The following is a 112129-nucleotide window of genomic DNA, read 5'->3' as shown; positions in this document are numbered from 1 at the left end:
GAAGGCGGCCTATCGTGCCGCGGACCTCGCGCTGCCTTTCCTCGCGCCTGGCAAGAGCCTTCGCTTCGCGCTGCTGCCGGAGGGGCAGGACCCCGACGATCTCGCCCGCTCCGGTGGTCGCGCCGCGATTGAGGAAGTGATTGGAGCGGCCCGTCCGCTCGCCGACATGATCTGGTCGCGCGAGCTCGAAGGCGGCAACTTTGCTACGCCCGAGCGCCGCGCCGCGCTGGAGGCGCGCATCAAGGAGCTCACCAACGGCATCCGCGACGAGGTGGTGCGGCGCTATTATCGCGACGAGTTCGTCGAGCGGCTGCAGCGCACCTTTGCTCCCGAAGGCGGGCGCGGCGGCTTCGGCGGCCGGGGCAATTTCCGCCAAGGCCAAGGCGGTGGCGGCCGTCCCTTCCAGCAGAGGGGCGGGGGGGCGAATCGATTCGGCGGCCAAGGATATGGTGGAGGCTTCGGTGGCGGGCGCCGCGGGCCGCCTGGCCCCACTCCGCTACCGTCAGGCCCCTACCAGGCAGCCAGCCCCCAGCTGGCGGCCAGTCCGATCATGAAGGGTCAGCGCAGCGCCATCTCCCGCCGGGAGGCCCTGATCCTGCAATGCCTGATCAACCACCCCTGGCTGCTGCACGACCACCTCGAGGAGGTCGCCGCCCTGGAGCTGGCCCATCCCGAGGCCCACAAGCTCAGGGCGGGCGTCATCGCCGCCTTCGCCAACGACCATCACCACTCGCCTGACCCCGAGGAGCAGGCCGAGAAGATGCGAGGCGATCTCGCGAAGGGGGGATTTTCGCAAGTTCTTCAAAGGGTTGAAAACGGAATCACCACCGCCGCGGTATGGGGCGCGCGCGAGGGCGCGGCGCGGGACGATGTTCTTGCGACCTGGCATCAGCTGGTTGCCTTGCATCGGCAATGGCATTCACTACTTAGAGAGCTGAAGGACGCCGAGCTGGCCTTGGGGGAGGACCCCAGCGAGGCCAATCTGGCATGGCTGCGTGACGTCAAGGCTCGGATAGGCGAAGTCGACGGCACCGAAGCCCTGATCGAGGGTTTTGGCGAGCTGTCTGGTCGGTTCCAGAAGAGCATGTGATGAAAGAATCATGCGGACGGCCGGGGCCGGAACCGCTAAAAGACTCGCCAAATCCTGGGTTTGGCGGCAAAAACAGGGTTAATCGAGGCTTAACGGTCTTGTAGCACTTTGGCCACCAGGCGGCCGCAGGCAGAACAGACGCGTCAGGACAGAATCCGCGCAATCGCTGTTGGCACTACACCTGCATCCGCTGCGACAAAGAGGCTGACGAAGCGTTAGGCAATTCCGGCGAGAGAAAGTTGGGGGTGGCGAGAGACATGTGCGCCGCCCTTTCCGTGTCGAGAGCTGCCGAAGCGAGAGCGTCGAGCAACAGGTTCATGTGAATTCAGGCAGGCGCTGCGAAGCGCCTCGCATGAAGCGCGTTTAGGAGCAATGGATGGCCACCAAGGCAAAGACGCTGCAGGCGAAGGACAAGGAAAAAGACGACAAGGCAGCGGACGCGCCGGAGAAGGATTCCCAGGACGCGCCCTCGCCGTTGCTCGATCTGTCCGACGCGGCCGTGAAGAAGATGATCAAGCAGGCCAAGAAGCGCGGCTTCGTGACCTTCGATCAGCTCAACGAAGTCTTGCCGTCGGACCAGACCTCGCCCGAACAGATCGAGGACATCATGTCGATGCTCTCGGACATGGGCATCAACGTCACCGAAGCCGACGACAGCGAAGGCGAGGAAGAGAAGGACGAGGGCGAGGACGAGACCGATAACGAGCTCGTCGAAGTTACCCAGAAGGCCGTCACCGAGGTCAAGAAGAGCGAGCCGGGCGAGCGCACCGACGATCCCGTGCGCATGTATCTGCGCGAGATGGGCACGGTCGAGCTCTTGTCCCGCGAAGGCGAAATCGCGATCGCCAAGCGCATCGAGGCCGGCCGCGAGGCGATGATCGCAGGGCTGTGCGAAAGCCCGCTGACCTTCCAGGCCATCATCATCTGGCGCGACGAGCTCAACGAAGGCAAGATCTTCCTCCGCGACATCATCGATCTCGAAGCCACCTATGCCGGCCCCGACGCCAAGGGCGGCATGAACAATGCGATGATCGCCGGCCCCACCGGCGAGGCCGGCGAAGCCCCGGCCGAGGGTGGTGACGCCGCCTCCGCCGCTGCGCCCGCGCATGTCGCCCCGCCGGCCGCGCCGCCGTCGCCGACCCCGTTCCGTGCCGCAGCTGCGCCAGGCGCAGCCGAAGGCGAGGAGAAGGATCCGGGCGAGGCCGCCGCCGAGTCCGACATGGACGACGACGAGTTCGAGAACCAGATGTCGCTCGCCGCGATCGAGGCCGAGCTCAAGCCTAAGGTGGTCGAGATCTTCGACAAGATCGCCGACAGCTACAAGAAGCTGCGCAAGCTTCAGGAGCAGGACATCCAGAACCAGCTCCAGAACGAGTCGCTCTCGCCGCACCAGGAGCGCAAGTACAAGAAGCTGAAGGACGAGATCATCGTCGAGGTGAAGTCGCTCCGCCTCAACCAGGCGCGTATCGATTCACTCGTCGAGCAGCTCTACGACATCAACAAGCGCCTCGTCTCGCATGAGGGCCGCCTGATGCGCCTTGCCGACAGCCACGGCGTCGCGCGCGAGGACTTTTTGCGCAACTACACCGGCTCGGAGCTCGATCCGCGCTGGCTCAACCGCGTCTCGAAACTGTCGGCCAAGGGCTGGAAGAACTTCGTCCACCACGAGAAAGACCGCATCAAGGACCTCCGTCACGAGGTGCATCAGCTCGCAGCCCTAACCGGCCTCGAGATCGTCGAGTTCCGCAAGATCGTGCACTCCGTGCAGAAGGGCGAGCGCGAAGCGCGCCAGGCCAAGAAGGAGATGGTGGAAGCCAACCTCCGTCTGGTGATCTCGATCGCCAAGAAGTACACCAACCGCGGCCTGCAGTTCCTCGACCTGATCCAGGAAGGCAACATCGGCTTGATGAAGGCAGTCGACAAGTTCGAGTATCGCCGCGGCTACAAGTTCTCGACCTACGCCACGTGGTGGATCCGGCAGGCGATCACCCGCTCGATCGCCGACCAGGCCCGCACCATCCGCATCCCCGTGCACATGATCGAGACGATCAACAAGATCGTGCGCACCTCGCGCCAGATGCTCAACGAGATCGGCCGCGAGCCGACCCCGGAAGAGCTCGCCGAGAAGCTCGGCATGCCCTTGGAGAAGGTCCGCAAGGTCCTCAAGATCGCCAAGGAGCCGCTGTCGCTCGAGACGCCGGTCGGTGACGAAGAGGATTCACACCTCGGCGATTTCATCGAGGACAAGAACGCGATCCTGCCCATCGACGCCGCGATCCAGTCCAACCTGCGCGAGACCACCACGCGCGTGCTCGCCTCGCTCACCCCGCGCGAAGAACGCGTCCTGCGCATGCGCTTCGGCATCGGCATGAACACCGACCACACGCTGGAAGAAGTCGGTCAGCAGTTCTCGGTGACCCGCGAGCGTATTCGCCAGATCGAAGCGAAGGCGCTAAGGAAGTTGAAGCATCCGTCAAGGAGCAGGAAGCTGCGGAGCTTCTTGGACAACTGAGCGCGGACATCGATTCCAAGCAAAACGGCGGGCCAAGGCCCGCCGTTTTTGCTTTAACCCTCATTCTCGCTCCGTCATTGCGAGCGAAGCGAAGCAATCCAGAATCTTTCAACGGACTCAGTCTGGATTTGCTTCGCTACGCTCTCAATGACGTGGATAGGGCTGCCGCCCTACTTCTTCTTCACCCCGACCCGCTCGATCCGCTTGATCTCCAGCGCCGGGCGGCCGCTCTTTTCGGCGATCTCGCGGTCCTGCTCCATGATGAAGGCGCGGGCGGGTTCGTCGCCGTCGAGGCCGCCGAGGAGTTCAGCGGGCACGCGGCGGTTGGAGCGCTGGGAATCGTCTTCATAGACGACGTTGAAGAAGGCGAATTCGCCTTTGGGATTGGTTCCGGGTTTCTTGGCCATGGCGGCTTGTCGTCGATAGATGCGCCATAGTCAAATGACTTTGCGTGGCCCCGGGGGCCGGGGCGGAGCCGTGGCCGCGGACCGCTGCATCAGAGACCCTTGTCTCAACAACCGCTCGCTTCAATAAACGGCGGGCCGAAGCCCGCCGTTTATTTTTGGTCTTTAGCGTCGCCCGGGGCTGGTGGGGCGACAACCTAAAATAGAAGACTATAGAAGGCGCCCTGCGATGGCAAGGCAAATCGTGGCGGCGTTGATGTCGCAGCGAGCGCATCAGATATGCGTCGGCTGCGATGTGTGATGTGGAAGCACATCGAAGCAATTGTTTGGATTGTCAAACCACTTGGTTCATCTTCGCGCCCTCGCGCCGCGCGCGTGTGGGGCGCGCTGTCGTCGGAACGTGCGCTGGCCTGCGACGTGCTCCCGCTTGCATGCAGATGATGTGATCCAACGCGCGAAAGCGAGTTCCATTGCGGTGCGTATCTCATTGCGAGCGCGTGCGCCGCGCCATCTCCTGCACGGCGAGCCGCGATCCGTGGCCGCCGCCTCTGCCGCTATCCTCCTTGCGCCCCTGCGCCATGATCGCGCTGCCCATCGCGACCGAGCCGAAGGTGACGAGGAAGGAGGCCAGCAGCAGCGCGAGCGCGATGCCGGGCGAGGTATCGGCGAAGATCAGCTCGCGCAGATGTCCGGGATTGAGCCAGAGCAGGCCGCCGACGAGAATCGTCGCGGCGCAGGCGCCGATCGCAAGGTTGATAGCGAGCAGGCGGAACAGGGGGATGCGGAGGAGGGAGCGGGTTGGTTGACGGTTGGACATGGCTGATTGCTTCATGCGGGCTCAACACAGTGGCCGATCGCGCGGCGGCGCGGCGCAAGCAACGATATCATAGCCGCAATTCTCTCATCCGTCATTCCGGGGCGCGACGAAGTCGCGAGCTAGGATGCGCAATTGCGCATCATAGTTCGCGCTTCCGCCTTCGCTCTGCGAGCTACGGCGGACGAGCCGCGCGCCCCGGAATGACGAGAGGAAAGTGCGGCGATACCATTCGCCCTCACGCCGCCGGCGCCGTCCGGCCGGCAGCCTCGCGCTCCTGCGCCGCCTGCTGGCGCTCCATCATGGTCTGCCAGAGCGTTGCGATGCTCACTTGCGTCTGCGGCGCGATCAGGCAGTGGCCTTCATTGTCGAAGCCGCAGAACCGCACCGATGGGTCCTTTTTCACCTCCGTCAGCGCCTGGTTGATCATCTCGAGACACGTGATGACCCCATTGATGTCGGGCAGGCGGGTGTGATGCAGGATGTCCATCAGGCGGAATGTCATCACCGCGGGCTGGCCGAAGCTGATTCCGGGACGGCCGAGCTCGAGCAGCACGTTGACCGCCGGAAGCACGCCCCTGATGTGCTCGAGCACGCCGGCGACGTCCTCCACGCTGCAGGCGACGAGATGGGACGCCTGGGGCGGGATCGTCACGGGCGCGCGCGGCGCAAGACCGAGCGAACTGATCACCTCCTGCTCGATCCATTGCCGCACCGCTGCGGGCGCATTGCGGATCTGCTCGGCGGTCAAGGTAATTCCGGTCATGGGACACTTCTCCTGGCGGTGGCTCTCCTGTCCGGTGCAATCTAGGAAGGGTAGCGTGAGACAGTTTGATGCGGATCAAGCCTCGCCCTTCAAGCCTTGTCCTTCAAGCCGTGCCTCCAAGCTTTGCGCTTCAAGCTTTGCGCTTTGACCCTCGCTGCTTTCCCGGGCATGATCCGCGCGCGGCTTCGCGCCGGTTTTTTCAGGGGATTGCTCCATATGCTGAGACTGCTTCTCGCCGCCGCGTCCGTCCTTTGTCTGGCCGGCGGCTCGGCGCAGGCCGCGCGCTGCGGCGGCGACTTCAACAGCTTCGTCGCCACCATGGCCCAGGAAGCGCAAAGCGCCGGCGTCTCGGCGAGCGTGACCAACGCTGCGCTCAGCGGTGTCACCCCCGACGGTGCGGTGCTCGCCTTCGACCGCCGCCAGCGCCACACCTTCAACAAGACTTTCGAGCAGTACGTCTCGACCCGTGTCGGGTCCGGCCGCATCAATGGCGGCCGCGCGCTTCTGCAGCGCCACGCCGCGCTGCTTTCGCGCATCGAGCAGCAGTTCGGCGTGCCCCGGTATATCCTGGTTGCGATCTGGGGCCTGGAGAGCGATTTCGGCAAAGGTGACATGGGCAAGATGCCGGTGATCCGTACGCTGGCGACGCTGGCGCATGATTGCCGCCGCACCGATCTGTTCCAGGGCGAGCTGCTCGCCGCCCTCAAGATCGTGCAGCGTGGCGACCTGCCGCTGCGCGACCTCATCGGCGCCTTCGCCGGCGAGATCGGCCAGACCCAGTTCCTGCCGTCGTCCTACATCAAATACGGCGTAGATTTCGACGGCGACGGCCATGTCGACCTCCGCCACAGCGTCCCCGACGTGCTCGCCTCGACCGCGAACCTGCTCCACACCAGCGGCTTCAAGATGGGCCAGCCCTACGGCGAAGGCACCGCCAATTTCGAGGCAATGCGCGAGTGGAACAGGGCGGTGATCTACCGCAAGACGATCGGCTATTTCGCCGATCGGCTGGCGGGGCAGTGAGGCGGGCGCTGAACTCGTAGGGTGGGCAAAGGCGCACTTGCGCCGTGCCCACCGTTCCGGAAGTGGTGGGCACGCTTTCGCTTTGCCCACCCTACGACAGCACCGAACGCGGCGACGCCGTCGCGTCCCTCACTCACGTTCCCTTCGCCATCTTCTCCAGCCGCCGCTGCAACGGCGCCCAATACGTCCCCGGGCGGAAGCGCTGCAAGAGGTCCATGAAGCGGGCGTCGTTGCCGATCAGGATGCGCGGCTCGTTGTTTTCGATGCCCTTGATGATGCGCAGCGCGGCGTCTTTCGGCGTGGTCTTCGCTGCGTTCTCGAACCGCTCGATCGACTGCGCGCGGCGCGCATTGTCGGTGACGCCGACGCCGGTACGGGAGTTGCGCGCGATCGCGGTGGCGACACCGCCGGGATGCACCACCGACAGCCTGACCGGGCTTCCCGCGACGCTGAGCTCATGCCGCACGCTCTCGGAAAAGCCCCGCACCGCGAACTTCGCCGCCGCATAGGCCGACTGTCCCGGCGGCGCGATGATGCCGAAGAGCGAGGAGAGGTTGACGATGTGCGCCTCAGGCCTCGTCTTCAGATGCGGCAGGAAGGCGCGCGTGCCGTGCACCACGCCCCAGAAATTGATGTCGAACAGCCAGTCCATCTGCGCCTGGTCGATCTCCTCGAACGAGCCCATCAGCGCCACGCCGGCATTGTTCACGACGATGCCGAGCTCCGGATGCGCGGAAGTCGCCTCGGCCGCGAACCGCGCGATGTCGGCGGGCTCGGCGACATCGACGCGATGGACGCTGACCTTGCGGTCTGGTCCGATCTCCGCAGCCAGCGTCTTCAGCCCGGCCTCGTCGCGATCGGCGAGCGCCAGATCGCAGCCCCGCCGCGCAAGCTCGATGGCGAGCGCCCGGCCGATGCCGCTGGCGGCTCCCGTGATGGCGGCGGCCCCGCGAATCGCTGTCATGATGTGCCCCGTCAAGTTTCCACAGATGGAACTATGCTTTACATTTTTTCAGAATGGAACCGAACCACACGCGAATTTCCTCCTTAACTTACGTTAGGCAAGCGAGCATTGGAGACGCCGATGGGACAAGCGCAACCATTCCGTGCCACCGCGCTGATCGTGGAAGACGACGTCATGCAGCGCGAGATGCTATGTCTCCTGCTCGAAGAGAGCGGCTACCAGGTGATCCAGTGCGAGAGCGCCGAGGCCGCCGAGCGCGTGCTCGAGAAGAGCGCCGGCGCACTCTGCCTGATGCTGACCGACGTGCAACTCGCCGGCCGCATGAACGGGGTCGAGCTCGCCCATGTCGCCAAGGACCGCAATCCCAGGCTCGACGTCGTCGTCACCTCCGGCCGCCCGCTGATGCAGCCGCTGCCCCAGGGCGCCAAGTTCTGGGCAAAGCCCTGGGCGCCGCTCGACGTGCTGCGCGAAGCCGAACTCGCGCAACTGTCCTGACTATTCTCAATCCGTCATCCTGAGGTGCGCGCGCTGCGGCGCGATAGCGTCGTAGCGCAAGCCTCGAAGGATGCACGGCCGAGCGGCAGCTACACCCGGGCCGTCGCCCTTCGAGACTCGCCGAAGAGGCGAGCACCTCAGAGTGACGGTCTGAGACTGAAGGCTTGAGGCCTGGCTTTCTCAGCGCGGGGCGGGCTGCTAAGGTCCGCCCATGTCCTGGTCCTTCCTGCTCACCTCGCTCATCGTCGTCGCCTCGCCCGGCACCGGCGTGCTCTACACGCTGGCTGCGGCGCTGACGCGCGGCTCGCGCGCCAGCCTGGCCGCCGCCTTGGGCTGCACGCTCGGGATCGTGCCGCATATGTGTGCTGCGATGCTGGGGCTCGCCGCCGTGCTGCACACCAGCGCGCTCGCCTTCTCCGCGCTGAAATGGGGCGGTGTCGCTTATCTGCTCTGCATGTCCTGGCAGGCGCTGCGCGAGAGCGGGGCGCTGGCGGTCGAGGGCGGCATCAGCGAGCGTTCCAGCGGCCGCGTCATCGTCACAGGCTTTCTGATCAACATCCTCAATCCAAAGCTGTCGATCTTCTTCCTCGCCTTCCTGCCGCAATTCATCGCCGCGGACGAGGCCCATGTGCTGGCGCGCATGCTGGAATTGAGCGGTGCCTTCATGGCGATCACGTTCGCGGTGTTCGTCGTCTACGGTCTCTGTGCGGCCTCGGTACGCGAGCACGTCATCTCCCGCCCCCGCGTCATGGCCTGGCTGCGCCGCAGTTTTGCGGCAGGTTTTGCCGCGCTCGGCGCCAAGCTGGCGTTTGCGGAGCGGTAGTCTCCGGCCAATAAAAAAGCGGGCCTCATGCCCGCCACAACCCTCTTCCCGACGCCCGGGCGGAGCGAGGCTCCACCCGGGCAAAGAACAAGCCTCGTTACTTCTTCTTCGCCTTCTTGGCCTTTTTCGCCTTCTTCTTCGTCGCCTTCTTCGCTTTCTTAGCCATAGGATCCTCTTAAGGGTTAATGGTGAAACGCGACACGAGGGATGCTCGGCGGAGGGCCAGCCTCGCAACATCCTCGACGACAAACTCAGCAGATTCGCAGCTTCCTGCCCCGCACTGTCACATCGGCGTCATCGCGTTATCCACAGCTCAGATGCATTTTTGGGTGATTTTGACGCGCGAATCCGCTTTCGCCGCGGATCCGCTGGCAGAAGTGTTTGCTTAACGATGCCGGAATCCGTTCGCGGGATTCATCAATCCAAAACCAACGCCCGAGTTTGCGCGATTGCGGTGAGACTCCATTAAGCGCGTCGCGCGCATGGTCCTCCGCAAGACACGGGGGCGGGTATGTACGGACGTTTGCCAAACGAAGAGGGCGGGACCAGGCGCGTCCCGCAGTCGCCATGCTGAGCGTGCCGACACTCTGGACCGTCATCGTCATCAATTTCCTGGCGCTCGGCCTGGTCTGGGCCTATGTGGCGCGCGCCTATCCCAAATTCGAGGCGGCGCGGTACTGGACGGCGGCCGCGGTGCTGGCCGCATCGGGCGCGGCGATCTCGATGCTGCGCGACGTGATGGACCCGTGCTTTCCGCTGATCGGCGGCGGCGGCGTGATGATCTTTTCGTCGTGGCTCGCCTGCATGGGTGTGGCGCGGTTCTATCACCGGCCGGTATCCTGGGCGGCGGCGATCACCAATTCGCTGTTCTGCACCGCCGGTCTTGCGTTCTTTCTGGTCGTCGCCGACAACATGCCGATGCGGGTCGTGATCTACTCGCTGGCTCAATCGACGCCGATCGTGCTGACGCTGCCGCTGCTGCTCGGCCAGCAGAACGGGCGGGAAAATCCCGGCGCCCGGCTCGCCGCGATCGTGGGATTTCTGCTTCTGTCCATTCACGCCGTCCGCTCCGGCGCGGCACTGTTCGGCTATGGCGGCGCCATCACGGCGATCAACTTCAACGGCTTGCAGTCGCTGATGATCCTGCTCCTGGTGTTTCTGGCCATGGGCTGGAATTTCGCCTGCCTGCTGATGGCGATCGAGCGGCTGCGCAACGAGGTCGCCGATCTCGCGCTGCTCGACGATCTCACCGGCGTCGCCAATCGGCGGCATCTGTTGCAGCGCCTGACCGAGGAATGCGCCCGCTCCGAGCGCAGCGGCGCGCCGTTCTCGCTGCTGGTGATCGATCTCGACGGCTTCAAGGCCATCAACGACACCCACGGCCATGCCGCCGGCGATGCCTGCCTGAAGCACTTCACCCTGATGGCGCAGACCCGCCTGCGGCCCGGCGACATGCTCGCCCGCACCGGCGGCGACGAGTTCTGCGTCGTGCTGCCGTCCTCGTCCTTGCGCGAGGCCGCCGCGATCGCCCGCCGCGTGCTCGAGGTCTGCCGCCAGGATGCCGAGGCCTGCACCGGCAGCGAGATCCCGATCGCGATCTCGATCGGCGTCGCGCAGTGGGATCGCGGCATCGGCGCATTCCCGGACCGCCTGATGGCCAATGCCGACCACGCCCTCTATGCCGCCAAGAAGAACGGCAAGAACGACTTTGCCGTCTACGATCCGGTGCCGCCGCTGTCGCCTGAGCCGATCGGCCGGGACCAGAGCCAGCGCACGTTCGCGTAAGGCCGTGCTACATCAGCGGCGGTGATGGGATATCGCATGATGATTGCTCGCCTGCCCGCGGTCGCCCTGGCCGCCCTCCTTTTGATCGCCCCTGCCACTGCCGAGGACGCCGAGCTCGCAAAGCTGGCGCGTGCCTCCGGCTCGCCCGAGATAGCCGGCCTGAAGATGGTCTGGCTGGCGCCATGGGGTGACGTCCGCAATGCAAGACCCTGGCGCAACATCATCGTGCACCAGACCGAAGGACCGGCGGGCTCGGCGCGCGGCGGCGCGGCGGAGCAGGCTAAGAACCCGGCCCGCCGCGGCGTCACGGTGTGGGTCGAGACCGATGGCACGGTCTATTGGGCGGTCGCGGAAAACCTGGTGCCGACCCATGGCGACGGCGCCAACCGCAACGACAACAAGTACATCGACAACGGCGCGACCTATCGGCAGGTGGTGCGCGACAATTCGATCGGCGTCGAGTTCGCCGGCAATTATCCCGACGTCGCCGCAGGTCCAACCGAGGCGCAGGTCGCAGCCTGGAAGATCCTCGTGAAGGTGCTGCGCACGCGCTACGACATCCCCCTCGACCGCGTCTACGCCCACAACTGGATCGATTACAAGGACGCGCGCTATTGCGAAGGCTGCTGGCTCGCGACCCTGGCGCGGATGTGGGGGGAGTAGACGGCATTCGGGCAACCGGTGGCCGAAGCCGCCGGCGCCGAATGACCGACGTGAACGAGACACCCTCCGTTCAGGATCGTAAGTTCACACCGGCTGCGACATCCAGCCGAACAGTCGCCGCATCAGGCCCGGCCGCCCCGGCAATTCCGGCGGCTCGTCCGCGGCCAGCACGCGTTTGAAGAAGTAGTCCAGGAACACCATGTCGTTCGGCTCGGTGACGGTGAAGGACTCCTCGCCGAAGAACACGCTGTAGCTATAGAAGAACGGCCCCATCAGCGGGATCGTCGCTGTACCTGCATAGTCCTTGGAGATCACGAACTCCGACGGCTCGAGTCCGTGCTCGCGCATCGCTTGCTCGACCAGCGGCAGCTTGCGCATGAACTGGGCTGAGAAGCCGCCGACGGTGGATTGCAGGATGATCGACACGGTGTCCGTCCTATCGATGCTGTCGGTCCCATCATTTACGTCGGTCGACCGGCAGCGTGGGTTCATGGTGGGCTGGTCCTACGTCGGACGAGGGACGGGGATTGTGATGTCGCGCATGACAGCCACGACCAAAGCTGTCATCGCCCGGTTCAACCGGGCGATCCAGTATTCCAGAGGCGGGCAGGCGGGCGTTGAAGATCTCGCTCTTGCCATGAGCGCCGCGGCGTACTGGATGCCCCGCCCCCGTGCGCAATGCGCACCAGGCGGGGCATGACACCGAGAGGGGGCCGCGCCGTGCCTTATTCGAACTGAACATCGCCTAGCCAACAAAAAAGCCGGCGTTGCCGCCGGCTTTCTGTCTTTCGATCCGCCAATCTCTCTTCGCGGCGAAGCCCGCTTAGTGCGCGGCTTCTAGCGCGGCCTGTTCGGCCCTTGCGATCGTGCCCTTGACCGCGGACTGCACCTTCTCGAAGGCGCGGACCTCGATCTGGCGGACGCGCTCGCGCGACACGCCGAACTCGGCGGCGAGGTCTTCCAGCGTCATCGGCTCATCGGCGAGGCGGCGGGCCTCGAAGATGCGGCGTTCGCGCGGGTTGAGCACGCCCATCGCGCCATTCAGCGCGTCACGGCGTTCGTCATATTCCTCGTGCTCTGCCAGCATGGCTTCCTGGTTCGGCGTGTTGTCGACCAGCCAGTCCTGCCATTCGCCGGCTTCGCCGTCGTCGCGGATCGGTGCGTTGAGCGACGCGTCGCCACCGAGGCGGCGGTTCATGTCGATCACGTCCTGATCGGTGACGCCGAGGCGTTTGGCAATGATCTTGACCTGGTCGGGGCGCAGATCGCCTTCGTCCAGCGCGTTGATCTTGCTCTTCGCCTTGCGCAGGTTGAAGAACAGCTTCTTCTGGTTCGCGGTGGTGCCCATCTTCACGAGCGACCAGGAACGCAGGATGTACTCTTGAATCGACGCCTTGATCCACCACATGGCGTAGGTGGCGAGACGAAAGCCCTTCTCGGGTTCGAAACGCTTCACCGCCTGCATCAGGCCGACATTGCCTTCCGAGACGACCTCGGAGATCGGCAGGCCGTAGCCGCGATAGCCCATGGCGATCTTGGCCACGAGGCGGAGATGGCTGGTGACGAGTTGGTGCGCCGCGTCGCGATCGTCATGCTCGCGCCAACGCTTGGCGAGCATGTATTCCTGCTGGGGTTCCAGCATCGGGAACTTGCGGATCTCGGCGAGGTAGCGAGATAGGCCGGATTCTCCATTGAGGACCGGCAAAGCAGCGGTACGGGCCATAGTGCGCCCTCCAAAGGTTCAGGCCCCCGATAGCGGCGGGCCAGGCAGACGACCGCTGTGTCAAAGCCGGTCGGGCTGCGATGTTCCGCGTTGGTCATTTCCAACGCAGGCGCAATATACCCTATCGGGGGGCAAAAAGGGAAGGATTGCTGACGTCACGTCCCCGTGTGGCAGCTATAATCTTTTGTAATGTAACGCTTTTCTTAAAGGGCCTGCGTCATAGCGCCGCCTTCAGGGCGCTTTGAAGGAGAAGCAAATCCTCCGGCAGAGGCGCCTCCAAGTGCAGTAATTCTCCTGTCCGCGGGTGCTGCAATACCAGCAGGTAAGCATGTAAGGCCTGCCGTCCAAGTGCGGCGAGGGCGGCTTGCGACTTGGGGCCGAGCTGGTTGGCCTTGGTCTTGAAATGCGGGCCATAGACGGCATCGCCCATCAGGGGATGGCCGATATGGGCGAGGTGGACCCGGATCTGGTGGGTGCGCCCGGTCTCGAGCTCGCAGGCGAGCAGCGTCGCGATCGGCTTGCCGTCGCGGCCGTTAAAACTTTCCAGAATCTCCCAATGCGTCACGGCCTCGCGGCCGCCCTGACGTACCGCCATCTTCTCGCGCGCATACGGATGGCGGTCGATCGGCGCATCGACGGTGCCGCGATGCCGGCCCGGCACACCCCAGGCAAAGGCCATGTAGCCGCGCCGCATCTCGCCGGTGCGGCCATGATCGGCGAATTGCGCGGATAGCGAGGCGTGGGCCATGTCGTTCTTGGCGACCACCATCAGCCCTGTCGTGTCCTTGTCGAGCCGGTGCACGATGCCGGGCCGGCGTACCCCGCCGATGCCCGACAGCGAAGAACCGCAATGGGCGATCAACGCATTCACCAGCGTGCCGGTCTCGTGGCCGGCGGCAGGATGCACCACCAGCCCCTTCGGCTTGTTGAGAACGACGATGTCGTCGTCCTCGAACACGATGTCGAGGGCGATCTCCTCCCCCTTCGGCTCCGGCGCAGCCGCCTCCGGCACGTCGATTATGATCGTATCGCCGGGACTTACATGATAAGCGGGATCGCGGACCGCGGAGGCCTTCAGGTGTACTGCGCCCGCCAGGATCAGGGCTTTCAGCCTCGATCGCGACAGGTCGGTGAGGCGCGCCGCCAGCACGCGGTCGAGCCGGGCCGAGCCCTCGTCACCGGCGACGACAACCTCCAACCTTTGCGCAGAGCCAAGACTTTCCATGACGACGTCTGATACCGCTGTTCCCGAACCGACCCCCGAGCAGGCCGCGCTGTTCGCGCGGGTGCGGCGGATGATGCTGATCGCGGGGTTGACCACGGCGCTGGCGATCTGCGCCGTTTTGATCGCGGTGGGCTACCGCCTTTTCAAGTCGGAGGGAAGGGCGGCTGAACCCGGCGGCGACGTCACCGCCATCTTGCCCAAGGGCGCCAGGATCGTCTCGACCGGGGTCGCCGGCGACCGCCTCGTGGTCACGCTGGATCTCGGCGGGGTCATCGAGATCCGGACCTTCGACGCCCATACCCTGAAGCCGGCCGGACGGCTGAAATTCGCCAATGAGCCGTAAAAGGCCCGTCGGGGTCCTTGCGGCGGACAAATTTCGAGGCTATTGGCTAGCCCTCACGCTCCCTTCGTCTAGCGGTTAGGACGCGGCCCTCTCAAGGCTGAAACAGGGGTTCGATTCCCCTAGGGAGCGCCAGATCCGCGATATTCCACGACTTTTTTCTGCGACCCCATCCGACGGCCTCCCCGTCGGGCCGCGCGATCTCGCTCGGTCATAGGTTGCGCCGCCGCAGCGTCGACGCCGATGCTGCGATCGAGTGAACCCACCCTATCGTTCACTCCGGCGCAAAGTAAGCCACATCGCGCCGTCGCCGCCGCGCGATGGTTGCATGACAAGCGCGTGGCTCGGGCTCCCCCACGCCTGTTTGAGCGGCGATCCCGAGAGGAGTCCTGGCCGCAAGTTCAGTGATGCGCCGAAACGCTCCTGACCGTCTCGGTGAGCATATCACCGGACGCGGAACGGCTGACGTCACCCAGGCTGATGATGCCGACCATCCGCTTGCTCTTGTTGATTACCGGCAGCCTGCGGACCTGCAGCTTCTCCATGTGATGCATCGCCTTGGCGAGGTCATCGTCCTCGCGGCAGCAATGGATGCCCTCGGTCATCACGTCGCGCGCCGTCGTGCGGCCGGCATCGAAGCTGTGGCTCGCGAGCCCTTTGCAGACGATATCGCGGTCGGTCACCATTCCGACCAGCTTGTCATCCTCGCCGATCGGAATGCAGCCGATGTCATGCGCCCGCATCAGTTTGGCAAGCTCGGTGATTGGGGTGTTGGGGCTGACCCAGTCGACACCCTTGTGCATCACGTCTTTGACTTTCATGGCGAGCCTCCGTTCTTGGGTTTCAAGTGCGTTGATGCAATGCAGCTGCACCCCCAATCGAACTCCGACTAGACAAGCGCAAACACTCTCGCCGCCACCCTGTGGAACAAGTATGACGGAGACCTCGCGGTCAGAGTTCCCGCCCAAGGTCGCAACGGCAATGGGCGGCCTACAGATCCTCAGTCATGCGCGCTGAAGCGTCCGTGCGGTGCGTTGGCCGTCAGGCGCGCAAACTGCGCGTGACCCATATGGAGCAGCGTTTCATGATCGCCGGCTTCCATATAGATGTCTGGCTGTGCCTCGATGCTGTCGTCGACGATCATTTCCAATCCGTAGCATTTGCCGACGGCGGGAACCGCACCGTGTGCACAGTCGCTGAACAGCCGATTGACCTCGGTCTCATTGGCCATGTGGACATTGTCGCCGAGGCTCGTCCTCAGGTCCGACAGGCGGAGGTGATGCGATGCGGGCAAGATGGCCAGCATATATCCGCCGTCGCGCCGCAACACGATGCCCTTGGCGAGGCGGTCGCCCGAGATATGGCAGGCCTCGGCCGTTCGAGCGGATGTCATGCTGAGTTCGTGCGGGATCACCTCGTACTGGATGTTCTCAGCGGCGAAGTATTTCTGGAGCGTGGGAGCAATGGCCATGGCATCACCTCCGATGCGGAATGCGAACCATCCACCGTGAGGTCGACCACTCTCGCCATACGATGGGCGGCTGCCTGATTGTAGGCCCAACATAAGTCTTCCATCAGCAAGCTGCAATTCGTCGTCGTTGACCAACTCCATGGCGAGATAGTCGGTATGCGCGTGCTGTCGGTGGTAGAGAGTACGCGAGCGCCGCAATGCGCTTCTTCTTCCGAATGGGTTCTGGCTGCTCTTCGTCCGAGCATATGCGAGATCACATGAGGTGGAGAGGTGCCGTTGAAGTTATATAGCGATTTCAATTACATAAAAGCTCTCAATCTATTCTGAGTGGCCCGCCAAGTCTGACGATGTCGTTCGATCGCTGATTTAGCGCCGGCTGCATCAGCCGAGCTTGCCGCCTTGAGCTGTTTCGAATTGCCCCTTTGCGCCGTCCTGCGATCTTTTTGACCGAGTTTCGAGCGTCCGCGTCCCCCACTTTGAGGCGGAGTCGCGACCGCGAATCAAGCGGCGGGCGTCCCTCATTTCCACTATAATCAAGCCATGACGATCGGGATTACCGGACCCGAACGGAAGGTACCAAGGCAAAGTGCCGTGGTCGGGCTCATTGTTGCGGCCGTCCTCATCGGGATTTGCCTGTTCCTGCTCGGGCTCGCGAGCGACTTCCTGGTCGACTGGCTGTGGTTTTCCTCGATCGGTTATCTGCAGGTTTTTTGGACGACGATCGGCGCCAAAGCTGTCGTCTTTCTTGCGGTCTGGACCGGAACCACCGTCGTACTTTGGTTGAACGGATGGTTTGCCCTGCGCTTTGCCCGACGGCAGTCGACACAGCTTGTCGCCGCGTCGGTGTGGGACTTCGCGGGCAGCGCGCCGCCAGATCTGCGTGCGCTTGTACGCGATCGACTGCCGTGGCCCCGGTCGATCGCAGGCGGGGCAGCTTTGCTCGCTCTGCTTGTCGCCGCCGCAAAAGTCGGCAATTGGGGCGTCTTCTTGCGGTTTGTCTATCAGGTGCCCTATGGCGCAGACGATCCGCTCTACAACAAGGACATCGGCTTCTATCTCTTCTCGCTGCCCGCCTACATCCTCATCAAGAACTGGATGATGCTCGCGCTCGTTCTAAGCGCGCTTTTCGCCGCGGCGATCTACTGGGTGCACGGCGATATCGAATACGGCAGTCATCGCCGATCAATGTCTTCGACGGTGATTGCCCACGGCTCGGCGCTGCTCGGTCTTCTCTTTGCGGTAAAGGCCTGGTCCTACGGTCTTGATCGCTATCTACTGCTCTACGGCGATAACGGCGTGGTCGTCGGCGCAAGCTACACCGATGTCCACGTGGGGCTGCCGGCCTTGTGGTTGATGATCGGACTTTCGGTCATCGCGGCGTTCGCCGCGGGGGCAAACCTGCGGGTGCGCACCTACCGGCTTCCTGCCGTTGCGTTCCTGCTTGTCGTGATCGGGTCTTTCGCGCTGTCAGGTGTAATCCCCTTGCTGTTCGAGCAGTTCTTCGTCAAGCCAAGCGAATTGGAGCTGGAAAGGCCCTATATCCAACGCAACATCGCGCTTACCCGGCAGGCATACAATCTCGATCAGATCGCAGCCAAGCCGTTTGCCGCCGAACAGAAGCTTAGCTTCAAGACGCTCGACGCCAACAAGGCGACGATCGACAATATCAGGTTGTGGGACTGGCTGCCCTTGTCGGACACCTACGCGCAGTTGCAGGAGATCCGCACTTACTACAAATTCCACGATCTTGACGTCGATCGCTACTGGCTCGATGGCTCCTACCAAAGCGTAATGCTCTCGGCTCGCGAACTGCGGCCCTCCTTGCTGCCGCCGAATGCCCAGACGTGGGTCAATCGACACGTGCTGTTTACGCACGGCACCGGCGCGGTGATGAGTCCGGTCACGCGCAAGAACTCCGAAGGGCTGCCCTTCTTCTATTTGCGCGACATACCTCCTGTGGCGGACGGAGGCCCCCAGATCAATGAACCGCGCATCTACTACGGCGAGGAGCCCGACAGCTACGTCATCGTCAAGGGGAGCGCACCTGAGTTCGATTATCCGAAGGGGAAAGACAATTCCTACGCGGCTTATGAGGGTACCGGTGGCGTTCCGATAGGAGCGATGGTGTGGAGAGGCCTATTTGCTTACTACTTCAACGATCCTAACCTGCTGCTCTCAAGCTACATCACCACCGACAGCCGGATCATGATCCGCCGCAATATCCAGGAAAGGGTACGAACGATCGCTCCGTTCCTGAGGCTCGATCACGATCCTTATCTGGTCATCAGCAATGGGCGGATGTTCTGGATGCAGGACGCCTACACGGTGAGTTCCTACTTCCCCTCCGCGCAGCCGGCGCAAGCCCAAGATATCAACTACATTCGCAATTCAGTGAAGGTCATCATCGATGCCTATAACGGGACCGTCGACTTCTATCTGATGGACACTGGCGATCCGGTTGCCGCGACCTACCGGCGTATCTTTCCGAATTTGTTAAAGCCATTCTCGGCCATGCCGACGGATCTGCGGAGGCACATTCGCTATCCGGAGGACCTGTTCCTGATTCAGGCGCAGCTCTATCAGAGCTATCACATGGAGGCGGCCGACGTTTTCTATAACCGGGAAGATCTCTGGCAGTTCCCGCGCCAGCCGGGCGGCGGCGGCGTTGCGACGATGGCCCCATATTACATCATCATGCGGCTGCCCGGCGAGCCGCAGGCCGAGTTCTTCCTCATGCTTCCCATGGTGCCTAGCCGCCGCGACAATATGATCGCGTGGCTCGCCGCGCGTTGCGACGCGCCCGACTATGGCAAGCTGATCGTCTACGAGTTTCCCAAGGAGAAGCTCGTCTATGGACCGTTCCAGATCGAAGCGCGGATCAATCAGAGCACCGAGATATCCCAACAAATCACGCTGTGGAACCAGATGGGTTCGCGGGTGATACGCGGTGCGAACTTGCTTGTGATCCCGATCGAGAACTCGATCCTTTATGTAACGCCGCTCTATCTGCGAGCGGAGCAAGGGCACCTGCCGGAGCTGAAACGTGTTATCGCAGCCTACGGTGAACATGTGGTGATGAAGGAGACGCTCGGCGAGGCCTTGTCGGCACTCTTCATCGAGCCTAGCGCGGTGGGGCCGGTCTCGAGCCCGAAGGAGGAAATGCCTGTCACTCGCCCGTCGGCAAGTCAGGCCCGGGAGACGCTCGACCGCTATAATCAGGCCGTTGAACGATTGAGGTCCGGCGACTGGAAAGGCTTTGGCACGCAGTTCGACGCAATGCGCGAGCTCCTGGAGGAAATGAACCGACACTCCGTCGACCGCTAGGGCCTCAACGGCTTGAGTTTAGCCCGGTCTCCAACCCGGAAATTGCGTACGCGGCACGGCGCGTGAGCTCCGCTCAAAATCAGATCGCGACTTCAACAACATAAGAGTTCGCAGTTCTATTCTGAGTGGTGCGCCATTTGCGTACAAAACCACGAACCCTCTTTTCCGGCTGACAGCTGGCGATAACGGCTTGCTCAAGCGCCGTTTTTGAGCCGTGAATGCGGATGACGCGGTCATCAACCTCGACGGCATCAATTCGCGAGGGTCATATGACAGAACTCGTGCCATTGTTTCCGAGGCAGGCCGTTCCACCTCTTCACGTTGACCTCGCCGGCGACGGCGTCTTTGAGGGTTATCTCGTCCCAGGCGACGTCATGCTTGCTCAAAAAATTGCCATGGAGACGGATGAGCTTGGCGCACTGGCGGTCGCGCATCGAGTGGCACCGGTGGTGAGGCGCGTTGGTCCGGCGCAGTCGTGGACCTGATCGCGGTAAGGGCAGGAATGGCCATGTGCCGAACGTTACCAGCCATTTTGTCAGCGGTACTCGCCGGCATTGCCATCGCGAATGGGTCGATCGCTTCAGGCGCCGAAGCCCCGCCGCTGCAGCTTGAAGACAAGATCCCGCTTGGCGATGTGCGCGGCCGGATCGATCACATGGCAGTCGATCTAGCCCGACATCGCCTGTTCATCGCAGCGCTCGGCAACGACAGCTTGGCCGTGGTTGATCTGGCCTCCAAACGGCTGGATCGCCTCATCGGCGGACTTCCGGAGCCCCAAGGCGTCGCTTACGACAGGGCAACTGACACGCTCTACGTTGCAAATGCGGGCGACGGATCGGTAAGGTTCTTCAACAATGGTGATCTCTCAGCTGTCGGACAGATCGAGCTTGGCAGCGATGCAGACAATATACGTATCGACTCGAGGGCAGGGCAGGTATTCGTCGGCCACGGCGACGGGGCACTGGCTGTCATCGATGCTCCCACGCGCAGCAGGACCGCAGATGTGCCATTGAAGGCTCATCCGGAGAGCTTCCAGCTGGACGCCGCGCGAATCTTCGTCAATGTGCCCAGGGCTGGCACCATCGACGTCATTGACCGCATCTCGCGTCAGAAGATCGCATCTTGGCCCACCGAAGGACGGAGTGCCAATTTTGCAATGATGCTCGATGAAGCCCGTCAGCATCTTCTTGTTGCGTTTCGGCGGCCTGCAGAGCTTGGAGTGTTCTCTTTGAACGATGGAGCTCTTGTCGGGACAGTGTCCACCTGCGGCGACGTTGATGATCTATTCCTCGATTCCAAGCGCAATCGGATCTACATCAGTTGCGGTGATGGCTTTGTCGACGTGCTCGCCGTGGATGGCGACACCTATCGGCAAATTGATCGCATGTCGACCGCAGCTGGTGCAAGAACGTCACTTTTTGTGCCTGAACTTGATCGTCTGCTGGTGGCCGCTCCGGCCAAAGCGGATAGCGGAGCTGCAATCTTTGTCTTTCGCCCGTCGCCATGAGGAGGGCACTGACCATGCTTGCCGGAGATTCGGCGTTGGTGCGATACGTCGCGGTATCCTTAATCGCTCTTGCCGGCAGTGTGTACTCTGGACCAGCTCTCGCATATCGGCCTTTTGACGGCACCGATGCGGCTGTCGCCGCACCGGGCGAGCTTGAGGTCGAATTGCAGCCAGCGGGCGTTCAACGTGAGCAAGGTACGCACACGCTCATTGCGCCATGGACCGTCCTGAACATCGGATTGAGCGAAGGATGGGAGGCGGTCTTCGAAGGACGAGGTGAAACGCCTCTCTCACCGTCCGGTCCGACCGAACTCATCGATGCCGGCGCGTTCCTCAAGCATGTCGTGATACCCGGGAGCCTTCAGGAAAAGACCGGGCCGAGCGTGGCGACGGAATTCGGCGTGCTTCTGCCGGACAGCACGGGCAATAGCGGGGCTGGCCTGAGTTGGGCGGGGATCGTCTCGCAGCGCTGGGATTGGGGCACGGTTCACTTCAACGTGGAAACCTTGCTGACGCGGGAGCACCGCGCCGATGTGTTCGTTGGGACCATCATCGAAGGGCCGACGAAATGGAAGGTGCGACCGGTCGCAGAAGTCTTTTACGAGAAGGAGTTCGGCTTGGAGGAGACCGTCTCGGGATTGGTCGGCTTAATCTGGCAGGTTAGCGACAAGCTATCCTTCGATGTGGCGTACCGCCACGCAGTCATCAACGCTCATCCGCTCAACGAAATTCGTGCCGGGCTGACCTTCGCTGTTCCTCTTCGGTTCGAAGGAGCCCACAACCGGTGATCGATCGAGGCCACGCACTCGAGTGGCTACGAATCCACGGCGTCCTGCTTCAGGACGACGTGATGCCTTGTGCATGCTGGTGCTGATCGGTGCGGCGCCGGAAGGCAGGAGCTACACCGCGGCTGACGATTGCAACCAGACTGCAGGCCGTCGAAGTTGCCGCGGCTCTCGATGCAACAAATGAGCGGAGGCGCGTCATTCGGCGCGGTTCGGGGCAATGGCGATGAAACGCCCCCGCTATGCAAACATCGCCTTGGCCAGCACAACGATGCCAATGATGCATGCGAAGACGATGAGGTGAATAGCCTTGAAGATAGCCGGCTTCATCTTATTCAGAAAATGCAGCGTCATCGCGGTGATGAAGCAAACGAGAACAATGGCGGCGAGCACAATCTTGACCAGCAACAGGCGCCCGAAGCTGCTTTGGCATCGTCGAAAGGTTCGGGAAATGGGCCCGCAACATGAGGACGCCAGTCGCATAGAGCAAGACGATCACGACCGGCATGAATGTCCGGGCGCGCTCAATGATGCCGGCTTCAATTTCCATCATCACCTTGCTTGACAGGCGCTTGTGCAGGGATTCGAGGATCAGCACCTCGAAGATCACGACCCCGCCAAAGGTCACGGCACTCAGAAGGTGGATGGTCTGGATGACGAGATAATACTCGTTCGAGAAGGCGCTCATCCTTGTCCCTACTCTGGGTTTCAAGCTGCCGTCGCATCTCGAACCGGGCAGCCCCAAGGCGTCCCTATCGGGAGTCACGCGCGCTTGTGGTCCCGCGTGACCCAGACGGCGGCACTCGATCAGGCCGCTCCGTGGCGCTCGAACCTCGGGAACAGCACGTTGTTCTCAAGATGGATATGCTCCATGACATCATCAACCAACTTGGCCGTCCCGCCATAGAGCGCCGTCCACGAGCGACATGCGCCCTTGGGCAGCGCGAAGCCCTTCGCAAGGCTCTCCAGGCGGCGCAGGAGTTCGCCATGCCGATCGTGATCATCCCGCATTTGCGAGATCGGGAGCTGATTGCCGGCAGCATCCTGTTGCTGCATCAACGGGAAGAGTTCTGCCTCTTCCTTCTGCATGTGCTCCTCCAGCTCGGCCTGGATGGCCTCCAGCGTGTCGGCAAGTCCCTGCGGCACCTCGGGATGACCGGCGTGGACAGCCTCGACTTTCCGGGCCAGGCGCGCAAGCTCCGGCAGTTCGCGCCGATGCGTCTCGTGATAGCGGGTCAGGATGTGATCGATCAGCGCGCTGGTTGCTTCGGGCGCCGAACCGGATTTCCGTGGATCGAGCGCGTCGAGCGCCTCCTCTACGGCTGCAATGTCCAGAGCGCGCTTGCGGACGGCTTCGGCCAAGAGCACGTCGCCGCCGCAACAGAAGTCGAGCTTGAACCGCCGGAACACCGCGGTCGCACCGGGCAATGTCGCGGCGATTTCTCCGACGGTACGATTTCGAAGCGAGGCTTCAGTCGTCATTGTTCAGGTCCTTTCCGATCCCGATACGGCGCTTCCGGACGGAGGCGTTCTCGCTTCCCGAACGCGAAGTCCCGCTTGCTGCGGTTGTATTGACGAGATCCGTCATACAGCTCGTCCGTCACGTCCGCCGATAAGATGTATTTTATATCGATGTTAATCGAGGGCAACAGAAACATAATGCCTCGGTCCGGACGTCATGAGTTGTGTCGGCGTGCAAAGACTTGCGAGGCGCAAGTAGTTGTGCACGCCATTTCACGAGACTTTCGGCTACGGGGACCTGACCGCGGCAAGGCCGCGCTCCAGATCGGCGATCAGATCGGCCTCCGCTTCAAGACCGACCGAGAGGCGGATCAGGCTGTCGCTGATGCCGGCAGCCCGCCGCGCCTCCGGGCCCATACCGGCATGCGTCATCGTTGCCGGGTGCGCAACCAGGCTCTCGACGCCGCCGAGCGACTCGGCCAGCGTGAAGACATCAACTGCCTCGACGAAGCGGCGCACGGCGTACGTGCCGCCCGCCAGTTCAAAGCTCAACATGGCGCCGAAACCGCTTTGCTGGACCGACGCGATGGCGTGCGCTGGATCGGAGTCGAGGCCCGGATAGTGGACCGCTGCAACAAGCGGATGTCGGGCCAAGAACTGTGCCACGGCCATGGCGTTGGCTTGCTGGCGCTCGATCCGTGGAAAGAGCGTCCGCAGGCCGCGTAGCGTCAGGTGCGCATCGAATGGCGATCCCGTCGTGCCAGCGATGTTGGCCCAGGCGGACAGCGCCTCCACATCGGACGAGGCAGCGGCAATGACCGCGCCTCCGACCACGTCGGAATGTCCATTGAGATATTTTGTCGTCGAATGAATGACGAAATCCGCACCAAGCGCGATGGGTTGCTGCAGGGCGGGAGACAGGAATGTGTTGTCGACCGCGATCTTAGCGCCTGTTTCCCTGGCGCGTGCGGCGATCGCGCGAATATCGACCACCCGCATTAGCGGATTGCTCGGGGTCTCGATCAGCACGAGCTTCGGCTTCCGGCGGAGCGCGGTTGTAAGCGCCGGCTCGTTACCCTGGTCGACAAATGCGAGATCGAACTGCTTGCGGTCGCGCCGCGCGGAAAGCAGCCGATAGGTTCCACCGTAGCAGTCGTGCGGCGCGACCACAAGATCACCCGGCCGCAGTAGCGACAGCACGAGATCGACCGCTGCCATCCCGGAGGATGTCACGACCGCGCCGGCGCCGCCCTCGAGCTTGGCAATCGTTTCAGCCAACAGATCGCGGGTCGGATTGGCGGTTCGCGTGTACTCGTAGCCAAGGTTCCGCTCGAATCCCTCAAACGCAAAGGTGCTCGTCAGATAGAGCGGGGGCGCGACGGCCCTGAACGCGCGATCTGCGGCGACGCCGTTCGCCGCCGCCACGGTGCGCGGATCCTTTGTCTTTCCCACCGTCGACATCTCCAGAAGCCTCGTTGGCTATCACTACTGCAGTTGGCCGCGCGAAGGTAGGGCACCATCACTTGTTCCGCGCCGCTCGCGGCCTGTCACCTTCTCGCCGAGGCATCGCTCACAAGCGTTCGCCCCTTGCTCGAGCCGTCCATGCGTGTCTGTGCGGATCCGTCAGGCCGCCAGGCCCTGGGCGTCGAACACTCCCTCGAATAGAACCGTCGACAGATAGCGTTCGCCGGAATCGGGCAGCACCACGACGATGGTCTTACCGGCATTCTCCGCACGCTGCGCCAGACGCGCTGCGACGGCGGTTGCGGCGCCGCTGGAAATCCCCGACAGAAGACCCTCTTCACGCGCCAGGCGCCGTGCGAACTCGATGGCCTCCTCGTTCGAGACCTGCTCGATCGCATCCACGAGCGACAGGTCGAGTACGTCGGGAACGAAGCCGGCGCCGAGCCCTTGGATCTTGTGAGGCCCAGGCTTGAGCGGCTGGTTGGCCAGCGTCTGGCTCAGCACCGGGCTGCCGGACGGCTCCACGGCCACCGACAGGATGCTCTTGCCACGGGTGCGCTTGATGTAGCGCGACACTCCGGTGATGGTGCCGCCGGTCCCGACACCGGAAACAAAAATGTCGATCGATCCTTCGGTGTCGTTCCAGATTTCAGGACCCGTCGTCTCCTCGTGGATTGAAGGATTGGCAGGATTATTGAACTGCTGCAGCAGCACATAGCGATCGGGATCCAACGCCACTAGCTCTTCGGCCCTAGCGATGGCGCCCGGCATGCCGCGCCCTCCGTCGGTGAGTATGAGTTTCGCACCGAAGGTCCTCAGCAATTTGCGACGTTCGATGCTCATGGTCTCGGGCATGGTCAATGTCAGCGGAATTCCGTGCGACGCGGCAACGAAGGCCAGCGCGATCCCGGTGTTGCCGCTGGTCGGCTCGATCAGCTCTTTGCCGGGACCGAGCAGGTTACGCCTTTCGGCATCCAGAACCATCGCCGCACCGATCCGGCACTTCACGGAATAGGCCGGGTTGCGCCCCTCGATTTTGGCGAGGACCGTGGCCTTGGCGTTGCCCACGACGTGATTGAGTCGAACCAGCGGGGTCCGGCCGATCGACCGCGCGTTATCCTCGAACCATCCAGCCATATGTCACTCCTTGTCTCACGGCGCCGATCCGTCCTCGTCAGCGGCCTTGCGCGGAATTACCCATGAATGGAGAAGCGGTGACATGACCGCGGCATCAGGCTCATTGCTCTCGAACAACCAGTGAGGTCACTTGGAATGGAGGCACTGTCGAAAGCCGTTGCGGGAGAATTCTGCATCCGCAGCGGGTGCTCTCGCTAGAATGGAATTCGATGACGAAGCGGCCGGAGCATCAAAGCCTGCGCGATCGCGATTCATGTCTTTGCGCTGAGACAACGATTTGAAGCCCTGACTTCATCTAGAGCATTGGCGCGCTCGCTTGTGGTCTGGCGGAGAAATCATGATGAAGAGTAAGGCTGAGCTGCCCCTTGTTTATTCATGCTCAGGCTGTTCGAGCGTTGCCCAAATGGCAAATGACGTCGCGGTACGTCTGGACCGAGCGGAAGAGGCGGAGATGTCCTGCATTGCCGGTGTTGGCGGCGACGTCGGCCCACTCGTAAGGATCGCAAAATCAGGCAGGCCGATTCTGGCGCTTGACGGCTGTTCTCTCCGTTGCGCCGCGCAATGCCTTGAGCGGCAAGGGGTGAGCCCGACCGCCCATCTCGTGCTGACGGACATCGGCATCAAAAAACGCTTTCACGCAGGATTTGATGAGGCCGAAGCGAGCGCGATCTATCACAGGGCAGTCGCCGAGCTGAGATCAATCGGGACGAGTTCGCTTTCAGATGCGGAAGCATCAGCGAAAAGGGGCGGCCCGGGACAGGATATCCCAGTCCGTGACGGTCCCCCGACATCGAAAGGCGTTCGGCACGTCATGGCGAAATAATCGCCTGCGCACCCGCAATAGTCGAAGGCGGCCTTCCGCCAGCCACCAGTGCGACTAGACTAGCCCCCGCGTATTTGGCGATCTCCTCGTATCCTGCCTCGGGTCGTCATGCCGTCAGCCGCCCGGACGGCGCAGCGCACTGGGGATCGGGCGATCACCGAAATCGATAGCGGACCTGCGAAGGACGCGCCCCGTCACATCCGTGCTCAGCCGCGCGCGGCGGCTGCGGTGGAAAAATGTGAGCCTAAATTCGCCGTCATGATCATCGATCCCGCGTTCGCAGACGCTCGTAATCGCGCCTTCGTGCATCAGGACCGGTACGGCGGCGGCCGAAACATTCAGGAGTTCGCCGATCAACTCAGCATCGACGTAGAACGTGGTATCGCTCCGCTGGACCATGCTGCGGGAGGGCGCAGGCGGATTCGCTTGATGGGGCCTATCCATCATCAGTATCTCCTTGCCGAGGTGCCCAATAAGATATATTACCAATATATCTTATTGTAGCGAGGTCAACCCATGACCATTCTGGCCCAACTGGAAAGCGGAGCGGAAGTGTGGCCCGTGCCGGCCGGACTTCCCAGCGCAAGGCTTCCCCCGAAGACCATGGCCAAACGCGCGGCCAAGACGCGGATAGCGCTCTCCACCGCCGAGCTCTCGTTCCGGATCTTCGCTATTTTTCGCGCGCATCCGCATATCAATAACGTACTGACGCACATTTCACGTGCGGATTGGGCGCAAGTCGAGCGAGCGCTCAATTCCATTCTCGATCCGGCGGCCGCAACCGGGCAGCTTTCACCGCTGGCGCAGAACATCATCGATCTGATGTGCGCCGAGCGCGGCATCACCGGGAAGATTCTCAAGCCCTGTTTCCACGCCGCCCTGGGCAAACTGCTCGAGCCGAAACGTGCAGAGCGGCTGATCGAACATATCGAGGCGCTGTATCGCGATCTCGAACGGAGAGCAGAACAGCCAGCGCCCGCGTCGCACGAGCTACCTAAGGAGCCGTCCATGACCGAACCAAACGCCGACGAACGCGTGATCAACGTTGCCGACATCGATCCAAAGTACCGTCACGCGATCCTCTTTCGCTTGTTCGAGCATCTTGCTTCGGATCAATCGCTTCAGATCGTCGTGGATCATGATCCCAGACGGCTCCGCCTGCAGCTTGAGGCGCAGCATGGCTCACGTTGCAACTGGTCGTATCTGGAGCGGGGACCGGACTTCTGGCGCGTGCGCCTGCGGCTGCTCCCACCCGAGGGAAAGGAGGCTTCGCGTTGAGCGATTCACATCACTATGTGCAGCCCGCCAATGAGGCGGAGCAGGTCTATCTTGAGTCGCTGATCCGCGAGGATTTCGCGCGGTGTCATCCGGGCGAGAACGCTGGAAGACGTCAAGCGCCGCGCTGTCTTTTCGAAGGAGGACAAGGGGCTGCTTCGGGATTGGATGGCGGTCGCTGCCGGCCGTGCCGCAGCCGATCGAGCCCACCCGCCGTTTCTGCAAGCTGCCGAATAGCGGATCGACCCATCAGGCCGCGGGCCGCACCCCAAAATCCCTCGGCCTGAGCATCAAGTCGGCGAGCGTGTACTTGTCGAGCACGGCATTGAACGCGTCCAGGCCCTCATGCAGAACGCCGCGCAAGCGGCAGCAGCGGGTGATAACACACGCGTTGTCGGCGCCGAAGCATTCGACCAGAGCAAAATCGGGCTCGGTGGCGCGAATCACCTCGCCCAGCTTGATCTTGTGCGGTGGTTTCGCCAGCGCCAGGCCGCCCGAGCGGCCTCGCACCGCGTTCAGATACCCGGCCCTGGTGAGCGTATTGGCGACCTTCATCAGATGAGCGCGGGAGATATTGTAAACGCCGGATACCTCTTCGATCGTGATCAAACGATCCTGCCTCGCCGCAGCGTACATCAGCAGCCGGAGGCAATAATCGGAAAAATTGGTCAAGCGCATGATTTGCTCCGGAGCATTGGCACAGGCGCACGTACAGAGATCGCAGCACGACAGTCACGCACAAAGATATATTGAATGTCCATGTTTCTCAAGTCGAGCCAACCGGCCATGCGATCACCCGAGGCTGCGCGTCAGGCGATGGAGCAACGCATTGAACCGTCGCTCGCCGCCTGGTGCGCTTCGTCGCAAGACGACGCAGGCTTTGCCTGCTATGCGGCAGGCCGCGTCGACTTCGCCCGCATCGGCAAGCTTTTGCAGAGCGTCGAGCAGCAGCAGGGCGACCTCCTGCTGCTCCTTGACGCTCTTGGCCTGGGCCGGGGTGGCGCCGGAAACGGGCAATTCTCGCATCATTGGAAGCCCAGATATTCCTTGGCGGTCGAACTCATCATGTCCGGCGTCCAGGGCGGATCATAGGTCAAGCTCACGTCAGCCCAATGGACGCCATCGACCGCCTCCTCGATAGGGGAGCTCGGAAACCCAAAGCCCGCGGTCATAAGCACCTCTGCCGCGATCAGTGCCGTTAGCGCAGTGGCGAAATAGCTCAGGGTCCATCGGGACAGGGATGCGCCGATCATGGCTGTGTGCCCACGCCTCCCGGATCGGAGGGAGCGACTGGCCGCTCCCTCCGAGGGGATCTTCAGGAAGGGATATTCAGGCTGCCTTGGCGAGCTTTCCGATCTCGACGCGCCATACCGTCGGACCGCTCTCAAGATATTTCCAGGAGAACTGCTTCGGATATTCGGCCTCCAACTGGTAGTACAGCGGCTTGGGGTCGTGATCGTTCACCAGAATGAACGCGCGGCCGACTACCAGCTCATTGACGAGCTGGAAAATCTTCTGGTGCCGTTGAGCCGGCGGTAGTGTGCGTACATCGACGATCGATGCGTCTCCGTTCGAGCTGGACATCCGTAAATTTCTCCTTCTGTCGCTCGCGAGCTTGATCGATCCATCGCCCGCGACCCGGCGGAAGATCGAAGGGCGGACGAACCACCCGTAAGAGAGCAAGTCGCCTTAGCCGTCACCAGGCTTAGAACTGAAGTGCTTGGCAAACTTGTTGGGCGCGCCATTCCACGCGTCAGCGTCGCCGGGTGGCTCACCCTTCTTGGTGATGTTCGGCCAGAGACCCGCGAATTTGCGATTGAGCTCGAACCAGTGGGATTCGGATGGAATGTCAGAGTCCGGGAAGATCGCCACGGCGGGACATTCGGGCACGCATACGCCGCAGTCGATGCACTCGTCGGGGTGGATGACCAGCATGTTCTCGCCGACGTAGAAGCAGTCAACGGGACAGAGCTCAACACAGTCCTTGTACTTGCATTTGATGCAATTGTCGGTGACGACGTGAGTCATCGCCCAGTCCTTCGCTCGTACCCGAACCTCGTGCTCGGCTGATTAGATGTATGATGGATATATCTTTAAGGGCGTGCCGCTGCAAAAGCAATATATAAAATATATCTTTTATGGTTCGGAGCACCGTGGTCCCGCAGATCCAAGGACCAAACGCCGCCAGCGGACCAAAGTGCGTCAAATCGGGCTGCGCGCTTTCTCAAGCGATCTTCAAGGCCGTCGTTTCCTTGATCTGCTTCACCGGTATGATCGTGCGAGTGTTGGCAACTCCGACGATGCGAGTCAGGATCTGGGTGAGAAAGCGATGAAATTCATCGAGGTCGGCGACCGCCACCTTGAGCAGATAGTCGAAATCGCCGGTGACGAAACAGCAGTCGATCACCTCGGGACGTCCCAGCATCGCCGTCTCGAAACGCCTTGAATAGGCTTCGGCCTGCTTTTCCAGCCGCACCTCGATGAAGGCGACGAAACCCGCGCCCACTGTCTTGCCATCGACCAGCGCCACGTAACGACGAATGATCCCGGCGGCCTCCAGCGCCTTCACCCGACGTAGACAGGGCGAGGGCGAGAGTCCCACGCGGGCCGCCAAGTCCTGGTTCGGGAGGGTGGCGTCCTCCTGAAGAAGCCGCAGAATCTTGCGATCGATATCGTCCATACGCAATCTCATACCATGCTTTTGTATTTTGAAGATATCAGATGCCAAAATGGGACGCGAGGCGTCGCCAAATCGCCTCCCGCTGCCGTCATCGCGCCGCTAGGCTCGTTGCGAGACCAAGGGGGCGAGGAGATTGTGATGACGCGACGGGCCAGCGACGTTCTGCTCGAGATCCTGCGCGACGAAGGGATTTCTCATGTCTTCGGCAACCCCGGATCGACCGAGATGCCGTTGATGGACGCGCTCGTCGATGCGTCCGATATCACCTATGTGCTCGGACTTCAGGAAGCGACGGCCGTCGGCATGGCGGATGGTTGGGCGCTGACGTCCGGCAGGACCGGATTCGTCAACCTTCATGCCATGGGCGGGCTCGGCAACGCCATGGGAGTGCTGGTCGCCTCCAAGGCGAGCGAGACCCCGCTCGTCGTCACGGCCGGCCAGCAGGATACCCGTCATCTGATGACCGAGCCGTGGCTCTCCGGCGATCTTGTCGCGCTCGCCGAACCTGTCACCAAATGGGCCAAGGAAGTCCGACGTGGCGAGGACCTCGGTGCCGCATTGCGTCGCGCCTTCGAAATCGCCCGCACGCCGCCGTGCGGCCCGGTCTTCCTTTCACTGCCGATGGACGTGCTCGACCAGCCGATCAGCGGATCAACGCCGGCGGCCTCGGCGGCGCCGCGTCTCGGCGCATCCCCCGATTCCGATGCCCTCGCCGATACGCTGGCCGGGTTCGATCCCGAAAAGGTCATCATTCTGCTTGGCGACGATCTGCCGGCCTCCGCAGCTCCCGGCATTGTCGCGATTGCAGAGGCCGGTGGCTACGCGGTCTGGGGCACGCAACTTACCTCGCGCTCCGCCTTTCCCTCGGCTCATCCATGCTGGGCCGGAGTCTTCAAGCCCGACTTCGCGGTGATGCGCGAACATCTGGAAACGGCGCAGGCTCTGGTGCTAGTGGGCGGTCGCGCCTTCGTCGCCTATCCCTATCGCGATGTGAGGCCGATACCTGAGGGGGTCAAGGTCCTTCATGTGGCGGATAATGCCGAGGCGTTGGGCCGCGAGCACCCTGCCGACGCAGCGCTGCTGGGCAACATCGGCGCAACGCTCCAGGCCGCCGCGATCCGTCTCAGCGGCCTCGTCAAGGGCCGGAGGTCGCCGCGCGATTGGCACGCAGAGCCGCGACCAAGCGCGATTACGAGGCGGCGATACGTGCGCAAATCATGAGCGACATGACGGAATTGCCGCTGAGCCCCGATGCGGCCGTGCTGACCGTGTCGGACGCATTGCCAGCCAACACCTTGCTCGCGAATGACTCAGCCGCCACGTTCGGCAAGGTCCAGGACATCTTGACGACTCGGCCCGGTCGCTACTTCTTCGCTCGTGGTGGCGTCCTCGGGTGCAACATGCCCGCGGCCGTCGGCGCAGCGCTGCTCCATGACGGTCCGGTTGCGTCCTTCGTTGGAGACGGCGGCGCGATGTATTCACCGCAAGCGCTGTGGAGCGCCGCGCGCTATCGGGCCAACGTCCTGTTCTTCATCTTCAACAATCGACGCTACGGGGTGCTGCAAAATATCGCGCGCCAGCTGGGCTGCACGAATGCCGTCGCCGGGCGATTCGTCGGCATGGACGTCAACGATCCCCCGATCGATTTCCAGGCTTTGGCCGCATCGATGCGCGTCCCGGCGGTACGGGCCGACGCTCCCGATGCCATTCGAGCCGCGATCGTTGACGCGCTTGGGCGCAGTGGCCCTACACTGATCGAAATCGCGGTGAAGTAACCCGGATGCTGCCAGCGCACCGCTCGAATCTGTCCGCAGCAGGGGTGGCTCAGCGAATCTCCGTGATGGCTTGACCATTTGGCATAGCTGGATATCGCGGCGGTCCAACCACAGTCACCGCTCCAAGAGGTGCGACTGAGAACTATTGCGGCTTCTTAGGGCGCCAGTTCATCGATCAGCCGATCATGTTGTACTCGAGCGCGAAACAAGATACGCGTCGACAGACGGCCCCATGACGCTTGCGAACTCACACCTCTCCAACTCGTCGCGGACTTACGACGTCGTGGTCGTGGGGGGCGGAAACGCGGGACTTTGCGCGGCGATTTCTGCGCGTCAGGCAGGAGCGTCGGTGCTTCTGCTCGAGCAGGCGCCAAGAGCTCTAAGGGGCGGAAGCACCCGCCATGCTCGCAATTTGCGAGTCAAGTGCGACCCACCAAGTGTCCTTCCAGATCAAGCTTATTGCGGGGACGAATACTGGGCCGACTTGGCGCAAGCGACTGCTGGGCATACCGATGAAAACCTCGCGCGCCTCATGATCGAGGGGTCAGCCCACATAGTCCGCTGGATGGAGCAATGTGGCATCCAATTCGAGAAGTCGCGCATCGGAAATCGCCCATCGCGGAAAACAGCCTTTCTTCTCGGAGGAGGCAAGGCCTTGCTGAACGCATATTACCGGAAGGCAGAGCGGATCGGCGTTGATATCGCCTACGACACTGAAGTCCTTTCCGTGCCACTCGATAACGGCGTGGCTTGCGAGATACATGCCATTAGCAATTGTGCCCTGACGAGAGTCCGAACCAGAGCGGTTGTTGTTTCGTGCGGCGGATCACAGGCGAACACGGATTGGCTCCAGCATTACTGGGGAGACGCGGCAAATCGCTTTGTCATTCGGGGCGCGCGCCAGGCGAAGGGGCGCGTTCTCGCGAGTTTGCTCGATCAGAACGTGGTGCCGATCGGTGAGCCCGGGCAGTGCCACATGGTTGCGGTCGATGCGCGGGCGCCGAAGTTCGACGGTGGCATCGTCACGCGGTTGGACTGCGTGCCTTACAGTGTTGTCGTCGATCGTAACGGTCAAAGGTTCCATGATGAAGGTGAGGAGGTCGGACCAAGAAGATTTGCAGTCTGGGGCAAGCTCGTTGCGCGATGTCCGGACCAGATTGCATACGCGATTCTCGACTCAAAGGCCGAAGGTCTCTTCCGACCATCCTTCTATCCGCCGATCCGGACGCAAACGATCTCCGAATTGGCAGTGGAGCTTAAGCTGAATCCAGCGGATCTGGCGACAACGATCCACGCTTTCAATGCCGCGATCACAGACGCATCCGATCGAAAAGCAGGTCGTTTGGCGCGAGCCGAGGACATTGTACCGCCGAAGTCAAAGTGGGCGATGTCGATCGACACGCCTCCGTTCAGTGGCTATCCGCTTCGACCCGGCGTGACCTTCAGTTATCTCGGCGTGAAGGTGGACGATCATGCGCGCGTGATCATGGCAAGCGGTCGACCAGCGGCGAACGTGTTTGCCGCGGGCCAGATCATGTTGGCGAATATCTTGGCGAGCGGATATCTTGCCGGGGTCGGAATGACCCTTGGGACGGTCTTTGGGCAAATCGCGGGACGCTGTGCCGTGCGTGCTGCACGCTCCTGGTCCCCCAGATGAGCGTGGAGCGTTGATCGCACGGGGCAGGGTGCTGCGGGTCGCGATCAGTGCGCGCCATTGATCGGCCTGCGGAATGCCTAGAGGCACCATGCCGTTGTACTCTCAACGCAAACGAGCGGGCCGCCGCAGACCTATGGCGCAGGAATTCGCTTGAGATATTTGCCGTCTGCCAATCTCGGACTTCCATGTGGTGCTATTGCCGACATAGAGAAATTGCGCCAAGTGGGCCACTCCACATGAGCGCACGGCAGCATTGAACAAGGCTGGCGCCGGCATCCAAGCGATTGCGCATGTCGCGACGGCGATGAATCCCCCCAACCGCCACAACCGGCATCAGGAAATGAAGATGCGCGATAAGGGTGGCATCGGCGCCCTCGACAACGATTCCGTCGTAACCTTCTGTCCTGGCAGCTTCGGCCAGATCACCGAGATGCGGTTCGGTCGGGACCTTGAGCAGCAATGGCACTGAACGGACACCTTGAGCGGTCCGGCGCATGAGAGCCAGGCTTTCGCGCAGCGGCCAGCGCAATGAACCGCCCTTACCGCACAAGCTAAGACTGACGTAATCCGCCAGCGGAGCCAAGGCTTCAAGGCACTCGGCCACATCGGTCATTGCCTGGACGGAAGGGCTTCCGTCGTCCGGGCCGATCACGATGCCAAGCCTGGCCGGGCCGGGACGGCCGGCCGCGACCAAGGCCTGGGACAACGATGGACGCCCAACCGCGCCTCTCAAGCAGACGGTTCCGATCTCGGCGAACCCGAAGCCGAGACGACCAAATCGGCGACCGATGTGTCCGAAGGAATCGAATCCCGCCGCGACCCCGATGGGCGAGGCGAACCGCAGGCCGAAGGCGCTGGTCGCCATGAAGCCGCGCTGCGCAAGTGGCAGGCGACAGGCCAGATCGCTGGCGACGAGCGCAAGGCGATGGACGCGCGCCTTCAATCGAGCAGCAAGCCGTGCGCTCCCGCTACCATCAGGAACAGGAGCGGAATCGATAGCAGGGTGTTGACCCTCGCCGACAGGAACGTCACCCGCGAGCATTGCACCCTCTCTTTGTAGGAAGCAGGGACAAAGCCCAGAACCTTCTTCTGGTGCGGCCAAAGGACGAGCCAAAGGTTGAGCACCATCATGGTGCCAATCCAAAATCCCATGCCGATGGGAGCAGCAGTCCCCGACAGCGTCACGGCATCCATCAGCATTCCATTTCGGTGCAGCATGGCGAGGCCTGTCGACCAGACCACCACCGAGGCCCAGCGGAAGGCGCCATGTTCGCGTCGAAGCCGAGACTGAAAGTCATTCCCGGTCGCGGCCGCCGGTTCAGTATCGTCTGCAAACGGGATGAAGTCAGGCCGGGAAATGAAATTGGCGTAGTTGTGGCCGATCCAGATCAGCGCACCGCCGACGTGCAGCCAGCGCAAGACGAGATCGATCAAGCCGGCATGCATCACGGATGTCCAAGGACAAGAAGGCGGATTGCGAGTGCAAGAGCAATAGTCAGCGCCAAACCGCAACCGACAGTGCCCCAGAACGAGTCGAGGACCGTCTTGCGAAAGGGAGGCGGCGGCGCCATGAGCATCCAAATAAATAGGCGGAAAAGGGACCCGAAGGTCCCTCTCCCGCCCCGACTTAGCGGACGAAGACGTAAGCGGTGACTTCGAAGCCCATACGCAGGTCGCAATAGGCAGGCTTTTCCCACTTCATGGCGCACTTCTCCCTTTGAGTGAACGTACACGCTTGAAACGTTAGGGGCCACCGACTGCCGAAAGTATCGGCAATAAGTAGTATCTACTGTGTCGAGGAAGCTGCGCCGACCTCGCGCATCACCAGCGGGCGCGAATTGCGCTGCGGCCGATGTGCTTCGACGATTGCCTCCTCGACCAGATGATGGAATGGCGACTTCGAGCAGGCCGGATCGGGGTTGGCGCCATCACCGGTCAGCAAATAGGCCTGGCAGCGGCAGCCTCCGAAATCCTTCTCCCGTTCACTGCAACTCCGGCATGGCTCCTTCATCCAGGCGTCGCCGCGATAGGTGCGGAATGCCGGCGACTCTTTCCATATCCATTCCACCGAATGCTCCCGCACCGAGGGGAAGTTGAGACCCTTGAGCAGGCGCGCCTCCTGGCAGGGTAGGGCGACGCCGTCGGGGGCGATGGTCATGATGATGCTGCCCCACCCGTTCATGCACGCCTTGGGGCGTCCGTTGAAATAGTCTGGAATGACGAAGTAGATGACCATCTTCTTGCCGATCCTCTGACGAAAGGAGTTGATGGCCTCTTCGGATGCCTTCAGCTCCTCGAGCGACGGCATCAGTTCGTCACGGTTGACCAGCGCCCAGTTGTAATATTGGACGTTGGCGAATTCGACATAATCAACACCGAGGTCCAGCGCCATCTCGAGATAGGCGCCGGTGTGGGCAATATTTTGCCGGACGACAGGGATGTTCAGAACGACCGGGAAGCCCTGCGCCTTGATCTCGCGGATCATAGCGATCTTGTGGTCGTGGACCGGCGCGCCCACCAAAGCGTTGGTGGTCGCAGCATCGTGGGATTGCAGACTGACCTGGATCTGCTTCAGGCCGGCGGCTTTGAGACGGGACAGCCGCTTGGCACTCATGCCGACCGTCGAGGTGATCAGGTTAGTGTAGTAGCCGAGGCGATCTGCCTCGGCCACCAAATCCTCGAGGTCGCGGCGCATCAATGGCTCACCGCCAGTGAAACCCAATTGCAGGCTGCCAAGCGTCCGGCTCTCGCGCATGACCCGCTTCCACTCCTCGGTGGACAGCTCATTTTGATAGGCGTCAAGATCGAGCGGGTTGCTGCACCACGGGCATTTAAGCGGGCAACCATAGGTCAGCTCGCACACCAGCCACAATGGCCGGCCCTGCCCATCAAGTCTTAACGCGGGTCCAGCCTTTGTCATTGGCAATCTCCAGAAATGCGAGGATGTCGGCAGAAATATCCTGCCCGTCACACAGGGCCGTCAATTCTGCGACCACATCATCGATGCGGCGACCGCCGACGACCCGCTTCAGAATCTCTGCGGCGGACGAGTTGAGCTTCACGATTCCCTCGGGATAGAGAAGGACGTGAGCTTGCTCGGCCTCCTCCCACCGCAACAGATACATCGGATGGAGTTCGACGATGTCATTTGGGTCAAGCCGGGCGGCTTCAGTCATGCATCCTCCCAATTGCCGATTTGTCTTTGTTGCTTTTTCTGTTGTTGATGCCCGAGGCGGTCATCCGTTGGACTGCCGCGCGGTTATTGTGTTGGCCGCGATCGCGAAGCAGCAATAGTCCTTAGGTACTAGTCTGGAAGCCGAAAATGATCGGATTGCTGTCCACCACGATCGCGGGATTGGCGCTCGGTGTGGCGGCGATCGAGATCTGGATTGCTCGCCGTGGATTGGCTTGGCTCGGACGACGGACAGAAGGCGCGGTGCTTGTCCGTGAATCCGAGCGAATCCGGCGGCTGGCGTTGCGAGGAGGCGCGCGATCGCTCCTTGCGCTGACTGCGGCATTGGGAGGGGTGAGTGCTCTGTCTCAGCTTAGCGGTCCGCTGCTGTTGTTGCCGATCGCGGTAGCGGTGCCGACATTGCTTGATGTTTCAGTGGCGGCGTGGATCCAGCGCAGGGGGCGAACTCGGGAGTGGCGCGCTTTTTTTCGGGAGCGCTTACGGCTCTTCTACGCGGAGGGGCGGCAAAGCGTTCCAGTCGCTGCCGTGGTGGGATGGGCGATGCCGGAGACCGGGTGGTGGCTGGTGGCTTGGGTGGGATTCGCGATCACACTTGTCTTGCGGGAGGCAGTTCCGCCGTCCGGCCGCGTCCTGTCCGCGATCGAGTCAGGGTCGTTGGCGACAGAGATCGAGGCGGTGATGCGACGGTCCGGACTGGAAGGAACGACGGTCCGAATTGCAAACGACCTACAACGGCCGAGCCAGATGAACGCGCGCGCCCAAGGGATCGTCGCGCGACGGTGTATTCTTCTTGATGCCACGCTGGTTGCCGGAATGCCAACCGAGCAGGTACTTGCTGTGGTGGCCCATGAGGCTGGTCACCTCGCGGGCTATCATCGCGAGTGGTTCACCGTCTGGCGCCTGACGATCGGATTGGCAACGGTGCTTGGGATCGCACAGCTGGGTGGCGGATGTGCACCACGGGAGAGCGTGGCGATCTTGCTATTGGCGTTGCCTGCGCTGGGATTGCTGGTGCGGCCGGTGGAGACTTGTTTGATCCGCAGGTGGGAGGCTGCCGCAGACCGCCACGCGGCTAATCTCGCCGGAGCGACGCTCTTTGCAGAAGCGCTGGCACGGCTATTCGGCGCCAACTTGGCGGCCCCGGAACCGGAGCCGGTGTGGGCGAGCTTCCATCATCCGCACCCGCCGCCGGTAAGGCGTCTCGATCGCCTCGCAGGGCCGCCAGGCGGTCCTTGAACCATGCCCCGGTGAATAGGCGATGTGCCGCTCGGTCTCCTCCAGGCTGTGTCGGCGAGCGATGCCAGCCGCCCTCTCACGCCGCCGTGCCGTCGATCGAGCGGCGGATCACCTGCTGCACTTCCGCATTCGACAGGAACAGGTCGTGGTTGATGATGCCCCAGCCTTCCTGGGACGCATCGACCACGCGCACTCCGAGCCGCGCGATCGCGGCTTTCTCGGCGGCGCCGACCCTGATCATGCCGCCTGCGAGCTGTCCCGACAGCGCCAGTGCACGGTCGTTGGTCGAGGCGATCACGGTGATCTTGCCGGCCAGCGGACCGATGCGCTGGATCGCCGACGAGAACACGTCCATGTCGATGTCGGGCGCGGCAAACACCACCGCGCCGATCTTGCCGGTGACCGTGTCGCCGTATCGCGCATAGAGCTGGCGCAGGCTTTCGAGCGTCAGCATGGTTCCCATGCTGTGCGCAACGATGTGGACGCGGCCAGCGCTTGGCGCGGACACGAGCGCAGAGAGCACGCGCTCGAAATCGTCGCGCGACCACATCGCACTGTCGCGGTCATAGGCATAGTCGAACAGTCCTGCCTTGGAGGGCCAGGCGAACACCATGGTCCGGCCGCGGAACTTGATCGCATCGGAGAGATAGGCGCCATCCAGCACCGCCGTCTCGAACGTCTGCTTGAAGCCGTGCACATAGATCAGCACGTCTCCGCCGCCGGCCTGCGTCGCGAGATCGGCGGCGTCGGCGGTGGCGTCGATCCGATCAAGACGCCAACTGCCAAGTCCAACCGAGGCGAGAGACAGGCGGCTCTCGTCGGGCGCCACCAGCTTGGCCCGCGCGACCGTCATGCTCGTTGCGCGCTCCGGCCCGAACCAGGGTTTGGCGCGAGCACCATTCACGGGCTTGCGCGTGGTGGCGACAAGCAATGTGGAATCGACAGAGAGGGACGAGGCATCGTAGCGCGCGCCGGTCGCACCCAGGCCGGCGCATCCGCCGAGCGCAAGCGCACTCCCTGCCGACACGAGTCCGCCGAGCAGGGCGCGACGCGAAACGGAATGATGAGAGGCTTGTTGCAGATGACGTTGGACGATCAAACGGAACCCTCGGGAACTTTGCCCCCGGTAACGCCGCCCCACCTAGCTCCCTGAATGACAATGGGGGCGAGAAGACGGCGGAGCTGCTTTGCAGCCGGTTCAAGTCGCGGCGTTCGCACGAGCGCCGGATCAGTCCGTGATTTCGATCGAATGGAGCGTGGCCACGCCGGTCAGGCCGACTGACGCCAAGCGTCCGCCGTCAATAGTTCCAGCTGGGCGAAATAAGCCTTATTCGGGTTCTGATCGGGCTTCGCATCGACATTCTCGTCGCCCGATTTGGTCTCGCGCATCAGGTCGTTCATGTGTTCGGCTAGCACCGAGCCGATCGCATGGATGGCTTCGTGACGATCGAGTCCTTCGGACATCAGCCGCCCCGCGACGCGTCGCACCGGCAGCGTGGGATCGGCAATTTGGCTCTCCACGATCACATGAAAAACAGCGTGCACTTTCTCCCGCGGAAGGCGGATTCTGGCGCGCCTATGGTACGCCATCACGAGATCGATCCGTTCCTCCTCGTCCAGCGCGGCCCACACATCCGGCTCTGGCTCTATGAATGGATCATACGCCAGGGGCGCTACTTCGCCTTGCCGCGCCGACCGAACAACCTTCGGCGTCTGCGTGATCTGGAGCGAACAATATACCAAAGCAGCCTGATCTAACGAAGCGACGCCGCAAGGTCGGCGATCGATCTGTGGAGAACGAGCGCATCGTCCTTCGAGGCAATGAACCCGCGTCGTTTCCAGAACGCAGCAGCATCGGCGTCGACTGCATTGACGACCAGCGCGCGTCCTCCGATCAGGCCTGCGGCCGTGACGCAGCGCCGGAGTGCATGCTTGAGCAGGCCGGTGCCGATCCCCTTGCCGATCCAATTCTCGTCGGTCGCGAGCTGTCCCAGCAAGAGGCAGGGAACGGGGTCAGGCGGCTGACCGGTTCGTATCGACCGCGGCAGGGACGAGGGAACGATGGCCGTCGGTGCAAGGCCATAATGACCGACCACCCGGTTCATCTCGTGCACCACCATGACGGCGGTAAGACCCTTTTCCTGGTTGGACAGCGCTCGCGTTTTCAGCCAGCGGTCGAGCGATGGCTTGCCGCAGGAGAACTCGTCGAGTTGGTGCGCTGGCGTCAACGGTGAGCGAAACACCCCAATCCGCTGTCAACCCGGCTCACCAAAAATATTCCACTTTACCGAAATTCGGATTTGTCGTATGTGTCGGCCATCCCAGCCCACCAAAGGGGCGGTCGTACGTCGTTTCGAGCGCGGGCTGGGAGTTGCGGTGGACGCGGGCGGCGTTAAAGGCGGAGCTTGCGCGTGCAGGGCGAGATCATCTCGTGAGCACGCGTGACCCGCGAAGACGAACGGCGCCCTCGCGTACGGCGAAACCGCGTGGTCCTGGCCGTCGTTGCTACGGTCAAGCCTTTCGCGGAGATGCGAGCGAGCCCAACCGGGCAGACTGCATCATCCAATTCGCGGGGCGAGGGAGGCCAGAAGGAAAGTTCGGCTCCCAGGAGATCGCGGCATAGGCCGTCAAACCATCGCGCAGGGAAGGCCTGGTTTCGGCTGCCCTGTGTCTCCCCTGTGCATTGCGTGTGCATCTGTTCAGCACGGGGGTCTTTACGGGTGCCAGCCGGCGCCCGGCCTTCCCTGCGCCCTTTCCTTCGAGAGGGTGTGAAGAGAAGCACAGCTCGGGCAAGTCATGCCGCGAAGATGCAAACGCATGTCTGCGATTTGCCTGCCAAATGACCTTCCTTGTGAGCATGCTGCGTCGGCTTCAGTGGAGGTGGTCGTCGCTCGCGGAATCTGCCTTGATGCGATATCGAGGTGGAGGAGTGACGATATGAGCGGCTTGGTGATCTCTGGCGGCCGGGTGGTGGATCCCGCGAGTGGGATGGATGCCGTCGGCGATGTGGCGGTGGTGGATGGCAAGATCGCTGCCGTCGGCACGGGTCTCGGCGGCGCTGAACGGGTGATCGACGCGACCGGGCTCGTAGTCGCCCCCGGCTTCATCGACTTGCACGCGCACGGCCAGTCGATCCCGGCCGACCGCATGCAGGCGTTCGACGGCGTCACGACCACGCTCGATCTCGAGGCTGGCGTGCTGCCGGTCGGGTCCTGGTATGAGCGCCAGGCCAGGAAGGGGCGCGTGCTGAACTACGGCGCCGCCACCAACTGGGCCTTTGCGCGGATCGGCGCGATGACAGGCTCCAACGCCGAGAGCTCGCTGGAGGCGTTCGGCAACGCTATGCGCGACCGCCGCTGGATGGACAACGTCGCGACCGACGCCGAGGTCGCGGGCATTCTCGAACGTCTTTCGCGCGGCCTCAACGAAGGCGGCATCGGCATCGGCATCCTCAATGCCTACGCGCCGGGCGCCGGCGTGCAGGAGCTGACCGCGGTCTGCCAGCTGGCTGCGGCCAAGAACGTGCCGACCTTCACCCATGTCGCCTTCATGTCGCGGATCGACCCCGAAAGCGCGGTGGAAGCCTATATCCGCCTGATCGGCTATGCCGGCGCCACCGGCGCGCACATGCACATTTGCCATTTCAACTCGTCGAGCAAGACCGACGTCGAGCGTTGCCGCGTGCTGATCGCAAAAGCACAGGCCCAGGGCCTGCCGATCACGGTGGAAGCCTATCCCTACGGCACCGGCTCGACCGTGCTGGCCGCCGCCTTCTTCAGCGACCCCGAATTCGTCGAGCGCAACGGCACCGGCTACGATTCCGTGCAGCGCGTCACCGACGGCTATCGCTTCCACGACCGCGAGGAGCTGTTGAAGGCGCAGGCGGAAGAGCCGTCCTCGCTGGTGCTCTGGCACATCCTCGACACCGAGCACAATGCGCATCACCGCGACCTGCTCGACATGTCGGTGCTGTATCCCGGCGGCGCGATCGCCTCCGACGCGATGCCGTGGACGACGTCGGACGGCAAGACCTACACCGGTGATGCCTGGCCGCTGCCCGACGATGCCACCTCGCATCCGCGCTCGGCCGGCTGCTTCACGAAGTTCATCCGCGAATGGGTGCGCGAGCGCAAGACGGTGTCGCTGCTGGAAGGCGTGCGCAAATGCGCACTGATTCCGGCGGAAATTCTGTCGCAGAGCACGCCCGCGATGCGCGCCAAGGGCAGGCTCGCGAAAGACGCCGATGCCGACATCGTCGTGTTCGATTACGAAAGACTCTCGGACCGCGCCACCTTCACGGCGATGAACCGTCCGTCCGAGGGCGTGCGGCACCTCGTCGTCAGCGGCCAGGTGCTGATCGGCGACGGCATTCTCGATGTCACGGCGCGGCCGGGCAAACCCGTGCGCCGTCCGGTCGTCGAGGGCTGACCCATGCCGGTCCCCATTCTCCTGGTCACGGGCTTTCTGGGGGCGGGCAAGACCACGGTCGTGAACCATCTGCTGGCGCACGCGGAGGGACGGCGCATTGCCGCAATCGTCAACGATTTCGGCGCCATCAACATCGATGCGGAGCTGATCGCGGGCGCCAGCGACGGCGTGGTGAGCCTTGCCAATGGCTGCATCTGCTGCTCGCTCGAAGGCGACCTGCTCCGCACGCTCTCGACGCTGCTGCGGCGCGATCCGAGGCCCGACTACATCGTCATCGAGACCAGCGGCGTCGCCGATCCCGCCGACATCGTCCGCAATCTGATGGATCCCGTGATCCTGCGCGAGGCGCCGCTGGAGACGGTGCTCTGCGTGATGGACGCTGGCACGTCGCCGGCCGCCCTCGACGATGCGCTCCAGCGCTCGCAATTGCGCGTCGCCGACATCGTGGCGCTCAGCAAGTTCGATCTGGCGGGCGAGGGCGCGGGGATGCGGATGCGCGCGGCCATTCGCGCCCAGCGCGTTCCCGCAATGGTCGTCGATGCGCCGCACGGCGAGATTCCATCCGCGCTGCTATTTCCAGCGCATGTCGATCGCGCGCCAGCGCCGCGCGAGCCAGGCCCGAAGCGGCCGGCAGAGGACCGCTTCGAAACGCTGAGCTGGACCTCGGAGCGCCCGCTCTCGCTGCCGCGCCTGCAACAGGCGATCGGCCGGCTTGCTCCGAAACTTGCGCGCGCAAAAGGCTTGTTCGAGACGGTCGAGCAGCCCGGCCGCCAGATGGTGTTTCAATTCGCCGCCGGCCGCGCCACGCTGGCCCCGGGCGATGCGCCCGCGCCGGGCCTGCCGCGCGCGCGGATCGTCTTCATCGCCGAGCTCGGGGTGCTCTCGCAGGCGGAGCTCAACGGCATCATGGAAGCCTGCGTTGCTCGTGCATGAGGCAAGCGCGATGCTTCAATCCTCGACCGGCAACCCATCCCCGTGCACATACCAGTCCGCGCGCGATGCCCAATGCACGTGGCGGTCGGGCGCCGCATCCAGTTTCTCGTCGAACGCGCCGGCATGGATGATCGCCTCGCGCCCGCTGCGTGTGAGGTGCGGCATCGGGCTACCGCAAAGCTTGCAGAACGCGGTCGCAAAGCTGCGCGCGTTGGGCAGGTCGAAGCGCGCGACGGATGCCTCACCGCGCAGCCAGCGCAGCGCCTCGGCCCTCACGATCACCTCGCAGGAATGCGCCGTCCCGGTCGCCTTGCGACAGCGCGAGCAATGGCAATTGAGGAAGCGGTCGAGCGGACCCTCGACCTCGAACGCGATCTCGCCGCACAGGCAGCTCCCCCGGAATGCGGCCATCTCACTCGCCCTCCGGCTCGATCGGCTTCTCAGTCGTCTCTTCGCCGTGAACGGGCGGAGCGCCGTGCGCGCCGCGGAGCCGGATCATGGTGTCGATCACGTCGACGTCGATCTTCAGCATATCGAGGTCGCGCGTCATCTCGCGCACCTCCTGGCCCTTGCGCGCCAGCTCCTCGGAGACGTCGACCGCCATCTTGCGTTCGGTCACGTTGCCTTGCGTGTTGACGAACAGCTTTGCGCGCATCCATTCGAGCCTCGCCCGCTGGGTGTCGCGCTCGAACTTCTTCTCCGCGTAGCGGCGTCGCGCCTCCGCATAGGCGCCGACCAGCGCGGTTTCCGGCAGGCTCCACAATTGCTCGGCCGACATGGTCATGCCGTTCAGGTTCCGAGTTCAGCTCGGCGGAGGCTTGCTCCGCAGCCTATCAGACCCTTCCGGCCGGAAATTCTCAAGAGGGGGAAATGCGCCCAGTACCCGTCAAAGCCTCAGCACAGTGCAAGCGCGTTGACCGCCCGTGTCGTCGCGTCCTCCTTGCCGGAGCCGACCAGCTGGCCGACGATGGATTCGAGCTCGCCCGGCTGCTTGCGGCGCGCGACCGCCAGCAATTGCATCAATCCGGCCTCGTCCTTCGACAGGCGCCGGCAGGATGGCGGCATGAAGCACAGCTCGCATGGGCGGCCGCTGCGCAGGATTCTGACCAGCGCGGCAGCGCGTGCCACCAGCAGCGGGCTGTCGGAGATGCCCGGCGCCTCGTCGGCAAAGCGATAGGCCGCTTCCCAGCAATCGGACGCGCCGGTCGTATAGGCCGCCCCGATGAACCGGAACAAGGACAGCGCGACGCGGCAGAAATCATCGTAGCTTTCGACGCAGGGACGCGCCGCAAGCGCGGCCTGGAGCGGACAGAGCCGCGGCTGGCCGGCGTCAGGGATCGTCACAGAACCGCAAATATCGGGGGGCATGAACGATCTCGTCAGTGCAAGGTCGGGCTTCCGACCAGCCAGCTCTTCATCGCCATGGTCCGGCCATGGTCGAAGGACCGCACCTGCCGGTCGGGCAGGATGAGACCTGCCATGCGGAAGATCGTCGCCAGGCCCCGCACGGGCGCGAGCGCCCAATCGACGCCGACCGGCGGCAGCCAGCTCTCGAACCGTTCGCGTACGATGTCGATGCGATCCTGCTGTGCCGCGGCGATGGCGTGCAGAATTTCCTGCTCGCTGTCAGACACGCGCGGACAAGTCGGGCAGTGCACCTCGATGGCCTTATGGGCCGTGCAGGCGAAGATCTCGATGATGAATTCCAGCGAGGCCACGGCATCGCCCACGCGAAAATGGTCGTACACCTCCTGGATATCGGCTGCGGTCGGAACAGCACCTCCGCTGCGTGCCTTGGCCCGGAATCCCCAGATGAAGAGCCGTTCCGCCGCGCTGAGCGCCGGAAGGTCGAGAGACCCTCGTGATGTCGATGGATGCATGGAGCCTCTGGCCCTTGGCCGATCTCACGCCACAGCGGGCGCTGATTGTCTGCATCGATCGTTCGGCCAGAGCCCCGTCCAAGTCAACGCGCGGAAGGGCGATATCGAGGTGTTCTAGATTTGAAGAGGTTTACATTCGGATGCGGGGTCATGTCGTTGGAATACGAAAACGGTGCGCCGCCTTCGGCGGCCGCCTGGCGGAACCGGAATGATTAAAGCTTTGCTAAGGGGAACCGGGATAACTTGGCATATCTGAACCGCCAATTTTGCGAGCCCCGATGATTTTCTCCCGCATCAGTTTCAAGCTGGTCCTCATTGTCGGCATCAGCCTGCTTGGCATGATCGCGCTGGCACCGATCGCGCTGTCGACCCTGCGCACCCAGATGGTCGCCGATCGCCAGGCCAAGACGCAACAGATGGTCGACGTCGGCTACGGCATCCTCGCCCATTATCAGAAGCTCGAGAGCGAGGGAAAACTCCCGCGCGAACAGGCTCAGGCGGCTGCCATGGCCGAGATCAAGAGCCTGCGCTACGACAAGGTGGAGTATTTCTGGATCAACGACATGACCCCCAAGATGGTCATGCATCCGATCAAGCCCGAGCTCGACGGCAAGGATTTGTCCGGCATGAAGGACCCCGCCGGCAACGCGCTGTTCATGGGCTTCGTTGACGTCGTCAAGAAGCAGGGTGCGGGCTTCTATGGCTACCTCTGGCCGAAGCCCGGCTTCGACCAGCCGGTCGGGAAAATCTCCTATGTGAAGGGCTTTGCGCCCTGGGGCTGGATCATCGGCACCGGCATCTATCTCGACGACGTCGACGCCGTCTTCCGCCAGGCCGCGATGACGTTCGGCTACGTCTGTCTGGCCGTGCTGGTCCTCGTGCTCGGCGCCTCCTTCCTGATCGGCCGCAGCGTCACCCGCCCGCTGGCCCGGATCACCGCGCTGACCGATCGCCTCGCCGCCGGCGACAGCGCCTTCGAGGTGCCCTACACCGATCGCAGAGACGAGGTCGGCGGGCTGGCCAAGGCACTCGCCGTGTTCAAGGACAATGCGTCGGCCGTTCGCCAGATGCATACCGAACAGGAAGAGATGAAGCGCAAAGCCGATGACGAGAAGCGCAAGGCGATGACCGACCTCGCCGGCAAGTTCGAGGCGAGCGTCCAGGCAGTCGTCCGCGATGTTTTCAACGAAGCGCGTGCGATGCAGCAGGCCGCGCAGGGCATGTCGGAGACCGCGAACAAGGCGAGCGACCGCGCGAGCTTCGTCGCATCCGCCTGCCAGCAGGCCTCGACCAACGTCCAGACGGTGGCTTCCGCGGCCAGCCAATTGTCGTCGTCGATCTTGGAGATCAGCCAGCGCGTCGCACAGGCCGCAACGGTAGCCGACAAGGCGGCCGCCGACGGTCAGCGCACCAACGACACCGTGCAGGGGCTGGCTGCGGCCGCGCACAAGATCGGCGAGGTCATCGACCTCATCAACCAGATCGCCTCGCAGACCAATCTGCTCGCGCTCAACGCCACCATCGAGGCGGCGCGGGCCGGCGAAGCCGGCAAGGGTTTTGCGGTGGTCGCGAGCGAAGTGAAGTCGCTGGCGAGCCAGACCGCGAAGGCGACCGACGAGATCGGCGCGCAGATCACCGCGATCCAGGCCGAGACCAATCAGGTCGTCGGCAACATCGAGAGCATCCGCGCCACCATCATGGAGGTCAACGAGATCTCCTCGTCGATCGCCGCCGCCGTCGAGGAGCAGGGCGCGGCCACGCAGGCGATCGCCCACAGCGTGCAGGAAGCGGCCTCCGGCACCGACCAGGTCTCGCAAAATATCTCCGGCGTGACCGATGCCACCGCGGCGACCGGCCAGGCCGCCGGGCTCGTGCTGCAATCGAGCGGCCGGCTGACGCAGAAGCTGCAATCCCTCGAAAACGAGGTCAGCACCTTCGTCGCGGGCGTGCGCGCCGCGTAACGAAGAAGCGCCGCGTGACGTCTGATTTTTCCGCGTCGCGGCATCGGCCGTGATGCGGAAAACTGTTTTCCTTGACATGACCTCTGCCGTGCTCGACGTGTAACGATGTCGATCGACGGCACGCGCGTGCCTTCGCGAGAAGAAAAGCAACACGGGAAGGACGTCATGAACGCGGGCCTCGACGAGAAGGATTACCTCGCCACCTTGCGCGGCCTGTGGGACAAGGCCTGGCCGAAGGGCATGCCGCGATCTCCGAACTATCTGCACGGCGAAGTTCCCTTGACGGAATATCTGCGCGCCTGGGCGAAGCGCAGTCCCGAGCGTGCCGCGGTGATCTTCTATGGCCACATCACCACCTACGCGGATCTCGACCGGCAGAGCGACCGCTTCGCGGCGCTGCTGGCGGCCAAGGGCGTGGGCAAGGACGACCGCGTCGCGGTGTTCCTGCCGAACTGTCCGCAATTCCATATCGTGTTCTTCGGCATCCTGAAGCTTGGTGCGATCCACGTTCCGGTCAGCCCGCTGTCGCGCGCGTTCGAGCTGTCCTATGAGCTCAACGACACCCAGGCCGAGGTCATCGTCGCGCTCGACCAGCTCATGCCGGTCGTCGAACAGGTCCGCAGCGAGGTGCGCCTGCGCGAAATCATCGTCACCAGCTTTGCCGATGTCGTTCCGGCAATGCCTGCCTTTCCCGCACCGGACTCGATCCGCACGCCACGCATTGCGGTCCCGGGCGCGACCGATCTGTTGCCCGCGCTCGCGGCACTGCCGACACCTATGCCGCTGCCGCCGCCCGGGCTCGACGACGTCGCCGCGCTCAACTACACCGGCGGCACCACCGGCATGCCCAAGGGTTGCGTCCATACTCACCGCGACATGGTCTACACCGCCGCCGCCAACTACGGCATCTCGGTGCTCTCGGACGAGAGCAGCGTGTTCCTGTCGTTCTTTCCCGAGTTCTGGATCGCGGGCGAGAACTTTGGCCTGATTTTTCCGCTGTTCTCCGGCGCGACGCTGGTTCTGCTGGCGCGCTGGGATGCCGTCGGCGCGATGGCGGCGATCGACAAATACAAGGTCACCATCACCGCGATGCCGGTCGACGGCGCGGTCGAGCTGATGGACCATCCGCGCTGGCGCGAGTTCGACCTGTCGTCGTTGAAGCAGGTCCGCGTCGTCTCCTTCGTCAAGAAGCTCAACGCCGATTATCGCGAGCGATGGAAGGATCTCACCGGCACGATCCTGATGGAGGCGGCCTGGGGCATGACGGAGACCCACACCTCCAACACCTTCACATCAGGCTTCCAGGACGACGATTTCGATCTCAACAACCAGCCGATCTTCGTCGGCCTGCCGGTGCCCGGCGCCGAATTCAAGATCACCGATTTCGAGACCGGCGCGCTGCTGCCGCTCGGCGCCGAAGGCGAGATCCGCGTGCGCACGCCATCGCTGCTCAAGAGCTATTGGAACAAGCCGGAGGCGACCGCGGAGTCGCTCGTCGACGGCTGGCTGCGCACCGGCGATATCGGCACCATCGACAAGGACGGCTTCCTGCATTTCCTCGGCCGCCGCAAGGAGATGCTGAAGGTCAAGGGCATGAGCGTGTTTCCACCGGAGATCGAGGCGCTGCTCGGACAGCATCCGAAGGTGCTGGGCTCCGGCGTGGTCGGGCGCGACGATCCTGACAAGGGCCAGGTGCCGGTGGCCTATATCCAGCTCAAGCCGGAGGCGGTCGGCACTGTTACCGCGGAGGATCTGCGCGCCTGGTGCGCCGAGCGCATGGCCGTCTACAAGGTCCCGGAAGTGCGTATGATCGATGCCCTGCCGCTGACGGCGACGGGCAAGGTGAAGAAGCAGGACCTCGATCCCAATCGTTCTGCTGCGGTCTGAGTGAGAGAGACGATGTCGTTCAAGAAACTCCTGATCGCCAACCGCGGCGAGATCGCCATCCGCATCGCGCGTGCTGCGGCCGATGCCGGCATCGCGACCGTTGCGGTCCATCCCGCCGACGATGCGCTGTCGCTGCACGTGCGTGTTGCCGATGACGCCATCGAAATTCCTGGCCGCGGCGCTCGGGCCTATCTCGACATCGACGCGGTGGTGAAGGCGGCGAAAGGCGTCGGCTGCGACGCCGTGCATCCCGGCTATGGCTTCCTCAGCGAGAACGCGGCGTTTGCAAGAGCCTGCGCCAATGCAGGTCTCACCTTCGTCGGCCCAAAGCCGGAGGCGCTCGAACTGTTCGGTGACAAGGTTGCGGCCCGGCAGCTGGCAAAACGCTACGGCGTCCCCATCATCGCGGGCACCAGCGGGCCTTCCAGCCTCGAGGAGGTCACGGCGTTCTTCACCTCGCTCGGCAGCAATGCGGCCATCGTGATCAAGGCGATGGCCGGCGGCGGCGGGCGCGGAATGCGCGTGGTCGAGAATGCCTCCGATCTCGCGGAAGCCCATGCGCGCTGCCAGTCCGAGGCCAAGGCGGCCTTCGGCTTCGACGGCGTCTACGCCGAGCGGCTGATCCGGCAGGCGCGCCATATCGAGGTGCAGATCATCGGCGACAGGCATGGCGCAATCTCTCATCTCTGGGAGCGCGAATGCACTATCCAGCGCCGGCACCAGAAGCTGGTCGAGGTCGCGCCCAGCCCGTCGCTGAGCGATCCCTTGCGCGGCCGCATCATCGATGCTGCGAGGCAGCTTGCGACGGCGGCGTCTTACGACAATCTCGGCACCTTCGAGTTCCTGGTCGATGGCACCGCTGAGGACAGCTTTGCCTTCATCGAGGCCAATCCGCGGCTCCAGGTCGAGCACACCGTCACCGAAGAGGTGCTCGGGCTCGATCTCGTCCGCGCCCAGCTCGCCGTTGCTGCGGGCGCGACACTCGCCTCGCTCGGTCTTGCGCAAGGCGCGATCCCGAAGCCGCGCGGCTATGCCATGCAGCTCCGCGTCAACATGGAAACCTTGGACGAGACTGGCGCGACACATCCGACCGGCGGCGTGCTCGCCGTGTTCGAGCCACCGTCAGGCCCCGGCGTGCGCGTCGATAGCTTTGGCTACGCCGGCTACAAGACCAGCGCGGCCTTCGACTCGCTGCTCGCCAAGGTCATCGTGCACACGCCGGGCGAAGCCTGGCACGACGTCGTCGCCAAGGCTTCGCGCGCCTTGCGCGAATTCCGGATCGATGGCGTCGTCACCAACATCGCCTTCCTCCAGGCCGTGCTGGCGCACCCGGATTTCAGGACCAACCGCATCGCGACCGACTTCATCGACCGCAATATCGCAAAGCTTGTCGAAGCCGCCGATGGTGCAGCCAAGCCGCTTTACTTTGCCGCGGCGGAACGAAGCGGAACGCACGGCACTGAATCGCATGTCGCGCAAGTCGTGCCTGAAGGTACGGTGATGGTCGCGGCCCCCCTGCAAGGCACCATTGTCACCATCCAGGTCAGAGAAGGCGAGATCGTGCGTCCGGGCCAGCAGCTTGCCGTGATCGAGTCCATGAAGATGGAACATTTGGTCATGGCCGAGCAGGGCGGCCGGGTCATGAAGGTCCTTGCCGGCGACGGCGTCACGCTGCTGCATGGCGAAGCGATCATGTATCTCGAGCCGCTCGACGTCGCGGCTGATCACACGGCTGCGGAAGCCGACATCGATCTCGACCACATCCGTCCCGATCTTGCCGAGCTGATCGCGCGCCAGGCCAACACGCTTGATGCGAGCCGCCCCGCCTCGGTCGAGCGCCGCCGCAACACCAACCAGCGCACCGCGCGCGAGAACGTCGCCCAGCTCGTCGACCAAGGCTCGTTCATGGAATATGGCAGCCTTGCGATCGCGGCGCAGCGGCGCCGCCGCAAGCTCGACGATCTCATCAGGAACACACCGGCCGACGGCCTCGTCATGGGCGTCGCCACGGTGAATGGCGAGAAGTTCGGACCCGAGGGCGCGCGCTGCATCGTCGTGGCCTACGACTACACCGTGCTCGCGGGCACGCAGGGTCACATGAACCACAAGAAGATCGACCGCATGCTGACGCTGGCCGAGGACTGGCGCGTGCCGCTGGTGTTCTACGCCGAAGGCGGCGGTGGCCGACCTGGCGATACCGACCGGCTCGGCATGACCGGGCTCGACGGCCCGTCCTTCGTGCAGTTCGCAAGGCTGTCCGGCCTCGTCCCCGTCGTCGGCGTCGTCTCCGGCTATTGCTTCGCCGGCAACGCCGCGATGCTCGGCTGCTGCGATGTCATCATCGCCACCAAGAACGCCTCGATCGGCATGGGCGGTCCGGCCATGATCGAGGGCGGCGGCCTCGGCGTCTATCATCCGGCCGAGGTCGGCCCTGTCTCGTTCCAGTCGCCGAACGGCGTCATCGACATCCTGGTCGAGGACGAGGAGGAGGCGACAAGGGTCGCGCAAAAGTACCTGTCCTATTTCCAGGGCGCGGTGACGGCTTGGGAAGCTGCCGACCAGCGCCTCTTGCGCCGCGCCATCCCCGAGAACCGCTTACGGGTCTACGACATCCTCAGCGTGATCGACCTCGTCGCCGACAAGGACAGCGTGCTGGAGCTGCGCCGCGACTACGGCGTCGGCATGATCACCGCGCTGATCCGGATCGAGGGCAAACCGTTCGGCCTGATCGCCAACAATCCGCGCCATCTCGGCGGCGCGATCGATGCCGATGCCGGCGACAAGGCCGCGCGCTTTCTCCAGCTTTGCGACGCCTTCGATCTTCCGATCGTCTCGCTCTGCGACACACCCGGCTTCATGGTCGGCCCGGAAGCGGAGAAGACCGCGATCGTCCGCCACGTCTCGCGCATGTTCGTGACCGGCGCGAGCCTCACCGTGCCGCTGTTCGGCATCGTGCTGCGCAAGGGCTACGGTCTCGGCGCGCAGTCGATGATCGGCGGCGGCTTTCACGCCTCGTTCTTCACCGCGGCCTGGCCGACCGGCGAGTTCGGCGGCATGGGGTTAGAGGGCTATGTCCGCCTCGGCTTCCGCAAGGAGATGGAGGCGATCGCCGACCCCGAGGAGCGCGAGACCTATTACCGCAACAAGGTCGCCGAGCTCTATGCCAACGGCAAGGCGGTCTCGATCGCCTCGGTGTTCGAGATCGACAACGTCATCGACCCCGCCGAGACGCGGCGCTGGATTATGGCCGGCCTCCGTTCGGTGCCAAAGCCGCCGGCCCGGACGGCGAAGAAGCGGCCGTGTATCGATACGTGGTGAGGGCAGTGCAGCAACAGATGAGCCCGTCATTCCGGGGCGATGCGGAGCATCCAACCCGGAATCTCGAGATCCCGGGTTCGGCTCTTCCGAGCCGCCCCGGATGACAACCGAGAGAGGCGCGCTACTCCCCGTTCCCGGTTCCCGATTGACATCCCCGCCTGTGGTGCCAGACTTTGCACAATAATACAGGGTGGAGACGTCTGCGATGGCCAGCCTTTCGGCCTCGAACCATGTCGCCCGTGTCTTGTCCGTCGCCAACCATGTGGCCGACGTCGATGCCTCTTCGCGCATCGCCAATTCCTGGCGGCGCTCCCTGATCAGCCACAAGCTCGATCCCGCCCGCCGGGGACCGCCGCAGACGTTGACCGAAGCCGAGGTCCGGCATGTCGCCGAACCGATGGAAGAGACGATCCGACTCGCAACGGCCGAGCTCGAGGACCTCGCCCGCGTGCTGCGGGACGCCGGCTATTGCGTCAATCTCGCTGATGCCAACGCGATCATGCTGTTCAGCCGCTTGCCGGGCGCAGCCGACACCGAGATCTTCCTGCGCTGGAAGGTCTATACCGGTTCGAATTTCTCGGAGGCCCATGAAGGAACCAATGGGCTAGGCACCTGCCTTGCGGAACAAAAGCCGATCCTGGTGCACCGCGACGAGCATTTTCGCGAGCAATGGGGCATCTTCTCCTGTGCGGTGGCGCCGCTGTTCGACCCCCTGGGCCGCATCGCGGGCGCCGTTAACATCACCTCTTGTCGTGACGACCTCAGCCGCGCCGCGCACCAACTTGCGCTCGCGGTCACGATGCAGGCGGCGCGCCGCATTGAGGGCGCGATCTTCCGCGACCATTTCCGTAACGCCTGGATCGCCACCGTGCCGGGCGATGGCGGCAGCGGCCTGCTCGCCTATGACGAGGATCGACGCGTCGTCGGCGCCTGCCGCTCGGCGCGCGCACTGCTGGGCCTCACCGACGGCCTGATCGCTTCCGGCATCGACTTGTCGCGCTACATCAAGTTCGATCACCACGCTGCGCGTGGTGCGGAGGACATCGTCCAGCTGCGCCGCGCCGACGGCAGTCCGTTGGGGCGGAGCCAGATCGCGCCGCCGCAGCGCGCGCGGCCGCTCACCAAGCGCCGCGATCCGCCTGTTGATCGTTTCGATGCGCTGCATCGGCTCGCCGGCGGCGATCCCGGCATGGTCAAAAGCGTGAAGCGGCTCGGCGCCGTCATTGATCACGATCTGCCGGTGCTACTGCAGGGCGAGACCGGCGTCGGCAAGGATTTGTTCGCGCGCGCCATTCACGCCGCCAGCAACCGGGCGCGCAACAATTATGTCGCGCTGAATTGCGCGGCGATGCCCGAGAGCCTGATCGACGCCGAACTGTTCGGCTACGAGGCCGGCGCTTTCACCGGCGCGCGCCGCGACGGCTCCAAGGGTCTGATCGTGCAGGCCCATGGTGGCACGCTGTTCCTCGACGAGATCGGCGACATGCCGATCGCGCTGCAGACGCGCCTGCTGCGCGTTCTGGAAAACCGCGAGGTCTGGCCGCTCGGCGCGCTCAAGCCGGTGGCCGTCGACATCCGCCTGATCAGCGCCACCCACCGCGATCTCGGCCCCATGGCGGAGCAGGGTGCCTTCCGCGCCGATCTCTATTTCCGTCTGCGCGGCATGGAGGTGCGGCTGCCGGCCTTGCGCGACCGCGCCGACCGTGACGATATCATCCGCCAAATCGCGCGCGAGGAAGCGCCGAGCTGCAGGCTCTCGAGCGAGGCCTGGTCGCAGCTTGCGGCCTATCCGTTCCCCGGCAACATGCGCCAGCTCCGCCACGTGCTGCGGCTTGCCGGCTGCACCGCGGAGAACGGCGTCATCACCGATGCGGACCTCGATCTGCCGCCGTTCGGTGGACGGGTTGAGCCGGATCTCGAAGCAGCCGAGCGCGCCACGATCGCCGAGGCGCTGCGCAAGCACGGCGGCCGTGTCACAGAGGCAGCGCGGGCGCTGAAGCTGAGCCGCGCGACGTTGTATCGCAAGATCAAGGCGATGAAGATCGAGACGGCGCAGTAGCGTCGAGGAGCGAGCCGCTGGGCTTCGCCTCTCCCCGCGCGCGGCAGCGCACTTACGCGCCTGAGCGCGGCGGGTGAGGGGGACTCTCCGCGAGTCCAACTGTCACCGTCCTTGCGGAAGCAGCCCCTCACCCCAACCCTTTCCCGTAAGAATGGGGAGAGGGAGAAGAGGGAGTTTACGAAAAATCCGTCCAGCTCAAACGGCGTGAATCGAGGTCGCCGACCGTTACCGTCTCGCGCATCTCATGTGGCGTATGAAAACTGCTGCGCAGATAGACGAGCGGCCTCGCCGCATCCGAATGCGAGGCGCTGCGGACCTCGCCGACGAAGATCGAATGCGTTGTCGTCTCGAACTCCTGCGCCAGCACGCAGTCGAACGCGGCGACCGCGTCCGTCAAGACCGGTGCGCCGGTCACACCACGCGTCCACTGCCCGAAGGCGAAACGGTCGTCGCCGTTGATCCCCTTCTGGCCGCTGAAGGTGAGCGCGAGCAGCGCGTGATCCTCGTGCAGGAAGTTGATCGCAAACGCACCTTCCTCGCGGATTCGCGCATGGGCGCTGGCGTTGCGGTTGACGCAGACGATCAGCGATGGAGGATTGTCGGAGAGCGAGCAGGCCGTGGTCACCGTCAATCCCGTGCGCTTGCCGTGCTCGGCGCCCACGGTGACCAGCGCGACGGCCCCGGCGCATTGGCGCATCGCCTGCTTGAAATCCTTTGCGTCCACGCTCACGCGATGACCTCCGAAAAAAAGCGGGTGCGGCACGATCGCGCCGCACCCACTGAGCGTCAAGCCGCCTTCTTCGCGGAGCCGAGATGCGCAAGACGCGGCATCACCTCGTTCTTCAAGAGCGAGAGCGAGTGATGCCAGGCCTCGGCCTTGTGCTTGTAGTCGAAGCCGAACACCAGCAGTACGCCGAAGCCGCCGACCTCGTCGTAGATCTTCTCGATCTTCTCGGCGACGGTCGCGGGCGAGCCGACGATCCAGTTCCGCTTGGCGCAATATTCGACGGTGACGTCACTGTCGGGCACGTCGGGCGCGTGCTTCAGATAGTCCTTGAAGCCGAAATGGCCGAGCAGCGGCAGGAAGTACTCGCTCATCATCCGGCCCATCATGTCGCCGGTCGAGAGCCTCCAGGCCTCCTCGTCGGTGTCGGCGACGAACACCTCGCGCACCAGACGCCAGTCCTGCCGGCTCGGCTTGCGCCCGGTCTTGGCGGCGCCAATCTCGACGGAATCCCAATGGCTGGAGACATAGGCCGGGTTGAGGTTGAGGCTCATCGGGATGAAGCCCCGCTCGCCCGCGAGCTTCAGCGTGTCCGAGTTCTTGGAAAGGCCCGCAACGCCGATCGGCGGATGCGGTGCCTGCAACGGCTTGATGTGGGGCTTGAGGAAGTCGAACATCGTGTCCGGCTTGGTCACCGTCCAGAACTTGCCTTTGTAGGTGAAGGGTGCAGGATCGCTCCACAGTTTCAGGATGATTTCCAGCGCCTCGCGGGTCATGTCGCGGTTCTGCCCGCTCATGCCGTCGACGTTGAACATCGCCCAGTCGCTCGGCAGCCCCGAGGCGGCGACGCCGAAATTGAGCCGGCCCTCGGAGAGATGGTCGAGCATCGCGACGCGGTTGGCGAGCTCGGCCGGATGGTGATAGGGCAAGAGGAAGCCGCCCGGCCCAATGCGCAAGCGCTTGGTCTGCATCAGCGCCTGCGCGATCAGAAGGTCCGGCGTGGGATTGGGTTCCCAGGGCGCGGTGTGGTGCTCGCCGACCCAGGCCTCCTGATAGCCGAGCTCGTCGAGCCAGCGCATGACCTGCAGGTCCCAGTCGTTCCCTTCCTTCAGGCCGCACTCCGGCGGATGCGAAGGCATCGTGAAATAGCCGATCTCCATGGGTTTCCTCATCTGATGTTGACGCGTCTTGTCGCGCGTTGACGGCGTTGAGTGGGGAGGGTTCAGCAAGCGGTGTGCCAGCGCCATGGAGCCTCAAATTGGCGAGAAAAGGCTGGTTTGCCCGCGCAATAGCCGGTATCTCGACGAGGGCCCGCAAGAGATCGTCTCATTGTCGCGAGACGGCGTCTTGGTGGTGAGACAAGAACTTGGCCGTGAGACGAGGGCAGTTTCGAATGACCGAACCCGCTTATGTCGCGGTGGACTGGGGCACCAGCAGTTTTCGCCTGTGGCTGGTCGATCGTGCCGGCGAGGTGCTGGCCGAACGCCGCAGCGATGAAGGCATGCTCGCCGCCGCCAAGACCGGCTTTCCCGCCGTGCTGCAATCGCATCTTGCGGCGGTCGAGGCGCCGGATCATCTGCCGGTTCTCGTCTGCGGCATGGCGGGCGCGAAGACCGGCTGGGTCGAGGCCGGCTATGTCGATACGCCGGCGCCGCTCTCCGCGATTCTGAACCAGGCCGTGCGCGTCCCCGGGCAAGCGCGCGACATTCGAATCCTGCCGGGCATCGCGCAGCGCGACGCAAGCGCGCCGGACGTCATGCGCGGCGAGGAAACGCAGCTGCTCGGCGCGCTCGGCTTTGAAGCCGCCGGCGAGGCGCTGGTCTGCATGCCCGGCACGCATTCGAAATGGGTGCGCGTCCGGAGCGGCATTGTCGAACGTTTCTCCACCTTCATGACCGGCGAGCTCTTCAGCGTGGTCTCGCGCGAGACCATCCTGTCATTCGCGGTCGCGGGCGCCGACGAGGCCGAGGATGTCGCGAGCTTCAAGGCGGCGGTCAAGGCAGCGTACGCGGCGCCGGCCTTCGCCGCCAATCTGTTGTTCGGTGCGCGCTCGCGCCAGCTGTTGTTCGGCGGCACGCCGGCCGCGGCGCGCGAAACGCTGTCGGGCACGTTGATCGGCGTCGAGCTGGCGGCCGGGCTGTCCGGCGCCGTGCCGCAAGCGGGTGTCGCGTTGATTGCCTCGGGGCGGCTCGCGATGCTGTATCGGCTGGCTTTCGAGGCGCTGTCGGTGACGATCAGGCCGGTCGATGCGGATGAAGCCGTCCGCCGCGGCCTGTCGATGGCGGCTGCCGCGATCTGGACGAAGTAGAAGGATTCTTGAGATGAGCGTTCCCTTTCCCTCGATGAAGCGGCCGCTGGTCGCGATCCTGCGCGGCGTCAAGCCGGAGGAGACCGAAGCCATCGTCGGCGTGCTGATCGAAGCCGGCATGACCGCGATCGAGATCCCCCTGAACTCGCCCGATCCTTTCCGCTCCATCGCAATGGCCGTGAAGCAGGCGCCGCCAGGCGTGCTGATCGGCGCGGGCACGGTGCTGACCACCGCGGACGTCGATCGTCTCAACGACGTCGGCGGCAGGCTGATGGTCTCGCCGAATGTAGACACGCAGGTGCTCGTGCGTGCACGTCAATACGCCATGGTCACGCTGCCCGGCGTGTTTTCGCCGACCGAGGCGCTGCTTGCCGCGCGCTCCGGCGCATCGGGCCTGAAATTCTTTCCGGCGAGCGTGTTAGGTGCCTCCGGTATCGCCGCGATTCGCGCCGTGCTGCCGTCAGGCGTGGTGATCGCCGCCGTCGGCGGGGTCTCCGATCAGAATTTTGCGGAGTACATCAAAGGCGGCGTGACTGCGTTCGGGCTCGGCTCCAGCCTTTACAAGCCCGGTATGACAGCAGCCGATGTCGCGGTGCGCGCGAAGGCGACGGTCGAAGCCTATGATCGAGCGATTGCGAAAGGCTGAGCCGGCAATAATCTAGCCGTGAACTCTCATGGCCAGTCGTGCCTCATATCGCTGCGATGCTGGGGCCCACGATGCGGCTCGGTTCACCTCTCCGCGTCGGGAGAGGTGAGCGATCGCGCTAACTCCGCTTCGCCGACGGCGCCGGCAGCTGCTCGTGGCGGCGCTGGAAGCGCTGCCAGTACAGCACGCTGCCGATCAGCAGGGCAGGCACGAAGCCAAGCACGATCAGGAAATGCGGCAGCTCCTTCGGGGAGACGAAGGCGATCGCGATGTCCGAGATCAACCAGAGTGCCGCGAACATCACGGCAAAATCCGTTCGCGGGCAGCGAAGGTAGTAGAACACGGCGGTGATGATGATCGCGGGGCCGATCGCAACGGCAATCATGACCGCGGTCAGCTCCTTCGGCGTCACCGCGTCGAGCATCATCGAGGCCAGCAGCCAGAGTGCGGCGAACATGGCGACGATGTCGAGCGGATGCCGCAATCCAATACCTTTCGCGGGGACGCGCTATCGTTGTGGCCGGAGCCGCGGCCGTCAAGTCAAAATGCGCTTATTCCTCGTCACTTCCCGGCGTCGGGCGCAGCATGAAATGACCGAAGGCGGTGGCGATCGGCTTCTCCGCATCGTCCTGCCAGGCGCGCGCCTCGAAGGCGACGATGCGACGGCCCTGCTTCACGATCGAGACGTTGGCAAACGTATCGAGCGCGCGGCCGGAGCGTAAATAGTTGACGGTGAGGCCGATCGGCTTCGGCGGGGCGGCTGTGCCGAGCTCGCGCGCGACGCCCATGACGGCCGTGGTCTCGAGAAAGGCGCCGGTCATGCCGCCGTGGATCGCGGGCAGGATCGGGTTGCCGATGATTTTTGGCGAGAACGGCATCGTCAGCGTGCCGTCGTCGTTGACGCGGATGCCGAGCCAGCGCGCGAACGGGCTGCGCGCGAACGGCCCATCGGGATCCTCCGGCGCCTCCAGCGCCGCTATGCCCAGCGCATCCATCCTGCGATCGGCGAGCATGTTGGTGCGGTTGGCGCCGATCATGAAGCAGGCGGTCGCGGTCGCCACCGGATCGTCCTCGGACTCCTGATAGGCGGTGGCGCGCACGAAGGCGATCGAGCGCGTGGTGCGGTAGCAGACCGAATGCGCCTTGATGTCGAGCCCCGGCGTTGCCGGCTTCTGGTAGTCGATGCGCAGATCGAGGGTCGCGATCGCGCGCGTGCCGTCGAGCGCAAGCTGCACCGCCATGCCGCAGCTCTCGTCCAGCATCGCGGTGACGACGCCGCCATGCAGCACGCCGGTCTCGGTGTCGCCGACGAAGACCGGGCGATAGGGCAGGCTCGACCAGGCCTCGGCGGGCGCAAAGCGGTCGAGCTGCAGCCCGCTGATATGGCCGTAATCGGAGCGGCGGCCCTTGATCGCCTCGGCGAGTTCCTCGAACGGGAGCGTGGTCGATATGGTGCTCATGGGGACGTTCTAGACCAGTGTCGGGCGCCGCGCAAAACCCCCGGATAGATCCCCGCACGGCAGGCGGTTTGGCCTCGACAGAGCGGGCCGAAGCGCCGATGGTGGGCGCTTCGTTCGTCGATGAACTGTAAGGAGCGCCCATGGCCGACCCCGAAACGCCCGCCGCCAATCAGGGGCCCGTCACCATTTCGAGCTCCAGCTCTGAGCGGGCGCCGATCATCTATTTCGACGGCGCGTCCTGCTTCGGCCATCACAACGGCGCGATCCAGATCGAGCTTGCCGCGAACCTCTTGATGCCGGTCGGTGCCGCCGTCAGGGTCGACGTGGTCCAGACCGCGCACTTGCGTTGCAGCGTCGCCGCGGCGCTGGCATTGCGCGAAGCGCTCGACAAGGCGCTGGCTATGTACCAGCAAGGCCAGAAGCAGCCGGTGGCGGAGGAGATACCGGCGGTGAAGAACTGAGATCGGCGTTTCGGAGCTGGTGTTCGGTCTTCATGGTTCGAGACGACCGCTTCGCGGTCTCCTCACCATGAGGGTCTGACATCTCGCCGCGAAACCAGACCTCATCCTGAGGAGTCTGCCAAAGCGGGCGTCTCGAAGGATGGCCGCAAGCGTGGGGCCTTACGAAATCGACAGGCCCGCCTCAGCCCACATGCACCTTCGGTTTCTTGCCGCCGTTCCACTTGCCGTCGAGCGCGCGCTCGATCTGGGCGGCGAGTTGCAGCAGCAGGCCGTCATTGGCCTGCTTGGCGATCGCTTGGATGCCGAGCGGCAGGCCGTGGTCCTGCGTGGCCATTGGTATCGAGATCGCGGGCATGCCGCAGAGGTTGGCGAGCGGCGTGAAGGCGAAGAAGCGCCAGAGATTGCCGAACCAGTCGAGCACATCGGGATTGTCGGAGATGGTGAGGTATTCCCTGGTGCCGACCTTCGGCGTCGGCAGCGCGGTGATCGGCGTCAGGATCACGTCCCACTGCTCGAAGAAGGCACCGAAGCCGCGCGAGGTGGTGTTGAACACGCCCTGCATCTTCGCCCGCTCGGCGAAGCTGGTGTGCCGGCCGGCTTCCCAGATGCGGATGTTCATCGGCTCGATCAGATCTTCCGGCGGCTTTTCCAACCCGCGCGCGGCGAGCATGTTGGAGATCACCACCGCGAAATTCGAGATGTAGCAGGTGGTCTGCGCGGCGAAGGCGGCGGGCAGGTCAATCTCGGGCAGGGCGTAGTCGACGTGATGGCCGAGGCCTTCGAGGAAGCGGCCGGCCTTCGCCAGCTCGGCGGCGATCTCGGGCGTTGCCGTGTAGTCGCCCCAGGTATGGGACAGCGCGATGCGCAGCTTGCCGGGATCGCGCTTGATCATCTCGGAATAGGGCTGCGCCGTGGTCCAGAACGGCATGAACTCGCCGGGCGCAGGTCCCCTCGCATGATCGACGAAGGCGGCGGTGTCGCGCACGCTGCGCGACTGACAGCCCTGGATCGAGACGAGGCCGGTGAGGTCGGACATGTGCGGCGCGAGCGAGAAGACGCCGCGCGAAACTTTCAGCCCGATGTTGCCGTTGACGCCGGCGGGAATGCGGATCGAGCCGCCGCCGTCGGTCGCGTGTGCGATCGGCACCACGCCGGCTGCAACCATCGCGGCGCTGCCCGCCGACGAGCCGCAGGTGGTGTAGTCGGTGTTCCAGGGATTGCGGGTGACGTAGACGGCGGGATTATCGGCGGAACTGCACACGCCGAATTCCGGGGTCGTGGTGCGGCCGATCAGGTTCAGCCCGGCCTGGCGGAATTTGCCGGTCAGGAAGGTGTCGGCGCCGGCGCGATTGCCGCGCATCAAGAGCGAGCCCATTTCCTGCAGCCGGCCCTTCATGGTCGGCCCGAGGTCCTTCATCAGGAACGGCAGGCCGGCGAAGGGACCTGCGAGATTGGCGCCGTCCTTGGCGGGGTCGGCGATCACGTCCTCGAATAGTTCGACCACGCCCGACAGCGCCGGATTGACCTTGGCGACGCCCGCGGCAGCCTGCCGCGCCAGCTCCTTCGCCGTCAGCTCGCCCTTGCGGACGCGCCCCGCCAACGCGACGCCATCGTGCTGCGCCCATTCCGTCCAGCTCATCGGCAAAGTCATGACGTCAAAATCCCCTTAAGGTGCTGCCCCACCTTTTTCGCAAGGGACCGCCTGAATCAACCGAGCCGGCGCGAGGGGCAGGGTTGCGTGGGGCGGACAGGTCGGAAGACCCCCCGAAATGCCGCTCGTCTCAATCCGACAGTCGCGCGATCGCCGCAACCGGGCCGCCGCCCGGCGGGCCCTGGTGCTCGGCACCGCCGGACACGTAGACAGCCCCGGTGCCGGCAAGGCCAGCGATCAGGCCGCCGACCGCGGCGCGGGCATGGCGTGTCGCGCTGATGTCGGTATCTTCGAGCATGGTATGGCGAAAGCCACGCACGCTGCCGTCAGGCGAGGCCTCCGCCTTGGCGAAGATGTTGACGAGTTCGCGGCCCTTCTTTGCTTGCGGCGCGAAACCGAGTCCGACGCTTTCCAGCGCTGCGATCACCGCGGCGGCGTCGATGGCATCGCTCATCACGGCATGCCCGATCTCGAACGCGCTCACTGAGGATGCCGAATTGCCGAGCACGATGACGACGTTGTGCATCAGCTCGATGCCGGACGATGTGGAGGCGACCTTCGAGAACAGGTCGTCGCGCCGCAGCACGTCCTCGTCGCGGACGTCAGGCGCGATCTCGCCGAGCGCGACGGCGACGCCGAGCGCGGAGGCACCGCGGGAATAGGCCATCGAGGCGTAGGCGCTTGTCGTCGCCGTTTTGTTGCCGCGCGCACCGGCGGCTTCGACGCGATCACTGGTGAGCAGCGGGCATTTGATCTGCACGAAATGGACGTCGGCAGGATCAGGGATGCCGGCATCCGCCATCGCGGCCTTTACCGCTTTCGCGGTCTGCGCGATCTGTGGCGAGCGACCGAGCTCCTCGGGCAGGAAGTCGCGTGTCTGCGCTATGCCGATGCTCAGGCGCTTGCCGCTCATGCCCGCCGGCCGCCCCTCAACCTCGCGCCGCGTGAATACCGTGATGTGCGGGCTGAGCACGCCCTCGGTGCCGCCGGACATCACGAAGGCGATGCGTTGCTCGACCTCCTCCGGGGACAGACCGAGCCGCGGTGCCAGCGCAGCACACAGTGCAGCAACGGCATATTCCCGCGTGAAATCGTTGACGCCGCCATTTCCCTCGGTCTTGCCGAGGATGGCGAGGATCGATTTGGGATCGATCGCGCCGGAGCCGATCATGCTCATGAGGCCGGAGACGTCGCCGGGGCCGGTGGTAGCGACCTTGAAGACGCCGACTGATGTTGTCCGCATGAATGGTCCTCGTGTGGAGTTCAGTGGCCCGGCGGTGCAAACAGCCGTTGAACTGGCGTGTATGTCAATCCCTACCGTCGTCCTGACATCCGCCAGAAGGACAAGAGGAAAGAGCCTTCGCACCAGAACGTCCGCCGCCCCCACGAATGTGGCGAGATCGCATCGGTTCAATAAAAAAATCCTCTGTCGACGGTCCCCCGCCGCACCTTGATGAATCAACCCCGGTTGGTCCATAAGCGGCGTCCCGTGGCCGGTGCTTCGCTGCCGCACGGCGGGCTTGGATAGAGGGATTCTCGCGTGGCAAATATCAACCAGAAAATTGCGCAGGAGCTTGGGGTTCGGGCCGAGCAGGTCGAGGCGGCGGTGACGCTGCTCGACGGCGGCGCCACGGTTCCCTTCATCGCGCGCTACCGCAAGGAAGCGACCGGTGCGCTCGACGACGCGCAATTGCGCACCCTGGAGGAGCGCCTGGGCTACCTGCGTGAGCTCGAGGACCGCCGCAAGGCCATCCTCGAATCGGTCCGCGAGCAGGGCAAGCTCGATGCCGCGCTGGAAACCTCGATTCTTGCTGCCGACAGCAAGGCGCGCCTCGAAGACATCTATCTGCCGTTCAAGCCGAAGCGCCGCACCAAGGCGGAGATTGCCAAGGAGGCCGGTCTCGAGCCGTTCGCCAATCTGCTGCTCGCCGAACCCGCTAGCGATCCGAAGGTCGTGGCCGAAGGCTTCGTCAATGCCGAGAAGGGCGTCGCCGATGTCGCAGCCGCGCTTGACGGTGCCCGCGCCATCCTGGTCGAACGCTTCGACGAGGACGCCGATCTGATCGGCGCCCTGCGCGAGGACATGTGGACCAATGCGCGCATGGCCTCCAAGGTGCGCGACGGCAAGAAGACGGAGGGCGAGAAGTTCGCTGATTATTTCGATTTCTCGGAGCCGCTGACCAAGCTGCCGTCGCACCGCATTCTCGCGATGTTCCGCGGCGAGAAGGAAGAGATCCTCGACCTGCAGATCCAGGCGGAGGAGGCGCCGCCCCCGGGCGTGCCCGGTGCCTATGAATTGAAGATCATGAAGCGGTTCGGCATCGCCGACCTCAAGCGCGCCGGCGACCGTTGGCTGATCGACACCGTGCGCTGGGCCTGGCGCACCAAGATCCAGGTGCATCTGAACATCGATCTGCGCATGCGGCTGTGGAATGCGGCCGAGACCGAGGCGGTGCGGGTGTTCGCCTCCAACCTGCGCGACCTCTTGCTGGCCGCGCCCGCCGGCACCCGGGTCACCATGGGGCTCGATCCTGGCTACCGCACCGGCGTCAAGGTCGCCGTCACCGACGCGACCGGCAAGGTGGTCGATACCGCCGTGATCTATCCGCACGAGCCGCAGCGGCAGTGGAACGAGTCGCTGGCGACGCTCGGCCGGCTGGCGATGAAGCACCGCGTCGAACTGATCGCGATCGGCAACGGCACCGCCTCGCGCGAGACCGACAAGCTCGCGGCCGACCTCGTCAAGGGCCTGGCCGAGCTGAAGATGTCCAAGATCGTGGTGTCGGAAGCCGGCGCCTCGGTCTATTCGGCCTCCGCCTTCGCCTCGGAGGAATTGCCCGGCCTCGACGTCACCCTGCGCGGCGCGGTCTCGATCGCGCGCCGGCTGCAGGATCCGCTTGCCGAGCTCGTCAAGATCGAGCCCAAGGCGATCGGCGTCGGCCAGTACCAGCATGACCTCGGCCAGGCCAAGCTCGCCAAGTCGCTCGATGCCGTGGTCGAAGATTGCGTGAACGCCGTCGGCGTCGACGTCAACACCGCATCCGCACCGCTGCTCGCCCGCGTGTCGGGCGTCGGCTCCGGCCTTGCGCAGAGCATCGTGGCGCACCGCGACGCCAACGGCCCGTTCAAGTCGCGCAAGGCGCTGAAGGACGTGCCGCGGCTTGGCCCGAAGGCGTTCGAGCAGTGCGCTGGCTTCCTGCGCATTCTCGGCGGCGAGGATCCGCTCGATGCCTCCGGCGTGCATCCCGAGGCCTATCCGGTGGTCCGCCGCATCCTCGCGGCCACCAAGAGCGACATCAAGGCGCTGATCGGCTCTAGCGAGATCGTGCGCACCTTGAAGCCGAAGGATTTCGTCGACGAGACCTTCGGTCTGCCGACCGTCACCGACATTCTGCGCGAGCTCGAAAAGCCCGGTCGCGACCCGCGTCCGGCGTTCAAGGCCGCGGTGTTCAAGGAGGGCGTCGAGGAGATCAAGCACCTCCAGAAGGGCATGATCCTCGAGGGCACCGTGACCAATGTTGCCGCGTTCGGCGCCTTCGTCGACATCGGCGTGCACCAGGACGGCCTCGTACACATCTCGGCGATGTCCAAGACCTACATCAAGGATCCGCGCGAGGTGGTGAAGCCCGGCGACATCGTCAAGGTGAAGGTGCTGGACTTCGAGGTCGCGCGCAAGCGGATCTCGCTGACGCTGCGCCTCGACGACGAGGTCGGGCCCAAGAAGGACGCCCCCGGCATGCAGCGCGACAACACGCGCAACAGCGCGCGGATGACATCGTCAGCGCCGCGCAAGCAGGAATCGTCCGGCGGCGGCGGGGCGCTCGCCGAGGCGATGCGCCGCGCTGCCGAGAAGAACGGCGGCAAGCGGGCGTAGTCTTCTTAACCTCTCCCCGCCCTTCTGCGGGGAGAGGTAGAATTCGCGCATAGCGCGAATTCCGGGTGATGGGAAGTCTCCGCGCGCCGGGCTGCCCGACGGACGCGAAATTCCATCCACGTCGTCAATACGAGCGCAGCGAAGCAATCCAGGAATCTCTCCGCGGAAACATCTCTGGATTGCTTCGCTGCGCTCGCAATGACGAGGAGAGAGCGAGGGACCGCCTCCCTGACACCGGCGTCAGAAATTGGCGCATTTGTAAGTTGATGGAGACGGCTTAGGCGCTTCTCCTGATCCTCCTCGTGCAGCGGGACTAGCGCTGCACTGCAAGGAGGATATTCCGATGAAGAATAGGCTTCTCACAGGGCTTGTCGCAGCAGCAGTTGCTGCGATGCTCGCGGCTGCGGCCCCCGCTCTCGCGCGCGGTGGTTTTGGCGGTGGCGGCCACGGCGGCTTCGGCGGCGGGCATTTCGGTGGTGGTGGCATGCACGTCGGCGGCATGGGTGGCGGGATGCACGGCATGGGTGGCGGTATGCATGTCGGCGGCATGGGCGGAGCTCATTTCGGTGGCGCCCGCTTCGCCGGTTCCCCGATGGCCGCTCACGCGGCGATCGGGCCGCGCTTTGCCGGTACGCCAATCGCGACCCGCGCCGCCTTCGGCCCGCGGTTTGCCGGCACGAGCTGGCATGGCCGGCCCTTCATTGGCCGGCATGCCTTCTTCTTCCGGCATCATCGCTTCCATCGGTTCGCCTTCTTTGGCGCGCCCTTCGTCTACGCCAGCTATTATAACGACGGCTGCTGGCGCAGGAGCTGGACGCCCTACGGATGGCAATGGGTCAATGTGTGCGGAGACTATTGGTAGTCGCATCGCCGTACCGCACCATTGTCGCGGTCGCCACCGGGCGGTTCCGTCCAGCCCCGGAACGGGATAGTCTGGTGGCGATCGTCGCGCGGAGTTCGTCATGACCGGAGGTCACCGTCGCATCCTGGTCGTCGAGGACGATCCGGAAACCGCAGGCCAGCTCGTCGAGGAATTGACGACCTCCGGCTACGAGGTCGATCTTGCGGCAACGGGGCGCGAAGCCCTGAGCCACGGCGCCGCGCGCGATTATGCCGTGATCACGATCGACCGGATGCTGCCCGATATCGACGGCATCAGCGTGATGCGGCAGTTGCGCGACGACGGCGTTGCCGCGCCGTTCCTGATCATTTCCGCGCTCGGCGAGGTCGATGACCGCGTGCGCGGCTTGCGCGCGGGCGGCGACGACTATCTCGTCAAGCCGTTCTCGTTCATCGAATTGCTGGCGCGGCTCGAGGCGCTTGGCCGCCGCAGCGAGACCATCGCCAAGGAGACGCTGCTGCGGGTCGGCGATCTCGCCATCGACCTGATCGCGCGGGCTGCCTTCCGCCGCGGCCGCAAGATTTCGTTGCTGCCGCGCGAATTCCAGCTGCTTGAATATCTCGCCCGCAACGAGGGTAGAGTCATCTCGCGTGCGATGCTGCTCCAGCACGTCTGGGACCTGCATTTCGATCCCTCCACCAACATCATCGACGTCTATGTCGGGCGCGTCCGCCGCAAGGTCGACGACGCTCAGGCCTATCCGTTGATCCACACCATCCGCGGCATCGGATATTGCCTCCGTGCTCCTGGCTAAGACGCTCCGCTCCTCGACCTTCCGTCTGGCGCTGATCGCGATCGCGGCATTCGGGCTGATCGTCGCGGCGATCATGGCCTATGTCTATCTCGGGACGCTGGCCTATGTGGAGAGCCGGCTCGGCACCGCCGCCGATCACGACGGCTTTACCGGCACGATCGAACTCGCGATGGCGGCGGTCGCAGGCCTGCTGCTGGTGCTCGCTGGCCTTGCGGCCGTACTGGTGACGCGGCGTACGGTGGGGCGGATCGAACAGATCAATGCCACCAGCCGCGCCATCATGCTCTCCGGCCTCGATCAGCGCATTCCCTTGCGCGGCAGCAACGACGAGTGGGACCGCGTCGCCGAGAACCTCAACCAGATGCTGGATCGCATCGAGACGCTGATGGGCGAGGTCAAGCAGGTCAGCGACAACGTCGCCCACGATCTGCGCACGCCGCTGACGCGGATGCGCGGCCGGCTGGAAAAGGCCTATCACGCGCCGCGTAACAGCGACGCCGATGCCGCACTGATCGGCGACACCATCGCCGATCTCGATGCCGTGCTCGGCATGTTCGCATCCATCACCCGGATCTCCGAGATCGAGACCCGCGCCCGCACCGGCGCCTTCCGCGCGCTCGACCTCGCCGAGATCGCGGGCGAAGTGGTCGAGCTCTACGATGCCGCCGCCGAGCAGGTTGCGACAAAGCTCAGCCTTGCCGGAGACCGGCAGGTGGCGATCACGGGCGATCGCGACCTGTTGTTCGATGCCATCGCCAATCTCGTCGACAATTCGATCAAGCACGGTTGCAAAGGCGGGCAGGTGACCGTGACTTGCCGGAGCACCGATGGCGGCGCGGTGATCGCCATCGTCGACGATGGTCCGGGCATTCCCCCTGAGGAGCGCGATCACGTCTTCAAGCGCTTCTATCGGCTCGAACAGAGTCGCTACACGCCGGGCAACGGACTTGGTCTCAGCCTCGTCGCCGCGGTCGCGCGTCTCCATGGCGCGGAGATCGCGCTACGCGACAATGCCCCGGGCCTGACGGTCGAGCTTCGGTTTCCGCGCGCTCTGTAGAGGTGCTTGGATGCCGGCCGGCGTTTCCATAGCGCGGGATCATTGAGCCACCTCAATCTGGACGATGGCGGGTTCGCCTAGGTTTGGTTCGCTGACCAAATTCCATCAGCACGGATGGGGCGATGATAGCGAAATTTCCAGGAGCCCGGTGGACCCGAGGCGCCGCGATCGTCGTCGCGACAATCCTGCTTGCGTCGCCCGCGAGGGCGGGATGCAACTTCGGCGATATTGCTGACGCCGTCAAAGAGTCGGTGTCGGCAACATTGGTTTGTGAGACGGCGTGCAAGGACGAGGCCAGCTGCGCTGCGGCGATTTACATGGTTGCAGTCCTGAGCATGCTCGCGGCCGAAGGTGGGCAGTCCAAAGTCAATTCGTTCTGCAGCGGAGTGCCGAATACCCTCGACGAGGTGGTAAGCAAGCTAAACACCGTATTCGGAAACTCGACCGTACAGAGCGTAGTCGGCGACGTTTCGAGCGAGTTGGCAAGCGTCGGCTCGCTTGCTGATGTCTTGAAATGCGCATGCGCGACCGAGCATTCCAATGCGGCGTCGGAGAACAGCATTGGCGTCTGTCTGGTGGACGCGCTGTGTACGCTTCAAGAATGGGTTGGTTTCGAAGCCTGCAACTGCCAGCCGCCGCCGCCCAAGATTGCCAATTGCGCGGCGACCAACGTGGCATGCGGCCAATGGAACAATCCTGATCCGGTGTGTCAGGGCAGCGGCAGCGACCCGATCTTCAGTTGGTATCCGGACGGTCAGACCCAGGCGCACTATTATCCATACAACGACGACTACCGCGATTGGACGAGCGTGACGACGACGCCGGAAGGCGCTCTCGTCACGTTGACGCCGTCGCCTGGCAACCAATGTGGACAGACTCTGTATTGCTACTGTCCGTCGCCGATGAAACCGACTTGGACGAAGGTCAACTGGGTCGGGCACGATGTAAGTCCGTACATCTTCTCTTGCACCTGCCCAGAAGGAACGCACGCTGGCGCAATGATGCCGAACGGGGTTTCGAGCTGCCTGTGCGACAACACGAATGAGGCGGCGAAGTTCTCTAACCTCGGCCCAGGGGGCATGTGTCCGCCGCCGGCATGCCCGGCCGGCCAGACACGCCTCGGCCAGAACGGCGAATGCGTGACGCCGTGTTCCGATCCGAGCCAAGGCATGGCGTTCGACGGCAGCTGCTGCAATCCGGCGCAGATGACGTCCTGCGGGCAATGTTGTCCGGCGGGGACGATACCCGATTCGAACAGCGGCACCTGCGTGCCGAAGCCGATCGTGAAATGAGGCCGCAGTCATGACGCCTCGCCGATGCATGTCGATCGCAACCGCCGTCCGCCCGATGCGGCGCATCATCCTCGCATCGAGCCTGGCTCTCGTGCTCGGCAACACCGCCTCGGCTCAGGCGCCGCGCGGCATCTACGCGCCGGGTCAGGCCGTGGTCACCGGATTCTCCGGCGGTCTCCGCCCGTTCGAGATCGAGCCGGGCCAGGACGCCGATGCGCGCTCCTTCATCAATCCCGACGGGCCGTCGCTGCGCGTCGTCGATCTCAGCCGCATGGGCGGCCCGCCGGAAGCGCAGCTCGTCGGCGCGCCAAAACCATTCACGGTGAGCGCAAAGTGGATCGGGCAGGTATTCGGCGTCGCTCTGGACGACGGCTCGCCCGCCAATATCTATGTGGCGGCGACGTCGGCCTACGGCCTCTCGATCGTCGCGCGCGGTCCCGATGACAAGCCACTTCGTGTTCGGGTCGGAACCGGCGGCGCGACCTTCATGGCGGCGCAGTGGGGGCCGGGAGGCGGGCCAGGATCGATCTGGAAGATCAACGGTCTCACCGGCGAAGTGAAGCTGTTTGCAAATGTTGCCACCGCGAGAAAGGCGAACTCGGGCGCCGCCCTCGGCGGGCTGGCCTACGATGCCGCCACGAAATCGTTGTTCGCCGCCGACCGCGAGACCGGCCTTATTCATCGATTCGGCATGAATGGCGCTGATCTCGGCGTCTACGATCATGGCGCTTCCGGCACGGCCGCCGTCGGGCTCGCGCCGGTGCCCGCCGCGGTGTCCGGCGTGGATCTCACCAGTCCGCAATTCGACAGCGCGCAGCCCGAGACCTGGGGCTACGCGGCGCGGGGGCGGCGCGTGTTCGCCCTCGCGGTGCAAGATCATCGGCTTTATTACGCAGTCGCCGAAGGATTGCGCGTCTGGTCTGTCGGCCTCAATGCGGATGGCTCGTTCGGCTCGGACATCAGGATCGAGCTCGCGGTACCGTCCGCAGCCGGCCCCACTGAAATCTCGCGGATTACGTTCGACGACGCTGGACGGATGTATCTCGCGGAGCGGCCCGCGCCGACCGGGACACAGGATTTCGAAGCGCTGTCGGTGCCCTCGATCGGCCGCGTGCTGCGCTATACGGTGATCGGCATGACCGAGGCAAAGCAGCCGGTCTGGCAGGCCGCGTCCGATGAGTATGCGGTAGGGTTCCCCGAGACCTTCCGCAACGATAATGGTGGCGTTGCAATCGGCTACGGCTATGACGAGCGCGGCAACATCAATCCGCACTCCTGCGGCGGCTTCATCTGGACGACCGGAGAGCAGTTGCGCCACGCCACCGATTCCAAGCTCGCCGCACAGCTTGGCCAGGCCGACTTGCTCGCCATCGACGGATTGCAGGGAAATCCTGTCTGGCGCATCCGCCGCGACGACGAGCCGCCGCGGCTCAGCTATTTCATCGACTATGCCGACGCGCCGCCGGACCTCGCCGCACGAGGACATCTCGGCGATATCGCCATCCAGCGCACCTGCGCCGGCCGGCCGGCGCAACTCCCGCCGGCCATGCTTCCGGTCGGACTACCGCTGCCGCCGCCGAGTTTTCGGACCTGTCAGACGCATGTCTGCGGTCCAGGAGGCAAGCCCGTATGCCCGGTCAATCAAGTGTGGAGCAAGGATGGCTGCGCCTCTGGCTGCGCTCAGTCGGAGATTCTGGTCAACGGCAAGTGCTGTTCAGCGGTCGATCTTCGGCCCGGTGGTGCCTGCGGCAACCCCTCGACCGACATCAGCAAGCCAAAGTGCGGAACGACGCAAACGGCGATCGGCCCCAATCACGAGTGCTGCGACAACGATCACATTTACTCCGGATCGGGCGGTGCGCAGCTTTGCTGCGCGGGCGCTCTGGTCAACGGTAAGTGCCAGCAATTCATTCCCAAGGTTCCGGGCGGGATATGTCTCGATTGCTGCTCGCCCGGTTACGTAAAGATCGCGGGCAAATGCTGCCTGAACAGCCAAGCCACCTCGAAAGGCGTTTGTTGCCCGATCGGGCAGACCCCCAGTGCCGACGGGACGCAGTGCAAGCCGACATTCAAGATTCCGAAGGTGTCGCTCTGCTGCGCCGCCGGCTATGTCCCGACCGCGGACCGCAAGTGTTGCGCGGCCGCGAACCTGACGACGAGCGGCGAGTGCTGTCCTGCTCCGGTCAATCCGAAGGATCGCTCAAAATGCGTTGCGCAAAGCGGGATGAAGTTCTCGCCGCAGAAATCCTGCGCAGCGGGCGAAATTCGCGACGACAAGGGCACGTGCGTGGAGCGCAAGCCAGCGCCGCTGCCGATCCCGCCTGCGCCACGACAGCCATCGACGCGCACAGCTCCGGAAAAACGCGCGCCGTCCGCCACGGTCCCGATCGCCTGTCCCCCTGAAATGGTCCCGGGGCCGCTTGGCAAGCGCTGCTGGCCGGCCCAGCGTGGTCGCATTGCGCCGCTCGCGCCTCGGCGGGTTGCGCCGCCGCCGCTCGGGAGGGAACGCTAGCCTAGAGCTTCGTCCGGTGGCTCCGGTGATGACGAACCGGCTGCCGTTGGACGATGAAGGACACGAGTGGAGGAACTAAGCGATGATTGGATGGACTGACATGCCGGAGCTCGCACTCTTCCGCATGCGCGCAGTCGCGGCGGGCGCGCTCGTGGCCGCAGCGCTCGCGATGCCGGGCGCGGCGAACGCGCAGATGCAGCGCGCTGACGTGGATGAAGCCGTCCAGCGATATCTCATCGCGCATCCTGAAGCGCTCGGTCCGGCGATCGAGAAATATCTCGTCGATCACCCGGAGGCGTTGCGCGCTGCGCTGCTGGCGCTCGTCGCCAAGCGCGCCGCATCGCAGCCGGCCCCCGCGGTCGCGGCGGTCGATGCCAGGCAGGCGATCGCGGACAATGCCAAGGCATTGTATGCTGCGCCATTGCAGACGACGGTCGGCACCGCTGACGGTACTCGCACCGTGGTCGAATTCTACGACTTCAACTGCGGCTATTGCCGCAAGGCGCTCGGCGATACGCTAGCGTTGATCGCCGAGGAGCCGAACTTGCGCGTCGTGCTCAAGGAGCTCCCGATCCTGGGGCCCGACTCCGTCGAAGCCGCGAAGGTCGCGATCGCTCTGCAGATGCATCATCCCAGCGCCGCCGAATCGCTCGAGTTTCATCGCCGCCTGCTGGCGACGCAAGGTCGGGTCGACCGCGCTAAGGCGCTCAAGGTCGCCGCCGATCTCGGCTTCAATGCAGGCGAGCTCGAAAAGGACGCGGCGAGCGCCGAGGTGAACGAGGCATTGCAGCAGAACATGCGTCTGGCTTCGGCATTGGGCATCAATGGCACGCCCGGCTACGTCGTCGGCGACAGCGTCATCCCCGGCGCAGTCGGCGCTGCGGCTCTGAAGGCGCGCATTGCGGCTCCGAAACAGCCATGATCGCATGATCTCGCCCTGACGTCACAGCTCGATCACGCCGCGGCGCGCCGCATGTGCCACCGCGTCGGTGCGGCCGGTGGCGTCCAGCTTGTCGAGCAGCGAGCCGACGTGGAATTTGACGGTATGTACGGAGATGCCGAGCCGGCGGGCGATCATCTTGTTGGAGGCGCCCTCGGCCATCAGCGCCAGCACGTCGAGCTCGCGCTGCGTCAGCGCGATGTCGTCGGGCATGACGCGCGGGTCGCGCGCGACGATTGTCGCGGCGGCTTGCTCGCCGGGCGCGGCAAGGCGAAGCCCGGCGACATTGCCGAGCAGCGCAGCCAGGCGATCGGCGAGGGCGGGGTTGTCGATCTCCAGAGCCAGCACGATCTCCGGCGTCTTGTCCTCGCTCACGCCTCCGGCCTCTCGCCGATTGTGACCTTGAAGCTGACCGGCTCCCCGCCGCGTCGCGCCGCGACATCGACCACCGCGCCGACGCTCGAAGGGCCCAACGTCCGCGATAGCGCGCGCACGCCGGACAGCTTCTGGTCGTTGACGGCAATGATCACGTCGCCCTGGCGGATGCCGGCCGCGGCCGACGGCCCGGCCTTGTCGACGTTCATCACCATCGCGCCGACGCCGTCGTCGAGCCGGACCGGCTGGAGCCCGAGGCCGAGATAGCCGCGGGCGATACGGCCGCGCGTCTCGAGCTGGGCCGCGACGCGCTCGATCGTCGCCGTCGGGATCACCAGCACGCGCCGCGGGCCGAGCACGGCCATGCCGAAGGCGTCGCCCGATGCATCGAGCGCAAGGCCGCCCTGCTGGCTCCCGCGCAGGCGGACGTCGAGCTCGATCCGCGCATCGATCTCGCCGCCCCGCAAGGAGCGCCAGCCGTTGCCGGAGGCGGACACCATCCCCAGCGCCGCGCTCGGCGTCTCGCGGTTGGTGGCGACCACGATCGCCAATGCGCCCAGCGGCGGGACGGTTGCGGCGAGCTTGACCGGGGTCATCGCAATGTCGGCGCGGAGCAGCGCGATATCGGTGGTGTGGTCGCGGCCCACGATTGTAGCGGCGACCCTGCTGCCGTCGGGGAGGCCGATCTCGACCTCGCCTTCGTCGGCCAGCGCCTCGTCGGCAGTGACGATGAGGCCGGACTTCCAGACGAAGCCGGTTGCGCGGGAGCGATGCGAATGCACGGAGACGACGGACGGCGCGGTGCGCGCCACCACGTCCGCGAGCGCTGACGATAGTGAGGACAGGGGAGTTGGGTCGGTCATGCAAGACTCCTGTAAACCGTTAAGGCTCCTGTAAGCTGTCCTCAATCTGGGATGTCGCGGGCGATTGCGAAACTGGCCGGGTGGCCAGGGCAGGAATAAGCCTTCTCGACGATTCCGAAGGCAACGGCATCGATCCCTGGCGCACGCGGGTGCGGCTGATCAGGGTTTGATCGCAGGCCCGGGCGTTGCTAAGACCCGTCAGGTCAGCCAGCGCTCCGGGATCCTCACCGACATGTCCGAATTCCACGGCGTCTTTCCCTATCTCGTCTCGCCCGTCGATGCCGGCGGCATCGTGCGCACCGAAGTCCTCGGCAAGCTCTGCGACGATCTGATCGGCGCCGGGGTGCACGGGCTGACCCCGCTGGGCTCGACCGGCGAATTCGCATATCTGAATGCCGCGCAACGCAGGGCCGTCGTCCAGACCACGATCGAAGCCGCGAAGGGCCGCGTGCCTGTTATCGCCGGCGTCGCCTCGACCTCGACGGCGGATGCGGTGGCGCAGGCGAAAGCCTACCAGAAGCTCGGCGCCGACGGCATCCTGGCGATCTTGGAGGCGTATTTCCCGCTTGCCGATGCCCAGGTCGAATCCTACTTCCGCGCCATCGCGGATGCGGTCGACATCCCCGTCGTCATCTACACCAACCCGCAATTCCAGCGTTCCGATCTCACGCTCGATATCATCGCGCGCCTCGCCGAGCATCCGCGCATCGGCTACATCAAGGATGCCTCGACCAACACCGGCCGGCTGCTCTCGATCATGAACCGCTGCGGCGATTCCTTGCGGGTGTTCTCGGCCTCCGCCCATATCCCGGCTGCGGTGATGCTGATCGGCGGGCTCGGCTGGATGGCGGGCCCGGCCTGCATCATCCCGCGCCAGAGCGTTATGCTCTACGAGCTCTGCAAGGCCGGCCGCTGGGACGAAGCCATGGCGCTGCAACGCAGGCTGTGGCGCATCAACGAGGCCTTTGCCCGCTTCAACCTCGCCGCCTGCATCAAGGCCGGGCTTGCGATCCAGGGCTACGACGTCGGCGATCCCGTCCCGCCGCAGGCCGCGCTGACGGCCGAGGCGCGCAAGGTCGTGGAGGCGGCGCTGCGGGCGCTGGGCTAGCTGTCATTCCTGGGCGTCCGAAGGACGAACCCGGAATCTCGAGATTCTCGGGTGCGCAAGGGGCGCACCTGAGTTCGATGCTGCGCGTCGCTCCGGAATGACGATTGCCTCAGGGCATGCCGAAATCGTGGATATCCCGCCCAAAACCGCGGCTGGCCTCGCATGCCTCGATCCGCTAAAAGGCGGCCGCATTTCAAGAGACTTCGAGGACCCCACGGAATGAACATTCTTCCCGGCAATTTGCGTTTCGGAGCGGGGCAGCCCGTCAAGCGTTTGGAAGACCTTAGGCTGCTCACCGGGAAGGGACAGTTCATCGACGACAAGCCGGCCGACGGCGCGCTGTGGCTGCACGTGCTGCGCTCGCCGCACGCCCACGCCAAGATCGTCTCGATCGACACCAGCGCCGCGGCCGCGATGCCCGGCGTCGCTGCGGTCTACACCGGCGCCGACCTCGTCAAGGACGACGTCGGCGCCATCCCGACGCTGAGCATCTTCAAGCGCCCCGACGGCAAGCGGATGACGGTGCCGCCGCGCCGTCTGCTCGCTCATGAGATCGTGCGCTATGCCGGCGAGGCCGTGGCCGCGGTGGTGGCGTCTTCGCGCGTGGAGGCACAGAGCGCGGCCGAGGCGATTATCGTCGAATACGACGTGCAGCCCGCAGTGGTCGATCCGGTCGAGGCCGTCAAGCCCGGCGCGCCGGTGGTGTGGCCGGAGGCGCCGGATAACATCGTCGGCGCGATGTCTTACGGCGATGCCGCCAAGGTGGACGAGGCGTTCGCCAAGGCGGCGCACACGGTCGAGCTCGACCTCGTCAGCCAGCGCCTCGTTCCCTCCGCGATGGAGCCGCGCTCGACCATTGCCGAGATCGACAAGAAGTCCGACCGTCTCCTGCTGCACGTGCAGTCGCAGACGCCGGCCTCGACCCGCGACGTGCTGGCGGAAGCCGTGCTCAAGCGTCCCAAGGACAGCGTCCGCGTCCTGGTCGGCGACATCGGCGGCGGCTTTGGCCAGAAGACCAATCTCTATCCGGAAGACGGCATCGTCGCTTACGCGGCAACCAAGCTGAACAAGAAGATCCGCTGGCGCGGCGACCGCACCGACGAATTCGTCGGCGGCACCCACGGCCGCGATCTGACCTCGACCGCCTCCTTCGCGCTCGACGAGAAGGGCAAGGTGCTGGCCTATCGCGTCAAGTCGATCGGCTGCACCGGCGCCTATTCTTCGGGCGCGGCCAACATCATCCCCCTGGTGCTCGGCCCGTTCGTGCAGACCGGCGTCTACGATCTGCCGCTCGTGCATTTCGAGGTGAAGTCGGTGATGACCCACACCGCGCCGGTCGGAGCCTATCGCGGCGCCGGCCGTCCCGAGGCGGTGTTCATCGTCGAACGGTTGTTCGACGCTGCCGCGCGAAAGATCGGCATGGACCCGCGCGCCATCCGCAAAGCCAATTACATCAAGCCGGCGCAACTGCCCTACACCAATGCGGCCGGGCAGGTCTACGATTCCGGCGCCTTCGCCCACATGCTCGACCGCGCCGTGAAGCTGGCGGATTGGGACGGCTTTGCCGCGCGCAAGAAGGCGGCGAAGAAGAAGGGCCTGCTCTACGGCCGCGGGCTCACCTCCTACATCGAATGGACCGGCGGCCGCGCCCACACCGAGAAGGTCAGCCTGCACGCGACCTCGCAAGGGCGCGTCGTGCTGCATTCCGGCACCATGGCGATGGGGCAGGGGCTGCAGACCACCTATACCCAGATGATCTCCGACACGCTCGGCATCGCCATGGACAAGATCGACGTCGTGCAGGGCGACACGGATCTCGCGATGGGTTTCGGCAGCGTCGGCTCGCGCTCGCTGTTCGTCGGCGGCACGGCGGTCGCGGTCTCCTCCAACGATCTGATCCAGAAGGCGCGCGAGAAGGCGGCCAACGTGCTGGAGACCTCGATCGAGGACATCGAGTATCAGGGTGGCATGCTCACCGTGGTCGGCACCGACCGCCGCATCAGCCTGTTCGATCTCGCCGAGAAAGAAAGCGGCGCCAAGCTCAGCGTCGATTCCGAAGGCGAGGTCGACGGTCCGAGCTGGCCGAACGGCACTCATATCTGCGAGGTCGAGATCGACCCCGAGACCGGCGTCTCCAAGGTCGTGCGCTACACCACGGTCGACGACGTCGGCGTCGCCGTCAACCCGATGCTGGTCACCGGACAGATCCATGGCGGCGTCGCGCAGGGCATCGGCCAGGCGCTGTATGAAGGCGTCTCCTACGATGCCGACGGCCAGCTCCTCACCGCGAGCTATCAGGATTATTGCATCCCGCGTGCCGACGACGTGCCGCCGATCGTGGTGACGCTCGACGACACCGCGCCCTGCCGCACCAATCCGCTCGGCGCCAAGGGCTGCGGCGAATCCGGCGCCATCGGCGGCCCGCCTTGCGTCACCAACGGCGTGATGGACGCGCTCGCCGAGCTCGGCATCACCCAGCTGAACACCCCGCTGACGCCGCAGAAGATCTGGCAGGCGATCCGGGACGCGAAGGCGGGAGTGCCGCAACCGTAAACCTGCGCTTCGCGCAACTGTCGCCTCAAACTCCGCCGTCGTCCCGGACAAGCGCGCCCAAGCGCGCGCCGATCCGGGACCCATAGCCACAGGGAGCAGTTTGGCGCGAAACTGGTAACTCCGAGTCCCCGTAACCGCATCTGCCTGTGGTTATGGGTCCCGGATCTGCGCGCGCTTGGCCGGGACGGCAGTGGAGGACGTGGCGCGTTTGCACGCTCGACGTCGGCTCGCGAAGCTAGATTCAAATTCCCAACATCATCTTTGCAATAATGTCGCGCTGGATCTCCGAGGTGCCGCCGAAGATGGTGTAGGCGCGGCCGTTGAGATATTCCGGCACCATTGTCAGCATCTCCTCAGGGACCGCCGGTTCGTGGTTGAGCCTGTAGAGCGGGCGCATCGGCTCGACGGCAAGCGCGTCGTGGCCGATCACGTCGACACCGAGCCGCGTCACGGCCTGGCGGATCTCGCTGTTGCGCAGCTTCAGGATCGACGACACCGCGCCCGGGTTTTGCCCGGTCTGGAGCGCCGAGAGCACGCGCAGCTCGGTCATCTCCAGCGCGTCGATGTCGATCTCGACTTCGGAGATGCGCGTTGCGATATCGGGGCTGTCGATGGCGCGTCCCGTCAGGTCCGATTCGGCAAGGTCCGCGATCGCCTTCAGCCCCTCGCGCAGCTTCGCTGACGCGATGCCCGAGCCGCGCTCGAACTCGAGCAGATATTTGCCGTAGGTCCAACCCTTGCCTTCCTCTCCGACGCGGTTGGCGACGGGCACGCGGACGTCGTCGAAGAACACTTGGTTGACCTCGTGATCGCCGCCGATGGTGAGGATGGGGCGTGTGGTGATGCCCGGCGTCTTCATGTCGATCAAAATGAAGCTGATTCCGTCCTGCTGCCGCGGGCCGTCGCTGGTGCGCACCAGCGCGAACATGCGGTTGGCGTGGTGGGCATGCGTGGTCCAGATCTTGGTGCCGTTGATGATGTAGTCGTCGCCGTCGCGCACCGCGCGCGTCTTCAGCGAGGAGAGGTCGGAGCCGGAGCCCGGTTCGGAATAGCCCTGGCACCAATAATCCTCGCCGGAGAGAATCCGTGGCAGATAGAAGTTCTTCTGCTCGGGCGAGCCGAAGCCGATGATGACGGGCCCGACCATCTTCACGCCCATCACGTTGACATTGGGCACGCCGGCGCGCGCGCATTCGGTCTCGAAGATCCAGCGTTGCGCCGGCGTCCAGGGTGGCCCGCCGTATTCGACCGGCCAGCCCGGCGCGCCCCAGCCGTTGGCGTGCAGCGCGCGCTGCCAGGCCGTGCCGATGTCGGGATCGGAGAACACCGACGGCGTCAGCGCAGTCGCCCGCTTCATCTCCTCGGTGAGGTTCTTGGCGATGAAGCCGCGCACCTCGCTCTGGAAGGCGCGCTCCTCGGCATTGAACGACAGGTCCATGATGCTCTCCCGGTGTCAGGCCTTGCGGCCAAGCTCGGCGTGGCGGGCATAGTGGTGGGCGCTGCCGCCGAACAGCGTGTCGAAGGCGATCAGCCGCTTGAAATAGGCACCGACCTCGAGCTCCTCGGTGACGCCCATGCCGCCGTGAAGCTGGATCGACTGCTCCCCGACGAAGCGCGCGCATTTACCGATCTTCGCCTTCGCGCCCGACGCCGCCCGGGCCCGCTCGACCGGCGGGCTCGCGGCCTTCAACGCTGCGCGTAGCGCGATCGAGCGCGCCTCGTCGACCTGCATCGCCATGTCGGCGAGGCGATGGCGGATCACCTGGTTGGCCGAGAGCGGCCGGCCGAATTGTTTCCGGATCTTGGTGTAGTCGAGCGTGGTGTCGAGCAGCGTCTGCATGATGCCGACGGCTTCCGCCCCGAGCGCGGCCATGGCGCGATCGACGGCCCATTCGATTGCCGGCAGCGCGTCGTGGCCGTCGCCGAGCAGGGCGTCCTCGGGCAGGTGTAGGTCAGCCAGCTCGATGTTGCAGGCGCGCCCGCCGCCGAGGCGGGCGTAGTCGGACAATGCGAGGCCCGGCGCGGTCGCTGGCGCCACGAACAAGCCGATCCGCCCCGAAGGGCCATGATGGTCGTGCACGAGCGCGGAGACGATGATGTCATCGGCGGCGTGGCCGTCGAGCACAGCGATTTTGCTGCCGGACAGGCGCCAGCCTTGCGCCGTCTTGGTCGCTGATGTCGCGACCTTGGCGAGGTCGAACCTTGCCGCGCGCTCGGAATGCGCAAACGCGAGCTTCAGCGATCCGTCCGCCACCTTGGGCAGGCTGGCCTGCTTCTGCTCATTGGTGCCACATCTGGCGATCAGTGCGGCTCCCAACACGACGGTCGCGACATAGGGCTCGGACACCAGCCCGCGCCCGAACGCTTCCATCAAAATGCCGATCTCGACCGCGCCGCCGCCGAGCCCGCCGAACTCTTCGGGAAGCGGCAGCGCCAGCCAGCCGAGCTCGGCGAATTGCTTCCACACCGCAGGGCTGAAGCCGAGCGGATCGTTCGCCATCTTGCGGCGGTGATCGGCATCGTAGCTTCCGGCCACGAAGCGCTCCGCGCTGTCGCGCAGCAGCCTTTGCTCGTCACTGAGATTGAGGTCCATGTCGTCTACTCCGCCGCCGTAGGCGGCTTGCGCACGGAGGGATGCAGGCCGGAGGGATCGACGATCATGCCGAACTCCTGAAGATTGTGGGCGTGGCAGAGCTGATGCAGCGCAAAGGCCTGATCGATCGCGGCGGGCTGACCCATCACGTCGACCGAGCGGTTGACGGCCTCCTTGGTCATCTTCAGCGCGAAGGATGGCTTTGCCGCGATCCGGCGCGCCAGCTCCAGCACGCGCGATGACAGCTCCGCGCGCGGCACGACCTGATTGACCATGCCGAGCTGGTGCGCTTCCTGCGCGCTCCTGCTGTCGGCGGTGAACAGGAACTCCTTGGCCTTGCGCGCACCGAGCTCCCAGGGATGCACGAACCATTCGACGCCACAGACGCCCATGGTGACGACGGGATCGCAGAACTGCGCGTCGTCGCTGGCGACGATGAGGTCGCAGGCCCAGGCCAGCATCAACCCGCCGGCGATGCACCTGCCGTGCACCTCGGCGATGGTCGGCTTGGCGAGGTTGCGCCAGCGGCGCGTGATCTGGAGATAAATTTCCTGCTCGCGCGCGAAGCGGCCATGGGCGTTCGGCTCGGCGAAACCGCCCCAATTTCCGATCGGTGGAAAATCGGTGCCGGCGGCGTTCTTGCCGCCCGGACGCAGATCGTGGCCGGAGGAGAAGTGCGGGCCGCTGCCGGCGAGAATGATCACCTTGACCGCATCGTCCTGCACCGCCGCGTCGAAGGCGGCGTTGAGGTCGTAGGTCATTTGCAGGTTCTGCGCGTTACGCGCCTCGGGCCGGTTCATCACGATCCGGGTGATCGCCGGCTCGGGCCGCTCCACGAGGATGGTCTCGAACGAGGTCATCGCGTTTCTTCCCGAGGTTCTGTCTTATTGTTTCGTCAAGTTGACTATGTCGGTCAGGGATAGGCAAGAGGCTTGCGTCAGTCGGCTGCTTTTCGCGCCGCGAGAGGGGACGCAAGACGTCTGGCGTCTTGCGGGTCTCATCTGGTAGTTTGCGCCAGATTCCACCGGGAGAAATTTAATGCGCAAGATCCTGACCGTGCTGGCGGCGCTGGCCTCGCTGAGCCTCACCAATTGCGGCTACAACGCGATCCAGAGCGAGGACGAGCAGATCAAGGCCAACTGGTCCGAGGTCGTGAACCAGTATCAGCGCCGCGCCGACCTCGTGCCCAACCTCGTCAACTCGGTGAAGGGTTTTGCCCAGCAGGAGAAGGATGTGCTGCTCGGCGTCACCAATGCGCGCGCCAAGGTCGGCAGCATCCAGGCAACGCCCGAGGTGCTGAACGATCCAGCCGCCTTCCAGAAGTTCCAGGCAGCCCAGGGCGAGCTCTCCAGCGCGCTGTCGCGGCTCCTTGTGGTCACGGAAAATTACCCGCAGCTCAAGTCCGACGCCTTGTTCAAGGATTTGATGTCGCAGCTCGAGGGTACCGAGAACCGCATCACGGTAGCGCGCAACCGCTACATCAAGGCGGTGCAGGACTATAACGTCACCATCCGCTCCTTCCCGAGCAACCTCACGGCGATGATGTTCGGCTACAAGGAGAAGCCGAACTTCACGGTCGACAACGAGAAGGCGATCTCGACCGCGCCGAAGGTCGATTTCAATCCGGCGCCTGCGCCGTCGAAGTAAGCGCGTCATTTTGCGAATGCACGTCGCCCCACCCACCGCCGTCATTCCCCGCGAAGGCGGGGAATCCAGTACGCCGCGGCTTCTCCATAGGCCGCTGGCGTCTCTGGAATACTGGATCGCCCGGTCAAGCCGGGCGATGACAGTGAGGTTGTGGTGGGCGATAGCCGTAGCCGCACTCGTCCTCGCCTTCGCCTTCCCCGCTTCCGCCGACGTCGCCGTCCCCCAGCTCACCGGCCGCGTGGTCGATCAGACCGGCACGCTGTCGAGCAGCGACATCGCCTCGCTGTCGCAAAAGCTGCGTGACTTCGAGGCGCGCAAGGGCAGTCAGATCGCCGTCCTGATCGTGCCCACCACGCAACCGGAGACGATCGAGCAGTTCTCGATCCGCGTCGCGGAGGCCTGGAAGATCGGTCGCAAGAAGATCGACGACGGCGCGATCCTCGTCGTCGCCAAGAACGACCGGCATTTGCGCATCGAGGTCGGCTATGGCCTCGAAGGCGCGCTCACCGACGTCACCGCGCGGCGGATCATCGACGAGGTCATCACGCCCAAATTCAGGAGCGGCGATTTCGCCGGCGGCATCGCCGACGGCGTCGAGCGCATGATGCGGGTGATCGACGGCGAACCCTTGCCGGTTCCGACGCCCAGCGTGAACTTCGGCAGTCTCGACGATCTCGCACCGCTCTTCATCGTCACGCTGTTTGTCTCGGTCGGCGTGGGCGGCGCCTTCCGCGCCGTGCTGGGGCGGTTGCTCGGATCGCTCGTGACCGGAGGCATCATTGCGACGCTGACTTGGTTCGTTCTCGGGTCGTTCGCGATGGCCCTCGCGCTGGGCGGTCTCGGATTCATCATCGGCTTCATCGCCGATCTGTTCTCGGCGATCACGCCGGGCACGGGCCGCTCGCGCGGCGGCTCGTGGTCGAGCAGTTCATCCGGAAGCGGTTGGAGCAGCGGATCGTCAGGCAGTAGCGACAGCGGTGGCTTCAGCGGCGGTGGCGGCAGTTTTGGCGGCGGCGGCGCCTCGGGGAGCTGGTAGCGGTCATGAGCATCAAGCGCATTGCCAGACATCTCGTGCAACATCATTGGCGGGCAAAGCAGATCTTTCCGCCAAACGTGCTCGCCCGTATCGAGCAGGCGATCCAGCGCGGCGAAGCCACCCATTCCGGCCAGGTCCGCTTCGTCGTCGAAGGTGCGCTCGATGGCCGCCCCCTGTTCCGCAACCAGCCGGCGCGAGCGCGTGCGCTCGACGTGTTCTCGCACCTGCGCATCTGGGACACCGCGCACAACAACGGCGTGCTGATCTATCTCCTGCTCGCCGATCGCGACGTCGAGATCATTGCCGATCGCGGCATCGACGCAAAGGTGGGCGCTGCGGGCTGGGAGAGCATCTGTCGCGCCATGGAGGCCGAATTCGCTTCTGGCCAATTCGAGCGCGGCGTCATCGGCGGCATCGAAGCGGTGTCGCGCGAGCTGGCGCAGCATTTCCCGCCGCAGGGTCCGCATGCGAACGAGCTGCCCGACGCGCCGCTCGTGATGTAACGGACTGTGATGTGAGAGGTAGGCGCTGCCTCCACCTCGTCATTGCGAGGAGCCCATGCGACGAAGCAATCCAGGCTGTCCCTGCGGATTCTGGATTGCTTCGCTACGCTCGCAATGACGCTGTAGAGGCGGCGCTCTAAATTCTCTCGCGGTCACCCGAAGGCCGGCCTATTCCGCGGCCGTTCATCTTGGCCCGGTTACAAATTGTTTCATGCCCGCCACACCGGTTCCATCTTCCCGGCTCAATTCGGCCCCGGATAACTTCCTAAAATTTCGGTAAGCGGGTCCCAAGGTAAGGATTTCGCAAGCAATGAAAGTTACCAAAAGGTCAATCCAGAGCGGAGTATTTGAACTGTGAGCGAACCAATGGCTGAGCAGGCTGCCCAGGATAAGAGCGTCGTCGAAGCCGGGATGACCACGCCGCACACTGTCGAGGCCGAAGCCGGGATCGACGCCCCCTCGATTGCCCCCGACCACGAGGCGCCGCCCAAGCCGGATCCGGTGAATGTCGAGCCGCCGAAGATCGATCCGCCGAAGGTTGAGGTGCCGAAGCTCGAAGCCAGAATCGAGAAGGCCGAGATCAAGCCCGAGCCGAAGCCCGGCAAGCTCATCGTCATGGCGCCTGCGGAGCGGTCGTGGAATGGCTCTTGGGACCGCGAGGATTTTGCCCCGCATGGGAAGGCGGACGAGCCGCGCGAGGCCGCTGGCAAGCGGCGCCTCTCGGCGATGGCCGCGGTCGTGGCGATCGCGGCGAGCGTCGGCGCGATCAGCGGCGCGCTCGCGACCGCCGGCATGATGCATTTCGTCAGCCCGGCCCAGGCGCCGGTCCAGGTCGCCGACACCAGCGCGCTCGATGCTTCGGTCGCGCGGATCGATGCCGATCTCGTCGCGCTCAAGGCCAATGTCGAGCACAGCACGAAAACCGGCGCCAGCCAGGTCAATCGCGCCAATGACCGCCTCGACAAGCTGGAGAAGGCCCAGGCCGAGCCGCTGGCCAAGATCGCAAAGCTGTCGGAGGCCGTCGATAAGCTCCGCGCCACGCCGCCCGCCGCTCCCGCGCAGCAGGCTGCCGCTGCCGCGCCCGCCAAGGAGACGACCGGCTCGATCGCGCCGACCCAGGTTGCGACCGCCGCCGCGCCGGCCCCGGTGGCCGCTAGCCCCAAGCCTGAGGTTGGCCGTCTGCCGACGATCGAAGGCTGGAGGCTGCGCAATGCCGCCAATGGGGGTGCGCTGATCGAGGGCCGTGACGGGCTCTACGAGGTCTATCCCGGCGATCCGATTCCGGGCGTCGGCCGCGTCGATGCGATCCGCCGTCAGGACGGCCGCTGGGTCGTTGTCACCAGCAAGGGGCTGATCGTCGCACGTTGAGCGTTCGATATCCGACTTTCGAAGAGGCGCTTCACCACTGTGTGAGGCGCCTTTTTGCTTGAATAGGCATCCCGGCGCGGTGTTACCTAAGGCATGAGCCGCGCATTGCGAATTCTCGTTGCTGCCGCCGTGTTGTTTGGCGGCGCTGCTTCGCTGTCGGCAGCGGAGACGGCGCAGCTGATGCGCGGCACGGCGATCACCGATGCCGATCTGTTGCGCCGGCTCGATGAAGGCGACGTCCTCACGATTTCGCGCCTGCTGGCGCCGGAGCGCAAGGCCGATGGTCCGTTGACGACCGACCGGCTGTTCGCGTCGATGCCGCAGCTCAAGGACATCCTGCCAGCGATCGACGCAGAGTTCGAACGCTACATCATCAGGCGGAAGGGAGCCTATCCGACTGAGACCATCGGCGTCGGCGAAGGTTTTGACGTGCAGCTGTTCGATCGGGCCAATCTGACGTCCCGCGACACGCGCTTCGTGCTGGCCGGCATCGTCAATCGCATGGACCGCGGCTATGTTTCAGAGGAGTCCTGCGGCGAGATCCGGCTGATCTATCGCCTGGCGCGGTTCGACGGCAAGCCCGACGGCGGCAAGGCCGCGGCGCGCCTGCCAATGACGTTCAATCTGGTCATGAAGGCGCGCGATCCGCGCCAGACGGACGGGAACGGCAAGCCGATCGCCTGCGCCGACATCGCGCGGCGCTGGCTCGACAACGGCAATTGGCAGGAGCTGATCGGCAGCCCTGACGATGCCATGCTCGATCGCATCGAGACCAACATCCAGATCTCCGTCGCACCGAAATCGGCCCTGCACGATTTCCGCTCCGACTATCTGCTCAAGGTGTTCAAGTACGACGCTGCTTTGAAGACGTTCGCGGAAGCGGTGCTGGAGAACCAGATCGACCGCGACCGCCTGCTCGCCGACGGCGCGCTCCGGCGCGATTTCAAAGACTGGCTGCTCGCACCCGAGAACTTGCGCGAATTCGACCGCGGCACGGTGCTGATCCCGGAGAAATTCCTGGCCAAGGCTGCGGTCGTGCCGACGCCCGCCGGCCTTGACGCGTCCGCGCTGCAGCCGGAGTTCGGCATGATGCAAGGCGAGGGAAAAGGCGAGGGCAATAGCGATCCGGTCTTCACCGATCAGGACGTGGTCGGCGCGTTGAAGCAGGCGACCGCGCGGGGCATCGACATGCAGAGCGTCCGCTCGGTCGCGGGCTTCCAGCGTCGTCTCAACGACGTCACCTGCTCAGGGTGCCACCAGACCCGCGGCATCGGCGGCTTCCATTTCCCCGGCGTCGACTGGCTCGCGGACAGGCCGTCCAATTCCACCATCGTGCCAGCCTCGCCGCATTTCATCGGCGACCAGCCTCGTCGCCGCGATATCCTGGCCGCCTTCGCCACAGGCAAACGGCCTGATTTCTCACGCGGATTTGCCAGCCGGCCGCAGACCCGGGGCAGCCGGGAGCTCGCCGGCACGGAATACTGGGATGGCTGGGGCGCGCATTGTTCCCTGCAAGATGCGGGATTGGGAACGCCAGACAAGAGTTTTACGTCATGGAACTGTGCTAACGGTCTCAGCTGTCAGGCCGCCGCGGCTTCGCGCCGCATCGGCATGTGCTTCATCAAGACGCGTTAGCGTGATCCAGGAAAAGTGTGTAGCGGTTTTCCGAAGGATCACGCGCAAGATAAAGTCTCAAGCGGTTTGGATGACCCATGACGGACTCCAGCGAAGCCAACAAGGAGCGCAATCGCGAGATCGCGCGCAATGAGGAAGTCAAGCAGGTCACCGGCAGCGCCCGCGTCAGCATCTGGGCGGTCGCGATGGCTGTCCTCATCGGCGGCATCTTGTTTACCCTCGGCTGGCTGACGCTGCGGTAGCTTCCCTTCGCCTCTCCCCGCTTGCGGGGAGACGGGGAAGAGAGAGCGTCCTCACTTCGCGTAATTCGTCATCCGCTTGCCCGGCAGCAGCTCGTAGGCCGGCTTCCAGCCGGGCAGCGCGGCCATGCGGCCGAGCCAGGCGTGGATGGCGGGATGGCTCGCCGCAAAGTCAAAACCGTGCTCGTCGCTCGGATAATGCAGATAGGCCATCATCGAGATATCGGCGATGGTCGGCTTTGCGCCGATCGCGAATTCATTGTGCTGGAGATGCCCGTCGAGAATGCCGAGGAAGTCCTCGAGCCGGCGACGAAAATGCTTCAGCACCTGCGGGTCGTTCTTCTCGGTGAAGGCGCGCATGAAGCGATAGGTCGCCATGTAGCCGGTGAGCTTGTGGTTGTCCCAGAACAGCCAGCGCAGCAGCTCGAACTTTTCCTCCTCCGTCTCGGCACCAAACCGGCCATATTGCTCGGCGAGCTTGAGCAGCAGCGGTGCGGTTTGCGTCATCTTCACGCCGTCGACCTCGAGCACGGGGATCTCGCCCATCTCGTTGACCGCCTTGCGCCATTCCGCCGTGCGCGTGACGCCGCCGCCAAAATCGGTCCAGACCGGCTCGAAGCTCTCGCCGCACAGCGTCAGCATCAGCGCCAGTTTGTAGCTGTTGCCGGATTCGGGGAAGTAGTGCAGGCGGTAGAGGGGCATGGGACCTCGCGAGGCGTGATGTCTTGCCGATTATTATACCGAGATGGTCCTGCGCCGTCATTGCGCGCGCAGCGAAGCAATCCAGCAATGCATCTGCGATGGGGTTCTGGATTGCTTCGCTACGCGCGCAATGACGGGGGTAGAGACGAGCCATCTCCTCCGCGTCGTCCCGGATCTGCGCTGACGCTTGTCCGGGACGACGGCGGAATGTGTCGCGCCGCCTTACCCGACAGCCCCCGAATCCCTCAGCTGCCTGATCGCCGCCTCGTCGTATCCCGCCCCGCGCAAAATCTCGTCACTGTGCTCGCCCACGGCGGGCGGCTTGCGCGGCTGGACTTTCCTGACGCCGTCGATCCAGATCGGGCTGTTGATGGTGAGCATGGTGTCGTTCTCGAACGGCACCAGCACCTCGTTGTCGAGCATCTGCTTGTCGTTCGGGATGTCGTCCAAAATGGCGACGACGCCGAACACGAGGCCATTGCCGTCGAGTATCTTGCGCCATTCGGCGAGATCCCTGGTCGCAAAGGTCTCGTCCAAAATCTTGATCAGCTCGACCGAGCGGGCGTGACGATCGGTCTTGGTGGCGAAGCGGGGGTCGCTGATCAGATTCTCGCGCCCCAGGCACTTGGCCAGCGTCGGAAACTGCTTCTCCTCGCTCAGCAGCGACAGGATCAGCCAGCGGCCGTCCTTGCATTGGTAGTGGTTGGCGACCGCGTTGAGCGCGCGCTCGCGCGGGCGACGCTCGCCGAACTTGGCGCCGCAGAGCTTGGCCTGCGCCAGCACACTCGCCGCCCACACGCCGTTCGCCATCAAATTGGAGGCGACATGCGAGCCCTTGCCGGTCTTCTCGCGCTGATACAGCGCGGTGACGATGGCGCCGTAAAACGCCATGGCGCAGGGGTGGTCGCCCATGCCGGCGACCGAGCGGGCCGGCGTGGTGTCGGTGTCGGCGCGGACCAGGTCCATCAAGCCTGAACGCGCCCAATAGGCGTTGCTGTCGAAGCCGGGCTTGTTGGCTTCCTCGCCCTTCTCACCATAGCCGGTGAAGGAGGCATAGATCAGCCGGTCGTTGAGATGGGCGAGATGGTCGTAGGTGATGCCGAGCTTGGCGCGCACCGGCGGCGGCATGTTGGTGATGAAGACGTCGGCCTCTTCGACCAGCTTGTAGAGCACCGCCTGCGCCTCCGGCTTGGCGAGGTCGAGCGCGATGCTCTTCTTGTTGCGCGCTTCCAGCAGCCAGGCGAAATTGTGCTCGCCGGTGGGATAGCCCGGCAGGTTCGGCAGATTGCGATAGGGATCGCCAGCGCCGGGCGGCTCGATCTTGATGATTTCGGCGCCGAAATCCGACAGCACGGTCGCGGCCGCGGGCGCTGCGATGAAGCTCGCGCAGTCCAGAACCTTCAGGCCTGCAAAAATGCCCTTATCCATCGCAGCGTTGCTCCCTCGCTGTTGTCGTTTCCCCCGCGCTGGAATTGGCGCGGGCCACCATCGCAGCATTAGACCGATGTTTTGCGGGGATGCAACGGCGCCTGGCGCAGGGCGTTATTCCTCGCCCGCCAGCAGTGCCGCATTGCCGCCTGCCGCCGCCGTGTTGATGGTCACGGTCTGCTCGGTGGCGAAGCGCGCGAGGTAGTGCGGGCCGCCGGCCTTGGGGCCGGTTCCGGACAGGCCGTTGCCGCCGAACGGCTGTACGCCGACCACGGCGCCGATCATGTTGCGGTTGACGTAGATGTTGCCGATCTCAGCGCGATCGATGATGGCTTCGATCGTGTCGTCGATGCGCGAATGAATGCCGAGGGTGAGCCCGTAGCCGGTGCGTTCGATGACCTGCAACACGCGTTCGAGATTCTCCGCACGATAGCGGACGACATGCAGGATCGGGCCAAAGACCTCCTCGGTGAGCTGGCCGGCCTCCCCGAGCTCGAAGATGTGCGGCGCGACAAAGCAGCCCTCCGGTGCGTCGCCTGCAAAGTGCAGTCGCGCTTCGCTCTTCATCCGCGCGATATGCGCATCCAGGCGCTGCTTGGCCTCCATGTCGATGACAGGGCCGATATGGGTCGCGACATCGGAGGGATCGCCGATCTTGAGCTCGCGCGCTGCGCCCGCGATCATCTCGATCATGCGGTCGGCGACGTCCTCCTGCACGAACAAAAGCCGCAGCGCCGAGCAGCGCTGGCCGGCGGAACGAAATGCCGAGGTCACGACATCGTCGGCGACCTGCTCGGGCAGCGCGGTGGCATCCGCGATCATGGCGTTGATGCCGCCGGTCTCGGCGATCAGCGGTACGATCGGCCCATCCTTGGCGGCGAGTGTGCGGTTGATGCTGCGGGCGACCTCGGTCGAGCCGGTGAAGACGACGCCGGCGATGTCAGGATGTGCCGTCAGCATCGCACCGATCTTGCCGTCGCCGGTGACGAGATGCAGCGCGCTTCGGGGGATGCCGGCCTCGTGCAGCAGGGCCACGGCTTCGCGCGCGATGCGCGGCGTCTGCTCGGCGGGCTTTGCCACCACGCTGTTGCCGGCCATCAGCGCGGCCGTGACCTGGCCCAGGAAGATCGCCAGCGGGAAATTCCATGGCGAGATCGCGATGAAGACGCCGCGGCCGCGCATCGCGAGCGCATTGCTCTCGCCGGTCGGGCCGGGCATCGCCGTCTCGCTGCCGAACAGCTTGCGGCCTTGCGCGGCATAATAGCGGCAGAAGTCGGCGGCCTCGCGCAGCTCCGAGAGCGCATCGTCGAGCGTCTTGCCGCCCTCGGCTTGCAGGAGTGCAATGAAATGGGCGCTGCGGCTCTCCAGCAGATGCGCGGCCTGTTCCAGGGCCGCCGCGCGCGTGCCCGCCGGCGTCCGAGTCCAGGCGGCAAAGCCGGCGCGTGCCGCGGCGACCGCTGCATTGGCCTGATCCGGGGTGGCGTCGGCGACCGGCTTGAGGTCGGCCGTCTCGGCTTTGACATTCGTCATCAATTGGTGGAGTGCGGCCCGTTCGCCGAATTCGACGCCGCGCGAGTTGCGCCGCTCCGGCGCGAACAGGTCGCCCGGCAACGGAATTTTGGGATGCGCCGCCGCTTGCGGCCGGACAATGGCATCCGCCGGACGTTGCAGCAGCGCCGTAACAGGCACGCGGTAGTCGGCGGCCTGCGCCACGAAGGAGGAGTTGGCGCCGTTCTCCAAGAGCCGGCGCACGAGGTAGGCCAGCAGGTCGCGATGGCTGCCGACCGGCGCATAGGTGCGGGAGGCGATCTCAGGATGGTCCTTGGCGAGCTGCTCGTACAGCGCCTCGCCCATGCCGTGCAGGCGTTGGAATTCGAAGCCGCCCCCAGCTTGCGCGAGCTCCAGCACGGTCGCGACCGTCAGCGCGTTGTGGGTAGCGAATTGCGGGAAGATGCGCGGCCGCAAGGCCAGCAGCTTCGTCGCGCAGGCCACGTAGTTCAGGTCCGTCATCGCCTTGCGCGTGAACACGGGATAGCCGTCGAGCCCGCGCTCCTGCGCGCGCTTGATCTCGGTGTCCCAATAGGCGCCCTTGACGAGGCGCACCATCAGCTTGCGGTCATGCGCGCGGGCCAGCGCATCGACATAGTCGATCACAGCGCTGGCGCGCTTCTGATAGGCCTGGATCGCGAGGCCAAATCCGTCCCAGCCGGCAAGCGAGGGATCGGCGAGCGTTGCCGCGATCATGTCGAGCGACAGCTCCAGCCGGTCGGCTTCCTCGGCATCGACGGTGAAGTTGAGGTCATGGGCCTTGGCGCGCCGCGCCAGATCGAGCAGCAGCGGCACCAACTCGGCCATCACGCGGTTGCGGCTGATCGCCTCGAAGCGCGGATGCAGTGCCGACAGCTTGACCGAGATGCCCGGCCGGTCGGGCAGGGGATGGTTGCCTGCCGCCTTGCCGATGGTCTCGATCGCGCTGGCATAGGCATCGAAATAGCGTTTTGCGTCCGCCGCCGTGCGCGCGCCTTCGCCGAGCATGTCGAAGGAATAACGCGGCTTCTGGCCGGAGCGCGGCCGGCCCCGCTCCAGCGCCTGCTCGATGGTTTCACCCAGCACGAAATGGTTGCCCATCAGCCGCATCGCCTGACGCGTCGCGGTGCGTACCGCCGGCGCGCCCAGTCGCTTCACGAGGCGGCCGATGGTGCCGTCGGGCGTCTCACCGGGCTGGATCACCCGTGCCGACAGGCCGAGGGCCCAGGCCGAGGCATTGACCAGGAACGCGGTGGACTTGGTCTCGTGATGGATGAAGTCGCCCTCGCCGAGCTTGTCCTCGATGAACTGGTCGGCGGTGCGCGCGTCGGGCACGCGCAGCAGCGCCTCGGCCAGCACCATCAAGGCGAGGCCCTCCTTGGTCGAGAGCGCGAACTCCCGCAACATGTCCTCGACCCCGCCAAGACCACCTGCAAGCCGGTCGTCGCGCTTGCGGATCGCCTCGATCAGCCGCGTCGCGGTACGGTCAATCCGTGCCTCCTGCGGCGAACTGAGATGGGAGGCCGGTAACAGCCGTGCGGCGATCTCGGCATCGTCAGGCGCGTAGGGGGCGCTAAAGGGAGGCGGGATGTTCGGCATGGCGTGTCCTGTGGCTGAGATTCAGGATAATGCCCGCATGACCGTAGTTCGATAGACAATCTAAGTGGTTTGCCTTAGAAAATGAAGACTGAATGGAAATTGACCGTATAGAATATGGAACTCGATCGCATCGACCGGAAGATCCTCTCGATTTTGCAGGAGGATGGGCGAATCGCCAATGTCGAGCTCGCCGAGCGCATCGGGCTGTCGCCGACCTCGATCGGCGAGCGGCTGAAGCGCTTGCAGCGCGAGGGCTTCGTCGAAGGCTATGGCGCGCGCCTCAACCCGCATCGGCTCGGCCTTGGCCTTCTGGTGTTCGTCGAAGTGCTGCTCGACAAGACCACGCCCGACAATTTCGAGCGGTTTGCCCGCGCAGTGAAGCTCGCGCCTGAGGTGCTGGAGTGTCACATGGTTGCCGGCGGCTTCGACTATCTTGTGAAGGCGAGGCTTGCGGACATGGCCGCCTATCGACGCTTTCTCGGCGAGACCCTGCTGTCGATGCCGGGCGTGCGCGAGACTCGGACCTATGCGGTGATGGAAGAGATCAAGCGCGACGCGCCGTTGCCGGTGGGCTGACGACATGTCGTCGCGATTGTCATTGCTGCGGCGTTGAATGAGCGGTCTTCGCAGGAAAAATAGCTATCCTCGTGCAATCGCAACGCCTGTCGTCGAATGCACTGGCCGTCTTCTGAAATTTTCTTGGCCCGCTCCCGGAAGGTGATCCGGGAGGCAGCAAAGGCTGGCGGGCTTATACTTTGAGGTTCTCTGCGGAAGTCTTGCCCCGGTTTGCGATCTCTTCGTATTCCACCGTCTGTCCCTCATTCAGGGTCGACAGACCGGCTTTCTGCACTGCCGAGATATGCACGAACACATCCTTACCCCCCGACGCAGGCTGGATAAATCCATAACCCTTCGTCGGGTTGAACCACTTGACCGTACCTTTAGCCATCACGACTTCTCCGCGGGTCTTCCTCCGAGATCGCGAACCGCCAGTCCCCGCCAACCGGCCGGTTCGGTCCTAACAGGATACGCGGAATGTGGCGGGCTTGGTAGCTCAAACCACATCGGCATTTTGCCGAATTCCGCTCAACTTCGCGGCGCTTTTGCCGGTTTTGCCCGTTTCGCGGTCAAATGGCCGGCGTGCTGCGCGCTCTCAGTCAATAGGTCGCGGCCAGGTAATCGACGATCTTGCCGACGTCGGCATCATTGATCGGCGCGCCGTAGACCTTGATCATCTTGGTTACCTCGGCCTGCCAGAAGCCCTTCTTGTCCTTTATCGGCGGCTGCGTCTTGATGTAGTCGGCCGAGTGGCAGGCGCTGCAATTGCCCTTGACGATCTCGAGATCGGGGCCCGGCTTGAACGCTGCGACCTCATCAGGGGTCTTGTAATTGATCGGCGCTGCGGGTGCCGACCCCAAAGCTGCGGCGAGGCCGAACGAGACGGCAAGGAGAACGGTGCGCTGCATGATCATTCTCCTTCAGGCGGCCGTCACGCGGACGGTTTCGACGACGTTGCGCAAATAACCCGCCGGGTTCCAGCGCGGCGTGTCCGGCTGCGTCTCGCCGCCATTTCCGGTGGCGCGCACCTTGAGTTCATGGCTGCCGGCCGCAAGCTTCACCGGCAGCTTCCATTCGCGGAAGGCGTATTTGCCGAGGTCCTTGCCGAGCTTGGCGCTCATCCAAGTCTTGCCGCCGTCGGTGGAGACCTGGACCTCCCTGACGCCCTTGCCGCCGTCGAAGGCGATGCCGCGCAGGGTGGTCGCGCCGGCCTTCAGCTTGGCGCCGTCAGGCACGCTGGTGATGAAGGAGCGGATGGTGAAGCGGTTGATCGGGATCGTCGCCTTCGGCGTGGTGCCGGGCTCGATCGAGTTGTCAGGCGTGTCGGGAATGCGATAGGCCGACTTCATCCAGAAGCCGTCAAAGACATTGTCGATGACATTGATCTCATTGAGGTGCTTGACCCAGTAGGTGCCGTAATAGCCGGGCACGATCAGGCGCAGCGGGAAGCCGTTGAGGAACGGCAGGTCCTCGCCGTTCATGCCGTAGGCCAGCATCACCTCGCCATCGCGCGCGTGATCGACGTCGAGCGCCTTGACGAAATCAGGCGTCTTGTCGCTGACCGGCCCGTCCATGCCGTTGAAAGTGACCTGCTTGGCGCCGCTCTGAATGCCGGCCATCTCCAGCACCGCTTTCAGCGGCACACCGCGCCAGCGCGCGCAGCCCATGGCGCCGTTGGCGAGCTGGCCGCCGGCGACGCGCGGCTCGAAGAAGCCGCGGCTGTTGCCGGAGCATTGCGCCACCGCGACGATCTCCGTCGCCTTCATCTTCCGGATGTCCTTCAGCGACAGCTTGAGCGGCTTGTCGACCTTGCCCTTGACCTCCAGCGTGAATGTGTCGGGATCGAGATTGTAGGGCAGGTCGGAGAGGTGATAGCGCACGAAGAACGCGTTGTTCGGCGTGATCGGGCCGTCGTTGAAGATCGCAAACGGCGTCTCGAGCTGCGGCGGCCGGCTGGTCAGGCCGATCATCGGCCGCTTCTGCGGATATTTCACGACCGGCCGTTCGCCATTGGCAAAGGGCAGGGTGACGGTGTCGAGTGCCAACGCCCTCGTGGAATTCAGTGTGGCCGCAAGCGCGGCAAAGCCCGCTCCTTTGAGCAGGTCGCGTCGATCGAACATCCTCGTCCCCTCCCGGAGCTTTTCTTCGGTCTGCGGTCATCACCGCGGACCCGCGCTCATCTGTTGCAACGATTTGAACGAAGTCAATTCGTGCTTTCGCAGCGGGCCCATGCCGCTGCGTTGCAGCAGGCCGGTGTTACGTGGGGATGACATTGATTGCCTGACCCGACGCCGCCGCCGGCTCGCTGCACCTCTCCCGCTTGCGGGAGAGGTCGGCACGTCCGGGCGATGCGAAGCATCGTCCCGCGTGCCGGGTGAGGGTTTTCTCCTCTAGGGGATTGTCCCGTTGGGGAAACACCCTCTCCCCAACCCTGCCCGCAAGTGGGGGAGAGAGAGCATCGATCTTGCCACTCGCACTTTACGCCGCGACCCGCTCGCTGCGGTCGACCAGCGCCGCCAGCTCCCGCGCATCCGTCACCACCCGCACCGCCATCGGCTCGTCGCGGCCGCGGATCGCGACCTCCTGTTGTGGCAGCGCATCGTCGGCGAGGCCCGCGCTGCGGCGGATCTCGTCCGAGACGATCGCCTCGCAGGCCAGCGTCTTGGTCATGTCCTGGAGGCGGGCGGAGACGTTGACGGCATCGCCCAGCGCCGTGAAGACGATGTGATCGCGATAGCCGATGTCGCCGATGATGACCTCGCCGCCGTGAATGCCGATGCCGAAGCGGATCGGCTGGCGAAGATCATGGCTCAAGAGCTGGTTCAGCTCGTCGATATGGGTGGCGATGCTGCTTGCCGCCTTCAGCGCCTGCCGGCAGGCGGTTTGCGGATCGGCCGTGAGCCCGAATAGCGCCAGCATGCCGTCGCCGACGAACTGGTTCGGCTGGCCGCCATTCTCGATGACGGCCTGCGACACCGCGCCGAGGAAGCGGTTGACGATGAACACGGTGTCGAACGGCAGCCGCTTCTCGGCGAGCTGCGTCGAGCCGCGCATGTCCACGAACAGGCTGACGAGATAGCGTTCCTGGCCGATGCTCGCCGGCGCCGAGGCATGCGCGCTCGCCGCCGACGTTTGCGGGGTAAAGAGCTGGAAGAACGAGAGGTCGGACGTCGGCCGCAACTGGCAGGCCAGCCTGATCGAGGGGTCGTTGGTGCCGACGCGGGTGAGCACGAAGGCCTCGCGCTGCGACGGCTCGGGCAGGGTGGCGTGATCGCCGATGATGCGGATGCGGCAGGTCGAGCAGCGGGCGCGGCCGCCGCAGACGCTGGCATGCGGCATATTGTGCCGCAGGCTCGCTTCCAGAACGGAGAGGCCCTTGGGAACCCGCACCGTCTTGCCGTTGCCGTAGGACAGCGCGATCATGCCGCCGCGCCGCTCGCGCCATGCCCGCACGCCGCGCGCCGCCAGCGCCAGGCCCAGCAGCCCGAAATAGGTGATGGTGAAGCCGCCGGTGATGCGATCGAGCGTCGCCGCCTCGGCCGTCGTGCCGACCTGGCGGGGGGTGAGATTGTGCGTGCGCCATTCCCCGTCATCGGCTTCGAACGCGACGCTGCGGCCGCCCTGGTAGATGCCGAGCAGCGCCAGCGTCGGGATCAGCACGGCGGCGGCGAGCAGATAGGGGGCGGCGCGCGGGAAGAAGGGCTTGAGGCGCAGCCAGAAGAAGATGCCGATGCAGCCGTGTACCCAGGCAATGAGAAGCAGGATCGTCATTTGCCAGAGCCGGCCGGGTGATGCGACGAAGAACAGATACAGCTCCTGCGGATAGAGCTTCTCGTGTTCGTACAGCGTCTGGCCGAGCCGCACGCCGATCACATGCCCCATGACCAATGCAGGGACGCTCAGCCCCAGCACGAGCTGAAGCGGCTCGATCGTCCGCCAGCGGAACTGTCGGCGCTGATACAGCGCGTAGACGCCGAGCCCCATATGCGTGAGCGCCGCCGTGTAAAAGAGGATCGCGACGGGGAGGAACCGCCAGAAGGCGATGTGATAATAGACCCCGGCCTCCATGGCCTCGACCGAGATATTGCCGAGCGCATGGTTGAGGAAATGGCTAACCACATAAGAGAACAGGATCAGGCCGCAGACAAGGCGCACCTGCCGCACGCTGGTCGCGCGGACGAATTCGGAGATGTGTGCAGCAGCGGTGGCCATGATTTGCTTGTATCAGTTCACCACGGAGAACAGCCAGCGTAGCGTTTAATTCCCGATGTGGACAGGTTGTGGGATCACATGCCTGGGAAAGCGCCTCACACCCCACCGTCGCCCCGGACAAGCGCGCCGTCAGGCGCGCGCAGATCCGGGACCCAGGGAGTGGCGATGGGCGAGCCGGCAACTCCGAGTCAGCGCCAAACTCCTTCCTGTGGTTATGGGTCCCGGGTCTGCGCTTACGCTTGCCGGGGACGACAGCGGTGTTTGCGACGCCACTCCCCGCATTGACTCCCACTTCCAGGTTGGCGAAAAGCGCGGCCGTGACGATCGCTCCCGATATCTCTGTGAAGCCCGGCGGCTCCGAACGCCGTCTCATCCCAGTTGCCCTGCTCGTCATCGCCGCGATGACGCTGCTCCGCATCGTCTACGCCTCCGCGATCGAGCTGCGCACCGACGAGGCCTATTACTGGACTTGGTCCAAGGAGAGCGCGCTCAGCTTCCTCGATCATCCTCCGGCCATCGCCTGGCTGATCCGCTTCGGGACCGCGATCTTCGGCGACACGCCGCTCGGTGTGCGCCTTGGTGGCATCGTCGCGATGCTGCTGACGCAGCTGCTGCTCGCCGACATCGTCCGCCGCCTCACCCATGATGTGCGGGCGGTCGTGTTTGCGGTGCTGATGCCGGAAGCTGCGCTCTATTACGGCCTGCTGATGGCCAAGGTCGCGCCCGATGTCGCCATGATCCCGGTCGCGGTGGCAATGATGTGGTCGCTGGTGCGGCTGGCGCAGAGCAGCGACGGACGTTGGTGGCTGGCAGCCGGCCTGTTCGCCGGTCTCTCGATGCTGTCGAAATTCACCGCGATCATGTTCGCGCCGGCGGTCGCCGCCTTTCTGCTGGTGCCGGATTGGCGCTGGCGCTGGCTGCGCAGCCCCTATCCTTATCTCGCGGTGCTGGTTGCGATCCTGGTGTTCTCGCCGGTGCTGATCTGGAATGTGCAGCACGACTGGGCCTCGTTTCGCTTCCAGGGCGTGCGCGCCACCGCCAATTACGGCATCTCGCTGCGAACGCTCGGCGATTACATCGGCCTGCAATTCGGCCTGGTCGGCTTCGTCATGCTGCCAGTGGTGCTGACCGGCCTGGTGCTGACGGCATGGCGCGGCTATCGCACGCGCGAGCCGGTTGCGATCCTATTGTCGACCGCAGTGCTGGTGCCGTTCGCCTATTTTCTCTTCAAGTCGACGACGCTCCGGGTCGGCGACACCTGGCCGATGTTCATGTGGCCGGTCGGCTTCGCGGCTGCGGCCGTGAATCTCGCGACGATGCTGAAGGAGGGTTGGTCGGCGCGCATGCTGAGATCGTCGGTGTTCTGGGCCAGGACTGCAATCGTCTCCGGCATCGCCTTCGTCGTCATCGTGTTCCTCTATTACGTCGTCGTGCCCTGGAATCTGCTCGGCAAGATCGACCCCATCGGCGCCGAGGCCGGCTATGAGCAGGTCGCCGCACGCGCGCAGGCTGCGCTCGACGAGACCGGTGCGACCTGGATCGCCACCACGGATTACCGCACCTACGCTATGATGCGCTGGCTGTTCAGGGGCCGCGTGCCCGTCATCGAGATCAACGAACGCGGCCGCTTCCAGGATTTTGCCGATCCCGGCATGGACCGGATCAAGGGCCATTCCGGCATCTATGTCGGGCGCGAGCCGGACAATCGGTCCTCGCTGTGGGAGAACATTCCGGCGAAGCGCGAACAGCTCGCCACGGTCGAACGCCGCTGGCGCGGGCTCGTGATGGATACCTACGCGATCGAAAAGCTCTCTGGCTGGACCCCGGAACTGTCGCCGCCGAAAGACTCGCCGCTGTTCCAGTGGAAGGTGCTGGCGGGGGAGTTCGAGAGGCGTATCCTCGGCTAGCGCGGCAGGCTCCTCTTTCCCTTCTCCCCTTGCGGGAGAAGGTGGCGCGAAGCGCCGGATGAGGGGTCTCTCTCCACACATTCAGTATCGTAGGGTGGGCAAAGCGAAACGTGCCCACCACTTCTGTCGAGTGCTGGTGGATCAGTGGTGGGCACGGCGCAAGTGCGCCTTCCCTGCGGCTTCTCCCTCTGCCCGCTTGCGGGGAGAGGCGAAGAAACTACCCCTCGTCGTCCTTCTTCCGCAGCAGATCCGTCGCGAGGTCCGCCAGCTTCGGCGGCGGCAGGGCTGCGAACGGGAGCGGCCTTGTGACGTCGATCGCGGCGAGGCCCAGCCGCGCCGTCAGCAAACCATTGAGCACGCCTTCGCCGAGCCGCTGCGACAGCTTCGCCGCGATGCCATGGCCGAGCATCTGCTGCACCAGGCTGTCGCTCGCGGCCATGCCGCCGGTGATGGCGAGGTGGGCGATGACGTGACGCAGCAGGCGGATCATGCCGAGCGCGCCCGGGCGGCCGCCATAGAGAAACGCGAGCTGGCGGATCAGGCGCAGTGCGGCGACGAACACGAACAGCACGTCGATCGCGGCGCGCGGGCTCACCGCGGTCACGATCGAAACTTTTTGCGCGGCCGACGACACCAGGCGCCGCGCCTCTGCATCCAGCGGTGACATCAGCTCGCGCTCGGCGAGCCGGATCATGTCGGCGCCGTCAATGATCTCGCCGGTATGGCTCTCCAGCGTCGCACGGGCGCGCGCCAGTTGCGGGTTCTGGTGCGCGATCTTGAGGAGATCCTGCACGATGACGCGGCTTTCCTTGCGGTCGTCGCTGGCGAGCACAGCCGCCGCGCGTTGATGCAGCTTCTCGATGGTTGCGAGACGCGCGAGCCCGAACGCCTCGCGTCCGATCACGACGGCGAGCGCCAGCGCGGTGACGGAGGCCAAGGCAAGGCCGACGAAACCGAGCGTGTCGCTGCGCGCGAACAGGTCCTCGATCAGATGGACCACGCCGAGCCCTGTGCCGAGCAGCGTCAGCCCGGCGAGCCCGGACCAGAACAGCGCACCCCAGGGAAAGCCGCGCCGCGCCGGCCGCGCAGCTTCGATCGGCACCGGCAGCGCCTGCGGATCGTGCTCCGGCGTGATCTGGATGGTGGCGCGGCCAAGCCGTGCCGTCTCGTCGGCTTCGGTAACGACGACGCCGGGATCGTCGAGCCGGAACGTCGCCGGCCGCCGTGGCTTCGATCGGTCGTTCATGCGAGCTTGTCTCCGATCAGGAACTGCAAGGCACGGTCGAGGCGGATGTGAGGCAGCGTCGGCGGCTCGGTGCCTTCGCGGTCGAGGGCGGGCGGACGGAAGCGCAGGAAGCGGAAATCGCTCGTCCCAGGGGTCTCGGTGGAGAGGCCGCGGAACGCATCACGGCCGTTGAACAGCGGCTCGGGATCCAAGGGCAGGTCGCCCGGAAAGGTCGCCACTTCCGTGTTGCCGTCGAAGAACTCGCCGCCTGCGCTTTCGCCCGCGGCCGGTGTTCCCAGGATCGACGGTAATTTGTCGCGGCCGCGCGCGACCTGCGCTTCTCGCGTGGCACGCACCGCGGCCAGCGCCACCACGTCGATGGCCGCGCCGGTGGTTTCCGCGCGTGCGACCGCACCCGAGACGGCGCGGCGCAGCACGGCCTCGAGCCTATCGTGGCTGGAATGATGCAGATGGTCCGCCTTGGTCGCCGCGAACAGGATGCGGTCGATGCGCGGCCGGAACAGGCTGGAAAACAGAGTGCTGCGGCCGATGTTGAAGCAATCGAGAATGCCGGCGAGCGCGGCTTCGAGATCGTGCAGCGCCTCGGGCCCGGAGTTGAACGCGGACAGCGCGTCGGCCAGCACGATCTGGCGATCGAGCCGGGCAAAGTGATCTCTGAAGAACGGCCGCACCACGACGTCCTTGTAGGCCTCGTAGCGCCGCACCATCATCGCCCACAGCGATCCCTCCGGTGCCTGCCCGCCGATGGGCACGTCGAGCGGGGCAAAGGTTAGCGCCGGGGAGCCGGCGAGATTGCCGGGCATCAGGAAGCGGCCGGGCGGCAACAGGCTCATTGCGAAACGTTCGTCGCGGCAGGCGCGCAAATAATCGGTAAATAGCTTGGCGGCGGTGAGCGTTGCCTGCTCGTCCTCGCGCGCGTCGGGCTTGAGCATTGCGAGATGCGCGTGCCATTCGCCCGCAAGATGCGCCCGCGGCGCCTCGCGCGACAAGGCGAGGCTCTCGGCCGACCATTGTTCAAAACTCTTCTGCAGCAACGGCAGGTCGAGCAGCCATTCGCCGGGATAGTCCACGATGTCGAGCGTCAGCGTGCGGTCGGCGCCGTTGTGGCGCTGATAGTCGACGACGAGCCTGAGCTCGCTGATGTCGACGGTCGAATTCGGCCAGCGTCGCTCCTCGGTCAGCGCGCGCAGATGGCTCTCATAGGCAAAGCGCGGCACGGCATCGTCGGGCTGCGGCGCCAGAAGCGCCCGCGCGATCCGGCCCGAGGCATGGGCTTCGAACACCGGAAACCGGCCGCCGCGGGTGAGGCCGTGGATCAGCGCGGTGATGAACACGGTCTTGCCGGCCCGCGACAGGCCGGTAACGCCTAACCGCACCGTCGGGTTGAAGAAGTGCTCGCCATAGTCGATCAGCGCCTGCGCGGACAGCCGCGCTTCTTCGACCATATCCTGGAAACTAAATGCCATGTGAACGTTGGGGGATCTTGGGCGGGCGAAAAATGTGAGACCGATCACAAAAGTGGCAATTGCGTGAGGAAAATCAAGCTCCATACTTCCACCGCCTTTGTCGGAGAACCAGCCGATTGAACGACGCGCCGATCCCGAGACACCCATAGAAGAGGGCATTACCTCATTTTGCGGATTGCCATGACCGTCTTCCAACTGAAACAGCTTGCATCGACTTCCGTTCACGCCGCGGCCGATGCGATCGGCTGGAACTACGACCGCGCCGAGCTCATCGCCGACGGCATCGTCCACGCGATCGGCGTCCTCGCCGGCATCGTCGCGGCCACCGTGCTGGTGGTGCTGACGACGATCTATGCCGATGCGACCGACGTCGTCGGCGTCTCGATCTATGTGGCTGGCCTGCTCTCGATGCTGGTGCTGTCGGCGACTTATAATCTCTGGCCGGTGTCGCCGGCCAAATGGCTGCTGCGCCGGTTCGACCATTCCGCGATCTATCTCCTGATCGCAGCGACCTACACGCCATTCATCCTGGAGGTGAAGGACAGCGGGTTCGCGCTGGTGCTGCTCACCGGCGTCTGGTGCATCGCCATCTTAGGCATCGTACTGAAGCTGTTCTACCCCGGCCGCTTCGACCGCGTCGCGGTCGGGATCTATCTTGCGATGGGCTGGAGCGGCGTGATGCTCTACGACGCCGTGGTCCAGGCGTTGCCGGCGCTGGTGCTGGGCTTCATCCTTGCCGGCGGCCTGCTCTACAGTTTTGGCGTGATCTTCCACGCCTGGCGGCGGCTGCGCTTCCAGAATGCGATCTGGCACGGCTTTGTCTTGGCCGGCGCGGCGTGCCATTATACCGCGGTGCTCGACCTCGTGTTGAGCTGAGCAAGCTTCAAGAAGCGGTATAAGCCAAGAGGAGACGTCGCATGCAGGTGACCGGCAAGGTGGTGGTCGTCACGGGCGGCGCAAACGGCATCGGCAAGGCGCTGTGCGAGGCGTTTTACAACGCGGGCGCGGCCAAGGTCGTGGTCGCGGATATGGACGCCGCCAATGCAAGAGCGGTTGCCGCCATGGTGGATGGCGCGGCCTTCAAATGCGACGTCGCGCAGGAGAAGGACATTTCGCACGTGATCGAGGAGACCGAGCGGCAGTTCGGCCCCATCGACCTGTTCTGCTCCAATGCCGGCATCGGCGGCGGCTTCGATCCGATGTCGGAGAATGCCGGCGGCGCCTCCGACGAGCCGTGGCAGCGCAGCTGGGCGATCCACGTCATGGCCCATGTCTACGCGGCGCGGCATCTCGTCCCGCGCATGAAGGCGCGCGGCGGCGGCTACTTCCTCAACACCGTCTCGGCCGCGGGCCTCTTGTCGCAGGTCGGCAGCCCGGCCTATTCGACCACCAAGCACGCCGCGGTCGGCTTTGCCGAGAATCTCGCGATTTCGCACAAGGCCCACAACATCAAGGTCTCGATCCTGTGCCCGCAGGGCGTCGACACCAACATGCTGCGCTCGATCCCGAAAGGCCCGCAATCCGGCGACGGGGACCTGACGCCCGAGCAGGTGGCGAAAGACGTGCTCGCCGGCCTCGAGCAGGAGACGTTCCTGATCCTGCCGCACCCCCAGGTGCTCGGCTACATGCGCAAGAAGACTGAGAATTACGATCGCTGGATCGGCGGCATGGCCAAGATCCAGGCCAGGATGCGCGAGGAGTTCGGGAAGTAGGCTGGGGGCGACACGCTTGAGGCACGCCCGCGCCAAACACTCGCTGTCGTCCCGGCGAACGCCGGGACGACAGCGGTGACTAGGCGGCCGCCTCATCCCCCACCCGGCTCTGCCTGAGCGCACTTGCATAGAGCATCATGCCCTCGCGCACTTTGCGCTGCTCCGCTTCCGTCAGCGCCGCCAGCGCGCCGCAGACCTGTTGCCGGCCGAAGGCGTGCAGCGCCTCCAGCGTGCGGCGGCCCTTTGCCGTCAGCGACAGTCGCTTGCTGCGGGCATCCGTCTCGTCTGGCGTCTCGCGCAGCTCGCCGCAATCGATCAGCTTGCGCACCAGCCGGCTGACGCTGGATTTCTCCAGAAGCAGGAAATCGCCGAGCTCGCCTGAGGTCATCGGGCCGCGGATGCCGATCTCCAGGATGGTGTGCACGGCCGACGGCGGATAGTCCGAGGCCGCCACCGTCGCATCCATGAAGCCGAGCTCGCGCACCATCAGGCGCGAGGCGGCGCGAATGTCGTCGATCAGCGCGAGCTCAGCCATCTTGACTCCCGGCATATAGTTGTATCATACAACTATATGCGCAACGCGGCGCATGCAAGCGTTTTGGAGTGAGCGATGAGCGGAGCTTTGCCGACGGGGATGCGAATGCAGGGCAAGGTCTGCCTAATTACCGGTGGCGGCAGCGGCATTGGCCGCGCCACGGCGCTTCGGATGGCGTCCGAAGGCGCCGAGGCGATCCTGATTGCCGGCCGGCGCGAGGCCGAGATCGAGGCGAGCGCCGCGTCGTGCCGTGAGCTCGGCACGGACGCCATCGCGCTCCAGGCCGACATCACGCGCGAGGATGACGTCGAACGGCTGGTCCGCACGGCCGTCGAGCGCTGCGGCCGGCTCGACGTCGCCTTCAACAATGCCGGCTTCCAGGAGCGGCGGGCGCCGCTGCAAGAGCAGGGCACCGATATCTATGACAGCGTGTTCGACACCAATGTCCGCGCGCTGTTCCTGTGCCTGCGCCACCAATTGCCTGTCATGCTGGCGCAGGGGCGCGGCAGCATCGTGGTCAACGCCTCCGTCAGCGGCATGCGCAATCCCAATCCCGGCTTTTCGCTCTACTCGGCCTCCAAGGCCGCCGCGATCTCGCTGACGCGCTCAGTGGCGCTGGAGAACGCCCCGCGCGGTATCCGCGTCAACGCCGTCGCGCCCGGCCGTGTCGTTACCGACATGATGCTGCGCGCCGGCGTCGGCGATGTCGCGACGGTCAGCGCCGGCCTGCCGCTGCGGCGGATGGGGAGCCCGGAGGAGGTGGCGGAGGCGGTGGTGTGGCTGTCGTCGGATGCGTCATCCTACGTGGTTGGGCATGTGCTGGCGGCGGATGGGGGATTTTTGGCGTCGTGATGTGTTGGTCGGTCGCCCAAAACAACCGGTGTCGTCCCCGCGAACGCGGGAACCCATAACCGATACCGCGCCTTATCGACAGATCACGCGGTATGGGCCCCTGCGTTCGCAGGGGCGACAAGATCAATGCTTCTGCCCGTACAGCACCGGCACTGCCGAATCCACGACGACCTCGACGAGGCTGGTGCCTGCATGCGCCATCCCGCGCTTGAGCGCCTCGCCGAGCTCGGCGGCATTGCTCACCCGCACCGCATGGCAGCCCATGCCTTCGGCAAGCCGGACGAAATCGATTCCCGGCAGTTCCAGCCCGGGCACGTTGCGCACCTGCATCACCTGGCTGAACGAGCGCATCGCGCCGTAGCCGGAATTGTTGATGACGACGACGGTCAGCGGCAACTTGCGCTGCGCGGCGGTCCACAGCGCCTGGATCGAATACATCGCCGAACCGTCGCCGATCAGGCACACCGTGCGCTGCTTCGGCTTGCCGAGCGCCATGCCGACGGCGGCAGGCAGCGAATAACCGAGGCCGCCGCTCGCCATGGTGTAAAAACTGTCCTGGCCGGGCATCGGCAGAAACTTCTGCATCGCCGGCCGATGCGAGGGCACTTCCTCTACCAGTGACGCGGCCTCCGGCATCGCCTGCGATAGCGAATGCAGCAGGAATTCGACCGGCAGCGGGTCGGCAGCCTGCGGCGCCGGCGGCAGCGTGCGGCCCTTTGGCGCCCCGCGCTTGCTCTCCGGCAGCAGCTCGAGCAGCAGGCTCAGCGCCGGCTTCATCGTGGCGATGATGCTGGTGCCGACCGGCGTCACCGCGGCCGCATCCGCATCGTCCGTGATCTGGAAGATCGTCGCGCCACCATCGAAGATCGCGGCATGGCCCTCGACATGGAAGGTGAACACGGGCGCGCCGATGACGACGACGAGGTCGTGCTCGCGCAGCGCGTCGGAGAGCTGCGCCGGCGATGCGTGCAGGAAGCCTGCGAATTGCGGATGCCGCTCCGGAAACGAGCAGCGCGCCGAGAACGGGCTGACCCAGACGCTGGCCTTGGCCTTCTCGGCCACGCGCACCATCAGATCCACCGCGCCGGCGCGGTCGATTCCGGGGCCAACGACGAGGGCGGGGTGCTTTGCGCTGGCGAGCGCGGCGACCAGCGCCTTCATCGCGTCAGGCTCGGGGCCGATCTCCCGGCTCACTTTCCGCGCCTCGACCGGCGCGCAGGCATGCGCCCAGTCGTCGATCGGGATCGACACGAAGGTCGGCCCGCATGGCGGCTGCATCGCGGTGTAATAGGCCCGCGCGATCGCGGCCGGCACGTCTTCGGGCCGCGCCGGCTCGATGCTGTATTTGACGTAGGGCCGCGGAAACTCGGAGGCGCGCTCGGCGTAGAGGAACGCCTGCAGCGGCAGGATCGAGCGCGCCTGCTGGCCGGCGGTGATCACCAGCGGGGTCTGGTTGCGGTGCGCGGTGTAGATGTTGCCGAGCGCGTTGCCGACACCGGCCGCCGAATGCAGATTGACGAAGCCGGCATTGCGCGTCGCTTGCGCATAACCATCGGCCATGCCGACGGCGGAAGCCTCCTGCAGCGCCAGTACGTAGTCGATGTCGTCGGGCCAGTCGGAAAGGAACGGCAGCTCGGTCGAGCCGGGATTGCCGAACACTTTTGTGATGCCGAAGGCGCGCAAGAGGTCGAGCGTCGCCTGCTTCACGGTGACGGACTTGCTGCCGGTCTTGCCGTTCTTGGCCATGGTTTCCGTCCCTTGTTGTTGACTGGCGCGCTATCAGCCCCACCGTCATTGCGAGGAGCTCTTGCGACGAAGCAATCCAGACACTGCGGAGGGATTCTGGATTGCTTCGCTACGCTCGCAATGACGAGGAGGAGGCAGTCGTTCACCACACCGCCGTCCCCTTCATCGTCGGCTGTCCCTCCGCGTTCGCAGTCCACAGCTCCATGCCATCAGCGGTCTCATTGGCGTTGACCGAGAACTCGCTGCCTTCGAACAGCGGCTGCAGCCCGCGATAGGTGAACTTTTTCGGCGCCTTGCCGCCATGGAGCTTCGCCGCCATCTCGATGATCAGCGCCGCCTGCAACGGACCGTGGAAGATCAGGCCAGGATAACCCTCGACCTTGGTGACGTAGTCGCGGTCGTAATGGATGCGGTGGCCGTTGAACGTGAGTGCGGAGTAGCGGAACAGCAGCACGGGATCGGAGACATGGGTCTCGCGGTGCTGCGCCTTCGGCGGTGGAGGCGGAGCCTTGGCGCTCGCCGGCGCGCTGCTGGTCATCTCGCGATAGACGATGTCCTGCCGCTCGCGGATGGCGGTGCCGCGCGGCGAGGAGATGCTGTGCTCGACCGAGACGAAGCACAGCGTGCCGGTCGATCCCGTCTTCACCTGCACATTGGCGATGCGCGAGGTCCGTGTCGATTCATCGCCAACCTGCAGCGGCTGTAGGAACTCGATCTCGCCGCCGGCCCACATCCGGCGCGGCAGCGGCACCGGCGGCAGGAAGCCGCCGCGGGTCGGATGGCCATCAGGCCCGAGCATCGACATCGGAAACACAGGCTGCGCCAGGCACCAATGCACCGTGAACGGCGCGGCGTCCCCCTTCTTGGGCTCGCCGACCTCCTGGAACAGCGTCGCGCGCAGGCCCATCACGAGCTGCGCGGTGACGATGTCGGTCGCCTCCGTGCTGCGGCCGACCCATTGCCGCAAGTGATCGATGTCGAGCTTCTCGGTCATGACGCCTCGCTCTTGTTACGTCTTGGACTTTGGCTTTTCGCCGATCGCGGGCACGGCGCCATAGCTGCGCGTCTCGCCGACGATGATCGGCGCCGGCGCGGGATAGCTGACACGGCCGTTCGGCGTGTCCACCTCGATGCGGCGCAGATGCGGATGGTTGGTGAGGTCGGCCATGGTGTTGACCTCGGCGAAGGCGATGTCGGCGTCCGACAGCCGCTTCAAGAGCTCGTCGCGCGTCATCCTGCCGAAGCTGTCCGCGACCGTCTTGTCGGTGAAGTCGCGGTTGCGCACGCGCTCGACCATGTTGGCGACGCGCGGATCGGCCGGCAAATCGGGCTGATCGAGCACCTTCGCGCACAGCGTCTTCCACTCGCGCTCGCTCTGGATCGAGATCAAAATGTCCTTGCCGTCCTTCGAGGTGAACACGCCATAGGGCGCGATCGAGGGATGGCGCAGGCCCATGCGCTTGGGCGGATTGCCGGCCTCGGAGTTGAGCAGCGGCACGGTGCACCAGTCCGCCATCACGTCGAACATGGAGATGCGGATGTCGGCGCCCTTGCTGGTGCGCCCGCGCGCGATCAACGCCTCCAGGATCGCCGCATGCGCGGTCGCGCCGGTGGCGACGTCCACGATCGACATGCCGACGCGCGAGGCGCCATCGGGGTTGCCGGTGATCGAGGCAAGCCCGCTCTCGGCCTGGATCAGCAGATCATAAGCCTTGCGGTGCGCGTAGGGGCCTTCGTCGCCATAGCCGGTGATGGTGCAGGAGATCAGCTTGGGATAGTCCCTCAGCAGCCGCTCGCGCGAAAAGCCGAGCTTGTCCATCGAGCCCGGCTTGAGGTTCTGGATCAGCACGTCGGCGCTGGCGATCAGCTTCTCCAGCTCGGCGCGGCCTTCCTTCGTCGTGAGATCGACCACGGCGGATTGCTTGCCGCGGTTGAGCCAGACGAAATAGCTGCTCTGCCCCTTGGCCGCTGCGTCATAGCCGCGGGCGAAATCACCCTCGGGCCGTTCGATCTTGATCACCTCGGCGCCGGCATCCGCCAGCCGCGAGGAGCAGAACGGCGCCGCGACCGCCTGCTCGACCGCAATCACCCTGATCCCGTCCAGTGCTCCCATGGCCCAACCTCAGTACGAGCGGGGCATGCCGAGCACATGCTCGGCGACAAAGGACAGCACGAGGTTGGTCGAGATCGGCGCCACCTGGTAGAGCCGCGTCTCGCGGAACTTGCGCTCGACGTCGTATTCCTCGGCGAAGCCGAAGCCGCCATGGGTCTGGATGCAGGCGTTGGCCGCTTCCCATGAGGCGTCGGCGGCGAGCATCTTGGCCATGTTGGCCTCTGCGCCGCAGTCGAGCCCGGCCTCGTATTTGCGCGTGGCCTCCTTCACCATCAGCTCGGCCGCGCGCATCGAGGCGTAGGCCTTGGCGATTGGGAACTGGATGCCCTGGTTCTGGCCGATCGGCCGGCCGAACACGGTGCGGTCCTTGGCGTAGTTCGTCGCCTTGGCGATGAACCATTTGGCGTCGCCGACGCATTCGGCGGCGATCAGGATGCGCTCGGCATTCATGCCGGAGAGGATGTAGCGAAAGCCCTTGCCTTCCTCGCCGATCAGGTTCTCCGCCGGCACCTTCATGTCGGTAAAGAACACTTCGGTGGTGGCGTGGTTCATCATGGTGCGGATCGGGCGGATCTCGAGGCCGTTGTTCTTGGCCTCGCGCATATCGACGATGAACACCGAAAGGCCATCGGTGCGCTTCTTGACCTGTTCCTTCGGCGTGGTGCGCGCCAGCAGCACCATCAGGTCGGAATGCTCGGCGCGGCTGGTCCAGATCTTCTGGCCGTTGACGATGTAGCTGTCGTTGCCCTCCTTGCGCGCGAACGTCTTCAGCGAGGAGGTGTCGGTGCCGCTGGTCGGCTCGGTGACGCCGAAGGCCTGCAGGCGCAATTCGCCGCTCGCGATCTTCGGCAGATATTTCGCCTTCTGCTCGGCGTTGCCGTGCCGCAGCACGGTACCCATCGTGTACATCTGGGCATGGCAGCCGCCGCCGTTGCAGCCCGCGCGCTGGATCTCTTCCAGGATCGCCGCCGCAGCCGACAGCTTCAGGCCCGCACCGCCATATTCCTCGGGGATCAGCACGGAGAGATAGCCGGCCTGGGTCAATGCGTCGACGAAGGCCTTCGGGTAGGCCATCTCGCGATCGAGCTTGCGCCAATATTCGCCGGGAAACTGCGCGCAGAGCTTTGCGACGGCTTCGCGGATGTCGGCGTAATCTTCGGTGTGGTGTTCTTGACTCATGGCGTTTCCAGTTCTTGGCGACAGTTAAGATAACGCCGGCCAATCCTCTGGCGTTGTGAAAACAATGCCAGCCCCCTATGCTCATTTGTTATAGCGTATGAAGTAGCCTTCCAGGATTGGCAAGCATGGATTTCCGGCAGCTCAGGACCTTCAGTTGCGTGGCGGAGCTCGGCAGTCTCTCCAAGGCGTCCGACACGTTGCGGGTGGCGCAGCCGGCGCTCTCCAGGCAGATCAAGCTGCTGGAACACGAGCTGCGCACTGAACTCTTCACCCGCAACGGCCGCGGCATGGTTCTGACCGAAGCCGGTCGGCTGCTGCTGGCGCGCACCTCCGGCATCGTGCGGCAGATCGACCAGATTCGCGACGACATCCAGTCGTCCCAGGGGCCGCCGTCCGGGCAGGTCGTGCTCGGCCTCGTTCCGACGGTGAGTTGCGTGCTGTCGGCGCGCTTTGCGCGGCGCTGCGTCGAAAAGTTTCCCGGCATCTCGTTGCGCATCGTCGAGAGCTACAGCGGCCATCTGGTCGAATGGCTGCATCGCGGCGAGATGGACCTCGCCATCCTCTACGGCCGCTCCGCCGATCTGCATCTCAACGTGCAGAGCCTGGGGCGAGACAACATCGTCGCGGTCGGCCCGCGCGGCTGCGGCCTCGCACGCAAGAAGAGCATCGACGTCGGCTGGCTGCTGCGGCAGCGGCTGGTGCTGCCCAGTCATTCCCACGGTCTCCGCGCGCTGATCGAGCACGCGGCCGCCCAGCGCAAGATCAAGCTCAACGTCCAGCTCGAGGCGGACTCGTTCCGCGTGCTCACGAGCCTGGTCGAGGAGGGGCTCGGCTTCGCGCTGCTGCCGCCCTCGTCGGTCCATGGCGAGGTCGCGGAGGGGCGGCTGGAAACCAGTGTTGTCTCGAAGCCGATGACGCGCGAGCTCATTTTCGCTTCTCCGATCGACCGGCCGGTCTCGACGGCTTCGCTGGCCGTCACGGCCCTCCTGCGCGAGGAAGTCGCCGCCTGCCGCAAGGACGGCGTGTGGGACATCAAATTGAGTTAGATGTGCCGATGTCGTAGAACAGTCAGGCGCCGACTTGCCGTCGCATCTGGCGCGAGCTGTCATGCCGAAATTTTATAGCCGGGTGAGGGGCTGCGCATCTGACGCGAACATGCATCCTTGTCATTGCGAGCGCAGCGAAGCAATCCAGGAATCTTTCCGCGGCGACAGTCTGGATTGCTTCGTCGCAAGGGCTCCTCGCAATGACGGGAGGAGAGAGCTCAGGCCGGAATCCGCACCGGCAGCGACTCATAGCCCTTGATGAAGCTGGAATAGATCCGCTTGGGCTCGCCGACCACCTCGATGCGGTCGAAGCGCTTCAGCATCTCTTCCCAGATGATCCGCAGCTGCAGCTCGGCGAGGCGCATGCCGACGCAGCGGTGGATGCCGAAGCCGAAGGAGAGGTGGGTGCGCGGGCGCGGGCGGTCGATGATGAACTCGTTCGGCTTGTCGAACATCTCGTCGTCGCGGTTGCCGGAGACGTACCACATCACCACGCGGTCGCCCTTGCGGATCGGCTTGCCGCCGATCTCGGTGTCTTGCAACGCGGTACGCCGCATATGCGCCAGCGGCGTCTGCCACCGGATCACCTCGGGCACCATGGAGTCGATCAGCTCCGGATTGGCGCGGAGCTTGTCGTACTGCTCGGGGTTCTCGTTCAGCGCCAGCACCGAGCCGGTCATGGTGTTGCGCGTGGTGTCGTTGCCGCCGACGATGAGCAGGATGATGTTGCCCATGAGATTGTCGGGGTCCAAGTGGCGCGTGGCGTCGTTGTGCGCCATCAGCGACAGCAAATCGTTGCGCGGCGCCGAGTTGACGCGCTCGTTCCACAGCCTGGACATGTAGGCGTAGCACTCGTCCATCTCGCGGCGGCGCTCTTCGGCGCCAGCGACGATGCCGCTCTTGGGCAGGGCGGTCGAGAC

The 112129-nt window shown here is 64.6% G+C and carries 106 protein-coding genes and 1 tRNA gene (2 of these 107 cut by a window edge); 51 read left to right on the top strand and 56 right to left on the bottom strand.

Annotated features, from left to right (window positions below):
• A protein-coding gene (gene dnaG, locus UNPA324_RS33745) for a DNA primase (RefSeq protein WP_128920042.1) crosses the window boundary here: on the top strand, positions 1–1090 show its 3' portion. The gene continues 938 nt to the left of window position 1, outside the view; only the last 1090 of its 2028 coding nucleotides appear in the window; the start codon falls outside the window, past its left edge; the stop codon is at positions 1088–1090.
• Positions 1091–1466: 376 nt separating this feature from the next.
• A complete protein-coding gene (gene rpoD / locus UNPA324_RS33740) occupies positions 1467–3602 on the top strand; it encodes an RNA polymerase sigma factor RpoD (protein ID WP_128920041.1) in 2136 nt (711 codons plus the stop codon).
• A 170-nt stretch (positions 3603–3772) separates the two neighbouring features.
• Here the strand turns inward: rpoD and UNPA324_RS33735 are convergent, their stop codons facing one another.
• The 3 genes from UNPA324_RS33735 to UNPA324_RS33725 form a co-directional block, all read right to left on the bottom strand.
• Positions 3773–4009, bottom strand: a complete 237-nt coding sequence (locus UNPA324_RS33735; protein WP_128920040.1) for a hypothetical protein — start codon at positions 4007–4009, stop codon at positions 3773–3775.
• 481 nt (positions 4010–4490) lie between these two features.
• Entirely contained in the window at positions 4491–4823 is a 333-nt protein-coding gene (locus UNPA324_RS33730; protein ID WP_128920039.1) for a hypothetical protein, read from the bottom strand.
• A 235-nt stretch (positions 4824–5058) separates the two neighbouring features.
• Positions 5059–5586: a hypothetical protein gene (locus UNPA324_RS33725; protein WP_128920038.1), complete on the bottom strand. Its 528-nt coding sequence runs from the start codon at positions 5584–5586 to the stop codon at positions 5059–5061.
• A 216-nt stretch (positions 5587–5802) separates the two neighbouring features.
• On the opposite strand from UNPA324_RS33725, the gene UNPA324_RS33720 reads away from it, so the two are divergent.
• On the top strand, positions 5803–6609 hold the full coding sequence (locus tag UNPA324_RS33720) for a lytic murein transglycosylase (RefSeq protein WP_141938375.1): 807 nt from the start codon (positions 5803–5805) through the stop codon (positions 6607–6609).
• A gap of 133 nt (positions 6610–6742) precedes the next feature.
• On the opposite strand, the gene UNPA324_RS33715 is transcribed toward UNPA324_RS33720, so the two are convergent.
• On the bottom strand, positions 6743–7573 hold the full coding sequence (locus UNPA324_RS33715) for an SDR family NAD(P)-dependent oxidoreductase (RefSeq protein WP_128920036.1): 831 nt from the start codon (positions 7571–7573) through the stop codon (positions 6743–6745).
• A gap of 120 nt (positions 7574–7693) precedes the next feature.
• Here UNPA324_RS33715 and UNPA324_RS33710 point away from each other — a divergent pair, with 120 nt between their 5' ends.
• From UNPA324_RS33710 to UNPA324_RS33695, 4 genes are all read left to right on the top strand, one after another.
• The gene (locus tag UNPA324_RS33710) at positions 7694–8068 is read left to right on the top strand and encodes a response regulator (RefSeq protein ID WP_141938373.1); all 375 of its coding nucleotides are present in this window, start codon (positions 7694–7696) and stop codon (positions 8066–8068) included.
• Between the two features lie 211 nt (positions 8069–8279).
• Positions 8280–8891: a LysE family translocator gene (locus UNPA324_RS33705; protein ID WP_141938372.1), complete on the top strand. Its 612-nt coding sequence runs from the start codon at positions 8280–8282 to the stop codon at positions 8889–8891.
• Between the two features lie 567 nt (positions 8892–9458).
• Positions 9459–10676 carry a GGDEF domain-containing protein gene (locus UNPA324_RS33700; protein ID WP_141938370.1) on the top strand — a complete coding sequence of 406 codons (1218 nt, stop codon included), beginning with the start codon at positions 9459–9461 and terminating at the stop codon, positions 10674–10676.
• 36 nt (positions 10677–10712) lie between these two features.
• Positions 10713–11339 carry a peptidoglycan recognition protein family protein gene (locus UNPA324_RS33695; RefSeq protein ID WP_141938368.1) on the top strand — a complete coding sequence of 209 codons (627 nt, stop codon included), beginning with the start codon at positions 10713–10715 and terminating at the stop codon, positions 11337–11339.
• An 84-nt stretch (positions 11340–11423) separates the two neighbouring features.
• Here the strand turns inward: UNPA324_RS33695 and UNPA324_RS33690 are convergent, their stop codons facing one another.
• Positions 11424–11765 carry a hypothetical protein gene (locus UNPA324_RS33690; protein WP_128920032.1) on the bottom strand — a complete coding sequence of 114 codons (342 nt, stop codon included), beginning with the start codon at positions 11763–11765 and terminating at the stop codon, positions 11424–11426.
• Here UNPA324_RS33690 and UNPA324_RS33685 point away from each other — a divergent pair.
• A complete protein-coding gene (locus tag UNPA324_RS33685; RefSeq protein WP_141938366.1) occupies positions 11755–12039 on the top strand; it encodes a hypothetical protein in 285 nt (94 codons plus the stop codon). The genes UNPA324_RS33690 and UNPA324_RS33685 overlap by 11 nt on opposite strands.
• Positions 12040–12162: 123 nt before the next feature.
• On the opposite strand, the gene rpoH is transcribed toward UNPA324_RS33685, so the two are convergent.
• On the bottom strand, positions 12163–13062 hold the full coding sequence (gene rpoH, locus UNPA324_RS33680) for an RNA polymerase sigma factor RpoH (protein WP_018318222.1): 900 nt from the start codon (positions 13060–13062) through the stop codon (positions 12163–12165).
• A gap of 217 nt (positions 13063–13279) precedes the next feature.
• Positions 13280–14287: an RluA family pseudouridine synthase gene (locus UNPA324_RS33675; RefSeq protein WP_141938364.1), complete on the bottom strand. Its 1008-nt coding sequence runs from the start codon at positions 14285–14287 to the stop codon at positions 13280–13282.
• Between UNPA324_RS33675 and UNPA324_RS33670 the strand changes: the two genes are divergently transcribed.
• Together UNPA324_RS33670 and UNPA324_RS33665 are read left to right on the top strand one after the other, a co-directional pair.
• The gene (locus tag UNPA324_RS33670) at positions 14286–14630 is read left to right on the top strand and encodes a hypothetical protein (protein ID WP_141938360.1); all 345 of its coding nucleotides are present in this window, start codon (positions 14286–14288) and stop codon (positions 14628–14630) included. The two genes, UNPA324_RS33675 and UNPA324_RS33670, sit on opposite strands and share 2 nt — an antisense overlap.
• A gap of 57 nt (positions 14631–14687) precedes the next feature.
• Positions 14688–14762, top strand: a tRNA-Glu gene (locus UNPA324_RS33665).
• Between the two features lie 266 nt (positions 14763–15028).
• Here the strand turns inward: UNPA324_RS33665 and UNPA324_RS33660 are convergent.
• Both UNPA324_RS33660 and UNPA324_RS33655 read right to left on the bottom strand, forming a co-directional pair.
• Entirely contained in the window at positions 15029–15448 is a 420-nt protein-coding gene (locus UNPA324_RS33660) for a CBS domain-containing protein (protein WP_164936338.1), read from the bottom strand.
• Positions 15449–15627: 179 nt separating this feature from the next.
• Positions 15628–16098 carry an aminoacyl-tRNA deacylase gene (locus UNPA324_RS33655; protein ID WP_128920028.1) on the bottom strand — a complete coding sequence of 157 codons (471 nt, stop codon included), beginning with the start codon at positions 16096–16098 and terminating at the stop codon, positions 15628–15630.
• Between the two features lie 540 nt (positions 16099–16638).
• Between UNPA324_RS33655 and UNPA324_RS33650 the strand changes: the two genes are divergently transcribed.
• The 4 genes from UNPA324_RS33650 (at position 16639) to UNPA324_RS33635 (ending at position 21717) form a co-directional block, all read left to right on the top strand.
• Positions 16639–19422: a UPF0182 family membrane protein gene (locus UNPA324_RS33650; protein ID WP_141938357.1), complete on the top strand. Its 2784-nt coding sequence runs from the start codon at positions 16639–16641 to the stop codon at positions 19420–19422.
• A 269-nt stretch (positions 19423–19691) separates the two neighbouring features.
• The gene (locus UNPA324_RS35495) at positions 19692–19907 is read left to right on the top strand and encodes a hypothetical protein (protein ID WP_181769707.1); all 216 of its coding nucleotides are present in this window, start codon (positions 19692–19694) and stop codon (positions 19905–19907) included.
• The gene (locus UNPA324_RS33640) at positions 19898–20929 is read left to right on the top strand and encodes a YncE family protein (RefSeq protein WP_246667275.1); all 1032 of its coding nucleotides are present in this window, start codon (positions 19898–19900) and stop codon (positions 20927–20929) included. The genes UNPA324_RS35495 and UNPA324_RS33640 overlap by 10 nt, the downstream gene beginning before the upstream one ends.
• 14 nt (positions 20930–20943) lie before the next feature.
• Positions 20944–21717, top strand: coding sequence for a hypothetical protein (locus tag UNPA324_RS33635; protein WP_141938355.1), 774 nt, complete (start codon positions 20944–20946; stop codon positions 21715–21717).
• Between the two features lie 328 nt (positions 21718–22045).
• Here UNPA324_RS33635 and UNPA324_RS33630 read toward each other — a convergent pair whose 3' ends face one another.
• The 4 genes from UNPA324_RS33630 to cysK all read right to left on the bottom strand — a co-directional run bounded on the left by UNPA324_RS33630 (position 22046) and on the right by cysK (position 25776).
• Positions 22046–22402: a hypothetical protein gene (locus UNPA324_RS33630; RefSeq protein ID WP_141938351.1), complete on the bottom strand. Its 357-nt coding sequence runs from the start codon at positions 22400–22402 to the stop codon at positions 22046–22048.
• Between the two features lie 119 nt (positions 22403–22521).
• The gene (gene ytfE / locus UNPA324_RS33625) at positions 22522–23196 is read right to left on the bottom strand and encodes an iron-sulfur cluster repair protein YtfE (protein WP_141938348.1); all 675 of its coding nucleotides are present in this window, start codon (positions 23194–23196) and stop codon (positions 22522–22524) included.
• A 267-nt stretch (positions 23197–23463) separates the two neighbouring features.
• Entirely contained in the window at positions 23464–24636 is a 1173-nt protein-coding gene (metB, locus tag UNPA324_RS33620) for a cystathionine gamma-synthase (protein WP_128920023.1), read from the bottom strand.
• Positions 24637–24798: 162 nt separating this feature from the next.
• Positions 24799–25776, bottom strand: a complete 978-nt coding sequence (gene cysK, locus UNPA324_RS33615) for a cysteine synthase A (RefSeq protein WP_141938344.1) — start codon at positions 25774–25776, stop codon at positions 24799–24801.
• A 337-nt stretch (positions 25777–26113) separates the two neighbouring features.
• Here cysK and UNPA324_RS36030 point away from each other — a divergent pair, with 337 nt between their 5' ends.
• Positions 26114–26599: a putative zinc-binding protein gene (locus tag UNPA324_RS36030; RefSeq protein ID WP_128920021.1), complete on the top strand. Its 486-nt coding sequence runs from the start codon at positions 26114–26116 to the stop codon at positions 26597–26599.
• Positions 26600–26713: 114 nt separating this feature from the next.
• On the opposite strand, the gene UNPA324_RS33605 is transcribed toward UNPA324_RS36030, so the two are convergent.
• Positions 26714–27046 carry a DUF6522 family protein gene (locus UNPA324_RS33605; RefSeq protein WP_245471784.1) on the bottom strand — a complete coding sequence of 111 codons (333 nt, stop codon included), beginning with the start codon at positions 27044–27046 and terminating at the stop codon, positions 26714–26716.
• A gap of 69 nt (positions 27047–27115) precedes the next feature.
• Here UNPA324_RS33605 and UNPA324_RS35895 point away from each other — a divergent pair, with 69 nt between their 5' ends.
• The gene (locus UNPA324_RS35895) at positions 27116–27877 is read left to right on the top strand and encodes a DUF2249 domain-containing protein (RefSeq protein WP_245471785.1); all 762 of its coding nucleotides are present in this window, start codon (positions 27116–27118) and stop codon (positions 27875–27877) included.
• 246 nt (positions 27878–28123) lie between these two features.
• Here UNPA324_RS35895 and UNPA324_RS33590 read toward each other — a convergent pair whose 3' ends face one another.
• A complete protein-coding gene (locus tag UNPA324_RS33590) occupies positions 28124–28552 on the bottom strand; it encodes an RrF2 family transcriptional regulator (protein ID WP_128920020.1) in 429 nt (142 codons plus the stop codon).
• An 81-nt stretch (positions 28553–28633) separates the two neighbouring features.
• Between UNPA324_RS33590 and UNPA324_RS33585 the strand changes: the two genes are divergently transcribed.
• Positions 28634–28966 carry a hypothetical protein gene (locus UNPA324_RS33585; protein ID WP_141938341.1) on the top strand — a complete coding sequence of 111 codons (333 nt, stop codon included), beginning with the start codon at positions 28634–28636 and terminating at the stop codon, positions 28964–28966.
• A 237-nt stretch (positions 28967–29203) separates the two neighbouring features.
• Here UNPA324_RS33585 and UNPA324_RS33580 read toward each other — a convergent pair whose 3' ends face one another.
• The 3 genes from UNPA324_RS33580 to UNPA324_RS33570 all read right to left on the bottom strand — a co-directional run bounded on the left by UNPA324_RS33580 (position 29204) and on the right by UNPA324_RS33570 (position 30554).
• Positions 29204–29458, bottom strand: coding sequence for a DUF2249 domain-containing protein (locus UNPA324_RS33580; RefSeq protein WP_128920017.1), 255 nt, complete (start codon positions 29456–29458; stop codon positions 29204–29206).
• A 105-nt stretch (positions 29459–29563) separates the two neighbouring features.
• A complete protein-coding gene (gene fdxA, locus UNPA324_RS33575; RefSeq protein ID WP_141938337.1) occupies positions 29564–29902 on the bottom strand; it encodes a ferredoxin FdxA in 339 nt (112 codons plus the stop codon).
• Positions 29903–30098: 196 nt separating this feature from the next.
• Positions 30099–30554 carry an Lrp/AsnC family transcriptional regulator gene (locus tag UNPA324_RS33570; RefSeq protein WP_141938336.1) on the bottom strand — a complete coding sequence of 152 codons (456 nt, stop codon included), beginning with the start codon at positions 30552–30554 and terminating at the stop codon, positions 30099–30101.
• A 138-nt stretch (positions 30555–30692) separates the two neighbouring features.
• Here UNPA324_RS33570 and UNPA324_RS33565 point away from each other — a divergent pair, with 138 nt between their 5' ends.
• From UNPA324_RS33565 to tcuA, 3 genes are all read left to right on the top strand, one after another.
• Positions 30693–31775 carry a thiamine pyrophosphate-binding protein gene (locus UNPA324_RS33565; protein WP_246667274.1) on the top strand — a complete coding sequence of 361 codons (1083 nt, stop codon included), beginning with the start codon at positions 30693–30695 and terminating at the stop codon, positions 31773–31775.
• Complete coding sequence (locus UNPA324_RS35890) at positions 31772–32329, top strand: thiamine pyrophosphate-dependent enzyme (protein ID WP_246667273.1); 558 nt, start codon at positions 31772–31774, stop codon at positions 32327–32329. Before UNPA324_RS33565 ends, UNPA324_RS35890 begins: the two co-directional genes overlap by 4 nt.
• 232 nt (positions 32330–32561) lie before the next feature.
• Positions 32562–33986 (top strand): FAD-dependent tricarballylate dehydrogenase TcuA, encoded by a 1425-nt coding sequence (gene tcuA, locus UNPA324_RS33560; RefSeq protein WP_141938334.1) that lies wholly within the window; start codon positions 32562–32564, stop codon positions 33984–33986.
• Between the two features lie 193 nt (positions 33987–34179).
• Here the strand turns inward: tcuA and UNPA324_RS33555 are convergent, their stop codons facing one another.
• From UNPA324_RS33555 to pqqD, 5 genes are all read right to left on the bottom strand, one after another.
• Positions 34180–34929, bottom strand: coding sequence for a dihydroorotate dehydrogenase (locus UNPA324_RS33555; RefSeq protein WP_181769617.1), 750 nt, complete (start codon positions 34927–34929; stop codon positions 34180–34182).
• Positions 34926–35420, bottom strand: a complete 495-nt coding sequence (locus UNPA324_RS33550; RefSeq protein WP_245471787.1) for a urate hydroxylase PuuD — start codon at positions 35418–35420, stop codon at positions 34926–34928. The genes UNPA324_RS33555 and UNPA324_RS33550 overlap by 4 nt, the downstream gene beginning before the upstream one ends.
• Positions 35421–35613: 193 nt before the next feature.
• Positions 35614–35688, bottom strand: a complete 75-nt coding sequence (gene pqqA, locus UNPA324_RS33545; RefSeq protein ID WP_008618162.1) for a pyrroloquinoline quinone precursor peptide PqqA — start codon at positions 35686–35688, stop codon at positions 35614–35616.
• A gap of 84 nt (positions 35689–35772) precedes the next feature.
• On the bottom strand, positions 35773–36858 hold the full coding sequence (gene pqqE / locus UNPA324_RS33540; RefSeq protein WP_283810293.1) for a pyrroloquinoline quinone biosynthesis protein PqqE: 1086 nt from the start codon (positions 36856–36858) through the stop codon (positions 35773–35775).
• Positions 36859–36874: 16 nt separating this feature from the next.
• Positions 36875–37162 (bottom strand): pyrroloquinoline quinone biosynthesis peptide chaperone PqqD, encoded by a 288-nt coding sequence (gene pqqD, locus UNPA324_RS33535; protein WP_128920009.1) that lies wholly within the window; start codon positions 37160–37162, stop codon positions 36875–36877.
• Positions 37163–37308: 146 nt separating this feature from the next.
• Between pqqD and UNPA324_RS33530 the strand changes: the two genes are divergently transcribed.
• Entirely contained in the window at positions 37309–38415 is a 1107-nt protein-coding gene (locus UNPA324_RS33530) for a M48 family metalloprotease (protein ID WP_128920008.1), read from the top strand.
• A gap of 76 nt (positions 38416–38491) precedes the next feature.
• Here UNPA324_RS33530 and UNPA324_RS33525 read toward each other — a convergent pair whose 3' ends face one another.
• The 3 genes from UNPA324_RS33525 to UNPA324_RS33515 all read right to left on the bottom strand — a co-directional run bounded on the left by UNPA324_RS33525 (position 38492) and on the right by UNPA324_RS33515 (position 40643).
• Complete coding sequence (locus UNPA324_RS33525) at positions 38492–39442, bottom strand: alpha/beta hydrolase (protein WP_246667272.1); 951 nt, start codon at positions 39440–39442, stop codon at positions 38492–38494.
• Positions 39443–39684: 242 nt separating this feature from the next.
• Positions 39685–40047, bottom strand: coding sequence for a hypothetical protein (locus tag UNPA324_RS33520; protein ID WP_210246775.1), 363 nt, complete (start codon positions 40045–40047; stop codon positions 39685–39687).
• Between the two features lie 122 nt (positions 40048–40169).
• Positions 40170–40643, bottom strand: coding sequence for a GNAT family N-acetyltransferase (locus UNPA324_RS33515; RefSeq protein WP_246667271.1), 474 nt, complete (start codon positions 40641–40643; stop codon positions 40170–40172).
• A gap of 709 nt (positions 40644–41352) precedes the next feature.
• Between UNPA324_RS33515 and UNPA324_RS33510 the strand changes: the two genes are divergently transcribed.
• Both UNPA324_RS33510 and UNPA324_RS33505 read left to right on the top strand, forming a co-directional pair.
• Positions 41353–42843: an amidohydrolase family protein gene (locus tag UNPA324_RS33510; RefSeq protein ID WP_245471789.1), complete on the top strand. Its 1491-nt coding sequence runs from the start codon at positions 41353–41355 to the stop codon at positions 42841–42843.
• Positions 42844–42846: 3 nt separating this feature from the next.
• Positions 42847–43776, top strand: coding sequence for a CobW family GTP-binding protein (locus UNPA324_RS33505; RefSeq protein ID WP_141938327.1), 930 nt, complete (start codon positions 42847–42849; stop codon positions 43774–43776).
• A gap of 15 nt (positions 43777–43791) precedes the next feature.
• Here UNPA324_RS33505 and UNPA324_RS33500 read toward each other — a convergent pair whose 3' ends face one another.
• The 4 genes from UNPA324_RS33500 to UNPA324_RS33485 all read right to left on the bottom strand — a co-directional run bounded on the left by UNPA324_RS33500 (position 43792) and on the right by UNPA324_RS33485 (position 45656).
• The gene (locus UNPA324_RS33500) at positions 43792–44187 is read right to left on the bottom strand and encodes a GFA family protein (RefSeq protein WP_128920004.1); all 396 of its coding nucleotides are present in this window, start codon (positions 44185–44187) and stop codon (positions 43792–43794) included.
• Between the two features lies 1 nt (position 44188).
• Positions 44189–44560 (bottom strand): hypothetical protein, encoded by a 372-nt coding sequence (locus tag UNPA324_RS33495; RefSeq protein ID WP_128920003.1) that lies wholly within the window; start codon positions 44558–44560, stop codon positions 44189–44191.
• A 110-nt stretch (positions 44561–44670) separates the two neighbouring features.
• Complete coding sequence (locus UNPA324_RS33490; RefSeq protein WP_141938324.1) at positions 44671–45144, bottom strand: hypothetical protein; 474 nt, start codon at positions 45142–45144, stop codon at positions 44671–44673.
• 11 nt (positions 45145–45155) lie between these two features.
• Positions 45156–45656, bottom strand: coding sequence for a hypothetical protein (locus UNPA324_RS33485; RefSeq protein ID WP_141938322.1), 501 nt, complete (start codon positions 45654–45656; stop codon positions 45156–45158).
• 278 nt (positions 45657–45934) lie between these two features.
• Between UNPA324_RS33485 and UNPA324_RS33480 the strand changes: the two genes are divergently transcribed.
• The 4 genes from UNPA324_RS33480 to UNPA324_RS33465 all read left to right on the top strand — a co-directional run bounded on the left by UNPA324_RS33480 (position 45935) and on the right by UNPA324_RS33465 (position 54881).
• Positions 45935–47617, top strand: coding sequence for a methyl-accepting chemotaxis protein (locus tag UNPA324_RS33480; RefSeq protein ID WP_141938320.1), 1683 nt, complete (start codon positions 45935–45937; stop codon positions 47615–47617).
• 165 nt (positions 47618–47782) lie between these two features.
• Positions 47783–49504 (top strand): AMP-binding protein, encoded by a 1722-nt coding sequence (locus UNPA324_RS33475; protein WP_141938317.1) that lies wholly within the window; start codon positions 47783–47785, stop codon positions 49502–49504.
• A 12-nt stretch (positions 49505–49516) separates the two neighbouring features.
• Positions 49517–52822, top strand: a complete 3306-nt coding sequence (locus tag UNPA324_RS33470; protein ID WP_181769616.1) for an acetyl-CoA carboxylase family protein — start codon at positions 49517–49519, stop codon at positions 52820–52822.
• 205 nt (positions 52823–53027) lie between these two features.
• Complete coding sequence (locus UNPA324_RS33465) at positions 53028–54881, top strand: sigma-54-dependent Fis family transcriptional regulator (RefSeq protein ID WP_181769615.1); 1854 nt, start codon at positions 53028–53030, stop codon at positions 54879–54881.
• Between the two features lie 175 nt (positions 54882–55056).
• Here UNPA324_RS33465 and UNPA324_RS33460 read toward each other — a convergent pair whose 3' ends face one another.
• Positions 55057–55611 (bottom strand): flavin reductase family protein, encoded by a 555-nt coding sequence (locus tag UNPA324_RS33460; protein WP_141938311.1) that lies wholly within the window; start codon positions 55609–55611, stop codon positions 55057–55059.
• Positions 55612–55667: 56 nt separating this feature from the next.
• Positions 55668–56765: an LLM class flavin-dependent oxidoreductase gene (locus UNPA324_RS33455; RefSeq protein WP_128920064.1), complete on the bottom strand. Its 1098-nt coding sequence runs from the start codon at positions 56763–56765 to the stop codon at positions 55668–55670.
• A gap of 233 nt (positions 56766–56998) precedes the next feature.
• Here UNPA324_RS33455 and UNPA324_RS33450 point away from each other — a divergent pair, with 233 nt between their 5' ends.
• Entirely contained in the window at positions 56999–57913 is a 915-nt protein-coding gene (locus UNPA324_RS33450) for a 2-dehydro-3-deoxygalactonokinase (protein ID WP_128919995.1), read from the top strand.
• Positions 57914–57926: 13 nt separating this feature from the next.
• Positions 57927–58559, top strand: coding sequence for a 2-dehydro-3-deoxy-6-phosphogalactonate aldolase (locus tag UNPA324_RS33445; RefSeq protein WP_141938309.1), 633 nt, complete (start codon positions 57927–57929; stop codon positions 58557–58559).
• Positions 58560–58677: 118 nt separating this feature from the next.
• Here the strand turns inward: UNPA324_RS33445 and UNPA324_RS33440 are convergent, their stop codons facing one another.
• Together UNPA324_RS33440 and UNPA324_RS33435 are read right to left on the bottom strand one after the other, a co-directional pair.
• Complete coding sequence (locus tag UNPA324_RS33440; protein WP_164936323.1) at positions 58678–59043, bottom strand: hypothetical protein; 366 nt, start codon at positions 59041–59043, stop codon at positions 58678–58680.
• A gap of 67 nt (positions 59044–59110) precedes the next feature.
• The gene (locus UNPA324_RS33435) at positions 59111–60019 is read right to left on the bottom strand and encodes a PaaI family thioesterase (protein WP_141938307.1); all 909 of its coding nucleotides are present in this window, start codon (positions 60017–60019) and stop codon (positions 59111–59113) included.
• 140 nt (positions 60020–60159) lie between these two features.
• On the opposite strand from UNPA324_RS33435, the gene UNPA324_RS35490 reads away from it, so the two are divergent.
• Positions 60160–60480, top strand: coding sequence for a hypothetical protein (locus tag UNPA324_RS35490; protein WP_164936322.1), 321 nt, complete (start codon positions 60160–60162; stop codon positions 60478–60480).
• 181 nt (positions 60481–60661) lie between these two features.
• Here the strand turns inward: UNPA324_RS35490 and UNPA324_RS33425 are convergent, their stop codons facing one another.
• Both UNPA324_RS33425 and atzD read right to left on the bottom strand, forming a co-directional pair.
• Positions 60662–62131 (bottom strand): amidase, encoded by a 1470-nt coding sequence (locus tag UNPA324_RS33425; RefSeq protein ID WP_181769614.1) that lies wholly within the window; start codon positions 62129–62131, stop codon positions 60662–60664.
• 130 nt (positions 62132–62261) lie between these two features.
• Entirely contained in the window at positions 62262–63374 is a 1113-nt protein-coding gene (gene atzD, locus UNPA324_RS33420; protein ID WP_141938305.1) for a cyanuric acid amidohydrolase, read from the bottom strand.
• Positions 63375–63671: 297 nt separating this feature from the next.
• Here atzD and UNPA324_RS33415 point away from each other — a divergent pair, with 297 nt between their 5' ends.
• The 7 genes from UNPA324_RS33415 (at position 63672) to UNPA324_RS33385 (ending at position 73443) form a co-directional block, all read left to right on the top strand.
• Positions 63672–66005 carry a Tex family protein gene (locus UNPA324_RS33415; protein WP_141938303.1) on the top strand — a complete coding sequence of 778 codons (2334 nt, stop codon included), beginning with the start codon at positions 63672–63674 and terminating at the stop codon, positions 66003–66005.
• Positions 66006–66348: 343 nt separating this feature from the next.
• The gene (locus tag UNPA324_RS33410) at positions 66349–66867 is read left to right on the top strand and encodes a hypothetical protein (RefSeq protein ID WP_128919990.1); all 519 of its coding nucleotides are present in this window, start codon (positions 66349–66351) and stop codon (positions 66865–66867) included.
• A 100-nt stretch (positions 66868–66967) separates the two neighbouring features.
• The gene (locus UNPA324_RS33405) at positions 66968–67660 is read left to right on the top strand and encodes a response regulator transcription factor (protein WP_128919989.1); all 693 of its coding nucleotides are present in this window, start codon (positions 66968–66970) and stop codon (positions 67658–67660) included.
• Complete coding sequence (locus UNPA324_RS33400) at positions 67647–68717, top strand: sensor histidine kinase (RefSeq protein WP_128919988.1); 1071 nt, start codon at positions 67647–67649, stop codon at positions 68715–68717. Before UNPA324_RS33405 ends, UNPA324_RS33400 begins: the two co-directional genes overlap by 14 nt.
• Before the next feature lie 122 nt (positions 68718–68839).
• On the top strand, positions 68840–70009 hold the full coding sequence (locus UNPA324_RS33395) for a hypothetical protein (RefSeq protein ID WP_141938300.1): 1170 nt from the start codon (positions 68840–68842) through the stop codon (positions 70007–70009).
• A gap of 10 nt (positions 70010–70019) precedes the next feature.
• Positions 70020–72521, top strand: coding sequence for a hypothetical protein (locus UNPA324_RS33390; protein ID WP_141938297.1), 2502 nt, complete (start codon positions 70020–70022; stop codon positions 72519–72521).
• Positions 72522–72621: 100 nt separating this feature from the next.
• Positions 72622–73443: a DsbA family protein gene (locus UNPA324_RS33385; protein ID WP_181769613.1), complete on the top strand. Its 822-nt coding sequence runs from the start codon at positions 72622–72624 to the stop codon at positions 73441–73443.
• Between the two features lie 21 nt (positions 73444–73464).
• Here UNPA324_RS33385 and UNPA324_RS33380 read toward each other — a convergent pair whose 3' ends face one another.
• Both UNPA324_RS33380 and UNPA324_RS33375 read right to left on the bottom strand, forming a co-directional pair.
• Positions 73465–73836 (bottom strand): response regulator transcription factor, encoded by a 372-nt coding sequence (locus UNPA324_RS33380; RefSeq protein ID WP_141938294.1) that lies wholly within the window; start codon positions 73834–73836, stop codon positions 73465–73467.
• A complete protein-coding gene (locus tag UNPA324_RS33375; RefSeq protein WP_141938292.1) occupies positions 73833–74699 on the bottom strand; it encodes a S1C family serine protease in 867 nt (288 codons plus the stop codon). Before UNPA324_RS33375 ends, UNPA324_RS33380 begins: the two co-directional genes overlap by 4 nt.
• A gap of 232 nt (positions 74700–74931) precedes the next feature.
• Here UNPA324_RS33375 and UNPA324_RS33370 point away from each other — a divergent pair, with 232 nt between their 5' ends.
• On the top strand, positions 74932–75807 hold the full coding sequence (locus UNPA324_RS33370; RefSeq protein WP_141938290.1) for a dihydrodipicolinate synthase family protein: 876 nt from the start codon (positions 74932–74934) through the stop codon (positions 75805–75807).
• Between the two features lie 219 nt (positions 75808–76026).
• Complete coding sequence (locus UNPA324_RS33365) at positions 76027–78360, top strand: xanthine dehydrogenase family protein molybdopterin-binding subunit (protein WP_141938288.1); 2334 nt, start codon at positions 76027–76029, stop codon at positions 78358–78360.
• A gap of 241 nt (positions 78361–78601) precedes the next feature.
• On the opposite strand, the gene UNPA324_RS33360 is transcribed toward UNPA324_RS33365, so the two are convergent.
• From UNPA324_RS33360 to UNPA324_RS33350, 3 genes are read right to left on the bottom strand one after another with little or no spacing between them, the layout of a single operon-like run.
• Positions 78602–79798, bottom strand: coding sequence for an acyl-CoA dehydrogenase family protein (locus UNPA324_RS33360; RefSeq protein ID WP_128919980.1), 1197 nt, complete (start codon positions 79796–79798; stop codon positions 78602–78604).
• 15 nt (positions 79799–79813) lie between these two features.
• Positions 79814–80953, bottom strand: a complete 1140-nt coding sequence (locus UNPA324_RS33355; protein WP_128919979.1) for an acyl-CoA dehydrogenase family protein — start codon at positions 80951–80953, stop codon at positions 79814–79816.
• 5 nt (positions 80954–80958) lie between these two features.
• Positions 80959–81813, bottom strand: a complete 855-nt coding sequence (locus UNPA324_RS33350; RefSeq protein ID WP_141938285.1) for an enoyl-CoA hydratase — start codon at positions 81811–81813, stop codon at positions 80959–80961.
• A 178-nt stretch (positions 81814–81991) separates the two neighbouring features.
• On the opposite strand from UNPA324_RS33350, the gene UNPA324_RS33345 reads away from it, so the two are divergent.
• The 6 genes from UNPA324_RS33345 to UNPA324_RS35485 all read left to right on the top strand — a co-directional run bounded on the left by UNPA324_RS33345 (position 81992) and on the right by UNPA324_RS35485 (position 87384).
• The gene (locus tag UNPA324_RS33345; RefSeq protein ID WP_128919977.1) at positions 81992–82600 is read left to right on the top strand and encodes a LemA family protein; all 609 of its coding nucleotides are present in this window, start codon (positions 81992–81994) and stop codon (positions 82598–82600) included.
• Between the two features lie 136 nt (positions 82601–82736).
• A complete protein-coding gene (locus tag UNPA324_RS33340) occupies positions 82737–83636 on the top strand; it encodes a TPM domain-containing protein (RefSeq protein ID WP_181769612.1) in 900 nt (299 codons plus the stop codon).
• Positions 83637–83641: 5 nt separating this feature from the next.
• Positions 83642–84139, top strand: a complete 498-nt coding sequence (locus UNPA324_RS33335; RefSeq protein WP_141938281.1) for a TPM domain-containing protein — start codon at positions 83642–83644, stop codon at positions 84137–84139.
• 366 nt (positions 84140–84505) lie between these two features.
• Positions 84506–85507, top strand: a complete 1002-nt coding sequence (locus UNPA324_RS33330; RefSeq protein ID WP_181769611.1) for a hypothetical protein — start codon at positions 84506–84508, stop codon at positions 85505–85507.
• A gap of 93 nt (positions 85508–85600) precedes the next feature.
• Positions 85601–87142 (top strand): hypothetical protein, encoded by a 1542-nt coding sequence (locus UNPA324_RS33325; protein WP_141938277.1) that lies wholly within the window; start codon positions 85601–85603, stop codon positions 87140–87142.
• Positions 87143–87219: 77 nt separating this feature from the next.
• Complete coding sequence (locus UNPA324_RS35485) at positions 87220–87384, top strand: hypothetical protein (protein WP_181769610.1); 165 nt, start codon at positions 87220–87222, stop codon at positions 87382–87384.
• Between the two features lie 51 nt (positions 87385–87435).
• Here UNPA324_RS35485 and UNPA324_RS33320 read toward each other — a convergent pair whose 3' ends face one another.
• The 3 genes from UNPA324_RS33320 to putA form a co-directional block, all read right to left on the bottom strand.
• Positions 87436–88083 (bottom strand): glutathione S-transferase family protein, encoded by a 648-nt coding sequence (locus UNPA324_RS33320; protein WP_128919972.1) that lies wholly within the window; start codon positions 88081–88083, stop codon positions 87436–87438.
• 222 nt (positions 88084–88305) lie between these two features.
• Positions 88306–89511, bottom strand: coding sequence for a CaiB/BaiF CoA transferase family protein (locus UNPA324_RS33315; protein WP_141938275.1), 1206 nt, complete (start codon positions 89509–89511; stop codon positions 88306–88308).
• A 114-nt stretch (positions 89512–89625) separates the two neighbouring features.
• Positions 89626–92637: a bifunctional proline dehydrogenase/L-glutamate gamma-semialdehyde dehydrogenase PutA gene (gene putA, locus UNPA324_RS33310; RefSeq protein ID WP_141938273.1), complete on the bottom strand. Its 3012-nt coding sequence runs from the start codon at positions 92635–92637 to the stop codon at positions 89626–89628.
• 114 nt (positions 92638–92751) lie between these two features.
• Between putA and UNPA324_RS33305 the strand changes: the two genes are divergently transcribed.
• Entirely contained in the window at positions 92752–93213 is a 462-nt protein-coding gene (locus UNPA324_RS33305; protein ID WP_018317238.1) for an Lrp/AsnC ligand binding domain-containing protein, read from the top strand.
• 172 nt (positions 93214–93385) lie between these two features.
• Here the strand turns inward: UNPA324_RS33305 and UNPA324_RS33300 are convergent, their stop codons facing one another.
• The 4 genes from UNPA324_RS33300 to UNPA324_RS33285 form a co-directional block, all read right to left on the bottom strand.
• Positions 93386–93586, bottom strand: coding sequence for a cold-shock protein (locus UNPA324_RS33300; protein WP_008563500.1), 201 nt, complete (start codon positions 93584–93586; stop codon positions 93386–93388).
• Positions 93587–93794: 208 nt separating this feature from the next.
• Positions 93795–94103 carry a SorB family sulfite dehydrogenase c-type cytochrome subunit gene (sorB, locus tag UNPA324_RS33295; protein WP_181769609.1) on the bottom strand — a complete coding sequence of 103 codons (309 nt, stop codon included), beginning with the start codon at positions 94101–94103 and terminating at the stop codon, positions 93795–93797.
• Positions 94104–94115: 12 nt separating this feature from the next.
• Positions 94116–95315 (bottom strand): SorA family sulfite dehydrogenase catalytic subunit, encoded by a 1200-nt coding sequence (sorA, locus tag UNPA324_RS33290; RefSeq protein WP_128919968.1) that lies wholly within the window; start codon positions 95313–95315, stop codon positions 94116–94118.
• 358 nt (positions 95316–95673) lie between these two features.
• Positions 95674–97407 carry an adenylate/guanylate cyclase domain-containing protein gene (locus UNPA324_RS33285; protein ID WP_141938269.1) on the bottom strand — a complete coding sequence of 578 codons (1734 nt, stop codon included), beginning with the start codon at positions 97405–97407 and terminating at the stop codon, positions 95674–95676.
• A 401-nt stretch (positions 97408–97808) separates the two neighbouring features.
• On the opposite strand from UNPA324_RS33285, the gene UNPA324_RS33280 reads away from it, so the two are divergent.
• Positions 97809–99314, top strand: coding sequence for a glycosyltransferase family 39 protein (locus UNPA324_RS33280; RefSeq protein WP_181769701.1), 1506 nt, complete (start codon positions 97809–97811; stop codon positions 99312–99314).
• Positions 99315–99531: 217 nt separating this feature from the next.
• Here the strand turns inward: UNPA324_RS33280 and UNPA324_RS33275 are convergent, their stop codons facing one another.
• Both UNPA324_RS33275 and UNPA324_RS33270 read right to left on the bottom strand, forming a co-directional pair.
• Entirely contained in the window at positions 99532–100560 is a 1029-nt protein-coding gene (locus tag UNPA324_RS33275; protein WP_128919966.1) for a YcjF family protein, read from the bottom strand.
• Positions 100557–102026, bottom strand: a complete 1470-nt coding sequence (locus UNPA324_RS33270; protein ID WP_141938265.1) for a YcjX family GTP-binding protein — start codon at positions 102024–102026, stop codon at positions 100557–100559. The genes UNPA324_RS33275 and UNPA324_RS33270 overlap by 4 nt, the downstream gene beginning before the upstream one ends.
• A gap of 180 nt (positions 102027–102206) precedes the next feature.
• On the opposite strand from UNPA324_RS33270, the gene trhA reads away from it, so the two are divergent.
• Both trhA and UNPA324_RS33260 read left to right on the top strand, forming a co-directional pair.
• The gene (gene trhA, locus UNPA324_RS33265; protein ID WP_141938263.1) at positions 102207–102902 is read left to right on the top strand and encodes a PAQR family membrane homeostasis protein TrhA; all 696 of its coding nucleotides are present in this window, start codon (positions 102207–102209) and stop codon (positions 102900–102902) included.
• A 41-nt stretch (positions 102903–102943) separates the two neighbouring features.
• Complete coding sequence (locus UNPA324_RS33260) at positions 102944–103738, top strand: SDR family oxidoreductase (protein ID WP_141938260.1); 795 nt, start codon at positions 102944–102946, stop codon at positions 103736–103738.
• A 79-nt stretch (positions 103739–103817) separates the two neighbouring features.
• On the opposite strand, the gene UNPA324_RS33255 is transcribed toward UNPA324_RS33260, so the two are convergent.
• Complete coding sequence (locus tag UNPA324_RS33255) at positions 103818–104273, bottom strand: MarR family winged helix-turn-helix transcriptional regulator (RefSeq protein WP_181769608.1); 456 nt, start codon at positions 104271–104273, stop codon at positions 103818–103820.
• A 75-nt stretch (positions 104274–104348) separates the two neighbouring features.
• Here UNPA324_RS33255 and UNPA324_RS33250 point away from each other — a divergent pair, with 75 nt between their 5' ends.
• Entirely contained in the window at positions 104349–105125 is a 777-nt protein-coding gene (locus tag UNPA324_RS33250; RefSeq protein WP_141938256.1) for an SDR family NAD(P)-dependent oxidoreductase, read from the top strand.
• A 123-nt stretch (positions 105126–105248) separates the two neighbouring features.
• Here UNPA324_RS33250 and mdlC read toward each other — a convergent pair whose 3' ends face one another.
• The 4 genes from mdlC to UNPA324_RS33230 form a co-directional block, all read right to left on the bottom strand.
• Positions 105249–106871, bottom strand: coding sequence for a benzoylformate decarboxylase (mdlC, locus tag UNPA324_RS33245; protein WP_141938253.1), 1623 nt, complete (start codon positions 106869–106871; stop codon positions 105249–105251).
• Between the two features lie 142 nt (positions 106872–107013).
• Positions 107014–107865 (bottom strand): HTD2 family dehydratase, encoded by an 852-nt coding sequence (locus UNPA324_RS33240; RefSeq protein ID WP_128919959.1) that lies wholly within the window; start codon positions 107863–107865, stop codon positions 107014–107016.
• A gap of 15 nt (positions 107866–107880) precedes the next feature.
• Positions 107881–108984 carry a CaiB/BaiF CoA transferase family protein gene (locus UNPA324_RS33235; RefSeq protein ID WP_128919958.1) on the bottom strand — a complete coding sequence of 368 codons (1104 nt, stop codon included), beginning with the start codon at positions 108982–108984 and terminating at the stop codon, positions 107881–107883.
• A 9-nt stretch (positions 108985–108993) separates the two neighbouring features.
• A complete protein-coding gene (locus UNPA324_RS33230; RefSeq protein WP_128919957.1) occupies positions 108994–110163 on the bottom strand; it encodes an acyl-CoA dehydrogenase family protein in 1170 nt (389 codons plus the stop codon).
• A 125-nt stretch (positions 110164–110288) separates the two neighbouring features.
• Here UNPA324_RS33230 and UNPA324_RS33225 point away from each other — a divergent pair, with 125 nt between their 5' ends.
• The gene (locus UNPA324_RS33225; protein ID WP_128919956.1) at positions 110289–111209 is read left to right on the top strand and encodes a LysR substrate-binding domain-containing protein; all 921 of its coding nucleotides are present in this window, start codon (positions 110289–110291) and stop codon (positions 111207–111209) included.
• A 218-nt stretch (positions 111210–111427) separates the two neighbouring features.
• Here UNPA324_RS33225 and UNPA324_RS33220 read toward each other — a convergent pair whose 3' ends face one another.
• A protein-coding gene (locus UNPA324_RS33220) for a cytochrome P450 (protein WP_141938251.1) crosses the window boundary here: on the bottom strand, positions 111428–112129 show its 3' portion. 573 nt of this gene lie beyond the right edge of the window; 702 of the gene's 1275 nt are visible here — the last part of the coding sequence; its start codon lies off the right edge, out of view; the stop codon is at positions 111428–111430.

The sequence above is a fragment of the Bradyrhizobium sp. UNPA324 genome (genome assembly GCF_006658635.1).
Lineage (GTDB): Bacteria > Pseudomonadota > Alphaproteobacteria > Rhizobiales > Xanthobacteraceae > Bradyrhizobium > Bradyrhizobium nanningense.
This window is presented reverse-complemented; position numbering and strand designations above follow the sequence as displayed.

Bases quoted from the DNA above. Each gene is read 5' to 3' on its own strand.
- UNPA324_RS33565 (WP_246667274.1), top strand. From the start codon at position 30,693: ATGACGCGACGGGCCAGCGACGTTCTGCTCGAGATCCTGCGCGACGAA.
- UNPA324_RS33270 (WP_141938265.1), bottom strand. From the start codon at position 102,026: ATGGCATTTAGTTTCCAGGATATGGTCGAAGAAGCGCGGCTGTCCGCG.
- cysK (WP_141938344.1), bottom strand. From the start codon at position 25,776: ATGGCTGGATGGTTCGAGGATAACGCGCGGTCGATCGGCCGGACCCCG.
- UNPA324_RS33495 (WP_128920003.1), bottom strand. From the start codon at position 44,560: ATGACCATGTCGGCCGAGCAATTGTGGAGCCTGCCGGAAACCGCGCTG.
- UNPA324_RS33315 (WP_141938275.1), bottom strand. From the start codon at position 89,511: ATGGATAAGGGCATTTTTGCAGGCCTGAAGGTTCTGGACTGCGCGAGC.
- UNPA324_RS33300 (WP_008563500.1), bottom strand. From the start codon at position 93,586: ATGGCTAAAGGTACGGTCAAGTGGTTCAACCCGACGAAGGGTTATGGA.
- UNPA324_RS33590 (WP_128920020.1), bottom strand. From the start codon at position 28,552: ATGCGCTTGACCAATTTTTCCGATTATTGCCTCCGGCTGCTGATGTAC.
- UNPA324_RS35485 (WP_181769610.1), top strand. From the start codon at position 87,220: ATGACGGACTCCAGCGAAGCCAACAAGGAGCGCAATCGCGAGATCGCG.
- UNPA324_RS33455 (WP_128920064.1), bottom strand. From the start codon at position 56,765: ATGGAGATCGGCTATTTCACGATGCCTTCGCATCCGCCGGAGTGCGGC.
- UNPA324_RS33240 (WP_128919959.1), bottom strand. From the start codon at position 107,865: ATGACCGAGAAGCTCGACATCGATCACTTGCGGCAATGGGTCGGCCGC.
- atzD (WP_141938305.1), bottom strand. From the start codon at position 63,374: ATGCGGACAACATCAGTCGGCGTCTTCAAGGTCGCTACCACCGGCCCC.
- UNPA324_RS33395 (WP_141938300.1), top strand. From the start codon at position 68,840: ATGATAGCGAAATTTCCAGGAGCCCGGTGGACCCGAGGCGCCGCGATC.
- sorB (WP_181769609.1), bottom strand. From the start codon at position 94,103: ATGCAGCGCACCGTTCTCCTTGCCGTCTCGTTCGGCCTCGCCGCAGCT.
- UNPA324_RS33490 (WP_141938324.1), bottom strand. From the start codon at position 45,144: ATGCCCCCCGATATTTGCGGTTCTGTGACGATCCCTGACGCCGGCCAG.
- UNPA324_RS33510 (WP_245471789.1), top strand. From the start codon at position 41,353: ATGAGCGGCTTGGTGATCTCTGGCGGCCGGGTGGTGGATCCCGCGAGT.
- UNPA324_RS33275 (WP_128919966.1), bottom strand. From the start codon at position 100,560: ATGAACGACCGATCGAAGCCACGGCGGCCGGCGACGTTCCGGCTCGAC.
- UNPA324_RS33225 (WP_128919956.1), top strand. From the start codon at position 110,289: ATGGATTTCCGGCAGCTCAGGACCTTCAGTTGCGTGGCGGAGCTCGGC.
- UNPA324_RS33305 (WP_018317238.1), top strand. From the start codon at position 92,752: ATGGAACTCGATCGCATCGACCGGAAGATCCTCTCGATTTTGCAGGAG.
- UNPA324_RS35490 (WP_164936322.1), top strand. From the start codon at position 60,160: ATGGCCGACCCCGAAACGCCCGCCGCCAATCAGGGGCCCGTCACCATT.
- UNPA324_RS33660 (WP_164936338.1), bottom strand. From the start codon at position 15,448: ATGAAAGTCAAAGACGTGATGCACAAGGGTGTCGACTGGGTCAGCCCC.
- rpoD (WP_128920041.1), top strand. From the start codon at position 1,467: ATGGCCACCAAGGCAAAGACGCTGCAGGCGAAGGACAAGGAAAAAGAC.
- UNPA324_RS33260 (WP_141938260.1), top strand. From the start codon at position 102,944: ATGCAGGTGACCGGCAAGGTGGTGGTCGTCACGGGCGGCGCAAACGGC.
- UNPA324_RS33335 (WP_141938281.1), top strand. From the start codon at position 83,642: ATGAGCATCAAGCGCATTGCCAGACATCTCGTGCAACATCATTGGCGG.
- UNPA324_RS33700 (WP_141938370.1), top strand. From the start codon at position 9,459: ATGCTGAGCGTGCCGACACTCTGGACCGTCATCGTCATCAATTTCCTG.
- UNPA324_RS33470 (WP_181769616.1), top strand. From the start codon at position 49,517: ATGTCGTTCAAGAAACTCCTGATCGCCAACCGCGGCGAGATCGCCATC.
- UNPA324_RS33370 (WP_141938290.1), top strand. From the start codon at position 74,932: ATGTCCGAATTCCACGGCGTCTTTCCCTATCTCGTCTCGCCCGTCGAT.
- UNPA324_RS33570 (WP_141938336.1), bottom strand. From the start codon at position 30,554: ATGGACGATATCGATCGCAAGATTCTGCGGCTTCTTCAGGAGGACGCC.
- UNPA324_RS33250 (WP_141938256.1), top strand. From the start codon at position 104,349: ATGAGCGGAGCTTTGCCGACGGGGATGCGAATGCAGGGCAAGGTCTGC.
- UNPA324_RS33735 (WP_128920040.1), bottom strand. From the start codon at position 4,009: ATGGCCAAGAAACCCGGAACCAATCCCAAAGGCGAATTCGCCTTCTTC.
- UNPA324_RS33235 (WP_128919958.1), bottom strand. From the start codon at position 108,984: ATGGGAGCACTGGACGGGATCAGGGTGATTGCGGTCGAGCAGGCGGTC.
- UNPA324_RS36030 (WP_128920021.1), top strand. From the start codon at position 26,114: ATGATGAAGAGTAAGGCTGAGCTGCCCCTTGTTTATTCATGCTCAGGC.
- rpoH (WP_018318222.1), bottom strand. From the start codon at position 13,062: ATGGCCCGTACCGCTGCTTTGCCGGTCCTCAATGGAGAATCCGGCCTA.
- UNPA324_RS33390 (WP_141938297.1), top strand. From the start codon at position 70,020: ATGACGCCTCGCCGATGCATGTCGATCGCAACCGCCGTCCGCCCGATG.
- UNPA324_RS33285 (WP_141938269.1), bottom strand. From the start codon at position 97,407: ATGGCCACCGCTGCTGCACACATCTCCGAATTCGTCCGCGCGACCAGC.
- UNPA324_RS33465 (WP_181769615.1), top strand. From the start codon at position 53,028: ATGGCCAGCCTTTCGGCCTCGAACCATGTCGCCCGTGTCTTGTCCGTC.
- fdxA (WP_141938337.1), bottom strand. From the start codon at position 29,902: ATGACTCACGTCGTCACCGACAATTGCATCAAATGCAAGTACAAGGAC.
- UNPA324_RS33445 (WP_141938309.1), top strand. From the start codon at position 57,927: ATGAGCGTTCCCTTTCCCTCGATGAAGCGGCCGCTGGTCGCGATCCTG.
- UNPA324_RS33450 (WP_128919995.1), top strand. From the start codon at position 56,999: ATGACCGAACCCGCTTATGTCGCGGTGGACTGGGGCACCAGCAGTTTT.
- UNPA324_RS33675 (WP_141938364.1), bottom strand. From the start codon at position 14,287: ATGGAAAGTCTTGGCTCTGCGCAAAGGTTGGAGGTTGTCGTCGCCGGT.
- UNPA324_RS33340 (WP_181769612.1), top strand. From the start codon at position 82,737: ATGACAGTGAGGTTGTGGTGGGCGATAGCCGTAGCCGCACTCGTCCTC.
- UNPA324_RS33355 (WP_128919979.1), bottom strand. From the start codon at position 80,953: ATGGACCTCAATCTCAGTGACGAGCAAAGGCTGCTGCGCGACAGCGCG.
- UNPA324_RS33230 (WP_128919957.1), bottom strand. From the start codon at position 110,163: ATGAGTCAAGAACACCACACCGAAGATTACGCCGACATCCGCGAAGCC.
- trhA (WP_141938263.1), top strand. From the start codon at position 102,207: ATGACCGTCTTCCAACTGAAACAGCTTGCATCGACTTCCGTTCACGCC.
- UNPA324_RS33345 (WP_128919977.1), top strand. From the start codon at position 81,992: ATGCGCAAGATCCTGACCGTGCTGGCGGCGCTGGCCTCGCTGAGCCTC.
- UNPA324_RS35895 (WP_245471785.1), top strand. From the start codon at position 27,116: ATGACCATTCTGGCCCAACTGGAAAGCGGAGCGGAAGTGTGGCCCGTG.
- UNPA324_RS33530 (WP_128920008.1), top strand. From the start codon at position 37,309: ATGATCGGATTGCTGTCCACCACGATCGCGGGATTGGCGCTCGGTGTG.
- UNPA324_RS33320 (WP_128919972.1), bottom strand. From the start codon at position 88,083: ATGCCCCTCTACCGCCTGCACTACTTCCCCGAATCCGGCAACAGCTAC.
- UNPA324_RS35890 (WP_246667273.1), top strand. From the start codon at position 31,772: ATGAGCGACATGACGGAATTGCCGCTGAGCCCCGATGCGGCCGTGCTG.
- UNPA324_RS33280 (WP_181769701.1), top strand. From the start codon at position 97,809: ATGACGCTGCTCCGCATCGTCTACGCCTCCGCGATCGAGCTGCGCACC.
- UNPA324_RS33730 (WP_128920039.1), bottom strand. From the start codon at position 4,823: ATGTCCAACCGTCAACCAACCCGCTCCCTCCTCCGCATCCCCCTGTTC.
- UNPA324_RS33695 (WP_141938368.1), top strand. From the start codon at position 10,713: ATGATGATTGCTCGCCTGCCCGCGGTCGCCCTGGCCGCCCTCCTTTTG.
- UNPA324_RS33410 (WP_128919990.1), top strand. From the start codon at position 66,349: ATGAAGAATAGGCTTCTCACAGGGCTTGTCGCAGCAGCAGTTGCTGCG.
- UNPA324_RS33705 (WP_141938372.1), top strand. From the start codon at position 8,280: ATGTCCTGGTCCTTCCTGCTCACCTCGCTCATCGTCGTCGCCTCGCCC.
- UNPA324_RS33685 (WP_141938366.1), top strand. From the start codon at position 11,755: ATGATCGACACGGTGTCCGTCCTATCGATGCTGTCGGTCCCATCATTT.
- UNPA324_RS33485 (WP_141938322.1), bottom strand. From the start codon at position 45,656: ATGCATCCATCGACATCACGAGGGTCTCTCGACCTTCCGGCGCTCAGC.
- mdlC (WP_141938253.1), bottom strand. From the start codon at position 106,871: ATGGCCAAGAACGGCAAGACCGGCAGCAAGTCCGTCACCGTGAAGCAG.
- sorA (WP_128919968.1), bottom strand. From the start codon at position 95,315: ATGTTCGATCGACGCGACCTGCTCAAAGGAGCGGGCTTTGCCGCGCTT.
- UNPA324_RS33580 (WP_128920017.1), bottom strand. From the start codon at position 29,458: ATGTCCAGCTCGAACGGAGACGCATCGATCGTCGATGTACGCACACTA.
- pqqD (WP_128920009.1), bottom strand. From the start codon at position 37,162: ATGACTGAAGCCGCCCGGCTTGACCCAAATGACATCGTCGAACTCCAT.
- UNPA324_RS33655 (WP_128920028.1), bottom strand. From the start codon at position 16,098: ATGGCCATTGCTCCCACGCTCCAGAAATACTTCGCCGCTGAGAACATC.
- UNPA324_RS33425 (WP_181769614.1), bottom strand. From the start codon at position 62,131: ATGACTTTGCCGATGAGCTGGACGGAATGGGCGCAGCACGATGGCGTC.
- UNPA324_RS33405 (WP_128919989.1), top strand. From the start codon at position 66,968: ATGACCGGAGGTCACCGTCGCATCCTGGTCGTCGAGGACGATCCGGAA.
- UNPA324_RS33605 (WP_245471784.1), bottom strand. From the start codon at position 27,046: ATGATGGATAGGCCCCATCAAGCGAATCCGCCTGCGCCCTCCCGCAGC.
- UNPA324_RS33710 (WP_141938373.1), top strand. From the start codon at position 7,694: ATGGGACAAGCGCAACCATTCCGTGCCACCGCGCTGATCGTGGAAGAC.
- UNPA324_RS33720 (WP_141938375.1), top strand. From the start codon at position 5,803: ATGCTGAGACTGCTTCTCGCCGCCGCGTCCGTCCTTTGTCTGGCCGGC.
- ytfE (WP_141938348.1), bottom strand. From the start codon at position 23,196: ATGACGACTGAAGCCTCGCTTCGAAATCGTACCGTCGGAGAAATCGCC.
- UNPA324_RS33650 (WP_141938357.1), top strand. From the start codon at position 16,639: ATGACGATCGGGATTACCGGACCCGAACGGAAGGTACCAAGGCAAAGT.
- UNPA324_RS33365 (WP_141938288.1), top strand. From the start codon at position 76,027: ATGAACATTCTTCCCGGCAATTTGCGTTTCGGAGCGGGGCAGCCCGTC.
- UNPA324_RS33500 (WP_128920004.1), bottom strand. From the start codon at position 44,187: ATGGCCGCATTCCGGGGGAGCTGCCTGTGCGGCGAGATCGCGTTCGAG.
- putA (WP_141938273.1), bottom strand. From the start codon at position 92,637: ATGCCGAACATCCCGCCTCCCTTTAGCGCCCCCTACGCGCCTGACGAT.
- tcuA (WP_141938334.1), top strand. From the start codon at position 32,562: ATGACGCTTGCGAACTCACACCTCTCCAACTCGTCGCGGACTTACGAC.
- UNPA324_RS33725 (WP_128920038.1), bottom strand. From the start codon at position 5,586: ATGACCGGAATTACCTTGACCGCCGAGCAGATCCGCAATGCGCCCGCA.
- UNPA324_RS33635 (WP_141938355.1), top strand. From the start codon at position 20,944: ATGCTTGCCGGAGATTCGGCGTTGGTGCGATACGTCGCGGTATCCTTA.
- UNPA324_RS33330 (WP_181769611.1), top strand. From the start codon at position 84,506: ATGGCTGAGCAGGCTGCCCAGGATAAGAGCGTCGTCGAAGCCGGGATG.
- UNPA324_RS33630 (WP_141938351.1), bottom strand. From the start codon at position 22,402: ATGAGCGCCTTCTCGAACGAGTATTATCTCGTCATCCAGACCATCCAC.
- UNPA324_RS33475 (WP_141938317.1), top strand. From the start codon at position 47,783: ATGAACGCGGGCCTCGACGAGAAGGATTACCTCGCCACCTTGCGCGGC.
- UNPA324_RS33350 (WP_141938285.1), bottom strand. From the start codon at position 81,813: ATGACCTCGTTCGAGACCATCCTCGTGGAGCGGCCCGAGCCGGCGATC.
- UNPA324_RS33505 (WP_141938327.1), top strand. From the start codon at position 42,847: ATGCCGGTCCCCATTCTCCTGGTCACGGGCTTTCTGGGGGCGGGCAAG.
- UNPA324_RS33480 (WP_141938320.1), top strand. From the start codon at position 45,935: ATGATTTTCTCCCGCATCAGTTTCAAGCTGGTCCTCATTGTCGGCATC.
- UNPA324_RS33715 (WP_128920036.1), bottom strand. From the start codon at position 7,573: ATGACAGCGATTCGCGGGGCCGCCGCCATCACGGGAGCCGCCAGCGGC.
- UNPA324_RS33255 (WP_181769608.1), bottom strand. From the start codon at position 104,273: ATGGCTGAGCTCGCGCTGATCGACGACATTCGCGCCGCCTCGCGCCTG.
- UNPA324_RS33585 (WP_141938341.1), top strand. From the start codon at position 28,634: ATGTTTCTCAAGTCGAGCCAACCGGCCATGCGATCACCCGAGGCTGCG.
- UNPA324_RS33670 (WP_141938360.1), top strand. From the start codon at position 14,286: ATGACGACGTCTGATACCGCTGTTCCCGAACCGACCCCCGAGCAGGCC.
- UNPA324_RS33375 (WP_141938292.1), bottom strand. From the start codon at position 74,699: ATGACCGACCCAACTCCCCTGTCCTCACTATCGTCAGCGCTCGCGGAC.
- UNPA324_RS33360 (WP_128919980.1), bottom strand. From the start codon at position 79,798: ATGGACCTGTCGTTCAATGCCGAGGAGCGCGCCTTCCAGAGCGAGGTG.
- UNPA324_RS33385 (WP_181769613.1), top strand. From the start codon at position 72,622: ATGCCGGAGCTCGCACTCTTCCGCATGCGCGCAGTCGCGGCGGGCGCG.
- metB (WP_128920023.1), bottom strand. From the start codon at position 24,636: ATGTCGACGGTGGGAAAGACAAAGGATCCGCGCACCGTGGCGGCGGCG.
- UNPA324_RS35495 (WP_181769707.1), top strand. From the start codon at position 19,692: ATGACAGAACTCGTGCCATTGTTTCCGAGGCAGGCCGTTCCACCTCTT.
- UNPA324_RS33435 (WP_141938307.1), bottom strand. From the start codon at position 60,019: ATGAGCACCATATCGACCACGCTCCCGTTCGAGGAACTCGCCGAGGCG.
- UNPA324_RS33325 (WP_141938277.1), top strand. From the start codon at position 85,601: ATGAGCCGCGCATTGCGAATTCTCGTTGCTGCCGCCGTGTTGTTTGGC.